The sequence below is a fragment of the Mongoliibacter sp. genome (assembly GCF_007692705.1).
In the GTDB taxonomy this organism is placed as follows: Bacteria; Bacteroidota; Bacteroidia; order Cytophagales; family Cyclobacteriaceae; genus Mongoliibacter.
The window spans coordinates 1-91,149 of sequence record NZ_REBN01000201.1 but is presented as its reverse complement, the minus strand read 5'-3'; the positions used below and the strand labels follow the sequence as shown (position 1 = coordinate 91,149).

At 38.2% G+C, this 91,149-nt stretch carries 73 protein-coding genes; 39 read left to right on the top strand and 34 right to left on the bottom strand.

Annotated features, from left to right (window positions below):
• Positions 1-409 (bottom strand): RlmF-related methyltransferase (locus tag EA341_RS14205; RefSeq protein WP_293015719.1); only part of this gene is annotated, 409 nt, incomplete at its 3' end.
• A 128-nt stretch (positions 410-537) separates the two neighbouring features.
• Here EA341_RS14205 and EA341_RS14200 point away from each other — a divergent pair.
• Positions 538-1,077 (top strand): fasciclin domain-containing protein, encoded by a 540-nt coding sequence (locus EA341_RS14200; RefSeq protein WP_293015717.1) that lies wholly within the window; start codon positions 538-540, stop codon positions 1,075-1,077.
• A gap of 90 nt (positions 1,078-1,167) precedes the next feature.
• On the opposite strand, the gene EA341_RS14195 is transcribed toward EA341_RS14200, so the two are convergent.
• Genes EA341_RS14195 through EA341_RS14185 form a run of 3 tightly spaced genes read right to left on the bottom strand, consistent with a single transcriptional unit; the run spans position 1,168 to position 4,552 of the window.
• Positions 1,168-1,758: a Maf family nucleotide pyrophosphatase gene (locus EA341_RS14195; RefSeq protein WP_293015715.1), complete on the bottom strand. Its 591-nt coding sequence runs from the start codon at positions 1,756-1,758 to the stop codon at positions 1,168-1,170.
• Positions 1,755-3,056: a DUF1015 domain-containing protein gene (locus tag EA341_RS14190; protein ID WP_293015713.1), complete on the bottom strand. Its 1,302-nt coding sequence runs from the start codon at positions 3,054-3,056 to the stop codon at positions 1,755-1,757. Before EA341_RS14190 ends, EA341_RS14195 begins: the two co-directional genes overlap by 4 nt.
• Entirely contained in the window at positions 3,056-4,552 is a 1,497-nt protein-coding gene (locus EA341_RS14185; RefSeq protein ID WP_293015711.1) for an acetyl/propionyl/methylcrotonyl-CoA carboxylase subunit alpha, read from the bottom strand. The genes EA341_RS14190 and EA341_RS14185 overlap by 1 nt, the downstream gene beginning before the upstream one ends.
• A 182-nt stretch (positions 4,553-4,734) precedes the next feature.
• Here EA341_RS14185 and EA341_RS14180 point away from each other — a divergent pair, with 182 nt between their 5' ends.
• The gene (locus EA341_RS14180) at positions 4,735-5,985 is read left to right on the top strand and encodes an aminotransferase class I/II-fold pyridoxal phosphate-dependent enzyme (protein ID WP_293015709.1); all 1,251 of its coding nucleotides are present in this window, start codon (positions 4,735-4,737) and stop codon (positions 5,983-5,985) included.
• A gap of 97 nt (positions 5,986-6,082) precedes the next feature.
• A complete protein-coding gene (locus EA341_RS14175) occupies positions 6,083-6,259 on the top strand; it encodes a histone H1 (RefSeq protein WP_293015707.1) in 177 nt (58 codons plus the stop codon).
• 66 nt (positions 6,260-6,325) lie between these two features.
• Here the strand turns inward: EA341_RS14175 and EA341_RS14170 are convergent, their stop codons facing one another.
• On the bottom strand, positions 6,326-7,519 hold the full coding sequence (locus tag EA341_RS14170) for a hypothetical protein (RefSeq protein WP_293015705.1): 1,194 nt from the start codon (positions 7,517-7,519) through the stop codon (positions 6,326-6,328).
• A gap of 135 nt (positions 7,520-7,654) precedes the next feature.
• On the bottom strand, positions 7,655-9,520 hold the full coding sequence (locus EA341_RS14165) for a M1 family metallopeptidase (protein ID WP_293015703.1): 1,866 nt from the start codon (positions 9,518-9,520) through the stop codon (positions 7,655-7,657).
• A gap of 321 nt (positions 9,521-9,841) precedes the next feature.
• Here EA341_RS14165 and EA341_RS14160 point away from each other — a divergent pair, with 321 nt between their 5' ends.
• A complete protein-coding gene (locus EA341_RS14160; protein ID WP_293015721.1) occupies positions 9,842-12,925 on the top strand; it encodes a hypothetical protein in 3,084 nt (1,027 codons plus the stop codon).
• Between the two features lie 155 nt (positions 12,926-13,080).
• Here EA341_RS14160 and EA341_RS14155 read toward each other — a convergent pair whose 3' ends face one another.
• The 3 genes from EA341_RS14155 to EA341_RS14145 all read right to left on the bottom strand — a co-directional run bounded on the left by EA341_RS14155 (position 13,081) and on the right by EA341_RS14145 (position 15,728).
• Positions 13,081-13,845 carry a TIGR02757 family protein gene (locus EA341_RS14155; RefSeq protein WP_293015701.1) on the bottom strand — a complete coding sequence of 255 codons (765 nt, stop codon included), beginning with the start codon at positions 13,843-13,845 and terminating at the stop codon, positions 13,081-13,083.
• Positions 13,845-14,402, bottom strand: a complete 558-nt coding sequence (locus EA341_RS14150; RefSeq protein ID WP_293015700.1) for a hypothetical protein — start codon at positions 14,400-14,402, stop codon at positions 13,845-13,847. Before EA341_RS14150 ends, EA341_RS14155 begins: the two co-directional genes overlap by 1 nt.
• Before the next feature lie 129 nt (positions 14,403-14,531).
• On the bottom strand, positions 14,532-15,728 hold the full coding sequence (locus EA341_RS14145; RefSeq protein WP_293015699.1) for a LysM peptidoglycan-binding domain-containing protein: 1,197 nt from the start codon (positions 15,726-15,728) through the stop codon (positions 14,532-14,534).
• Between the two features lie 169 nt (positions 15,729-15,897).
• Here EA341_RS14145 and EA341_RS14140 point away from each other — a divergent pair, with 169 nt between their 5' ends.
• Positions 15,898-17,256 (top strand): NfeD family protein, encoded by a 1,359-nt coding sequence (locus EA341_RS14140; RefSeq protein ID WP_293015698.1) that lies wholly within the window; start codon positions 15,898-15,900, stop codon positions 17,254-17,256.
• 162 nt (positions 17,257-17,418) lie between these two features.
• Here the strand turns inward: EA341_RS14140 and EA341_RS14135 are convergent, their stop codons facing one another.
• Positions 17,419-19,095 carry a membrane dipeptidase gene (locus EA341_RS14135; RefSeq protein ID WP_293015697.1) on the bottom strand — a complete coding sequence of 559 codons (1,677 nt, stop codon included), beginning with the start codon at positions 19,093-19,095 and terminating at the stop codon, positions 17,419-17,421.
• Positions 19,096-19,301: 206 nt separating this feature from the next.
• On the opposite strand from EA341_RS14135, the gene EA341_RS14130 reads away from it, so the two are divergent.
• The 13 genes from EA341_RS14130 (at position 19,302) to EA341_RS14070 (ending at position 31,990) form a co-directional block, all read left to right on the top strand.
• On the top strand, positions 19,302-19,679 hold the full coding sequence (locus EA341_RS14130) for a cyanoglobin (protein WP_293015696.1): 378 nt from the start codon (positions 19,302-19,304) through the stop codon (positions 19,677-19,679).
• Entirely contained in the window at positions 19,676-20,413 is a 738-nt protein-coding gene (locus EA341_RS14125) for a 1-acyl-sn-glycerol-3-phosphate acyltransferase (RefSeq protein WP_293015695.1), read from the top strand. The genes EA341_RS14130 and EA341_RS14125 overlap by 4 nt, the downstream gene beginning before the upstream one ends.
• Positions 20,414-20,529: 116 nt before the next feature.
• The gene (gatC, locus tag EA341_RS14120; protein WP_293015694.1) at positions 20,530-20,817 is read left to right on the top strand and encodes an Asp-tRNA(Asn)/Glu-tRNA(Gln) amidotransferase subunit GatC; all 288 of its coding nucleotides are present in this window, start codon (positions 20,530-20,532) and stop codon (positions 20,815-20,817) included.
• A 25-nt stretch (positions 20,818-20,842) separates the two neighbouring features.
• On the top strand, positions 20,843-23,623 hold the full coding sequence (locus EA341_RS14115; protein ID WP_293015693.1) for a tetratricopeptide repeat protein: 2,781 nt from the start codon (positions 20,843-20,845) through the stop codon (positions 23,621-23,623).
• 76 nt (positions 23,624-23,699) lie between these two features.
• Entirely contained in the window at positions 23,700-24,422 is a 723-nt protein-coding gene (locus EA341_RS14110) for an ABC transporter ATP-binding protein (protein WP_293015692.1), read from the top strand.
• Between the two features lie 82 nt (positions 24,423-24,504).
• On the top strand, positions 24,505-25,053 hold the full coding sequence (locus tag EA341_RS14105; protein WP_293015690.1) for a cob(I)yrinic acid a,c-diamide adenosyltransferase: 549 nt from the start codon (positions 24,505-24,507) through the stop codon (positions 25,051-25,053).
• A 5-nt stretch (positions 25,054-25,058) separates the two neighbouring features.
• Positions 25,059-26,126 (top strand): branched-chain amino acid aminotransferase, encoded by a 1,068-nt coding sequence (locus EA341_RS14100; RefSeq protein ID WP_293015688.1) that lies wholly within the window; start codon positions 25,059-25,061, stop codon positions 26,124-26,126.
• A gap of 165 nt (positions 26,127-26,291) precedes the next feature.
• A complete protein-coding gene (locus EA341_RS14095; RefSeq protein WP_293015686.1) occupies positions 26,292-26,828 on the top strand; it encodes a hypothetical protein in 537 nt (178 codons plus the stop codon).
• 62 nt (positions 26,829-26,890) lie between these two features.
• Positions 26,891-27,992, top strand: a protein-coding gene (prfB, locus tag EA341_RS14090; protein ID WP_293015685.1) for a peptide chain release factor 2 whose coding sequence is annotated in 2 segments (ribosomal slippage) — positions 26,891-26,950 and positions 26,952-27,992 — 1,101 coding nt in all. Because the reading frame shifts where the segments join, the coding sequence is not laid out codon by codon here.
• A gap of 94 nt (positions 27,993-28,086) precedes the next feature.
• Complete coding sequence (locus EA341_RS14085) at positions 28,087-29,274, top strand: MFS transporter (protein ID WP_293015684.1); 1,188 nt, start codon at positions 28,087-28,089, stop codon at positions 29,272-29,274.
• A gap of 238 nt (positions 29,275-29,512) precedes the next feature.
• Positions 29,513-30,748: a hypothetical protein gene (locus EA341_RS14080; RefSeq protein ID WP_293015682.1), complete on the top strand. Its 1,236-nt coding sequence runs from the start codon at positions 29,513-29,515 to the stop codon at positions 30,746-30,748.
• 39 nt (positions 30,749-30,787) lie between these two features.
• On the top strand, positions 30,788-31,075 hold the full coding sequence (locus tag EA341_RS14075; RefSeq protein ID WP_293015680.1) for a hypothetical protein: 288 nt from the start codon (positions 30,788-30,790) through the stop codon (positions 31,073-31,075).
• Positions 31,076-31,261: 186 nt separating this feature from the next.
• A complete protein-coding gene (locus EA341_RS14070; protein ID WP_293015679.1) occupies positions 31,262-31,990 on the top strand; it encodes a lysoplasmalogenase family protein in 729 nt (242 codons plus the stop codon).
• Between the two features lie 2 nt (positions 31,991-31,992).
• On the opposite strand, the gene EA341_RS14065 is transcribed toward EA341_RS14070, so the two are convergent.
• The 6 genes from EA341_RS14065 to EA341_RS14040 all read right to left on the bottom strand — a co-directional run bounded on the left by EA341_RS14065 (position 31,993) and on the right by EA341_RS14040 (position 37,837).
• Positions 31,993-33,345, bottom strand: a complete 1,353-nt coding sequence (locus tag EA341_RS14065; protein WP_293015678.1) for a M24 family metallopeptidase — start codon at positions 33,343-33,345, stop codon at positions 31,993-31,995.
• A 15-nt stretch (positions 33,346-33,360) separates the two neighbouring features.
• Positions 33,361-33,912: an acyl-CoA thioesterase gene (locus tag EA341_RS14060; RefSeq protein WP_293015677.1), complete on the bottom strand. Its 552-nt coding sequence runs from the start codon at positions 33,910-33,912 to the stop codon at positions 33,361-33,363.
• Positions 33,913-33,953: 41 nt separating this feature from the next.
• A complete protein-coding gene (locus EA341_RS14055; protein WP_293015675.1) occupies positions 33,954-35,321 on the bottom strand; it encodes an MATE family efflux transporter in 1,368 nt (455 codons plus the stop codon).
• Positions 35,322-35,352: 31 nt separating this feature from the next.
• Entirely contained in the window at positions 35,353-35,892 is a 540-nt protein-coding gene (locus EA341_RS14050) for an NUDIX hydrolase (protein ID WP_293015673.1), read from the bottom strand.
• A gap of 59 nt (positions 35,893-35,951) precedes the next feature.
• Positions 35,952-36,434, bottom strand: coding sequence for an Lrp/AsnC family transcriptional regulator (locus EA341_RS14045; RefSeq protein WP_293015672.1), 483 nt, complete (start codon positions 36,432-36,434; stop codon positions 35,952-35,954).
• A gap of 209 nt (positions 36,435-36,643) precedes the next feature.
• A complete protein-coding gene (locus EA341_RS14040; RefSeq protein ID WP_293015671.1) occupies positions 36,644-37,837 on the bottom strand; it encodes a tol-pal system protein YbgF in 1,194 nt (397 codons plus the stop codon).
• 76 nt (positions 37,838-37,913) lie between these two features.
• Here EA341_RS14040 and EA341_RS14035 point away from each other — a divergent pair, with 76 nt between their 5' ends.
• Together EA341_RS14035 and EA341_RS14030 are read left to right on the top strand one after the other, a co-directional pair.
• The gene (locus EA341_RS14035) at positions 37,914-38,564 is read left to right on the top strand and encodes a sulfate ABC transporter permease (RefSeq protein WP_293015669.1); all 651 of its coding nucleotides are present in this window, start codon (positions 37,914-37,916) and stop codon (positions 38,562-38,564) included.
• A gap of 221 nt (positions 38,565-38,785) precedes the next feature.
• A complete protein-coding gene (locus EA341_RS14030) occupies positions 38,786-40,816 on the top strand; it encodes a M3 family metallopeptidase (protein WP_293015667.1) in 2,031 nt (676 codons plus the stop codon).
• A gap of 40 nt (positions 40,817-40,856) precedes the next feature.
• Here EA341_RS14030 and EA341_RS14025 read toward each other — a convergent pair whose 3' ends face one another.
• Positions 40,857-42,305, bottom strand: a complete 1,449-nt coding sequence (locus EA341_RS14025) for an amidohydrolase (RefSeq protein ID WP_293015665.1) — start codon at positions 42,303-42,305, stop codon at positions 40,857-40,859.
• Positions 42,306-42,790: 485 nt separating this feature from the next.
• Positions 42,791-43,783, bottom strand: coding sequence for a cation diffusion facilitator family transporter (locus EA341_RS14020; RefSeq protein ID WP_293015663.1), 993 nt, complete (start codon positions 43,781-43,783; stop codon positions 42,791-42,793).
• Positions 43,784-43,919: 136 nt separating this feature from the next.
• Here EA341_RS14020 and EA341_RS14015 point away from each other — a divergent pair, with 136 nt between their 5' ends.
• Both EA341_RS14015 and EA341_RS14010 read left to right on the top strand, forming a co-directional pair.
• On the top strand, positions 43,920-44,996 hold the full coding sequence (locus EA341_RS14015; RefSeq protein WP_293015661.1) for an AI-2E family transporter: 1,077 nt from the start codon (positions 43,920-43,922) through the stop codon (positions 44,994-44,996).
• Positions 44,997-45,040: 44 nt separating this feature from the next.
• The gene (locus EA341_RS14010) at positions 45,041-45,931 is read left to right on the top strand and encodes a tetratricopeptide repeat protein (protein ID WP_293015659.1); all 891 of its coding nucleotides are present in this window, start codon (positions 45,041-45,043) and stop codon (positions 45,929-45,931) included.
• On the opposite strand, the gene EA341_RS14005 is transcribed toward EA341_RS14010, so the two are convergent.
• From EA341_RS14005 to EA341_RS13985, 5 genes are all read right to left on the bottom strand, one after another.
• Positions 45,919-48,966 (bottom strand): ATP-binding protein, encoded by a 3,048-nt coding sequence (locus tag EA341_RS14005; RefSeq protein WP_293015658.1) that lies wholly within the window; start codon positions 48,964-48,966, stop codon positions 45,919-45,921. The genes EA341_RS14010 and EA341_RS14005 overlap by 13 nt on opposite strands.
• Before the next feature lie 137 nt (positions 48,967-49,103).
• Positions 49,104-50,348 carry a porin gene (locus EA341_RS14000; protein WP_293015657.1) on the bottom strand — a complete coding sequence of 415 codons (1,245 nt, stop codon included), beginning with the start codon at positions 50,346-50,348 and terminating at the stop codon, positions 49,104-49,106.
• Positions 50,349-50,447: 99 nt separating this feature from the next.
• Positions 50,448-52,706 (bottom strand): aconitate hydratase, encoded by a 2,259-nt coding sequence (locus EA341_RS13995; protein ID WP_293015655.1) that lies wholly within the window; start codon positions 52,704-52,706, stop codon positions 50,448-50,450.
• A 123-nt stretch (positions 52,707-52,829) separates the two neighbouring features.
• Positions 52,830-54,134: a TIGR00366 family protein gene (locus EA341_RS13990; RefSeq protein ID WP_293015653.1), complete on the bottom strand. Its 1,305-nt coding sequence runs from the start codon at positions 54,132-54,134 to the stop codon at positions 52,830-52,832.
• 36 nt (positions 54,135-54,170) lie between these two features.
• Positions 54,171-55,184 carry an acyl-CoA reductase gene (locus EA341_RS13985; RefSeq protein ID WP_293015651.1) on the bottom strand — a complete coding sequence of 338 codons (1,014 nt, stop codon included), beginning with the start codon at positions 55,182-55,184 and terminating at the stop codon, positions 54,171-54,173.
• A gap of 150 nt (positions 55,185-55,334) precedes the next feature.
• On the opposite strand from EA341_RS13985, the gene EA341_RS13980 reads away from it, so the two are divergent.
• The 5 genes from EA341_RS13980 to cas6 all read left to right on the top strand — a co-directional run bounded on the left by EA341_RS13980 (position 55,335) and on the right by cas6 (position 59,585).
• A complete protein-coding gene (locus EA341_RS13980; RefSeq protein WP_293015650.1) occupies positions 55,335-55,682 on the top strand; it encodes a 4Fe-4S binding protein in 348 nt (115 codons plus the stop codon).
• A gap of 183 nt (positions 55,683-55,865) precedes the next feature.
• Positions 55,866-56,195: a DUF3276 family protein gene (locus tag EA341_RS13975; protein ID WP_293015649.1), complete on the top strand. Its 330-nt coding sequence runs from the start codon at positions 55,866-55,868 to the stop codon at positions 56,193-56,195.
• Between the two features lie 214 nt (positions 56,196-56,409).
• Positions 56,410-57,492, top strand: a complete 1,083-nt coding sequence (locus EA341_RS13970; protein ID WP_293015648.1) for an AI-2E family transporter — start codon at positions 56,410-56,412, stop codon at positions 57,490-57,492.
• A 15-nt stretch (positions 57,493-57,507) separates the two neighbouring features.
• Positions 57,508-58,605, top strand: coding sequence for a redox-regulated ATPase YchF (gene ychF / locus EA341_RS13965; RefSeq protein ID WP_293015647.1), 1,098 nt, complete (start codon positions 57,508-57,510; stop codon positions 58,603-58,605).
• A gap of 101 nt (positions 58,606-58,706) precedes the next feature.
• Entirely contained in the window at positions 58,707-59,585 is an 879-nt protein-coding gene (gene cas6, locus EA341_RS13960; protein ID WP_293015645.1) for a CRISPR-associated endoribonuclease Cas6, read from the top strand.
• Between the two features lie 35 nt (positions 59,586-59,620).
• Here the strand turns inward: cas6 and EA341_RS13955 are convergent, their stop codons facing one another.
• Together EA341_RS13955 and EA341_RS13950 are read right to left on the bottom strand one after the other, a co-directional pair.
• Positions 59,621-60,898: a DUF5103 domain-containing protein gene (locus EA341_RS13955; RefSeq protein ID WP_293015643.1), complete on the bottom strand. Its 1,278-nt coding sequence runs from the start codon at positions 60,896-60,898 to the stop codon at positions 59,621-59,623.
• On the bottom strand, positions 60,895-62,817 hold the full coding sequence (locus EA341_RS13950) for an ABC-F family ATP-binding cassette domain-containing protein (RefSeq protein WP_293015641.1): 1,923 nt from the start codon (positions 62,815-62,817) through the stop codon (positions 60,895-60,897). The genes EA341_RS13955 and EA341_RS13950 overlap by 4 nt, the downstream gene beginning before the upstream one ends.
• A 115-nt stretch (positions 62,818-62,932) precedes the next feature.
• On the opposite strand from EA341_RS13950, the gene EA341_RS13945 reads away from it, so the two are divergent.
• Positions 62,933-64,078 (top strand): sorbosone dehydrogenase family protein, encoded by a 1,146-nt coding sequence (locus EA341_RS13945; RefSeq protein ID WP_293015639.1) that lies wholly within the window; start codon positions 62,933-62,935, stop codon positions 64,076-64,078.
• An 84-nt stretch (positions 64,079-64,162) separates the two neighbouring features.
• Here EA341_RS13945 and EA341_RS13940 read toward each other — a convergent pair whose 3' ends face one another.
• From EA341_RS13940 to EA341_RS13925, 4 genes are all read right to left on the bottom strand, one after another.
• Entirely contained in the window at positions 64,163-65,512 is a 1,350-nt protein-coding gene (locus EA341_RS13940) for an AarF/ABC1/UbiB kinase family protein (protein ID WP_293015638.1), read from the bottom strand.
• 5 nt (positions 65,513-65,517) lie between these two features.
• The gene (locus tag EA341_RS13935; RefSeq protein WP_293015636.1) at positions 65,518-66,183 is read right to left on the bottom strand and encodes a TetR family transcriptional regulator C-terminal domain-containing protein; all 666 of its coding nucleotides are present in this window, start codon (positions 66,181-66,183) and stop codon (positions 65,518-65,520) included.
• Between the two features lie 243 nt (positions 66,184-66,426).
• A complete protein-coding gene (gene hslV, locus EA341_RS13930; protein WP_293015635.1) occupies positions 66,427-66,969 on the bottom strand; it encodes an ATP-dependent protease subunit HslV in 543 nt (180 codons plus the stop codon).
• Between the two features lie 311 nt (positions 66,970-67,280).
• A complete protein-coding gene (locus EA341_RS13925) occupies positions 67,281-68,969 on the bottom strand; it encodes a pyruvate dehydrogenase complex dihydrolipoamide acetyltransferase (RefSeq protein ID WP_293015634.1) in 1,689 nt (562 codons plus the stop codon).
• A 124-nt stretch (positions 68,970-69,093) separates the two neighbouring features.
• Here EA341_RS13925 and EA341_RS13920 point away from each other — a divergent pair, with 124 nt between their 5' ends.
• The 11 genes from EA341_RS13920 to EA341_RS13870 all read left to right on the top strand — a co-directional run bounded on the left by EA341_RS13920 (position 69,094) and on the right by EA341_RS13870 (position 82,922).
• Complete coding sequence (locus tag EA341_RS13920; RefSeq protein ID WP_293015632.1) at positions 69,094-70,053, top strand: alpha/beta fold hydrolase; 960 nt, start codon at positions 69,094-69,096, stop codon at positions 70,051-70,053.
• A gap of 23 nt (positions 70,054-70,076) precedes the next feature.
• Complete coding sequence (locus tag EA341_RS13915; protein WP_293015630.1) at positions 70,077-70,775, top strand: SOS response-associated peptidase; 699 nt, start codon at positions 70,077-70,079, stop codon at positions 70,773-70,775.
• Positions 70,775-71,674 (top strand): MBL fold metallo-hydrolase, encoded by a 900-nt coding sequence (locus EA341_RS13910; RefSeq protein ID WP_293015627.1) that lies wholly within the window; start codon positions 70,775-70,777, stop codon positions 71,672-71,674. The genes EA341_RS13915 and EA341_RS13910 overlap by 1 nt, the downstream gene beginning before the upstream one ends.
• A 97-nt stretch (positions 71,675-71,771) precedes the next feature.
• The gene (locus EA341_RS13905) at positions 71,772-72,770 is read left to right on the top strand and encodes a 3-oxoacyl-ACP synthase III family protein (protein WP_293015625.1); all 999 of its coding nucleotides are present in this window, start codon (positions 71,772-71,774) and stop codon (positions 72,768-72,770) included.
• Positions 72,770-73,327 (top strand): hypothetical protein, encoded by a 558-nt coding sequence (locus EA341_RS13900; protein WP_293015622.1) that lies wholly within the window; start codon positions 72,770-72,772, stop codon positions 73,325-73,327. The genes EA341_RS13905 and EA341_RS13900 overlap by 1 nt, the downstream gene beginning before the upstream one ends.
• 85 nt (positions 73,328-73,412) lie before the next feature.
• Positions 73,413-75,005 carry a toxin-antitoxin system YwqK family antitoxin gene (locus EA341_RS13895; protein ID WP_293015620.1) on the top strand — a complete coding sequence of 531 codons (1,593 nt, stop codon included), beginning with the start codon at positions 73,413-73,415 and terminating at the stop codon, positions 75,003-75,005.
• 43 nt (positions 75,006-75,048) lie between these two features.
• Entirely contained in the window at positions 75,049-75,219 is a 171-nt protein-coding gene (locus EA341_RS13890) for a Lacal_2735 family protein (RefSeq protein WP_293015619.1), read from the top strand.
• 255 nt (positions 75,220-75,474) lie between these two features.
• Positions 75,475-76,833: a DUF6600 domain-containing protein gene (locus EA341_RS13885; RefSeq protein WP_293015618.1), complete on the top strand. Its 1,359-nt coding sequence runs from the start codon at positions 75,475-75,477 to the stop codon at positions 76,831-76,833.
• Positions 76,834-77,016: 183 nt separating this feature from the next.
• Positions 77,017-78,255, top strand: a complete 1,239-nt coding sequence (locus EA341_RS13880; RefSeq protein WP_293015617.1) for an ROK family protein — start codon at positions 77,017-77,019, stop codon at positions 78,253-78,255.
• A 36-nt stretch (positions 78,256-78,291) separates the two neighbouring features.
• Positions 78,292-81,576: a VCBS repeat-containing protein gene (locus EA341_RS13875; protein WP_293015615.1), complete on the top strand. Its 3,285-nt coding sequence runs from the start codon at positions 78,292-78,294 to the stop codon at positions 81,574-81,576.
• Between the two features lie 5 nt (positions 81,577-81,581).
• The gene (locus tag EA341_RS13870; protein WP_293015613.1) at positions 81,582-82,922 is read left to right on the top strand and encodes a vanadium-dependent haloperoxidase; all 1,341 of its coding nucleotides are present in this window, start codon (positions 81,582-81,584) and stop codon (positions 82,920-82,922) included.
• 23 nt (positions 82,923-82,945) lie between these two features.
• Here EA341_RS13870 and EA341_RS13865 read toward each other — a convergent pair whose 3' ends face one another.
• The 5 genes from EA341_RS13865 to EA341_RS13845 all read right to left on the bottom strand — a co-directional run bounded on the left by EA341_RS13865 (position 82,946) and on the right by EA341_RS13845 (position 91,014).
• Positions 82,946-83,836 carry an ROK family protein gene (locus EA341_RS13865; protein WP_293015612.1) on the bottom strand — a complete coding sequence of 297 codons (891 nt, stop codon included), beginning with the start codon at positions 83,834-83,836 and terminating at the stop codon, positions 82,946-82,948.
• Positions 83,837-83,980: 144 nt separating this feature from the next.
• The gene (locus EA341_RS13860; RefSeq protein ID WP_293015610.1) at positions 83,981-84,997 is read right to left on the bottom strand and encodes a LacI family DNA-binding transcriptional regulator; all 1,017 of its coding nucleotides are present in this window, start codon (positions 84,995-84,997) and stop codon (positions 83,981-83,983) included.
• 72 nt (positions 84,998-85,069) lie between these two features.
• Positions 85,070-86,212, bottom strand: a complete 1,143-nt coding sequence (locus tag EA341_RS13855) for a glycoside hydrolase family 18 protein (RefSeq protein ID WP_293015608.1) — start codon at positions 86,210-86,212, stop codon at positions 85,070-85,072.
• 68 nt (positions 86,213-86,280) lie between these two features.
• Positions 86,281-87,852, bottom strand: coding sequence for a SusD/RagB family nutrient-binding outer membrane lipoprotein (locus tag EA341_RS13850; RefSeq protein WP_293015607.1), 1,572 nt, complete (start codon positions 87,850-87,852; stop codon positions 86,281-86,283).
• 33 nt (positions 87,853-87,885) lie between these two features.
• Positions 87,886-91,014: a SusC/RagA family TonB-linked outer membrane protein gene (locus tag EA341_RS13845; protein ID WP_293015606.1), complete on the bottom strand. Its 3,129-nt coding sequence runs from the start codon at positions 91,012-91,014 to the stop codon at positions 87,886-87,888.
• Positions 91,015-91,149: the final 135 nt, after the last annotated feature.

The following is a 91,149-nucleotide window of genomic DNA, read 5'->3' as shown; positions in this document are numbered from 1 at the left end:
AATTCCAGGCATATTCATGATATCCAATGAGTGGATAGATACAATTGGCCCCCACACCGATGTCCAGACAATTTACCTTCTTAGGGCGTTTACTTGAATTTTCAGCAAGCAAATCAGCCACGTAATGTATATAATCAGCCCTCCCGGGTATCGGGGGGCAGAGGTAACTTTCAGGAATCTCCCAATGCTCTACCTGATAGTAATGACCCAAAATCGCCCTGTTGAGCATCAAAACCGCCTGCGGGTCAAAAAAATCAATGGTAGTATCTCCATATTTATTGGTGATCACAAAGTCCTTCAATGCCGGCAGTGTTTGCGTCAATAATTCAAAATCATACCTCTCACGGTGTTTATTTCTGGGATGAAGATTGGATTTTATGGGTGGCTGAGTTCTCTTTTCTTCTGGCATGAACCTGTAATTCTGTTAGATACAAAAGTATCTATTTTTTTTACCATTCATGAATTAATTGAACAGCAAAAAAACTAAATGGACAATTGCGTGTTTAAAGTTTGTTAATTTATAAAACCACTTAAAAAATGAAAATTCTAAAAAATTTATCCCTTGTTGCACTTTGTAGCGCAACGATCTTTGCAGTTAGTTGTGAGAACAAATCTACGGATTCAACAGAAACAGAAGTAGTTGAAGAAGTGGTTGTTGAAGAGGAGCCTAACACAGTTGTAGACATTGCTGTTAGTTCACCTGACCATACCACATTGGTTGCTGCGGTGACAGCCGCTGATTTGGTCGGCACTTTAAGCGGAGATGGTCCGTTTACAGTTTTTGCTCCGACAAATAGTGCTTTTGCAGCCTTACCTGAAGGTACTGTTGAGAGTTTGTTAGAAGAAGAGAATAAAGATCAGCTGACTGCTGTACTTACCTATCATGTTGTTGCTGGAAATGTGAAGGCAGCCGACCTGTCTGATGGTCAGGTGGTCACCACTTTGAATGGGCAGGAATTGACAGTAAGTATCAAAGACGGTGTTGTTAAAATCAATGATGCTACTGTAGTGGCAGCAGACCTTGAAGGTACTAATGGTGTTGTTCATGTATTGGATGCAGTATTGCTGCCAGGATGATAATTTTATCCTTGCAAAAGGATTAAAAAAACGGGTGTAATTAAATACTACACCCGTTTATTATTTTTGTGATTTTGCACTTAAATATCCTTAATCTTCTTTATCAAACCATCCAACCAACTCCCTGTAAACCAAATGCACCGGGAGGCCCATCACGGTAAAATAAGAACCTTCTATACCAGTGATGCCAACATACCCTATCCATTCCTGAATACCATAGGCACCTGCTTTATCGAGCGGATTGTACTTGTGCACATAATATTCTATTTCTTCAAGATCTAGTTTTTTAAAATGAACTGTTACTACATCTGAAAGCGTAATTTCTTTGCTTAAAGATTTTAAGGTGATTGCTGATATGACTTTGTGAGTACTGCCTGACAATTCCCTAAGCATTTGCTTTGCCTCTTCTTGGTCTCTTGGTTTACCCAATACCTTTTCGCCCAATAGCACTACAGTATCGGAAGTAAGAATCACTTCCTTTTCACCTATTTGCCCCTCAAATGCTACCGCTTTCTTTTTCGATATATATGCGGCAACCTCCAATCCCGGTAAGCTTGCAGGAAAGTTTTCCTCAACCTTTTGGGCTCTGACTTCAAATTCAACACCGAGCTCATTGAGCAATTCAGCCCTTCTTGGTGACTTGGATGCCAATACCAATGAATATCCTTTAAGATCTATCATAAATGAAAAACTTCATAAGGAAAATTGAACTCCTCTTCCGCTACAGATGCAAAGAGCAAGCCTGATAAAGTTTTGGGATAAAAGTAGGTTGACTTTTGAGGCATTGTGTGACCGCTCTTACAGACATTAAGAACCTGTGTCATGGCTATATCCTTGGTAAGGATAGCAAAAGATGCCGAACCATTCCCCACTTTCCCCAGACAACGGTTAAGGTTCCTTTCATATTCGATTTTATCAGAAAAGCGTTGCTCCTCTAGCGGTATTCCCAATACCTTATCGATAAAGAAGTAATGCAGTACCATCATATCTACTTCTTTGACCATCCGGGGAATGGACAAATCCATTTCTTCAATCCTCTCGGGAATCAGACGAATTTTATAGGCATTTTCTGAAAAAATCAATCCAAAAGCCCATTTTTTTTGCAGAATAAGCTCTGAAACTTCCTCCACATCATTTAACCTTTTCACGATAAACCAAGGTTCCAATCGTTCAAGAATCGCTTTTTCGCTCAGTGAATTATCAAAAAATAAACGGTGTGTTGGAAGTATCCTGATATTTTTACTCAAAGCATTCGTGAAATACATCAGGTGAAAATTATAGCCCTCCGTTCCTTGATGTTGCGGGTTATTTTTTTCCATCTCTTTGCGGTAGGCAATTGCACCTTGGTAGCGGTGGTGTCCATCTGCCAAAATCACATGCTTTTCTTTCATGACGTGCAAAAACTTCGCTATTATCCCTGCATCATGAATGACTGCCAATACTTCCCTTACACCTTGATAATCTTCCAGATCATAAATGGGGTCCTGAATGGCTTCATCCATGTAAGGTTCCAGCTCATGTAGTGGGTCCTCATACAACCCGTGTGTTGGGCTACTTTGGATTTGAGTGGATCTTAATAGGTCTATCCTGTCATCCACAGCTTTTGCAATGGTGTTTTCATGCCTGAGAACGACCCTTTCATCCCAATCGTAAGCTCGTATTTGGGCAATAAAACCCTTTCTGCAGGATTCTTCCTCCTGACCAGGGAACTTGAAATATTGGTAATAAACATAAATCCCAGGAATTTGATCTTGGGCAATAACACCATCCTCTTTCCATCGTTCCATGGTGTTCTTAGCATTCTCTACAGGGTTGGGACCCAAAGGAACAGAAAGATGAATACTGTTATAGGGGTTTGCATAAAGGGCTTCGCGCTGTTTTTTGGAAACCACATCGAAAAGAGGAGAGGTAAGTTCTTCAATTTTAAATGCCCAGTCCTTTGAATATCTCCAAGCTTTTAAAGGTAAAATTTCAGCCATCAGATCAGCCTGTTTTTCCAGTTGGTTCTTTTGGTTCCCTCCGAGTTGCTGATGGGAATCAACTGGTTTTTACTCCTTTCGAACATCTCCACAGCAAGACCTGAAAGTAATTCCATTTCTTCTTCAGTCCATTTGATATCTAGTTTTTCCGGACTAAAGTACTTTTCCACAAACTTGGTATCAAAATTTCCTGTAGTGAAAGCTTCATGCCCCATAACAAACCGACAGAACCCAAGTGTAGTCTCTATCCCGGTAATCTGATAGTCATCTATGGCATGGATCATTTTCTGAATGGCCTTTTCTCTGCTTTCATCGTGAACGATCAATTTTGAGATCATGGGATCATAATAAATAGGAATATCCATACCCTGCTCAAAGCCATCATCAACCCTGATTCCAGGACCTTGGGGTTTGATATAAGTTCTAAGCTTACCAATATCAGGTAAGAAGTTGTTTCTGGGGTCTTCAGCATATACCCTCACCTCAATAGCGTGTCCGTTGATTGTAAGGTCATTTTGACCAAAGGTAAGTGATTGCCCTTCTGCAACAAGGATTTGTTCTTTCACCAAATCCTTACCGGTAATCATTTCTGTCACGGGATGCTCCACCTGAAGGCGGGTATTCATCTCTAAAAAGTAAAAATTGAGATTTTCGTCAACAATAAACTCCACTGTTCCAGCACCATAATAATCGCAAGCTTTGGCTACTTTCACGGCCGCCTCCCCCATAGCTTTTCTCATCTCCGGAGAAACCACAGAAGAAGGTGCTTCTTCAATCACCTTTTGATGTCTTCTCTGAACTGAGCAATCTCTTTCAAAAAGATAAACAACATTCCCCTGTTGATCACCCAAGACTTGTATTTCTATATGTCTTGGGGAAGTAATGAATTTTTCTATAAATACTGCTCCGTCTCCAAAAGCAGACTCAGCTTCTGAAATTGCCCTATTCATTTGTTCCTCGAACTCATCCTCTGACGCTACAATCCTCATACCTTTACCACCACCTCCGGCACTGGCCTTGATCAAGATAGGGTATCCTATATCCGCTGCTTTTTTCTTGGCAGCCGGAATATCCGTAATGGCCTCGTCTGTACCCGGCACCATTGGAATACCGTATTTTGAAACAGCATTTTTGGCAGCAAGCTTACTACCCATAACCTCGATTGCCTCAGGAGAGGGCCCTACAAAGATCAGCCCCGCATCACTTACTTTTTTGGCAAAACCTGCATTTTCAGAAAGAAATCCATAACCTGGGTGAATCGCATCAACTTGTAATTGCATGCAGGCCTCAATTATTTTTTCAGAAAGCAGGTAGGATTGGTTGGAGGGCGGCGGTCCCAATAACACGGCTTCATCTGCAAATTTGACATGAGGAGAGTTTCTGTCTACCTCACTGTATACCGCAACAGTGGAAATCCCCATCTGCTTTGCAGTCTTCATGATTCTTAATGCAATCTCTCCTCTATTAGCGACCAGTAGTTTTTTAATCTTACTCATAATTGGGTTTATTTTATCCAAAAAAGCTTAACTCACGAAGTAAACAAAATAAAATGAGGATTAGAAAGAATATTTGAAATGGGACAGGATTTTTGCAAGGGTGGTATAATTGTATTAGTTTTGCCCGATTTACGAGAGTACATTACTCTCTAAGAATTTGTAAAACCTTAACGTCTATAATCTTGGATTTATTCGCAAAATTAGAAACCAACTTAGGCCCACTGGGCAAACATTCCGAACTTGCTGAAGGATATTTTGCATTCCCAAAATTGGAAGGGGAAATTGCTCCTAGAATGAAGTTTAAGGGTAAGGAAGTGTTGACTTGGAGCTTAAATAATTACTTAGGCCTAGCCAATCACCCCGAAATAAGGAAGGCTGATGCAGACGCCGCTGCCAAATGGGGAGCTGCCTATCCAATGGGTGCCAGAATGATGTCAGGACAAACTGATCTTCATGAGCAGCTTGAAAAAGAACTCGCTGATTTTGTAGGTAAAGACAGCGCCTACCTTCTCAATTATGGCTATCAGGGAATCATGTCTGTCATAGACTCTTTACTAGACAGGAAAGATGTAGTTGTTTATGACAGTGAATGCCATGCCTGTATTATAGATGCACTTAGAATGCATTTGGGAAAGAGATATGTTTTCCCACATAATGATATTGAAAACTGTGAAAAGCAACTTCAGAGGGCTACCAAGCTTGCTGAAGAAACAGGAGGGGGAATACTTGTCATTACCGAAGGTGTATTTGGTATGACTGGAGACCAGGGAAAACTGGCAGAAATTGCAAAACTAAAGGAAAAATACACTTTTAGACTTTTGGTAGATGACGCACATGGATTCGGAACTTTGGGTAAAACAGGTGCCGGTGCTGGAGAAGAACAGGGAACTCAAGAACACATAGATCTTTATTTCTCCACTTTTGCAAAATCCATGGCCTCAATAGGCGCATTTGTCGCAGGTGATTCCAACGTGATCAGATTCCTTAAATACAATATGAGGTCACAGATATTTGCTAAATCACTTCCTATGATTTTTGTAGAAGGTGCATTGAAAAGACTGGAATTACTCAGAACAAAACCTGAGCTGAAAGAAAACCTTTGGAAGATTGTGAATGCTTTGAGAGACGGACTGAAAGAAAAAGGATTCAGTACGGGAAATTCTAATTCTCCAGTTACACCTGTGGTACTGAATGGAACTGTAGGAGAAGCAGCCACCTTGAGCAAAGACCTTAGAGAAAACTATAATATTTTCTGTTCGGTAGTGATATATCCTGTAATTCCTAAGGGAATGATTATCCTCAGATTAATACCTACTGCGGTTCATACTCTTGAGGATGTGGCAGAAACAATTTCAGCGTTTGAAGCCATCAAAGAAAAGCTTACAAGTGGTTATTATAAGACAACTGAACTGGCTATCTCCTTTGGAGAATAAAATTCAAAAAAGGGCTTTATTCTGTTGTTTTTTAAACATTTTACCTATATTGAACGGTAAATTAAAATTATCATCAACCTAAAAATTAACTTTTATTATGAGCAGATTTGACGAAATAAAAGGTCTAGTAATGGGCCTTGAGGATGACTTCGAGAAATTCTATGAAAAAGGAAACCAAGCAGCTGGAACTAGGGTGAGAAAAGGTATGCAGGATCTAAAAACTATGGCACAGGATATCCGAAAAGAAGTACAGGATAAGAAAAATGCTGGATGATTTTATCAGAAAAGAAAGCATAAAAAAAGGTGGTCAATTTGATCACCTTTTTTTATGCTTTCAAAATTAATTTGTCAATAACTCTATCCCTTCCAAAAACGCTTTCCCTTGAGCATCTTCCTCCTCAGGCTCAGGAGCTGAATCCCAAAAATTTTCCAAGCTTTTAGTAAATAAGCCTTGACTCGTGGCTGCAAAAACTTTCCCATTAAACAACTCTAATTCATTAATTCCTGATTTTTCAATTCCTTCATTGTTCAACTTTCTGATATTGAAAATTTCCGGATCATGGGAATCAAAATTTTCAACTTCATAAAAACGCGCACCTCTATTATTCCAGATCACCATTCTATCGTCAATCAGACGCATATTGAAAAAATTATCAATGGAAATATGTGGTTTTAAATCTTCAACTTTCCCACTTTCCGAGATATAAATATGCCTTTCAACATTCATGATCAACTTTCCATCGGATGTAAATTCATGACCCATATAGACTGCATTTGGCCTGTCGTTCAAGGTGAAATTCTTTACCGATCCATCTTTTGAAATAAGGTAATTAGGGGATGAATTGAGATCTCCGGTTGAAGCAGAAGCAATCCAGCCATCCCTAAAAGCATTGACTTTAAATATCCTGTCACCATCGCTCCTATGAGTATTCTCGGGGAAATCGACTTTTAACACGTCCTTATTGGGTAAAACTCCATTAAAGATCGTATTCTTTTCTAAGTCAAATATATAAGCGCTATTTCTCGAAAAAGGACTGCCAACGATGTGGATATTAGCCAGCATTTTCCCGTCATTTATTTCAAAATTACCCAGGCTATTTATATTAAGGGAAACAGTTTTATGCCCCTCCAAATCCTCGAGTAAGTTATCTAAGCTTAAAAAGCCCAAGTTTCTGTTTCCTCCAGTATCGTAAATATTAAACCCACGAAGACTTCTGTCTACTGCAGCTATATAATCGCTAGATAAACTTTGCCTAAACTCAAGCAAATTGTCTCTCCAACCACTCAATTGCTGTGCCTCCAAGTCTGTTGTTAAATAACCAGGATTGATTCGGTGAGCATAATACAATCGATCACCTATTGTTCTGATTCGGGTAACATTGGAGTTTTGTCCCCTAAAATTGAAATTATCAAATCTTTGAAATTTTTCTAATTCGATCTCTTTATCTGCCTGAACCGGCTCCTCCACCTCTTGACAGGATAGCATTAAAACAATAGAAATTAATCCTAAAACAACTTTTTTTACAGAATTCATTATATAAACATCTTATGAATTGTAAAAATAAAGGTAAACGAACAAAACACAACTAACTCTTTGTTAAGAAAAAATGAATAAGCCGCTGAAGATGTCTCTCCAACGGCTTATAGGACTATCCTTTTAATTTTAATTTTATTTTTTTTCCATTTCCACTGAAACTTCAAATTTATTGTTTGCTCTATTGATATCCGCCAATCTTTGACTTGGATCGATTTCCACTGATTTGATTTCAGAAATAGACCTATCTATAGTCACTTCCGTGGATAAACTTGTCCAAGGCCATTTTTGGGTTTTTATCCGCTCAGGCATTCCTTCTTCTTCTGGCTTTTCACCTCTCATGATCACCAATGGCATATAAATCATTTCTTGGCTACCGTCTTGATACGTTACCACCACGTCCAAAGGCATGGGTGTCAAACCGACTCTTTCAAGAGATATTTTAGTACGCTTCTCACCAGCAGCCTCAACATTTTTGACTCCATAATCAATGGTTTTTGTAGAGGCAATGAAATAGTCGTAATACCAATCCAATTCCAAACCACTGGTTTTTTCCATAACCCTGATCACGTCATTTCCATTTGGATGCTTAAATTTATACTCATCCCACAATCGCAACATGGCTCGGTCAAAGTTTTTCTTTCCCATGATATATGCTAGCTGCTCTACAAATACAGCACCTTTGGAATAGGTACCTGGACCATACGCAGAATTCAAGTTGTAATGATCTCCATGCGTGGTCAATGGCTCTTCATAACCTGCTGAAGCCAACCTGAAATATGACCTGTAATTACCTTCCTGAATAAAGTTTTCGCTCTTATCAAAAACAGCATCCATGACCACATTGGTACCCCAAGTGGTAAAGCCTTCATCCAGCCAAGGTTCTGAGGATTCATTGAATCCCAGTACTCCGTAATACCAGCTATGAATCAATTCATGAACCGTCACGCCCACCAAGCTTCTCAGGTTTCTGTGTCCTGTGATCAAAGTTGACATAGGATATTCCATTCCTCCATCTCCTCCTTGAATCACTGAATATTGATCATACGGGTATTCACCAAAATTATCACTCATAAACCTGATGGCATTTACTGTATAATCCATCAGCTTACCCCAATTCTCTTCAGTCTTTTCGTTTTTCACATAAAGCAAATGAACCATGGGCCCATTTTCCATCTGATACTTGTCATGGGTGAATTTTGGATCAGCTGCCCACATAAAATCATGAACATCAGGAGCATAAAAATGCCAGGTCAATGTCTTCCCACTTGGTGAAGGCAAATTTACTCCCTCATCTTCATAACCATGACCGATTTCATTGGCATTTTGAAGATAGCCTGTCCCACCAAGGATATACTCTTTGTCTATGGTGATTTTAACATCAAATTCACCGAAATTCCCATAAAATTCCCTTCCGATGTAAGGGTTTGCATGCCAGCCTCTGACATCGTAGGCAGCCATTTTGGGATACCATTGTGCCATAGAATAACGAATATCTTCAGCATTATCTCTTCCAGCCCTTCTAACCTGTAATGGAACCTGCCCCTCAAAATCCATATCAAAAACTACTGTTTCACCAGGCAAAATCGGTCTTGGTAAGTCTACCTCCAGAATTGTTTCCTCATGTACAAACTTTGCATCCTGACCTTCCATTTTAAGGGTTTTAACCTCCAAAATTCCAATTTCTTCAGGCGTCAGGTTTTTGATCCTATCCCCTACTCTCCTGTCTGGATCTGCAATTGTCCTAGACCTCACATCCATCATGCTATTTGGCTGAAAAGCATTATAATACAGATGATAAAATGCCCTAAAAAGTGTATCCGGAGAATTATTGATATAATGTAATTTTTGTTTTCCCTGATACGTATTGGATTCCACATCCATCGTGACATCCATTTCATATTTTACTTTCTGTTGCCAGCGGTCTTTTTGAGCATTAGCAAAAGTAAAAACTCCTGCCAAAGTCATTAAAAAGACACTTAACCCTAATCTCTTTATCATGTGTTATTTGGTTTTTGCGTGTAAAATAAATCAAAAAGCTAAACTGCCCAAACCTGTCATCAAAATCGGAAAAAAGAAAATATATCTTTAGGGCCAAAAACAACACAACTTTAAAAACCATTTAAAACCATATTTTCCCTTTAGCATGAAAAACATATTTTCATTGGTTTTTATATAAGTATTTGATATATAATACCAACACAATAACATTTATACATGGAAACAAAACTTTACTTAAGCAAGATCCTTTTTTGGGCTTCATGCTTTTTCCTGCTTTTGATAGGTGGAACCCAATCACCTCTTTTAGCTCAGCAGGTAGACATGTCCCAATTTGAAGTAATGAAAGCCAGAGCTGTAGGCCCTGCTGGCATGAGTGGCAGGATCACTGCAGTGGACGCTGTAGATGATAACCCTAATATTATTTATGCAGGATCTGCATCAGGTGGCTTATGGAAGTCCACTTCGGGTGGCATTTCTTGGACTCCTATTTTTGATGAAGAAAAAGTCCATTCGATTGGAGCTATTTCCATTTACCAAAAAAATCCAAATATCATTTGGCTGGGTACAGGTGAAGGCAACCCAAGAAACTCTCTCAATATGGGATATGGGGTTTATCGCTCTTTAGATGCCGGAAAAACCTGGGAATTGATGGGCTTGGAAAAAACCAGAGCTGTGCATAGAATCATTGTACACCCGGATGACCCAAACACGGTGTTTGTGGGAGCAATAGGATCACCATGGGGTGAACACGAAGAAAGAGGTGTCTATAAAACCACAGATGGTGGAAAAACTTGGGAAAAAATCCTTTATACAGACACGAAAACAGGTGTGGGAGAAATGATTATGGACCAAAATAACCCAAACAAGCTTTTCGTCAATATGTGGCAGCACAGGAGATATCCTTGGTTTTTTGAATCAGGTGGCCCATCATCAGGCTTATACGTGACTCATGATGGTGGAGACAATTGGAAAAAACTGGATGAGAAAAATGGATTACCGAAAGGTGAACTCGGAAGAATGGGACTTGCCATATCCAAAGCGAATAGTGAAAAGGTCTATGCATTGGTCGAATCTTCTAAAAATGCACTGTATGTTTCGAATGATGGTGGAGACAGTTTTAAAATGGTCAATGATAAACCAGAAATAGGAGACAGACCTTTTTATTACTTTGAAATCCACGCAGATCCAAAAAACCCAGACAGGCTTTACACCCTGTATTCAAGAGTGGGAATGACAGAGGATGGAGGAAGAACCTTTGAACAACTTCTTACCTATCAGGGTGTGCACCCTGACCATCATGCTTGGTACATCAACCCTCACGACCCCAACTTTATGGTGGATGGAAATGATGGGGGATTGAACATCACGAGAGATGGAGGCAAAACTTGGTATTTTGCAGAAAACATACCCGTAGGACAATGGTATCATATCAATGTAGACAATGAGCTCCCGTATAATATTTATGGAGGTCTTCAGGATAATGGAAGTTGGGTAGGACCTGCTTACGTTTGGAGAAGGGACGGTATCAGAAATACCTACTGGCAAGAAATCCAGTTTGGAGATGGCTTTGATGTGGTATCCGATCCTGAAGACTCAAGATATGGATATTCAATGTCTCAAGGAGGGAATATCACTCGTTTTGACAAGCTCACAGGACACAATAGGGTCATCAAACCTACACATCCTGACAAGGATGTTTTCCTTAGGTTCAATTGGAATGCTGCACTTGCGCAGTCCACACATGATGCCGGTACGATTTACTACGGTAGCCAGTTCCTACATAAGAGTACTGATAGGGGTGAGACTTGGGAGATCATTTCCCCTGACCTGACAACAAATGATCCAGAGAAACAAAAACAACAGGAAACAGGTGGGCTGACTTATGATATTACAGGGGCAGAAAATCACACTACAATAATTACGATTGCTCCAAGCCCAATTAATCCTGATGTCATCTGGGTAGGAACAGATGACGGCAATGTGCAGGTAACCATGGATGGTGGTAAAACCTGGAACAATACCTCATCTAAATTGACAGGCTTGCCAAAGGCCAGTTGGATTCCACAAATTCAAGCGTCCAAATATGACGCAGGTGAGGCCTGGATAATTGCCAATAATTACAGAAACAATGATTTTTCAGCTTATGCATACCGTACCAAAGATTATGGCAACAGCTACGAAAGGATTGTTGATGACTCCAAAGTTTGGGGCTATACCATTTCAATGGTTCAGGATCCAGAAGAAGCAAATCTCGTATTTCTAGGTACTGAATTTGGCCTTTATCTAAGCTTTGATGGCGCCAAAACATGGAACCAATGGAGGCATGGCTATCCTAATGCAGTATCCACTTATGACATGGTAATTCAGGAAAGAGAGGCTGACTTGGTCATAGGTACTTTTGGAAGATCCATTTATGTCCTCGACGATATCAGACCATTGAGGGCATTTGCCAAAAATCAAGGAAAAGCCCCATCTTCAATAATAACAGCAATTGAGCCATCTGATGCCTATCAAGCTGAAATCCATCAGCCACATGGCGAGAGATTCCCCGCTGACGGTAAGTATGCAGGAGAAAACAGAGCATTTGGTGGAAGGCTTCACTTTATTCTTAATGATCCCGGAAAGGAAAAGTATGATACTGTGACTGTAGCAATATTTGATTCATCAGGCGAGCAAATCAGAACACTAAAAACTATCCCAAAACATGGTGTAAACCGAATCATTTGGAACCTTGACCGTAAATCTTCTGTGGATATTCCAATGGGAAGAGGAGGAACAAGAGGAGGAAATCGATCTGGATTCAATGAGCCAAGTGGAGGGCCTGCACTGCCTGGTACCTATAAGGTAATGTTTAGTTATGGTGATGAAAGTTCAGAAACTTCCATTAATGTCAATACAGATCCTAGGATCGAAACAAGCTTAGCAGATTTACGCGCCAGAGAAACATTTGTCAAATCTGTGGAGCAATTAGGTGCAGAGGTAATGAAAGCTACAAGGCAACTTGAGGAAGCTAAGGAAACCGTTGATAAAATCCTTGCCTATACCAAGGACTTAGAGGGTGAAGAAATAAAAGCACTCAATGAAGCAGCTAAAGAAATCAAAAAGGACATTGACAAAACCAGGGAGGCCTTTTATGGCCCTACCATGGAAGGTCAGGGAATTATAAGAAATCTCTTCCCTACCACCATGAACAGGCTCTATGCACCAAGAAGCTATGCCGGCTCATCCTATTCGGCACCGGGAGCGACCGAAAAACGTCTCTTGGATCATGCTAAGGAAAGTGCTCAAGAAGCAATTGAAGTATGGAGTGGGTTTATTCAGGGAGAATGGAAGAGCTTTCAGGAAAAAGTCAAGTCGACTCCAATTGATATTTTCAAAGAAATTGAGAAAGTGGAAATCAATTAAAGTATAGGATTTCGATATTCACTCACTCATAGTTGACTTATTATCAAATAAGGAAAACTTTGATTGAAATATCCATTAATCAAAATCCCTGACTTGCTGGTCAGGGATTTTTTTATGCTCGTTTTGTATTGTTTATCGGTTAATACTTCTAAAACTTAAAACTTTTCCTCCACGCCCAGTCCAAAAAGTGCAAAGTCATATTTCACCGGATCAGCTTGGTCAAATTTTCTCAGCTCCGCAGTCAATTCCTGTGCAGTCCACCAGTCGGTTTGTTTACGGGTGATCAGTCCTAGTTTTCTACCCACTCTATCCACGTGCAGGTCACAGGGACATATCAGTTGATATGGTTTGATCTTATTCCAAATTCCAAAATCTACTCCATTTTTGTCCTTCCTTACCATCCACCTCAAAAACATATTGATACGTTTACAAGCTGCTTTTCTTTGGGGGGTTGCTACGTGCTTACGGGTTCGCTGCGGAGCATCTGACAACTGAAAAAAGAAATTATGGAAATTGGAAAGTAACGTTGCCATCACATCCTGACCATCGTGCCAACCTACAATAAATGCTTCTTCAAGACTTTTGTGATTCCTATAAAACCACGAAAAGAATGCTACAAAATATAAGGTATCAATATCATTGAAGGTCCTGTGCTTAAATGCCAATAATGGCTTTAGGTCAGTATCCTGATGGTGCATCATAAACTCATATGGAGCATTATCCATCATTTGGAAAAGCTCCAAACATTTATTGATGATAGTTTTCCTTTGGCCCCAAGCCAATGTAGCTGAAAAAAAAGCAGTAATCTCTATATCTTCTTTTTTGGAAAAGCGATGCGGGATTGAAATCGGATCCAGCTCTATAAAATCTGGTTGATTGTACTGCGCAACTTTGGCATCCAAAAATTCTTTTAAATTCATTAAAGCGCTACTTTAACTTCTCCTCCCTGTGTGCCGTCAAACCATTTGAACATCAAGTTGTTTTCTTCCCTCTCAGACAAATGCCAATCAAAACACTTAATATTAGTCAATGAATTCAAGCGGTCACTATCCGGATCATAAAGGCAAATATCAAAATCTGGCAGATCTTTTGAATCCAAAGCATTCCATTTTTCCAGTAATACACCTTCATCTATAAATCTCACTTTACCTCCGAAAATATAATCTTCCAAAACGGAAGGGACTCCATCTTTTCTTCTCAATTGGAAGCAGGTGGGTCCGAACATAATCTGCTTATGGACCTTGGCTTCAAGTAAGTTATTGGTGTTTGGAAGAATTTCCCAGCCACCTTGATACACTTTTTCTGATTCATCCGATTCAGGTCTGATCTTGGTAAGTATTTTAGACAATGCAGAAAACACGTAAGTCACACCAATAAATATTAAGCCAAAAGTAGCCAAGACAGGATATGATATTACAAACAGCGCATTCCAGATATGGCGAAAAATATGATGAAAGATGATGGAAATTTTATTCATAGGAAGCAAATACTTCTACAAAGGTAGGTGCTGGGAGTGGAATTAACAAAAGCAGGCCAAGTGTCTGCCCATGAAAAAGCCTGATCTAAAAGTATTTTGATCAGGCTTTTAAACGAATTTCATTGTACATCAATATGATATTTCTACCGGAAACCTAGAATTCACAGCTCTCAATTGATCATAAGCAGCTTTGGATAATTTGATAACCAAACGGTTGTTGTCTCCTGTGTCAGGAAGCTTCCCTACCACCCTGGCAAAAATAGTTTGATCATTTTCCTCGTTCCTTACTCTCATTATGGTACCAACTGGTGCATCTCTGTGAAGTACCAGGTATTTCTTATGGTTCCCTGTTCCTTCAATTACCTCCGCTAAACCTGTCTGCTTCACATTTTTGTATGCAGTACTTTCTTCCTCTTCCTTTTCATTACTGACTAACTCACCTTCTTTTTTCTCATTGTTGACTACAATGGGAACTGAAGAGGATACTACCGGTACTTTTGAAGATTCTGCAGGTTCTCTTCCCACTTTGAGCTTCTGACCAGCCGCAAGGTTATTTGATGAAAGTGCATTCCATGAAATGACATCATCAATTCGTGCTTCATATTTTTTGGCTATGGAAAACAAAGTTTCCCCTTGTTCTACCGTATGGGTAATCCAATCGCCTGGAAGTGCTTTAGAAGTATTTGGAGTCGCTTTTGATGCTGCGGGAGCAGGTTGGCTCGGCGATGCTGTTTGTGGAGCGGGAGTTTCCTTCTTCACTTCAGCTTTTATCTCTTCTTTTGGCTTTTCCATCGGAGGCGGACTTGTCTTGGCAGTTTCCTTGGATGTACTGCTTTGGGCAGGATTAGCGGCTGGCTGTGGGCTTGCTGCCACAGGCTCGGCAGGTTTTGTCTCTGCTGCTTTTTGATTTTTAATTACCAAAGCTTGACCTACACTCAGGTCATTTCCTTTAAGACTATTCCATTCCATAACCTCACTAACAGAGGCATTGTATCTTTTTGAAATGGCAAAAAGAGTTTCACCGGGTGCCACTTTATGTAAAGTGGAACCTTCAGGCAATGCCTCCTTTTCCACATAAGGGATTCTGACCCTCTGACCCATTTTCAATCCTTCCTGCAACTTGCTGTTGTTCTGGAGGAGATCGTTAACTGCTACTTCGTACCTTCTGGAAATCCCAAAAAGCGTCTCGCCTTGCCCGACCTCGTGGATGATAAAGGTCTTGTCACCGACCTTTTCAACACCTACTGAGTCCATGGGGACTATTTCCATGGCATTTACTTGGTAGATTGAAAGAAATGCAAAACTGAGAACCAATAATTTCTTCATAAACTTAAATGGGGTAATATTTACGCACAAATTTCAGATTAATTTTATCAATTGCAAGGAAATGAACAAGCAATAGGGAGATTGGTTTCCCTTATATGCGTATAACGGCAATCCCGAAATTAGGATATCCACGATTATTACTATATTTCAATTATCAAATCAAAATTCAATGAAGCAAGTTCTGTTAACCCTGATTTTTTCTTTTTTACTTTTACCTTTTTCACTTTTGGCTCAGGAGGCCGATAGTTTGGAATCTGGTATCAAAAAGGTCTATACTTTCAAAATAGATGACAATATTGATCCAAGAATGAATAGAAAAGTCAGGTTGGCTTTAGAGGATGCAAAAGATAAAAAAGCAGACTTGATCATTATTGAAATGGATACCTATGGTGGAGCGGTAAATGATGCTGATGACATCAGGACCATGATATTGGAGGAAAAAAAACCAATTCATGTTTGGATCAATAAAGACGCTGCTTCAGCTGGAGCCTTAATTTCCATTGCCTGTGATAGCATTTATATGGCTCCAGGAGCGAGTATTGGGGCAGCAACAGTAGTTATGGGTGGCGGAGGAGATGCTGCTCCTGACAAGTACCAATCTTACATGCGCTCCATGATGAGGAGTACCGCGGAAGCAAAAGGAAGAGATCCTAAAATTGCTGAGGCCATGGTAGATGAAAAGCTGGAAGTTGAAGGGGTAAGTGAAAAAGGCACAGTCATCACATTTTCAGTTTCTGAGGCGATCGCAAATGGATTTTCTGAAGGACAGGCGAATTCTTTAGAAGAAGTAATTGCCAAGCAGGGAATAGAAGATTTTGAACTCATTGAATACAAAACCTCAAGTGCAGAAAATATAATTGCCTTTTTCTTGAATCCGGCTGTTAGCGGGTTTTTGATACTGATTATTTTTGCCGGAATATACTTTGAAATTCAGACACCTGGGGTAGGCTTTCCTTTAGCAGCATCCATTATTGCCATAGTGTTATATTTTATACCTTATTACCTGATTGGCTTGGCTCAAAACTGGGAGATTGCAGTCTTTATTTTGGGCTGTATATTACTTTTGGTAGAGGTATTTGTACTCCCGGGTTTTGGGGTTTTTGGGATTTTGGGAATAATCGGCATACTTACAGGACTGACCTTGGGTATGGTACCCAATGATGCTTTTGATTTCACTTTTGTGCCTTCAGGAGATCTTTTTGCAGCACTCCTTACAGTCATTCTTGCTGCTGTGACAGCCATTGGACTCATATTCTTTTTTGCACCAAAAGTAAATCAATGGAGTGCATTTAGTTCTATAGCCTTGGCTTCTACCCAGAGGAGGGACGAAGGGTACACCTCTACTTCTTATGGTGATGACCTAATGGGCAAAGAAGGAATTGCACATACTAGATTGATGCCTAGTGGAAAGATAGAAATTGAAGGTGAGGTCTATGATGCTTATTCCAGAGGCGAATTCATAGATAAAGGTGAAAAAGTAAAGATCATCAGTACTGAGGGGACGTCTTTAAAGGTGAAAAAGGGATAAATAATGAGCCAATACTAATCAGCTGCTTATACTATTTGGCGGTATTTTGTCGCTTTAGTATCAATTGCGAAAACTAGAAATTTAGACCAGTTAAAACCGGTTATAAACTGGATAAAAGTTTCATTTTGGAAAGACGTGGAATCTTTATGAAAAGATAAATTTTTATAACCTACTCAACACAAAATCCCTTCCATTTTCAAAAAATATCCTATCGGCAGCGCTTCTTATAGACATACCCTGAGGAAGATCTATTTTGTTTTCTTTTAATATGCCTGGAAAATCCTTAATAAACTTTTCCCTGAGCAGGTGAATTTCAGTAGCATCTTTGGCAGAATAAATACTTTCAATCATTCCGTCATAATCGGAACCAATGCACAATACCTGACTGAGCATTTTTTCAACACCATTTCTGCTGTCCCATTGTCTTCCAAGAACCATACAGTGAAGGATATGAAAGGCAAAATGCAGAAAATGAATTTCCCTGACATTGTTGATATTCTTATTGACCAGTTTGTCCAATGCATCTGCATCGACACAATTCCTCCAAGCAAAACCGAAAGGTCTTTCGCTACGAAACCCTCTATCTTTAAACTCTTCCAAGGAGACGAAATCCGTGTCTGTCACCCAATTGATCCCTGACCAAATCCCTGCAGAACCGGTAAGGACATTATTTGTAATATGACCTGTACCTGTCTTGAATACTCCAGAATAGCCCAATACCCTTTGATCTAGAGAAATCCCAAGCAGACCATTAGAGTCAAAGATCTCCTTCACATCCTCATTGAATAAATTGATGGTACTGGCATTGAATCCAATTTGGTCATAAACTTTACCTTTTTTGTACTTAATGGGCTTCCCAAGCCTCATCCTCTGATGCCCCCCTATTTTCCGGGTTTCCAAAATATAATCTGTAAATTTCTCATCTGACTGATCAAACCAAATACCCGTCAGCCCTCCGTGTGAGCATATTATCGGAGAAGTGATACCCTCTTTTCTACGGAATTGATATAGCTCCTTCCGAGCCACCACGCTCATATGTTTGGTATCGGTCAGGATACCTCGCTCATCCAAAGCTTTTATGATTTTTTCACCTTCAGAAGTCAGTCCACAACCGGTTGGTCGAAGTTCCACTTCCCTAAAACCATTTGCGCGCATCCCATCCATGGCATATGCTTGGTTGCAAAAAATCTGATTGCTGTTATCAATATGTGTGATGTTAATGGAAATTATTTTGATGGGATTTTCTTTTAATAGCTGGTCTAGATTTTCAATGGTTTTTTCTGAATCATTTGCCAATTGACCATCCTTGAGGTCCGAAGCAAGACAATGCAGCCCCTCAACGGTGAAAACCAAATTCAATGTATCTTTTCCGTTCTGTTCATAGTCAGACTTTTTTTTGAGCAAACGATATTGCCTACCAAGGGGGTCTTTCATTTCCAACAACTTCAGATCATTTTTCACCACATTGATAGGATTGGGTTCTTTGATCAATTCCAAATACCTTTTATAATTGAGTATTCTTCCAAATCCAGCCCCTTGCTTACTTTCTAATAAATTCATAAAAACAGTCTTTTGCTGAATAGCCTTCAAGAGTCCTTTATCGGGATAAAAAAGTGCAGCCATAATAATATTATAATTGGCATTGAGCAATTGGTCAGGAGAAGACTGAGACACAAATGTTTTTTCAAACATGCCTCTCCCCAGGCATTTTTGCAAAAAACTCAACCCTTCGGAAATGTCAGCAAAGGTGATTGTTCGCCAAGGGTTGATAGGATCACTTTCCAAAGAAAACTGACTCTTCATAGTTATATGCAGGTGGGAATCGAAATACTTTTCCATAAAACACAAAATTTAAAGAGGAACAATGATTTGATGATCAATTACTTAGCCCAATCTAATTTAGTAAAAATAAGGTTTGGAGGAATGATTCAATGTGTAAAGTTTTGTTTTGAGTGAGTAAAACCTTGACCCAACTGATCAGCAATAAACAGTTGCACCGAAAATAATTACTTCCATAAAAAACAATCATTGCCTACATTCGTCGCATGAATTCTGGCGAGAGCATATTCGATACATTAGGGGAAGCAAAAATTAAAACACTTGTGACTGAATTTTATAATCAGGTAAAACAAACTCCAGACTTGAGAAAGCTATATCCCGAAAAAGATCTTTCAGGTGCAGAAGAAAGGCTATTCCTTTTTTTGCTTCATGTCTTTGGAGGACCACATACTTACCTGGAAAAAAGAGGACATCCTATGCTGAGAAGAAGGCACTTTCAATGGTCCATTGATGGGCAAATGCGTAACTTATGGCTCAATTGTATGTTCAAAGCGATGGACAGCATTGACATTGACCCTAATGTAAGAGAAGCAATGATGTCCTATTTTATCAAAGTAGCCAATCATATGATAAACAAAGAATGATAATACTGCGCAGGCTATATACCATTTACGCAGGACTGATGTTTTTGCTTACTTTCATCCTTCTCTTCCCAGTATTTGTCATTTGCATCTGGATCCCACATTGGGAAGCTTATGGAAGAAAAGTCAACCAATTTTGGGCAAAAGCTTATTTCACCTTGATTTTTCTTCCCATCAAAATTGAAGGAAAAGAACATATCAAAAAAGGACAGCCATATGTGTACGCTGCCAATCACTTCTCCTATATAGACATTGCCATGAGCGGTTTTCTGCCAGGAGATGTCGTTTATATTGGAAAAAGCTCTATCCGAAAGATCCCACTTTTTGGATACTATTTCAGCAAGTTACACATCGCAGTCAACCGTTCGAGTTTGAAAAGCCGGGGAGAGGTTCTTATAAGGGCGAAAAAATACATCAGCAAAGGAAGCAGCATTGTGATATATCCTGAAGGGGGTATTACAACAACTTCTGCTCCTATCATGAGCAAATTCAAAGATGGGGCATTTACCTTGGCTATAGAGAAACAAATCCCCTTGATTCCTGTCACCTTATCATATAATCATTTAATTTTGCCTGATGACGGGAAATTACTCTTGAACTTCAAAAAAGGAAAAATCGTAATTCACCATCCTATAAATACGCAGGGAATGACTTCAAAGCAGCTTGCTGAACTGAAGCAAAAATGCCATGACACCATACAAGAGCAACTCTTAAAGGATAATACAATAATCCCCTAAAGAAGACGTAAGAGATATGGAATTGATCATAATAAATCTTTCTTTGCAAATAATCAGATAGCTCCGAAAGTAATCGGGTAAGTATGCTACCCCTAGATTAAAAAAATAAAAATAAGATGAAAATAGATTTAGATACTGTTAAAAAAATGGCTCATTTATCCAGATTGGAATTTGATGAAGCTGGAGCAGAAAAAATAAAGAATGACATGACCCAAATTCTAGATTGGGTAGAGCAACTAAATGAAGTAGATACGGAAGATATTGAACCGTTAACCACTATGTCCTCAGAAGTAAATGTGTTGCGTGAAGATGAAGTAGGAGAACACCTTACTCGTGAGCAGGCACTTTCCAATGCACCACAAAAAGACTCGGACTACATCAGGGTTCCTAAAGTTCTTGAATAACCGTAAAAAACAACCATTCCTATAAATGGATAAAATCTTATTTAGAGGCCTCCCTATTGCGTTTGCGACTTTAGGAGGCCTTTTCTCCTTATTTGCCTTTTTCTTTTGGGATCAAGGTGCTTTACCGATAGTTCCGGGGATTTTTACGGAAGCCACTGAAGTACCCCTTGATTTGATTCAATTAGGTTACGAGCTTATACCTTTACAATTGGACAACTTTTTGGTGTTCCAAAACTTTGAATCTTTACCTCCTTCTGCTTTTCCCAGCATCAGTATTTTATATGGTGCTCTGGTTTGGATATTATTCAATTTGACTCTGGCAATTGTATCCGATCTGCAAAAAATGTATTTCATAGGTGCATCTGGTTTGTTGATTTTCATCTTGACATTCAGTGGTATCAACGGGTTGAATATCGGCGGAATTTCTAGTAATTATGCTTTGATTGCCTTAATTGTAGGAACAATTGTTCCTGTTGTCATAATTTCCTTTTTTGCTGCGCATTGGTCTTTGGCGTTCCGTTTTGGATTAATTTTCCTCTGCAGTTCTTCAACATTATTTTTGTTGATCACGTTTTCTGACATTGCCCAACCTGCACTTTGGTTGAGCGAAAACTCCAATATACCTGCTGCCATTATCGCTGCATTGTTTCTATTACATATAGGCAATGCCTTCATCACTGGTATCTCAGTTTTTTTGATCAAACTGAACAAAGGCACTTCCCTGAAAATCACATGGCATATACTTATTGTTTTCGTTCTTTATTTTTTGCTAGTACTCTTTACCCTACTGGATATCATGGGAGAGGTCAACCTCCCCTTCCCTACTTTACCGCCAATTCTGCTGATGTTTATATCAGGTATCATGGGTTATTTTGTGCTTAAGCTAAAGCTCAGTCAAACAGATACTGGTTTTGGGCACCCTGACCTGGCACTAAGCCTTTACCTGGTTTCTTTTGCAATTACTTTATTGACCTGGGGGAAAGCCGGTTTTTCAGAAAACCAGCCTCTTTATGAATTCTTCAACCACTTCTTTCTTTACGGTCAAATAGCGTTGACCCTACTGTTTTTCATCTATCTGATGTCTAATTTTTCACAGGTACTCAACTCAGGAACAGATGTAGAGAAAATACTCTTTAAGCCACAGTTTTTTGCTTATTTTCATATGAAAATAGGATCCATCATGGCATTGGTGATTTTGGTGGTTTTTGCTGATGCTGTCATTGCCATACAGCTTTCTTCGGCAAGTACCAATATCAATGCAGAATACTATTACCAAACAGGTAAACCCTTAGAAGCTGCCATTTTGTATGAAAACAGCTGGGAACAATTTAGAAGAAATAAAAAAGCAAAGAATGCCGCAGCCCATTTGAGGTTCCAGTTGAGGGAGCCAAATTTGGCCATGGAAAACCTTTATGAGGCTTTCGATGCAGCGCCGACCATTCCAAACACCCTGTTGCTCAGTTCAAGGCTACATCAGATGGACAGGGTATTTGATGCGGTATTCTACCTTGAAAAAGCACTGGAAATCTATCCGGAAAACCCTTATCTAATAAACAATCTTGCACTTCTTTATTCTAAATTAAACAGGCCTCTTGATGCTATCGCTTCAATGCAGTCCATCTCCGACAATCATCCTGTTGCTGAGGCCAATGCCCTTGGACTGGAGGTCAAACATGGCCTTTTCTATGAAGAAATTGAAGCCAGCTCAACAGAAGAAATCTACCGGCTAAATTATCTGGTGTATGCCAATAAAAGAGGAGATTATGCTCCCTTTCACTTGGACATTGCTGATCTTCCTGAGAATTTCCACCTCAAAACCTCCACCCTCAGAAATCAGTGGAGTAATCAGGTAAAAAGCCCTATTGAGCAGGATTTGGTTTTATTGGACAGTCTCATCGCTAGGCAACAAATGAGTTTTGAGGAAAGAAATTTTAAAGAGTCACGTCTTTTAAGGACTTTTCAAGAAGGTATGGTAAATGAAAGTCTTAAAAATCTGAATGGGATGGCAATGGCTTATCCCAATTCAGCTGGATACTATCATGCCCTAGCAGCACAGATTTTGGCTGGGCAATGGGACTTAGAAAAGTCCGCTATAGATATATTGGTGGCGGTTGAAAAAGGATTCGAAAATTTACAGCCATATCATCTTGCTATCCTATATTATGGTGGAAAGCCTGTAGAAGCTGTAGGTTTTCAGAACAATTTTGAAATTGCCTTCCCGGAATGGATGCGTTGGGATGAAAATGGAAAGCTGGGAAATAACGAACAAACCGAGTTTTTTGAGATGATCGCCAAGTTTCATGTTTCGCTTCCTGAAACCATCATAGACGACTTTGGGAAGATTGAAAATCCAACCCTCAAAGCACAATATGCCCGTGCTATAATGACGCACAAGCTACATTGGCTAGAAAAATCTGCTTTTGAAAAAATACTTCCTACGCTTGCAGATGCTCTCTCGGGGGTTTTCGATACTTCAGATTTACAAAGCTGGTACAACTTTATTCATAAAAATGGAAGCCTATCTTCCAAAGTTGCTGAGATCATTATGCCTCAAGCGGGACTCACGAGGAATGCATATATGGCTCCGTTGGTTTGGAAAAAATTTCAGGAAACTGATGAAGATATGCTTCGCTATGAGATTCTTCAAGAAGCCATCCAATTCAACAAAGACCCGAAAATCTGGTTGCATTTTGTAAAACAAAGCAGGAAAATGGGATTGGACAATTACGCCAGTAACGCTTTGCAAACCATGCAAGGATGGCTCAATACCGATCAAATAGAAAAACTTCAGATGGAGAACCTATAATACCTTCCGTCGTAAATACTTTAATTCCTTTTAGCTTTAATTACTTTTACCTTAACTTGTTCTCAAATTCTCGAGCATGAAAAAAATCATAGAAACCACAGACATTCAAAAGACTTATGTGATGGGCAGTGAAAAAGTGAGGGCACTTAAATCTGTTTCCATTGATATCAATAAAGGTGAATATGTAGCCTTTATGGGTCCATCGGGTTCCGGAAAATCCACTTTGATGAACATTATTGGTTGTTTGGATACGCCAACTGCAGGAACGTATATCCTCAATAATAAGGATGTCAGTGATATGTCGGAGAATGAACTCGCAGAAATACGAAACAAGGAAATTGGCTTTGTTTTTCAGACTTTTAACCTTTTGCCAAGAGCAAGCTGCCTTGAAAATGTGGCACTTCCGCTGATATACGCCGGGTATGGAAAAAGCGAGCGGGAAGAAATGGCTTTTAAATCATTGGACAGTGTAGGACTTGGAGACCGAGTCCATCATAAACCCAATGAATTGTCAGGGGGGCAGCGCCAACGTGTGGCTATTGCAAGAGCATTGGTGAATAATCCCAGTATTATATTGGCTGATGAACCTACAGGAAACTTAGACACCAAGACATCATATGATATCATGGAGCTTTTCCATGAACTACATCAAAAAGGCAACACCATCATTATGGTAACCCATGAAGACGATATTGCTCATTATGCGCATAGAATCGTAAGGCTGAGAGACGGGCTTGTAGAAACAGACACTATCAATCCAAATCCTACGAGAGGCAAAATGATTGCTGTAACTGAATAGGCACTCATTACGGTTTTTGCAAATAGATTGCTATTTTTGCGCCTGAATTACTTCTTAAATTTCCTTTCCGGGAAAATAAACTATGAAAATTTACACTAAAACAGGCGATACGGGTAAAACCTCTCTTTTAGGAGGTAAAAGGGTTTCGAAGGCTGATCTAAGGATAGATGCTTACGGCACTGTGGATGAACTCAATAGCTTTATAGGCTTACTTCGAGATCAGGAAATCAATCAAAAAAGGGAAGTTCTATTAAAAGAAGTTCAGGATCGCCTTTTCACCATTGGTGCTACCTTGGCAACAGAACCAGGCAAGAAAAATATAAAACGTCCCGACATCCATGAGGAAGATCTGGAGCTGTTGGAGAAAGAAATTGATTTGATGGAGTCCAAATTACCCCAGTTGAGACATTTTATTTTACCTGGAGGACACCCTGTAGTTTCTTACTGTCACATAGCCAGAACAGTCTGCAGAAGGACAGAACGATGCGTGATTGATTTGATGGAATTTGAAGAAGTAGATGAAATCATTGTAAAATATTTAAACAGACTTTCAGACTATCTTTTTGTGTTGGGAAGGCTTATTGGCCAAGAGCTTGGAGTAGAAGAAGTCACATGGAAGCCAAGAATTTAAACTTTATGAAAACAACATTGCAGATAGATATCAAAAAAGTAGAAAAGTCAAGGCTGTCTGAGACTGATTTTGACAATCTTGTATTTGGTCAAAGCATAAGTGACCACATGTTTGTAGCTGATTATGTCAATGGAGAGTGGACCGATTTGAGAATTGAGCCATATGCACCATTGCAACTCAATCCAGCCAACGCTACTTTACATTACGGTCAGTCCATTTTTGAAGGAATGAAAGCCTACAAAAATGTAGAAGGAGAAATATTGCTTTTCAGGCCTGATGCCAATCAAAAGAGGTTGAATGAATCTGCAGAGAGAATGTGTATCCCAGAAGTTCCTGAAGAAATATTTATGGAGGGGTTATTTCAGCTTCTTGACTTAGATAGAGATTGGGTCCCATCTAAGGCGGGTGCCTCTCTGTATATACGACCCTTCGTGTTTGCCACAGATGACTACTTGGGCGTGAGGCCCTCACAGAAATATAAGTTTATGATTTTCACCTGCCCGGTTGGAAATTATTACTCCAAGCCAGTGAGTGTGAAAGTAGAAACCAAATACACACGAGCAATTGAAGGAGGAACTGGTTTTGCAAAAGCAGCTGGAAATTACGCGGGGTCACTTTACCCTGCGTTATTGGCCCAAAAAGAAGGATTTGACCAATTACTCTGGACAGATGGAAAAAAACATGAACATATAGAGGAAAGTGGAACCATGAACGTCATGTTTGTGATTGACAATACTCTGATAACTGCACCCGTAAATACAGGAACCATCCTTAAAGGTATTACCCGAGACTCTGTCCTTACATTAGCCAAAGAAAGTGGAAAAAATGTTGAGGAGCGTTTCCTGAAAGTCGACGAATTGGAAAATGCGCTTAAGGAAGGTAGACTTCAGGAGGCCTTTGGGACAGGTACCGCCGCTACTATTGCACATATTGCCAAAATCAATGTAAATGGAAAAGATTATATTCTTCCGGAAAAATCCGATACTGCTTTTTCATACCAAGTGCTGAGAAAATTGGACGCGATCAAGTATGGCCTTGAGTCCGACACATATGGCTGGATTCAGAAGGTATGAGTGTAAAATCATATTCACGAAATCGATGATATAACGAACCTTAAAAAGGTAAGAAAACGGATACATTAAAAAAATATAACATATAAAACAGAAAGGCCGTTCTCCAAAGGACGGCCTTTTAAATTACCGCACTCCTACAAGCTTTCATACCATCTTGTCTTCTTTATGAAATCACTTCAATTCAAAATTTTTACCCTTTTTTTCTGTGTATTCACCTTGGTCAATTTTCAATCCGAGGTTAGTGCACAGGAAGTTTCAGAAAAATTTATTTTACTGAAGAGGGGAATAAAGCAGAAAAACCAGATCAAATACCGTGTGGGGGATCTTTTTATTTATAAAATAAGCGATTTTGACTTTTTCTTAGAAGACGTAATTGTAGATATACAGAAGGACATTATTGTATTGAAAGAAAACATCCTCAAACCTGAAGATATCCTTGAAGTCAATATCCTTGAAAAAGATGAGCGCAATCAAACGCTTCGCAACATTTCTCAACTGGGAATGGGAGGTGGCATCGTATTCTTGACCGGTTTTACTTTATCAAGTTTGATACAAGAAGGGAATTTCAGCCAATTAGGAAGCTCTTGGCCATTACCGGCAGCACTTTTTGGCGCAGGACTGGCCATGTCCTTTGTCAGGTACAAAACATTTAGACATAAAGGAAGAAATAAAATCCAACTTATTATTCTTTATGAGGAATGAAAAGGAATAGGTTAAGACCAATATTTTACCGAATTTCGCAACTCAAAAAAACAAAATAAATTATGACATCAGACCAGTTGAAAGACTTGAAAGCCCGCGTTTCGGCTTTGAGGAGGTATCTTTGACTACGATAAGAAGAAAGCTGAAATAGAAGATTTAGAGGCTGTATCAGCTCAGCCCGATTTTTGGAACAACCCTGACGAAGCGGAAAAATCTATGAAGCAAATCCAGATGAGAAAAGGCTGGACAAGTGCTTATGAATCCGTTGAAACTCAAATTCAAGACTTAGAAGTCTTGTATGATTTCTATAACATGGATGAGGTTTCAGAAGAAGAAATCAAATCCGAATACAAAAAAACCCTAGAAGCAGTAGAAGACCTGGAGTTGAAAAAAATGCTTGGCGAAGAAGAGGATCAACTCAATGCCATGCTTGAAATCAATCCCGGTGCAGGTGGAACAGAAAGTAATGACTGGGCATCCATCTTGATGAGAATGTATATCATGTGGGGAGAGAAAAACGGTTATAAAGTCCGTGAAGTTGACTTACAGGAAGGCGAAGTTGCCGGAATTAAATCCGTGACATTGGAATTTGAAGGTCCATTAGCTTACGGGTTCCTAAAATCAGAATCCGGTGTACACAGGCTTGTAAGAATTTCGCCATTCGACAGTAATGGGAGAAGACATACTTCTTTTGCTTCTGTATATGCATATCCTGTAGTGGATGATTCTATTGAAATTGAAATCAATCCATCAGATGTGGAGCTGCACACTTCCAGGTCTGGAGGTGCGGGAGGACAAAATGTAAACAAGGTTGAAACCAAGGTACAGTTGACCCATAAACCAACAGGCATCGTAGTTGTCTGTCAGATAGAAAGATCTCAGCTTGCCAACAGGGAAAAAGCAATGCAGATGTTGAAATCTAGGCTTTATCAACTTGAAATGGAAAAGAGGAATGCTGAAAGGGCAAAGATCGAATCCGGAAAAATGAAGATTGACTTTGGTTCCCAGATCAGAAACTACGTACTACATCCATACAAATTGGTAAAGGATGCCAGAACAGGTCATGAAACCTCTGATGCTCAAAGTGTCTTAGATGGCGGATTAGGTGAATTCATCAAAGCTTACCTTCTAGCTCAAAGCGAAAAAGAAGCAAGTAAAGACTAATGACTATAAGATTTCCAGAACTTTGGCTCTGGGAATCTTTTTTTATACAGCAGTTATGTAAAGAACTGATTTATATGCCCCGATCAAAAGCTTCATGAAACTGCTCCCTCCTTTTTTCAATTTGAACTTCTTTGTACTCTGTCTGAGTTCCTTTTTGTTCTTTGCGAGCTTCAATATGATTATCCCTGAATTGCCTGCTTACCTGACATCCTTGGGTGGTGAGGATTATAAAGGTTTAATTATTGCACTTTTCACATTGACAGCTGGGCTTTCCAGGCCTTTCAGTGGTAAATTAGCAGATAAAATTGGCAGAATCCCTGTTATGGTAGTTGGCGCGGCTATTTGCTTTGTGGTAAGCTTGTTGTACCCCATAATCACCTCTGTAGCCGGATTTCTCTTCTTGAGATTCGTTCACGGATTTTCCACAGGCTTCACTCCTACCGGTACTTCTGCTTATGTCGCGGATATAGTTCCTTTCAACCGTCGCGGAGAAGCTATGGGTATCCAGTCTCTATTTGGTTCATTAGGAATGGCAGCTGGTCCTGCACTAGGTGGGTATATTGCCAGTATATGGGGAATTCAACCTTTATTTTATACTTCAGCAGGTTTCTCAATTCTTTCCATATTGGTCATCATCAGGCTGAAAGAAACCGTAACTGATAAAGAAAAAATGAACATCCGTCTTTTCAAATTGAATAGACATGAAATTATAGAAAAAAGAGTATTGGTGCCCTCCTTGGTACTTTTGTTAACGGTGTTTTCATTTGGAACAGTACTGACAATTATACCGGATTATTCAGAATACTTGGGTATTAAAAACAAAGGACTTTTCTTTGCTGTATTCACACTTTCATCACTTGGCATCAGGATAATCGCCGGAAAAACCTCAGATAGATACGGGAGAATTCCAGTAATGAAAGCTGCAACGCTCTCTATGGCCATAGCAATGTTTGTCATCGCTTTTGCGCAGACCAAGGGGATGTTACTTTTCGGAGGAGTAATTTTCGGTGCTTCTGTTGGGATGAACTCTCCTACAATTTCTGCATGGACGATAGATTTATCATTGGATGCTTTTAGAGGTAGGGCTTTGGCTACCATGTATATTGCCTTGGAAGCTGGAATAGGTATTGGGGCCCTCGTATCGGGCTATGTCTTTGCCAATAAATCCGAAAATTTCCCAATGGTATTCAGCATAGCAGCAGTTTCTTCAATTTTTGCATTTTTTTATCTTTTCACCCTACCCAAACAACAAAAATATCTTGTTCCAGAAGACAAGAATTAATGAAGAATTCACATGTAAAAGGTAAATGGTTTACCAAAAATCCTTTTCTTTCAGAAAAGAAAATACCTGGATACATTTCAAAAAAGCCATATTTATATAAAAGGTATTACCGAAACTAACCCAAAAATTTGGGTTTGAATAACTGATTACTTGAATGTAAAATGTTTTCTTCGAACAGTTACCCAAAATGCAACGTAATTTATAGGAAAAATATAATATCTGCATCTATAAAATAAATATGAAAAGTGTTGAAATCTTTTTAGCCATTTTTATCATACCCCTTTTTGGAATTTGCCAAGATTTTGAAACCAGGTTTACTACTGATATAGATCGGTCTGGAGAAAATTACAGCGTATATGAGGTTGGCCAAAAAATCGTAGGAATTCGAAGTACAAGGAAAAAGATTATCAGCAACAATAGAGAGGGTGAATTTTTCATCTTAAATGAAGAACTTCAGCCTGAAACCCAAATCACTTTTCCCATGCCGGACCATCAGGAATTTCAATGGGCAGATATTTCCGGGCCAGAACTTGTCTTGTTAAGTCATTATTCTTTAAAGGTCATCCAATCTACCATAGATGAGCTGACTATAATATCCATCAATTCAGAGTCAGGACAATTAAGTGTAATACCTTTTAGAAGCTCAGAACTGTCTGAAGTTACCGATTTTCATTCTTTCGGAATGAATAGCCTAGTGCTTGGGCGCAATGCAGCTGGATTGATGCTACAATCTGTAGACCACCTTCAACCGGAAAACATTAATCGAAAATTACTATTTGACAATTCTTTCGAGGTGCTATCAGCCAATAAGCAGAATGATGCAAAAAGTCTTATTGTATTGGCACGAAAGAAAGATGCACAGCAAAATGACTTGTTACATATGGTTACGGTATCACCAAAAGGTGAAATCATTGAAAAAGGTACCTTTGACCTACTTGAGGATAAACGAACCAATTACAGAACCCTATTAGCTACTGATTTTAAAGGAGATAAGGTTTACTCAGGTGTTTTTGGACCCCGTAACAATTACCATAGTTCTGGTCTGATTAATATATTTATCAATGAGTTTGAAGAATTCTCACTTTGGAGAAGCTATTTGAATGATTTGCCTGGATTTTTTGATGAACATGACAGTACCATTCCCTTTGGTAAGAAAAAGAGGATGGACAGAAGGATAAAAACAGGAAGAATTCCATATTTGAAGGAGACCCTGGAACTTTGGGGTCTGGAAACTTCAGAGAACGGTGTTTGGCATCATTTCGAGCAGTTTGGCTCTCAACTCAAAAGCGAATCCGATTATCAAAGAAGTTTTATTGAAAGTTTTACGAAAAAGAATAAATATTTTCCTGGCAATAGATTCTCGAGAGAATTGCCCCTAGTTCCGGGTGCATATAAAGATAGGACAAGGCCATACCGACTCAGTTGCGAGTATATAGCCTATGCTGCCCATTTAATACATTTAAACGAGATGTAGGAGATCATTCATTACCACCGAATTCCTTTATCAGCCACGATGCAATTTTTACCTACCGCTTCAGGAGCACTTTCTCAAGATCAGGATAAAGTCATTTATGCCTATTTTGACGGAAAAGATATTCTTTGTTCTTATTTTGAAAATGAAAAAACAAAATACCTAAATAAAAAAATTCCTTTTGATCATGATCAGAAAACTGTTGAGTTGAGCAGTATAAAAGTTCATTTCGATCAAAATGGGAAATTATTAGTATCTGGAAAGGGAAGGTTGAAAGATGAAGAAGGAACAAGAAAAACTGCATTTTTTATTGAGCGGTATAGCTTTTAGTTTTTTATATGAATGGCGGTGCCATCACGTATTGAAATAATCATAAAACAAAACCTACTAATTAAATAAGAAAAAAAAATTGCGAAAATTATTATTTCCCTAAAGTCCAACTGAAACTTTACTGAAAATCAACATTTTAATTTCCAATCTTTCAGATTATTTTAGTCATCTACATTTTGTAAAGCCATGTTGAGTTGGAAAGAATATTTGGTCAAAATCTACTTTTTATTTATACTAAGTAGTATTACTTTTTTGTTACTTGATCAACAGGGTCTCTTCTTTGCATCTAAGTTTTTTATACTTCCCACTTTGATGGTATTGATTTTTAAATGTTTTCAGCGGTCAAATCATAAATTGATTCCAATTTTACTTGTAGCTACGTTTTTCTCTTTTTTAGGAGATGTTCTAATAATAATTGAAGACGAAAATTTCTTTAAGATGATTAGCCTCAGTAGTTTTCTGGTAGCGCAGGTTGGGTATGCTTATATGTTTATGACATCTCATAAATACAATAAAAAAGAAGTCTCTAGTGACAAAATTAAAAGATGGCCGGAAATTGCCGCTATTTTAATAATCGGAGCATTGGTATGGATTGTCACGCCAGAAATGGAAGAATTTTTCCTCTTAGGCATCATATATGGTATAATTGCATGCTTCAGTATGGTTTTAGCGCTGGATAGGAGGTTTTATGTCTCTCGAAAAAGCTATTTTACAGTTCTTTATGGACTTATACTTTTTTATCTCAGTGATATCTTAGCAGGATTAGACCTGGAATTGACCAATCAATTTATTCACATATTAATTATCCTTTCATTTGCCTTCGGCCACTATTTGATTGTGAGTGGTATTTTTCTACAAGTGAGGGAGGATACTTCAAAAAAAGAGGCATCCGATTTGGATGCCTTTATCAAATGAATTTAATTTTTCAAGTAAAATTGATTTCTTGGAATTGGCATGATTTCACTTTGCCGACCATTGAAGTATATCACTTTCTCTCCATCGTAGAAAGCACCTTCTTCAAGCATTACTCTTACGTCTTTGTTCCATTCTTCCACAAAAACTACAGCATTTAATTCTATGGCATATGCGGTATTGGGGTACAAAGGGTAATCCCCGGCCCCAGGCGTATCACCCTGATTATCCCACATACCTATAGTTGGTCCAGAAGCGTGGCCATGAGTGCCAAGAGGATGTGAGTAAATACTTCCTTTTATTCCTTCTTGATCCATGATTTTTCTCGTCTCTCTAAGAATTTCGTTACCTGTACGTCCTGTTTTAAACTGAGAGGTAAGTATATCCTGCAACCTGTTTCCAACTTTAAAAGCATCTACCAAATATTTGGGAACTTCATTTTCTCCAGGTTTAAGTACATAAGCCAACTGTTGGGTATCTGTATTGAGGCGGAGGTAGGTAATGCCAAAATCAATATGTAACAAATCCCCCGGCATGATCACTTCGCTATCTGCATTCACTGCGAATGACCTAAGATGCTCCTTAGAACTCTCATCTGCTCTTTGGATATCCACCGTAGGATGAAACCAAGTATCCAATTTCAGTTCCTTTATCCTTTCTCTGTACCACCACTGCACGTCTGCTGTAGTAGTGACACCTGGAGTGATCACTGATTCGGAAAGCCCTTCTTGTATGATGCTGTTTGCTAAAGATTGAATATGTCGGTAGGTCGCCATTTCCGAAGGTGTTCTAGTCTCCAGCCACCCCACTGATAATTTCTCCGCAGATGTGATTTTATCATGAAAATCATCAGGTAGCACTTTCATCAAGTTGTTGTATTCTGTTAAGTTCAAGCCATCAGCATGTCCATAATTATCAGAAATATTCAAGCCTATTTTTGACGGATTTTTCTCCACAATCAGGTCTTTCAGTGCTTTCCATTGGTCAGGTTGAGCTTCAGGGTCCCATGCTTTTTTAAAAGCTTCTCCAACATCATATCGGGCTACTGCATAAGTTTCCACCTTGTTGGAACCAGGAGCTTTATAAATAACCAACATGGTTCTCCTTCTTGCAGCATGCCAAGTTCCCGGCAAGAAAGTCCGAATCACAGGATCCTCGTTGTATTCCCTCGAGATCAATACCCACATATCCAGTTCTGCCCTATCCATCAACTCGGGAAGTAGGGTTTCAATCCTTTCGTTCAGCCACTGGTCCACGACTGTCGCCTGTTGTCTCTGGGTCAATACATTGTGTTTTTGAGCAAAAGCCAGTTCTGCTAAACAGAAGAGACATAAGGTAATCAATGTTATTTTTTTCATTTACAGTTTAGTTTATTATTCAATAATACATCTTTCGTTTTCAAGAAGTCTTGACATTTCCTCCTTATCCCAACCTTTCTTCATGGTTTCCATTTTTTCAGTATGGTCTTTTTTGAGTTTTTTTCTAAAAATAGCCTGTACAAACCTTCTTACATCTGTTTTGCTTTCCAGTATTAGCTTAGGAACTTGAGTGGGTTTATCGTCATCACCTTTAGCTACCATAGTGAAATAGCATGTATTGGTATGTTTAACACTCCCTGACTTGACATCCTCAGCTATGACTTTTATTCCAATCACCATAGAGCTATTCCCGACGTGATTAACCGAAGCTTTGAGAGAAACTAAATCCCCTACCGCAACGGGCTGTAAAAAATCCACTGTATCCACGGAAACGGTGACGCAATAGGCACCACTATGCTTGCTTGCAGCAGCAAAAGCTACTTTATCCATTAAAGACAGAAGTATCCCTCCATGTATTTTGCCCCCAAAATTAGCATAAGATGGGATCATCAGCTCAGTGATGGTGGTTCGGGAAAATCCCACAGGTTTGGCTTTCTCTTTTTCCATAAATTCTTCGGAAAATAGGAAAGATTGGCAGAATTAAAAAGTCAAGTTACAGGACTGAAGCTACTTTGTTGGGCTTTTAATAATTTATTGCTCAAATAATGGAACCTATACAACAGGAGTATACCTGTCAGGGTCAATCCCGTCAAAAGACCGATCCAAATCCCTACCTCTTCCATACCCCATGAAAAAGCAAATAGATAACCTAATGGTAAGCCGATAACCCAATAAGCTACCAGAGTAACAATAGTAGGAATTTTAACATCAGACATTCCTCTGAGCGCGCCCAAACCCACAACTTGAATACCGTCTGATAATTGAAATAATCCTGCAATAATAAGCAGGGTAGCACTCATTTTAATCACTTCCATATCATCTATGTACAATGATGGCAAGAACTCTCTAAAAGCAATAAAAATGATAGCCGAAATACTCATAAACATCGTAACCATGGCAAAGACAGTAAAACCGGCCTCCCGAAGGCTGATGATATCTTTTCGTCCAAGTTGATTGCCTACCCTGACCATGGCAGCAGCAGATAAGCCTGAAGCCATCATATAACTAATGGAGGCGAGGTTTATTGCAATCTGATGAGCGGCCAAGGCATTAACCCCGATCCAACCCATCATTATGGCTGCAGAACTAAATGCCCCTACCTCAAAAATAAACTGAAAGCCTGTAGGAACACCAATCTTCAGCAACTTAGAAACCATAGGAAAATTGAGGTTCTTGAATCCAAAACTCAACTCAAATGGTTTATAACGTTTGGATTTCCATACATAATAGGCAATTGCCATACCCATAATAACCCGGGAAATCAAGGTTGCCCAACCTGCACCGTTGAGTCCCATAGCAGGTATCCCAAGTTTGCCATATATAAAAATCCAGTTTAGAAATACGTTCAAAGCATTACATAGCAAGGTGATATACATTGCCTGTTTGGTTTGAGATAAGCCTTCAGCAAACTGTTTGAAGGTCTGAAAAAACATAAATGGCAATAAAGACAATGTTATGATCGCTAGATAAGGAATAGCAAGCACTACAACCTCCTTCGGCTGATTGAGAAAATTAAGCATGGGAGAGAAAAAAACAATGATCAAAAAAAGCATGAAACCAGTCAGCATATTGATCACAAAACCGTGGTTGAAAATCCTCGAAATCTTCTTAGGGTTATCATTTCCATCAGCCATCGCCACCAAAGGGGTAATGGCCATAGATACGCCAATCCCAAACATCAATACAACAAAAAATATGCTATTGGCTAGTGAAGCGGCTGCCAAAGGTTCTGCACCCAACCTTCCTACCATCATACTATCTGCAACGCCAACCAGGACCTGACCCAATTGACTCAACATCACTGGATAGGCCAGATAAAAAGTCCTTGAAAAATTGTCTTTAAAATTAAGTATCATCTTCTCTCTCAATACTAGCGTAACAAAATTATCAGAGTTTTTTTATCATTGCTACTTTCAAGAGTCCGGCAACCGATATGGCATCTGTGATTTCACCTTCCATCACTTTACGAACTGCCTCTTTCAAGGGGATTTTAATGATTTGTAATTCTTCTGTCTCTTCAAATTCAGTTTCCCCAAAAGTAAGGTCTTCAGCTAGGTATACGAAAGCCTCTTCATCTGTCACTGAGTTCGAAGTATGCAACCTCATGATATTTGTCCATTTTGTGGCAGATATCCCCGTTTCTTCCTTTAACTCCCTTTTGGCTGACTCCAGAATATCCAATTCCAAAGGTCCTCCACCCATAGGTATCTCCCAAGAATATTCATTTAAAGGATATCGATGCTGACCTACCAACCATGTATTACCTTCTTTATCAACAGGAATAATCCCTAGGGCCTTGTTTTTAAAATGAACTTTACCATAAATACTATCACTTCCACTTGGATTTACTACCTGATGTTCAGTTACTTCAATCCAGGAATTCTGATATTTTACTTGAGTGGATTTAGTTTTCCAGGGGTTTTCCATAATTATGAGCATAAAAAAAGGGTAGCTGACTAGCCACCCTCAATTTAAAATTTTCTAGATTAAGCTGGGATGGGTAATACCTTACTATCCTTAAAAGTAGAAAGAATAACCATTGATTGCATAGAGTCTACCTCTTTGATTTCGGATACCTTTTCAAGCATTAATTTTTGGTATGCAGTTATGTCTTTAGCGATGATCTTCAGGATAAAATCCCCTGTACCTGTGATGTGGTGACACTCGATTACTTCAGGAATCTGATTGATCTCTTTCATAAAGGCATCAATATTTCCTTTGTTGTGGCCTACTAGGCTTACCAAAACAAAAGTACTTACTCCTAGGCCAATTCTTTCCGGATCTAATTTAGCATGGTAGCTTTTGATAATCCCAGACTGCTCCAATTTTTTTACTCTTTCTAGAGTCGGTGCCGGAGAAAGTCCAATATCCTTGGAAAGCTGGGCATTAGTGATTTTTGCGTTGGCTTGTAAGATTTCTAGAATCTTGCGGTCTATTTTGTCGAATTTCACTCTTATGCTATTATCCATGATTGTATTATTTACAAAATTTTATGTTGTGCAAAGTTAATATTTTTTAAAATTGTTTTAAAACAATTACTCACAAAAAACGGAGGAGATTTCGAAATATTGTTATTTGATAAGTCGATTTTACTTAATTTAACAGAGAAATATTTCCAAGTAATTGAATATATTCAAATTATCTCCTGATTTTATAAGAAGCCTACGGAATAATTAGATTAAAGTTTATTCTTTTTGATATAATCTCTAGCCTCTTTGTGCGCAGGGTGTTTTCTCTTCGCATATTTCTTTACTTTGTTGAAATAAGCCTTAGCTGCTTTCTTGTCTTTATCTTCATTTGCCATTTTCCCCAAAGCTATTAGAGAATATAAATAGTAGCCACTTTCTTGACTTTCGGACTCTTCACCATAAGATAAAGTCTTTAAATAATATTTCTTTGCTTCCTCCTTATTGTTGATCCGCTCATGAAATTGTGCAATATAAAATGCCGCGTACCTCCCACTGTTAGATTCATATCCTGTCCACTTTTCGTCGATTCTCTTTAAGATTGCCTCAGAGACTTCCTTGGCTTCTACCACCCTGCCAACTGTATAAAGTTGTCTTGCATAAGACCTATGGAAATAAGGGTTATTAGGATATTTATCATTTAAATACTCTGTGATCGCTAAAGCTTTGTAAGGCTGTTTTTCCTCTGCACCATATAGTCTGAACAGGAAATACTGCGCTTCGACCCTTGCATAGAATGCATTCTGTGCAACATCTTCGAGTTGTTGAAGCCCAAGTGTTTTATCACCCTTCGGGAAAAGTGCAACCACGGGTTTTAAGATTGGATAATTTTCGGGAATCCACACAGAAAAGTAATTAAACAGCGCATCTCCCAATAAAAGCTCTGGATTCAACTCTTCTTCACCTCTACTGAGGTTTAGGTATTTTAAAGCATTTTTACCCGCAAAAGTAGCTTTGGTCCAGCTCTTCCTCTCACTCAGTAACCTTCCCTGAAAACCATATGCTCCTGCCAAGAAAAATGCCGCCTCTTTATTTTCAGGATCATCGTCCAGCACCTTCTTAGCCTTGTCAATAACAATATCCATCTGATTCAAAAAGCGATTATCGAATTTTTTATTTTCAATATCGGGTGCAATTTTCCACCAGGTACTCAATCCATTCAAAAAATAGGGAAGTGGATGATCTGGGTATTGATATTGTATGACTCTAAAACCTCTTTCCGCCTTTTCAAAATCAAAGTTGTAGAGTGCATTCACATTTTCCGTTATCCTAAACTGTAGCCCTTTGTCCAATAATAGATAGGGGTTAGCCTCTGCTGTAATATCATCCAGAGGAGGCTCCTGCGCTTTTGCAAGTAAGCTGGATCCTACCATTAAATGGATAAGTAAGAATAAGGTTCTCAACATATAAATTTCAATTATCGGGCAAAACTATAGCCAATTCCAAACAATAATTTAGATTTACCAATATTTATTTAGAAACATGCCAAAATCGCAAAGCCCAACTTCTCAACGAATAGAATCCTTTTTAGATTTCGACAAACGGGTGTTTTTTTTGATTCTTGTAATATTATTTTTGACAGTAAGGATTATTACTAACGATATCATTATCAAATCAATTCCAGGATACGAAGAGCTAGAGGCAGACGGTGCCTTCTCCTATATGCATATTTTCAATACTCTAAACTACATTTGGACTCCGTTTTCCCTACTCTGGAAATTTACGTTGACCGCATTTGTGATCTGGACAGGTGCTTTTACTTTTGGATATAAGGTATCTTTCAAAGTGCTTTGGAAATATGTTATGGTGGCCGAATTGGTTTTCCTTTTTCCTGAAATCATTAGGATGCTTATTTTTATCAGTCCTTCCGAAAATACTTCCTATCTCGAAATCAAAAATTTTTACCCATTATCTTTATACCAGCTTTTTGATCAAGATGCAATTGCTGACAAATACAGATACCCCCTCCAAGCCCTGAATCTGTTTGAATTTCTCTATATAATTCTTTTGATACTGGGCTTCCATACCATTAGCAACAGACCTATAAAAGCATCTACATTTGTAATTATTGGAAGTTATTTGGTGGTATTTTTACTGTGGCTACTTTTTTATATCATGGTTTACAGAAATTAAATATCCAGGAGAGAAATGAATTTTCATAAATCCTTTTGATAATCTGACCTATTAAGCCCTTAATAGTGTTCATATTTTGTATTCACTTAGAAAACTGGGTTTACACGATTAATTAATTCCTGATAAAGAAATATGATCTACACTTTCCCAAACTTCAAATAGAGTATAAGTTCCTTAAATTTGTCATCATAACTTTGAGACAGTCATTAAAATTATAATAAATGAATCCATTATTAGAGAAATTTTCAACTCCCTTTGATACCCCTCCTTTTGATAAAATCAAAAACGAACACTTTCTTCCTGCCATTCAGGAATGCATCAAAGCAGCCAAAAAAGATATAGCTCAAATAAAAAAGGTTGGTTTACCTACTTTCGAAAACACCATTGTTGCATTGGATAATGCAGGAGAAAGGCTGAATGTAGTCTCCTCTGTCTTTTTCAATCTCAACAGTGCGGAAACCAATGCTGAAATCCAACAATTGGCTCAAGAAATTTCCCCTTTGCTTACAGCTTATGGAAATGATATTCTGTTGGACCAAGAGCTTTTCAATTCCATTGAACAGGTATATGTGCAAAAGGAGGACTTGAATTTAAGCCCGGAGCAAATGACACTCCTGGAAAAAACTTACAAGACCTTTATCAGAAATGGTGCTAACCTTAGCGACGAACAAAAAACTAAGTTGCGGGAAATCGATAGAAGTTTATCAAAACTGAGCCTGACATTTGGAGAAAATGTCTTGGCAGAAACAAACAAGTATGAGCTTTTGATAGCTGATGAATCTAAAATTGACGGTCTTCCTGAGGATATTCGGGAAGCGGCTGCACAGACAGCAGAAGAAAAAGGCAAGGGTGGAAAATGGATGTTTACTTTGGCGTTCCCAAGCTACATTCCATTTATGACTTACATCAAGGACCGGGAACTGCGAAAGGAGCTTTTTATTGCCTACAATACTAAAGCCTGTAAAGGGGATAACTTAGATAATAAAAATAATATCCAAGAAATGTTGAGGCTCAAAAACGAAAGGGCCAATCTCCTTGGATATAAAAGTCATGCTGACTTTGTTCTTGAAGAAAGAATGGCCAAGAGTGCATCAAAAGTGATGGTTTTTTTAGAGGAATTACTTGAAAAAGCAAAACCCAAGGCTCAAGAAGAAATTCGGGAATTGACTGCTTTCGCATTTGAGTTAGACGGATTGGAAAAACTGGAAAAGTGGGATTTGGCATTTTATGCTGAAAAACTCAAAAAGAAGAAATATGCAATAGATGATGAATTATTGCGTCCTTATTTCAAATTGGAAAATGTGGTGAATGGTGTGTTTCAAACAGCAGAGATATTATTTGGAATCAAGTTAAAGCAAAACAATAAAATACCAAAATACCACCCTGATGTAACCACATATGAAGTATTGGATGCAAATAACAACCATGTTGCGGTATTCTATGCGGATTTTTTTCCTAGGCCCGGAAAGAGAACCGGTGCTTGGATGACAAGCTATCGTGGTCAGAAGACCGTCAATGGAAATGAAATCCGACCTCATGTCTCTATAGTATGTAACTTCACCAAGCCAACCAAGACCAAGCCATCACTTCTGACATTTAATGAAGTTACAACACTTTTTCATGAATTTGGACACGCCCTTCACGGCATGCTGGCAAAAGGAAATTACGAGTCCCTGACTGGGACAAGCGTATATTGGGATTTTGTGGAACTGCCTTCCCAGATTTTAGAAAACTGGTGTTATGAAAAGGAATGCCTTGACCTCTTTGCAAAACATTATGAAACAGGGGAAAAGATTCCGGAAGATTTGGTTTTAAAGATCAAACAAGCCTCTAATTTCCATCAAGGTTATCAAACTGTAAGACAGATCAGCTTAGGTTTATTAGACATGGCCTTTCATGGAACAGATCCCGAAAAAATAAAAGATATACCTGAATTTGAAATGGAAATAATGAGTAAGACCAAACTGCTTCCTGAAGTAGAGGGCACTATGATGAGCACTTCATTTTCCCACATATTTCAGGGGGGGTATGCTGCGGGTTATTATAGCTACAAATGGGCTGAAGTTTTAGATGCAGACGCATTTGAGTTGTTTTTGGAAAAAGGAGTTTTTGACAAAGAAACGGCAAAGTCCTTCCATGAAAATATACTTGCTGCCGGAGGCACTGAACACCCATCCATACTGTATAAAAGGTTTAGGGGTCGAGAACCACAACCAGAAGCCTTGCTTAAAAGGGCAGGACTTGTTTCCTAAAAAAAAGCCTCTGATTGATTTCAGAGGCTTTTTTTCTTGCTTACTTGACTTTATTTTGAGCTTTTCTAAAATCCAAAGGAGGATCTATATCTCCTATTAATGCTTCATAAACATAACCGTCCAACCTTTCGTCAAACTCCTTTTTAGCTTCTTTGATCAATAGTGGATTAAGGATAAGGTCTTTTCCGGTAAGCGCCATTGTTTTGGCAGCCACCATCATCCCTTTATACCCTATACTCATGCCATCTGCAGCGGTGGCTTGCCAAGTATGGGCCGCAGTACCAGGAACCCAAGTGGCAGTACCCAAACCCACCGTCGGGGTAACATAACTGACATCTCCAACGTCTGTGGAAGCTGGAAAATGATTTAACCTGTAAGGTTGAATTTCTTTGGCGATTGAAAGTGATGGTACCTTGGGAGAGTTTAAGGTTTCCTGAATTTTTCTTGCAAACTCTATCTCTTCTTCATCATACTCTACTCCACCTACTGCAGACAGATTTTTATGCATGGTTTTGGCTAAAGTTTCATTAGGAAGAAGTCCATAAATACCAGATACCAATTCAACTTCCACTTCTGTTCCGGTACCCATAGCAGCACCCTCAGATGCTTTTATTACCCTTTGCCAAATGTCTTTTACTTCTTTGACATCAGGATGCCTTACCATGTATTCAACCACTGCATAGTCAGGAACTACATTGGCGGCCATACCACCATTCACAATGACATAATGTATGCGGCTTTCCTGATCCACATGTTCTCTCATCATGTTCACCATCATATTCATGGCTTCTACCCCATCAAGAGCAGATCTTCCGCGCTCCGGAGAGCCCGCAGCATGCGCAGATTGTCCTCGAAACTTAAAATACCCCTGCATTACAGCAGTACAAGTAGATGCATTGGCAGAATTTCTGTCCGAAGGGTGCCAATTAATCACCGCATCAACTCCCTCAAAAAGACCTTCTCTTACCATAAAAGCTTTCCCGGCACCACCTTCTTCAGCCGGAGTACCAAATATTTTGATGGTTGCTTGAATATTATTTTCATCTATCCACTCTTTCAAAGCCACACCTGAAGCTACCACAGCTGTTCCAAACAGGTTGTGTCCGCAACCATGACCATTACCTCCTTCTACCAATTCCATTCTGAATGGCACAGCATCTTGGGACAAGCCAGGTAACGCATCATATTCAGCTAAAAAACCTATTACAGGGCCTCCTTTATCGTATGTCGCGACAAAGGAAGTAGGCAAACCGGCTACTCCTATTTCTACATCAAATCCAGAAGACTTAAGTTCGTCTATAAGTATTTCAGAAGAAATATATTCCAGATAACCGAGTTCGGGATTTTCCCAAATTTCCCTTGCTATTTTACTATACTTTTCGGTATTGGAGTCCAGTTGACGGACAATGAAGGACTCGTGATTGGTCTCTTGAGCATTTCCTTGAAAAAATATTCCAAGAGTCAAGATGAGCGTAATTAATTTTTTCATAGAATTAGATTTTGTTTTTTAGATGCCATTACTTTTTAGTACCAAAGTTCGGGATATACTGTCTCAACTATCATTCTTTTCTTTGATTTTTCCATGTCTGATTTTAGTAAATCATTGCCAAATAATTTGTATTTATTAATACTTTAAAAATAAGATAAGCAATTCTTAAATAAAAATAGAATAATCAATTGTAATGACCGTTAAAAGAAAAAAGGATATGTTTTTACATATCCCTTTTTAAAACCTTAATCCATTTGAAAAGCATTAGCTGTTGTTAACAACATGTGCACTCGCTTGGGACCCATGTCAGATCACAATGAGAAACCCAACAAGGATCAACCACACTACTGACGATACTGCCAGTAAAATCCGGAATTTTTTGTCCTCGTTCATAGCTGTTTTTTTGATGAATATACAAACTATTCTGTTTGAATTCAATTCATGTCGTTATTATTTTGAAAAAACACACATACCCAAAGAACAATTTACTCAATCAGTTCATGGTAGTGTTTTTGATTTTTTGACATATTTATTGCCGTCCACTCTATTTTTTTATTCATCGGATATTTTCGTACTCCACAATCTTTGATTTGACAATAGTGACAACATTTATCAGGAATGCAGGGATCAGAGTGGACAAATACTTCCATTACTCCGGGCCAATGGTTTTCCAAAACAGATTCTAGCTTTTCAACTTCATCATGTACTTCCTGCAAGCTTAAATAATACGGCAATGTCAAATGAAGGTCTATATGCCTATCCCCCCCATATTGTTGTACCCTCATATTATGAATATCTATCCAATTGGATCTTCTATTCATATTGATCAAATCCACAGTGGAAGTAACAGCAACAGGATCCGCTTCATCCATCAAACCTGCTACGGATCTTCTTACCAAACCATATCCTGAATAAATAATATAAAATGAAAAAAGTACTGCAATTACCGAATCCAAAAATTCATAATCTGTTAGATAAATAACCCCTACACCCAAGACCAACAATAAACTCGTCATGGTATCAGTAAGCAAATGTTTCCCGCTCGCCTCTAGAGTAAGACTATTGAGTTGTTTCCCTTTCTTTTGCAATAACAACCCAAAAACACCATTGACAAGACCTGAAAATGTGACCAATAAAATTCCCTCAAAAAGATTTTCGAGATCATTTGGGAAAAAGAAATTGTAAACTGCCTGATAGATAATAAAGACGCCTGCAAGGATGATTAATGTTCCCTCCACACCTGCACTGAAAAATTCAATTTTTCCATGCCCATAAGGGTGGTTATCATCCCTTGGTCTGGAACTTAAGTAAATACTGAAAGAGGCAAACGCCGCCGCAACAACATTGACTATGCTTTCCAATGCATCTGTCAAAATAGCTGTAGAATTGGTAATGTAATAAGAGTAAAATTTCACTCCCAGCAACACTATACTGATGATAAATGAAAGTTTAATCCAGTGTGCTTTTTCTTTTTCCACAATTTTACTTTAAGATTCAAAAATAGAATTTATTTCATACAATTTTTTTTGAATGCTTATTAATTAGCTTTCAATCTTATAACTTACTGTTTGATATATAAATTCAATTTTCAGAGATCGGCTAACTTTTATAAACATGGACCAGAAAAAACTCATTTTGCCAAATTATCTTAAAATTCTCGCAATACTTTTTTTGATAATTGCGATTGTATTTATAATGGTTGTTGGAAGAAATTTACTAATTCCATTATTGCTCGCTGGGTATATTTCTGCATTGCTGACTCCGATAAGTGATTGGCTTGAAACAAAAAAATTCTCCAGAACATCTAGTTCCATTGTTGCTTTACTTACCGGCCTCATAGGAATACTAGGTTTGTTGACATTTATAGGATTTCAGGTAGCCAGTTTTACCAGAGATTTAGATAATGTCGGTGACAAGCTCAATGATTATCTGGAGGATATCGAATCATTTATTTCAGATAAACTACAGATTGAAACCGGTTTGGGGAGAGGAATAGACAAAGAGTCTATTATTGACCTGCTTGAAACCAACTCAGGCAGTATTGCAGACATAATTTTCAGCACATTAGGTTCACTTACCACATTTTTACTTTTGACTGTGTTTATATTCTTTTTCTTGCTGTTCAGATCGCATCTTACTCAATTTGTGGCCATGATTTTTCATAATCACGATCCAAAGGAGGTCAAAGCCGAAATCAAAGAATTGAAAAAGGTTGTCCAAAAGTACATCATTGGCGTATTTAAAGTAATGGCTATTCTTGCTGTAGTTAATACGGCTATCTTGTTTGGTTTAGGCATCAAGCACGCTGTATTTTTCGGAGTTTTTGCAGGAATATTAAACATTATCCCTTTTCTCGGCCCATTCTTAGGGGCCATACTACCCACAATTTTTGCATTTTTGACAAAGGATAGCCTCTGGTACCCAATTGGGGTTGTCATCTCCTTTCAAATCATACAGTTAATAGAAAGTAATTTCCTTACACCGAAAATTGTAGGAAGTAATGTCAATCTAAATGCTTTTATCACATTCTTAGGGTTGATGGTTGGATCAGCAATCTGGGGGATAGCAGGTATGATTGTCATCATTCCTACTTTAGCTTTACTTAGAGAAATTTTCACCTTGGATGAATCAACCAAGCCCTTTGCGTTGTTATTCGGAGAAGAAGAAGAAATAGAAAAAAAGAAAACATGAAGTCGTCCATACATTCCATTATATTAATAATCTTTAGCTTATTTATGATTTTATCCTGTGATAATACAGAAGATAAAAAAGGAAGGTTTTTTCTTAAGGGAAATGAAAAAATGAAAGAAAATGATACAAAATCTGCATTGGATTTTTACACCGAAGCACTCAAGATAGACCCCGATTACAAAGATGCAAGGTACAATAGAGGGATAGTTTACCTACGTCTTTCCAGGCTGGATGAAGCTATCAAAGACTTTTCCCATATTATTGGCAATACTCCAAATGACAGCCTTGCATTGTTTCAGAGAGGTTTAGCTTATTTGGACAATGGAGAGTTTTACAAATCATTGGCAGATGCCGAGAAATTGACAGATCAGTTTCCGGAAAACTGGCAAAGTCATTTTCTCCATGGGATTGTATTAGATCAGTTCAAAAATTATGGAGAAGCATTGAGGGCTTTTGAAAAAGGGTTGGCTTTGGATCCTTCCAATCCAGATCTCTTGGTCAACAAGGCAACTCTATTGTTCTATGCTAAGGAATATGAAGAAGCCACCCAAATATTGAAAGAAGCTGAAACACTGAATCCCACAGAGGCTAATATTTTCAACCTGAGATCTATGATTTCATTTGAAGAAGGAGATTTCGCCGGAGCTTTGGATTGGGTAGACAAAGCCATATCTCTAAACCCTAGACAAGCCTATTATTACAATAATAGAGGCCTGTATAAACTCTACACAGAACAGTTGGATGCTGGACTTGAAGATATTAATTATAGCCTCAAGCAAAACCCGAAAAATTTATTTGCTCTTCGGAATAAAGGCATATACTATGTTATGAAATCACAACCAGAATTGGCATTACGGTACCTTGAAGAGGTTTATCAGAAGGATCCCGAAATGGAGTTGGTAAAAGATTATTTAGATAAAGCTCAAGCACTCTGAGAAATAATATTGAGCACTTCTTTAATCTTCCTAAGTAATTCAGAAGCATCTATCGGCTTTGCTACAAAACCGGTAAATCCTACTTGATCAATTTTGTCCATAACTTCCACTTTGTCTGCAGCCGATAGAGCCAAAATAGGAACGGCAGAAAACTCCTTTATCTTTTCCGTTGCTTCAAAGCCATTCATTACTGGCATTTGTATATCCATCAGAACACAATCAAATTCACCTTGCTGCATTGCCTCAACTGCCAATTTGCCATTATTTACCCTTTCGTATTGAATACCCCACTTTTTGATGATCTTACCTAAAACCAAAGCATTTACATCATTGTCTTCTACCATCAGCAACCTAACTTCTGAAAGGGATGCGGGGCCTTTTTTACCTTGTTTAGAATCTCTATTTACTAACTGATCAGAATCTGAGCTTGTATACTTACCATTAGAACTGACGGGGATATCTGTAGTGGGCTTAACTTGCACTTCATTCTGCTGAATATATACTTTTTCAAATTCTATTTCGAAGAAGAATGATGAGCCAACATTAATCTCAGATTGCAAGTCGATCTTACTTTCCATCAAGTCCAGTAGTTTCTTGGTTATGGACAAGCCTAATCCAGTTCCTCCATATTTTTTGCTAAAAGAATGCTGAATCTGATCAAATTCATTGAAAATCCTAGCCTTATGTTCTTCTGCTATTCCGATACCGTTATCCCGTACTTCGAAATAGACTTTAACTTTAGAATCAGACTGTGACTTAAGCTCCAAAAGGACATCAACATTTCCATTCTTTGTAAATTTCAAGGCGTTTGAAATAAGATTATTCAAAACCTGGGCAATCCTAACTTTATCGCCTTTGACTTCCAAATCCAAATCGTCCTTAATCTTCAATTGAAGTTGGTTTCCACTGTCTTTAGCATGGAATTGTAACCCATCTACCACGCTTTTAACGACGGCACCAAGGCTCATTGGACTATTTTCCAAAGTCAATTTTCCCGCTTCTATTTTTTGGAAATCCAAGAGATCATTGATCATGGTGATTAGATTCTCTACTGCAAAATTAATGGTATTGAAAGCGGACTTTTGAACAGGTGTATGGTCATCCTGAAGCAGGGAGTAAACAGAACCTGAAATGGCATTTAAAGGAGTGCGCAATTCATGACTTATAATGGAGAGAAACTCTGATTTTACTTGGCTGGCTTTCATTGCTTCTTCTCTAGCATTATGCAGCCTGTCTTCAAACATTTTTTGGTCTGTGATATCAGTGAGGTATCCATACCAAACAACATCCCCGTTCTCGAGTAATTCTGGTTTTGCAGCGCCTTGCACCCATTTGAAGTCAGTGGTGCCAAGTTCCTGAATTCTGAATTTACACGTCCAAGGGCTAAGCTTCCTCGCTGAAGCTACAGTTGAAGTAAGTACTTGGGCAATATCCTCCGGGTGAACTTTTGAAATTGCTTTGCCTACATCATTAAACTCTGTGAATTCTGTCTCACCCAAGTCCAATAGATTTTTTATACCGGGACTTAGGTAGGAAAACTTCATCTCTCCTTCTTTGTCCAATACAAATTGATAAAGTGCTCCAGGAATATGTTCTGTAAGGTGATGAAGGAAATCAGATGGATCAGAAGATGCTTGAATAGGTAGTTCTCTTCCTGTAATATCCCTAAAAATAGACACCACCAATGTTTGCCCCTGAATCTGTATAAACTTAGCGTTTACCTCTGCTTCCATTTCTTTACCTGAAGAATTGATCACCGCACTTTGGTAAACTTTACTCCCGGAAGAAGTCAGCTGTTCAACATGGGAATCCCATATTTCTTTATCTGCCAAGATGGGCTCAAATCCTGATATTTTATTGGGAAATGTAATCTGACCATCAGGAGCAAACTTACTCCTCGCAGCTTGATTGGAGTAAATGATTTTACCTGAAAGATCTGAAATAATCATAGGATCAGGGCTGAGATAAAACAATTCACGATAGACATCAAGCTTGTTTTGTTCCTCAAAAGATGCTGTAATGTCTTGGATAGTCCCAAACAACCTTGTGTGCCTATTTTGCTCTTGATTGGTTTGGCCTATTAACTTCACCCATTTGGATCGTGATCCTTCAACAGGCACCTCAAGTATCAATTCTATCCCTTTTCCTGTAGCCATCATTTCAGAAAGAGCCTCTTTTAATATTGGTCTATCAGAGTCTTGAAATATTTTGATCATTTCTTCCAAGGTCAATTCTCCCTCATTTTGCACCGCTAAAAGTCGCTTGAGAGAATCTGTTAGCGAAACAGTATTTGATTGGGTAGAAATCTCAAAAAATCCAAGGTCAGTGACTTCTTCACATAAAGCATAAAAATCATTTAAATTTTCTCTTTGTATAAGTTCTGATTTGAATTCCGTAACATCTCTGCCCATTGCATAGAACTTGCCTACAATAAAATGGACATGGAATTCAAACCATCTGTAATCTCCTCCTTTAGTCAATAGTCGAGCTGTAAACTGACTGTTTTTTCTTTCTTGCCTGATATCAAAAGTAAGTGATCTGACGTGCTCAATATCATCTGGGTGAAAATAACTGCAGAGTTCAATATTAATTATTTCTTCAGGAGAATAGCCAAGCATCGGTTTGATCGAATTACTTACCCAAGTCAGGTATGTTTCCTGGCCAATCGCTATCAGGTCTACTGTATTTCTAAAAAAATACTGAGAATCCTTTTTGGTAGGCAGCCCTTGCCCTCTCATTTCTTTTCCCTTATAAAATAAAAAGTAATTGGAGGCATTTTCCTGAGGCAGTTCTAGAAAAAATGTATATTCTACGCCCATAAAGTTTAGAATCATCTCTTCATTAAAAATATAGGAGTTGATGTCCAAACCTAAACCAACAAGGCTTTTTTCATCCAAAAACTGCCCAATCAGATTTTCAAATGCCTGATTGCTGTAAAAGATATTATACGGATAAGTATCATCCGCCAAAAAAACCATCTCACTGGACTCGTAAATGATTTTTTTAAAAGTACTGTTAATACCTCTCTCTTTCATTGAAGGCAGTTTATAAGTTTACAATTTGGAAAATTGAATAGGGTGATTCAAAATTAATACTGCGTAAACATACAGTAAATTGTTTTTTATAACAAATAATTTGCTGTTAAAATTAACATTTTTGTTTTTTGTCAAATTCAAATTCCAAATTCAACCTGAAACATACCGGTCCACGAATTCCCCGTATTTTCAAATTTAGCCAATCCCTCAAGCCATTTGTACCCAAGGTTCGCCTGAACTTTGATCCGATGCCCATTGACATAGTGGGTAAATCCTACTAAAGCTTCGTCCACACGCTGTTGAAATTCGCTGATTTGCACATTCGGAGTCACTTTTGAATACCGAACTGCAAGCTCATTCTTGCGATCCAACATTTTACTGACTTGGGAGTTTAAGCCCCAACCCACGAATACATACCGGATATCTCCCTGTTCATTGCTGGTAACGGGATCAACAGACGATCTATGTAGGTATTCTCCCATTACAGCCCAACCAAGGTGTTTATATATCCCATCTACAATAAAGCTATTCATATTTCGGGGATCAAACAACTCCTGCCCTAACTGTCCTCCAGTTCTAGTAGCTTTTTGATTATCAGAATAAGTAAGCCCTAAAGCTAACTTTGGTTTGGGTTCGAATTCAAAATCACCTTCTGAATAGTCTCCGCTATTGGTAAACCTTCCAAATGGTAAAAATTCAACTCTTCCAGTGTATGCCAAACCATCATTTATAGCAGAAGCATTCCTTCCATCCCCAGTTGAAATTACGCCTTTTAACTGTAAAATAGATTGATTTTTAAAAGGAATTGTTTTATATAGAAAAATCCCGAAATCCCTGTCTAGGGTGAAAATAGCATTGGCTGTTGATCTATCCGCAAATTGGAGGTTACCAGAACTGATTACCCGCTGTCTATTCCCCGGCAACTTGGATTGACCAAAACCTACATAAAGATTTTCATTGATAAAGTAATACAAAATGGCATCTCTAATAGGTTGTGCCACTACACTTGTTTCCAAATCCAGATCTGCTTTTGAAAAAGCCAATTGAATATAGTATTGGAACCTTGGATTACCGACAAACCCGTCGAATCTCAACCTCAACCTCCTAACGCGCATTTCATATTCGCTTACCTCAAATGCATCTCCTTCTAAAGTATTAAAACCAGCCCTGTTTTGCATCCTGAATCTCAGGTTCATCAAAAATAGTGAGTCTTTGGAAAAACTGATACCTTCACTTTCCCCTACATTCAATAAAGCCCGTTCATCAGACTCCACCGTTTGACTAAAAATAGTATGCGGTGCGGAAAATGAAAAAAATAGAATTATCCAAAAAAAGGATATCCTTAAATTGTCATAGTCCATAGAAAATATATTGTTCAACATTTTCGATTAATTGGAGCTAAAGTTAAACTAATTTCTAAAAAAAAAGTCAAGTGGATAGGTCCACCTGACTTTTTAAATAAAATACTTTTCTTAGCTAAATTAAGCTGTTTTGATCATATTCAAAGCTGAACCAGCCTTGAACCATTCGATCTGACCTGCATTATAGGTATGATTCACTTTGATCTCATCTTTACTTCCATCTGCATGATTTAAAACCACTGTCAATGGCAATCCTGGCTTAAAAGTAGTCAAGCCAACGATATCAATTTTATCATCCTCCTGTACGAGATCATAATCTGCTGGATTGTCAAAAGTCAAAGCAAGCATCCCTTGTTTCTTAAGATTGGTTTCATGGATTCTGGCAAAAGACTTTACCAAGATAGCCCTTACACCAAGGAACCTAGGCTCCATAGCCGCATGCTCTCTCGAAGAACCTTCTCCATAGTTTTCATCACCGACTACTATAGATCCTACACCATGAAGTTTGTACTGTCTTTGAACTGTAGGTACCTCAGCATACTCGCCCGTAAGTTGATTTTTAACCTGGTTGGTCTGTTCATTGTAAGAGTTTACTGCACCGATCAACATGTTATTAGAAATATTATCCAAATGCCCTCTAAATCTCAACCATGGGCCAGCCATAGAAATATGGTCTGTGGTACATTTCCCTTTTGCCTTGATCAATAATTTTAAACCAGTCAAATCTGTCCCCTCCCAAGGTGAAAATGGCTCAAGCAATTGGAGTCTTTCAGATTTAGCATCAACTATGACTTCTACCTTAGATCCATCCTCGGCTGGAGCCTGGTAGCCAGCATCTTCTACCGCAAAACCCTTAGTAGGCATTTCCAAACCAGCTGGTTCATCCAGTTTAACCTGCTTACCATCCTCGTTAGTCAGGGTATCGGTCATAGGGTTGAAAGTCAAATCGCCGGCAATTGCCATTGCGGTCACCAATTCTGGAGAAGCTACAAAAGAATGCGTATTTGGATTACCATCAGCTCTTTTAGCAAAGTTCCTGTTGAATGAGGTAATAATCGAGTTCTTCTCTTGCTTTTCAGCACCATGTCTGGCCCATTGACCAATACAAGGTCCACAGGCATTGGCTAAAACCACCCCGCCCATTTTTCCAAAAGTATCCAAAAACCCATCTCTGTCTACAGTAAACCTAACGAGCTCTGAACCTGGAGTAATGGTATATTCTGATTTAGCGACAAGTTTTTTATCGACTGCCTGTTGCGCCAAAGAGGCTGCTCTGGAAATATCTTCGTAAGAGGAGTTGGTACAGGAACCTATAAGCCCAACTTCCAATTTTGCCGGCCAACCATTCTCTTTCACCGCAGCTGCAAATTTAGACAAAGGCCAAGCCAAATCCGGAGTAAATGGACCGTTAATATGTGGTTCCAATTCGGATAGATTGATTTCGATTACCTGATCAAAGTATTTTTCAGGCTGAGCATAAACTTCAGCATCTCCATTAAGGTGTTCTTTGATACCATTTGCCATATCGGCAATATCTCCTCTTTCAGTACCTCTAAGGTAAGCTTCGGATTTTTCGTCATATCCAAAAATAGAAGTCGTCGCCCCTATTTCGGCTCCCATATTACAGATGGTTCCTTTTCCCGTAGCAGAAAGAGAGTTAGCTCCTTCTCCGAAATATTCGACCACTGCACCTGTTCCACCTTTTACAGTAAGGATTCCAGCAACTTTAAGGATAACATCTTTTGCTGCGGTCCATCCTGATAATTTACCCGTCAATTTTACACCTATCAGTTTTGGGAATTTTAGTTCCCAAGGTAATCCGGCCATGACATCACATGCATCTGCACCACCTACTCCAATAGCTATCATCCCCAATCCACCGGCATTTGGTGTATGTGAATCTGTACCAATCATCATTCCTCCCGGAAATGCATAATTTTCCAGTACAACTTGATGAATGATACCTGCTCCAGGCTTCCAGAAACCGATACCGTATTTATTGGACACAGATGAAAGGAAGTCATAAACCTCTCTGTTTTTATCTTTTGCTTTGCTCAAATCTGCAGTTGCACCTACTTCAGCTTGTATAAGGTGATCGCAGTGCACAGTTGAAGGAACTGCCACTTGGCTTCTGCCAGCTTGCATAAATTGTAAAAGGGCCATTTGTGCAGTAGCGTCTTGCATGGCAACCCTGTCAGGATTAAAATCTACGTAAGAAACACCTCTTTCGTAAGCCTGATTGGCCTCGCCTTGGGCCAAATGTCCGTAGAGTATTTTTTCGGTCAGCGTAAGTGGTCTTCCCACTGCCTTTCTCGCAGCTGCTATCCGCTCAGGAAACTTAGCATACACTGCCTTGATCATTTCTATATCAAATGCCATTTGGAATTGAATTTATTAAATGTTGAAAAGAATTTCTAAACAAACCGCAAAGATAAAAATATAGGCCAATATTGGAAGTGATAACCCTTTCAACGGTGGTATTTATACAAATTATAAAAAGCGTTAGGACACTCCATACCATACAAATAAGCCAAAAACTATAAAGGCTGTCAAAAAGAATATTGAAGTATATTTCAGAATCTCCTTAGCAGACAATCCCGTGATGGAAAGTAAAGGTAGTGCCCAGAATGGCTGAAGCATATTACTTACTTGATCTCCATATGCAAAGACCAATATCATTTTGGGAATTTCTATGCCCATTTTTTCTGCTGCCTCCATGACCACAGGCCCCTGTATGGCCCATTGCCCACCACCGGAGGGAACAAAGAAATTGATCAGGGCTGCGCTGAAAAAAGAAAGTAAAGGAAAGGTATCAGCCCCTGACCGCGATACCATATCGTCTGCAAGTAAAACAAGCAAACCGCTGTATTTCATGATCCCCAATATGCCGGCATAAAAGGGGAATTGAATTAAAATATCTGTAGCTCCTTTGACCGCATCCCTAAGGGAAATCACATATTCATTAAGACTTCCAAAAGCCAAAAGACCAAACCCGAGCAAAGCAAAGTTTACAAAGTTCAAATCCAGAAAACCCCATCCCTCGTCACCTACTTTCAAAAAATCTACCAAGACCAAGACCAAAATTAATACCCCTAAGATATATCCCAGTTTGTCTACACCTTTCCCTACTATTTTCTTTCTCTCAAACATCTTATCCTCAAAAGCTATGTCAAATTTTATGAAACGCCTTTTTGATAGGATGTATAAAGAGATTCCCAAGCATATAATCAAACTTAAATTTACCCATAGATTAAAACTGGAAAAGATGGTTTGATCTACTGTAATGGTACCAATCGTATCAGCCAAAAAATGGTTATCCTCTGCTACTTTTAAGGTAGATGACCCTGAGAAACCTCCATGCCATACCAACATCCCTAAGTATCCTGAAGCTGCAACGAGAGGGTAATTGATTTCTATGTTGTTCCTACTTGCATATTCTCCAATCTTCCTAGCCAGTACTGCTCCGAAAATCAACCCGAAACCCCAATTGATGTATCCACCTGTTATAGCTCCCATTCCAGTCATAAGAACAGCCTGCGAATTGTTGGTGGCAGTAGATGCAACCTTATCCAATAGGTAATTGACAGGTTTTGACATGGCTAAGGTATGCCCTAGGACCAAAATCAAAATCATCTGCATGGTAAACTCCAACAATTCCCAAAACCCTGTTTTCCAAAAACCTAGTACTTCAAAAGAATATCCCAGCAAATTTGCATCTATTGGAAGGGTAATAGCTACTGCTAATAGATAGACAATCAAGCTTAGCAGTAACGCAATCTGAAATGTGGAAGGGAATTTCAAATTCAAATTCATCGTGATTTCACGTTGATTCAGTGAGGGTTACTATAGACCTTTCAGAAAAGAAATCGTATCAACACCGTCCGAATAATCGGATAAGGTTGGACATTGTGCCCGTCCGAAAGGAAAACTTTGTGGATACCATGCATCTTTACTGACGACACACTGTGTTTTTGCCGAAATCGCTTCAATTTTCTCTTTTAAGCCAGCTTGATCAGAGTATACCTCATAATACAATACGGAAATTGGAGAAACTAACTCCTCACTTTCCTTCAAAAGAAGAAAACCATTATCAAGATGCACTTCACTATTGACCAGGTATATGGATTTATTATAATCGTAATTGTTTCTGTATTTATGGTGGTCTGCGAGGTAGTTGAATGCTTCTACGGCATCAAGCAAGTCTGTAAGAATTTCTTTATTTGGAATAAAAATTTTAGATACATTTCTACAGCCTAACCCAAAATATTGGAATATGTCCTTACCCAAGGACAAAAAATCAGCTCCTTTCTCATCACCTTTCAAAACTGCTACAGATGTCCTGTTTTTGCGAATGATATGAGGATACTTCCCAAAATAGTAATCAAAGTAACGGGAGGAATTATCGCTTCCAGTAGCGATATAGGCATCTTTATTTCTCAACATATCTTCAAAGCTAACCAACTCACCAAAACGCGACTCAATTTCAATCAAACTGTTAACCAACCATTGTATAGAGGCTGAATCAGTTGTGCTAAGCTTTATTGCTGCTTTGTGTCCAGTAATCAAAACGCAAAGAATATCATGAAATCCTACTGCAGGAATATTTCCCGCCAGCATTAAACCAATTGTTTTCTTATCCCTGACCGAATCAAGGTTATAAGGAATTATCCATTCTTTCAGCTCTTTCCTATCAAGGAAAAGTTGCAAACCCAAAAAGGCATTTTTGACATTTTCTTTCGTAAACCAACTGTTATTATTTTTAATCTTTCTATAAAGTTCTTCAAACTTATCATCAGACAAGGTCGCAATTCGATCTCCGAGTTTTGCAAAAGCATTGATTCTATCTTCTAAAAGCATAAATTGAAATATTGAATTGCAAAGATATTGATTATAAAAGAAACACTACTTTGCTAGAATCAATATAAATTAGTTAGCATGACAACTTTTTTTTTGCATCCTTGGTTATTTGATTGTTAATTTTACGACGCGTAAAAAAAAGATTTCGACATGGCTATAATGATAACTGACGAATGCATCAATTGTGGTGCATGCGAACCTGAATGTCCTAACACTGCAATATACGAAGGAGGTATAGAGTGGACATGGGCTGGTGGAACCAATTTAAAAGAGGTAACCCTTGAGGATGGGACAGTAGTAGATGCTCATGAAAAACAAGAGCCTATTTCTGATGAGTTTTATTACATAGTAACTGATAAATGCACAGAATGTACTGGCTTTCATGAAGAGCCGCAATGTGCAGCTGTTTGTCCGGTGGATTGTTGTGTTGATGACCCTGACCACAGGGAAAGTGAAGACACTCTTCTAAGCAAAAAAATATTTATGCATGGAGAATAAAAAGGGCTTTGAGCCCTTTTTTATTTTCTGTACATTTAGAAACACCCCTGATTTTTAACTGTTTACTCCGAATATCCTCCTACTTATTTAAAAAAAGTCCAAAATACCTTGAATATAATTTGTGAATTGGTTTAACTTGTCACGTAATTTATACCAAACACAAACAACAAAATTCTTTGGAAAGTGGAAGATAACAGAGGAAATGATAGAGAAGAGATCTTCTCTAAGAGAGTGAAAGCCGGTAAAAGAACTTATTTTTTTGATGTAAAGTCAACCAGGTCAAATGATTTCTACCTGACAATTACCGAAAGTAAAAGAAGGCTGAAGGATGACGGATTCGTTTTCGAAAAACACAAGCTTTTTCTTTACAAAGAGGATTTTGCCAAATTTGTAGAAGCACTTCAAGAAGCAGTGGATCATGTCAAAGACGAATTAATGCCGGATTTTGATTTTTCCCAATTTGAAAAAGAAGAATCAGAAACAGAATTTGATGATGAGTTAAAGTGGGATTAATTCCTGTAATTGTTCATCTTTAGAGAAAGAATTTCAACTGAGGCAATGTATTTTGTCATTGAAGACTTGATTTTTAAATTAGGTCAGGTTGGATTTCTTTCTCTTTTTAATTACGAATGAAATTAAGCATGATTATATAACTATCATTTCATATTTTGAAGTAGTTATCCTTAATGCGAGATTTTATGTGATCAATAAAGAACAATTATACACAATGAAAAAACCCGTTTTATACCTATTGGTCATCATTGTCCTACTATTTATAATAGGTTGGTACTTTTCGAATATTACATTTTATTTTATTTTTTCATTGGTCATAGCTGCAATCCTAAGACCACTGACAAATAAAATCAACGGATTTCATATTCTGGGCCAAAATGTCCCCAGGTGGATAGCTATCATCATTTCATTTCTGTTTATAGCACTTTTCATATTTTTCATTAGCCTTTTGTTCATTCCATTGATCAGTGCTCAAATCCAAGTAATAGCCACCTATGACATGGATTATATATATGAGCAAATTCAAAACCCTGTAGGCAAAGTAGAGGATCTTTTGATCCGATATGACATTGTCAATAGTGAGCCGGGGTTTTTGATCACTCAAGTAAGGGAGTCATTAATTTCCAGTTTTTCGGCTATCAATATCCAAGGTATTTTAAATACGGTTGTGAACACAACAAGCTCATTTTTCATCGCAGTCATGGCTATTTTATTTATCACTTTTTTCCTTTTGCTGGAAAATGGACTTTTGAGAAGGAATATCATGAATCTGATTCCCAATTCTTATTTTGAATTAGCCGTCTCCACTTTCAATAAGGTGGAAAGGTTGTTATCAAATTATTTAGTTGGATTACTGATTCAGCTGAGTTGTATTTTCTCACTGGCAGCAATAGGTTTGACCTTAGTTGGGATTGAATATGCTTTGACCATAGCAATGTTTGCTGCGGTAGCAAACCTGATACCTTATGCAGGCCCACTGCTAGGAGCTACCTTTGGCATTATTGTAGGACTATCGACGAGTGATTTTGCAGGTTCAAATGATATTATATTTATGATTGTGAAAATTTTGGCAGTATTCTCTGCAGTTCAGGTCACCGATAACGTCGTACTTCAGCCTCTAATTTTCTCTAAATCTGTAAAAGCCCATCCACTTGAAATTTTTGTTGTTATCTTTGCCGGAGCAAAAATCGCCGGTATACTGGGGATGATTTTTGCAATTCCCGTTTATACAATATTTAGGGTTTCTTTTATGGAATTTTATAAAGGGTATAGGGAATATAGAATTTTCAAAGTTTAAAAAAAACCATCATCAATGGCATTACAATGCGGTATCGTTGGCTTACCCAACGTAGGAAAATCAACACTATTCAACGCACTTTCCAGTGCAAAAGCAGAAGCAGCTAATTTCCCTTTTTGTACTATAGAACCAAATGTGGGCGTGGTTACAGTACCTGACAACCGACTTAAGGTATTAGAATCCCTAGTAAACCCACATAAAGTAATCCCCACGGTAATAGAATTTGTCGATATTGCTGGATTGGTAAAAGGCGCAAGTAAAGGTGAGGGACTGGGAAATAAGTTTTTGGCAAACATACGTGAAGTAGATGCAATTGTCCATGTCATTAGGTGTTTTAAGGATGACAATGTCGTTCACGTGGCGGGAAGTGTAGATCCTGTCTTTGACAAAGAGGTAATAGATACTGAACTTCAGCTAAAAGACTTGGAGTCTGTAGATAAGAAAATAGCGAGACTGGAAAAAATCGCAAAATCCGGTGATGCCAAAGCCAGAAAGGAATTGGAAACTCTTTTAAAATTCAAGGACGGGCTCCAGTCAGGTAAAAATGCCAGAGCTATCGAAGTAGAAAAGGAAGAATTGGAAGCTGTAAGGGATTTACACCTTTTAACTATCAAGCCTGTACTATACGTAGCCAATGTAGATGAAGGAAGTATACTGACTGGAAATGAATACGTGTCTCAGCTTAAAGAAAATGTTAAAGACGAAAATGCCGAAGTTATTGTACTTTGTGCTGCCATAGAATCCCAGATTGCAGAATTTGATGATATTGAAGAAAAGGAATTATTCCTTTCAGAATATGGATTAGATGAAAGTGGGCTTAACAAACTGATTTCGGGAGCATATAAATTACTTAACTTGATCACTTATTTTACGGCTGGGGTTCAGGAAGTACGGGCTTGGACAATAAAGAGAGGATGGAAAGCTCCTCAGGCTGCAGGCGTGATTCATACTGACTTCGAAAGAGGGTTTATCAAAGCAGAAGTCATTAAATTACCGGACTACGAAAAATTCAAAACAGAGGCGGCTTGTAGAGAAAACGGAAAAATAGCGATTGAAGGCAAAGAATACATCGTAAAGGATGGGGATATTATGCATTTTAGGTTTAATGTATAATAAACTTTAAAAAATATTTGTACTTTTGCTTGATAACGATTATATAATGAATAATTAGTTAAGATAGTTTAATTATTGTTTCAAATTTTATTTTTAATACCGTGAGAGTAAGATTAATATTTTCCCTAAAAAACAAAGGTGCTTATTTACCATTTCACCATCAGTACATCTTGGCGCAATTCCTAAAGGGGTTGATCGTAAAAGGTGGACGTGAGGAGTTTTTCAACTACAATTACTTCAACTTCTCTGGTCTCAAAGGTCAGACCAAAGTAAGTAGAAGTGGATTACATTACTATTCCAGTTTAGTCACTTTAGTGCTTTCATCACCCAATGAAGATTTTATTGACTACTTACTGGAGCAAGTATTTGCTACTCCAAAAATTGAGTTGGGAAACCTCATCATTTCTCCAGAGTACACTGAGCAGGAATTTGAACCGGAATTGGAAACTTCAAACAAATTTGTTTGTATTTCTCCACTTGTGCTTCTCACTCCAACATTCAATGACGAGTCAGGTAAACGATTCATCAATCCAGATACAGATGAGTTTTCGGATTTGTTATATGAATCTACTTTGACCAGAATGGAAAGATCAGGATGGTACAATCAGGAACAAATGGAGTCCTTTTACAAATTCCAGGTGGTACCTGATATGAATTATGTAAATAAGCTGAGAGAACAGCAAAAGAAATTTGCAAGAATCTATTCTGTCTATGATATGGACGTGAAATATGAAGTAAGGGGCTACACGCTTCCGTTCACACTTTATGCCGCTCCAGAAGTACAGGATTTTGTATTTAAATGTGGACTTGGTGCCTTTACACATAAAGGTTTTGGAATGCTAGACCTCGCTAACCATGCCCCAAGCCAAAGAACAGAGCCGTACAAATTCAAACGTGAGGGTTTTGTCCCTTACAAATCGCAACAGGATAGAGAAAGAAGTAAACCTCAGAATCCTGACGAGACTGAAGAACAGAATTAAAAAAAAGCCGATCCAGATGGATCGGCTTTTTTTGTTTAAAGTCTTCTCTTATTAGGGTTCAGGTTGAAGTAACTCACGAGTTCATCATATCTTGAGCCCATATCTCTATAATAAATAAATACTTCGTATTCATTTTCTGTTTCGAAATAACTCCCCTCTATTGGGGTCTTATCCCATCCCATATCGGTCTTGTATGCATATTGGTAATCATACCAACCCTGTTTTAGGATCAGTGTCGTTTCATACTTGTTGGTACTGGGATTCAATTTCATCTTGGCATCTGGCGAAAAACCCCAAGAAGTCAAAGACCCTATCAAGTATGGCTGCTCCGAGACTCCTTCTGCATCAAGGTAAAAAGTGGTTACAATATACTCGCTTTCCCTTTCATGGTTTTGTCTTTCCAAATTCATGATAGCATACTGCCCATTCATATCCAAGTACTCTGAATACACACCGTCAGGCCTAGGCTTATCAACCCCTGCTTCAGCGTAAACTACATCCTCTTCCATTCGGACTGACTTCACGTTCATACCTCGGGCCCTGACAAATCTCAAATCCAAAAATCTAAACTCATTCCCTCCCATGAAGGCATTACTGCCATCAAAAAGGTTATATTCTATCATTTTGGTATCCTCTCTTAGCATAGTTGGGTTTCCAAGAATCTTTACATTGTCCCATCTTTGATTTTGCCGGATCAGTACCTTCATGTTATTTCTGGGATCAAAAAGCTCTCTGCCTTTATAATTCACATTCACATTGATTTGCTGCACCTTTCTTCTGTTCTCGGATTGGCTTGGAGGTACTATCCTTGCTGCAAGTGTGACGGCTTTTTGATAGACCATATACCTCTTGGTAATAATAGGTTGATTTTGATCTCTTCCCCTATATACTTTCACTACATAATTTCCAGTTTTGGTGACAGGAGGCAACACAAAATTATAATGGATATAAGGGATTCGTGTATCAATGGAATAGTCATAATCCAGGACATTAAACTCATTGTATTGATTGAGATATTCATTTTCCTTAAGGTCTGAAGGAGTCCAATCAAAATTACAGTGAATGATCTTTGCAGAATACATATCAGGATCATATGCCAAGTCATCAAAAGTGAGGTTTAAGGGCACACCACTATTAAGCTCAATTACAGGAGAATTCATCTGAGCAGCAAAGTCACCCGACCGGGGAAACAATCTTACTGACTGGATATTTTCTTCAAAAACCTTATCATAATAGGCTTCCTGAGCCTGGGTAATATGACAAATGTTAACAATTATCAAAAATATAAGAATTCTCATTGCTTTTATCTTCATGATACTATTTCTTCCAAGGTGCTGATTTCTTCTACTAAGTTTTCCCAGGACTGATTCAGTTTTTCCAAATCGGTCTTTTTATCCTGGTATTTCTGATTAATCTTTTCAAGCTTTTCTGTATCAGAGAAAACGTCGGGATCAGCCATTTCTTTTTCTAATTCAGTTTTTATTTCTTCTAATTGAAGAATTTTATTCTCCAGATCGGAAAGTAATGTTTCTTTTTTCTTAAGTTCCTTCCTAGCTTCGTCTACTTCAGTATTAGGTCTTTTCTTTTTCTGCTCTTTTTTTTCTTTTGGTATAACAGCTGTATTGGCCTTCTCTTCTTTCAATTGAGATTTCCAATAAATATACTCTTCATAGGTTCCAAGGTACTCTTTTACCTGTTGATCTTCTATATACCAAATCTTATTGGCTACTCCTTTTATGAAATGTCTGTCATGAGATACCGTAATAAATGTACCCTCATACTGTTCCATAGCTTGGATCAATATGTTGACAGACTGCATATCCAAATGGTTGGTTGGCTCATCCAACAATAAAAAATTTGCTTCAGAAATAAGGGTTTTAGCCAGTGCAACCCTGGATTTCTCTCCTCCAGACAATACTTTTATTTTTTTGAAAACATCATCATTTGAAAAAAGAAAACATCCTAAAACACCCCTGAGCTCTGTTTCTGTTTTACCTGAACCGGCCTGCACCATTTCCTGTAAAATCTCATTATCTACATTCAGAGCCTCTAATTGATGTTGGGCATAAAATGATTTCTTCACGTTGTGACCGTGTATTACTTTTCCATCTACCTTTTCAGTACCACTTATTATCCTCAATAAGGTTGACTTACCTTTTCCATTTGCGCCAATCAACGCGATTTTATCACCTCTTTCAATTCTGGCAGAGGCGTTGGTGAGAATTTTTAGATCTCCATAGGCTTTGGAAACACGATCCACAGTAACCACATCCCTTCCTGATTTCTGAGAAAACTTAAACTTAAAATTCACTGAAATATTATCGTCTACAACTTCATTGACCCTATCCAGACGCTGAAGTGCCTTTACCCTTGACTGGACTTGATTGGATTTCGTGGCTTTAGCCCGGAAACGCTCGATAAACTTTTCCGTTTGTTTGATCATTTGTTGCTGATTTTCGTAGGCATTCTGCTGGATCTCCATCCTTTCTTTCTTCTCTTCTTTATAAAAAGAGTAATTGCCAGAATAAGAAGTCAAAGTCCCATGAGATACTTCTACAGTGGTTTCTATGCAATTATCCAAAAACTCCTGATCGTGAGATACCACCACTACAGCTCCTTCGTAATTTTTAAGATAATTTTCCACCCATTGGATAGAAGGTAAGTCCAAGTGGTTAGTAGGTTCATCAAGCATCAGCAATGATGGTTTTTCCAAAAGAAGCTTCGCCAACATAACACGCATTCTCCAACCACCCGAAAAAGTCTTCAATGGACGCATGAGATCGGCAGTATTGAAACCTATTCCTTCTAAGATCTCTTCTGCCTTAGCTTTGATCGTATATCCTTCATTAGCTTCAAACCTATCTTGAAGCTTAGCCAGCCTGTCAATGACAGCTTCCGAATAATCCGTTTCCATTTGTTTCAAAACCAAATCTATCTCTTGCTGGAGCGCCAAGGTTTCTTTAAACGCCTCCAAGGCAACCTCTAAAATAGGGTCCTCTGACTGATAGGATAACATATCCTGATTCAAAAATCCTATGGTGCAGTCTTTGGCTTTTTGCACTTCACCTGAACTTGGCTGAAAGTCTCCATTGATGATTTTCAAAAGTGTAGACTTCCCGGTTCCATTTAATCCTACGAGTCCAATTTTATCTTTTGGTTTGATATGAAGTGCGGCATTTTCGTACAATGCTCTGCCGCCAATGAAGTAAGAGAGATTATTTATAGATAACATTCTGCAAAAATAAGTATTCTCCCATTTATAAAGGATTTATCTACAATTATTACTTAGAAAGTGTGTTAGGCTAAAAAATTGGGTAAATTGAGTTAATTCATAAAAGTTAGTGATAATGAAAAACTATAAAATTTGTAAAACGCTATTCTTCTTTGCTTTTATTCTGATCTCTATATCCTGCACAGGTCAGAACAAAAATAATGATATCCAATTGGAGACCATTAAACTCCCGCCCGGTTTTGAAATCAATGTTTGGGCAGAAGATGTACCTGATGCCAGGTCCCTTGCAATGAGCGATGACGGTAAGGTTATTTTTGTGGGAAACAGGCAAGGTAAAAACGTCTATGCCCTCAGGGATAGTAACGGGGATGGAAAAGCAGATCAAAAATATACGTTAGCCGAAGGACTTAGGATGCCAAATGGTGTTGCATTCAAAAATGGGGATTTATATGTCGCAGAAGTCAGCCGTATATTGAGGTTCAAAGACATTGTGAATAACCTAGACAACCCAAAGTATGATGTGATATTTGACAAATACCCGGACAAAGCTCATCATGGTTGGAAATTCATCGCATTCGGTCCAGATGGGATGCTCTATGTGCCAGTTGGAGCACCTTGTAATATCTGTGATCCAGAAGAGGAGATTTTCGCAAGCATTACAAGAATTGACGTCACTTCAAGCAATATCCAGCCTGAAATTATTGCTCACGGAGTACGTAATACTGTAGGATTTGCTTGGCATCCCGATTCAAAAGAATTATGGTTCACCGATAACGGTCGAGATATGATGGGAGATGATATTCCGGATTGTGAACTTAATCATGCACCTGAAAAAGGCATGCACTTTGGCTATCCTTATTGGCATGCAGGTGATGTAAAAGATCCAGAGTTTGGAAATAAAGGTAAAGACAAATCTGCTTATACGGCTCCGGCCCTGAAATTAGGTCCTCATGTTGCTCCGCTAGGTATGCGCTTTTATACCGCAAGCCAATTTCCTTCCCAATACAAAAACAATATATTCATTGCAAAGCATGGCTCCTGGAACAGAAGTAAGAAAATTGGTTATCAGGTAACCAATGTAGTTTTGGATGACAAGCAAAACATTATAAAAGAAGAAGTCTTTGCCGAGGGATGGCTGGACCATGAAAGTCAAGATGTATGGGGAAGGCCTGTAGATGTGATGGAAATGCCTGATGGTAGCCTTATGGTGTCGGACGATATGGCCAACTGCATATACAGGATCAGTTATAAAGGCTCGTGAACCTCCAGGGACTTCTTTCTGCAATACTTTTTGCGTTGAGGTAATTTGAAATAAAAAACGCCTCCCGATCGGGAGGCGTTTTTATTAACTTTCAACTTTTTCAGGAGTCCGCGATTCAAGCCACTCGGGTTTGGTGGTTTTGACATTCGCCTGAAGCTGATTGAGTAGGTTGTAAAGTCCAAAATATGTCCTGTTAATATACAAACCATGTCGGGACCCTCTTGCCTGACGGGATTTTTTAAACATTTTATCGTTTGAAATCCTATCTCCCAACTTGAATATCTGCTCAAAATATTCATCATTAGAAAAGTCAAAAGAAGAAACATGAAAGGGTTTTCCCAGCAAAGAAATCATTTCCTTGAAAACACTCTTAAAATATATTTTTTCTTCATCTGTATCCTTATCACTAATAAACTCAAGGCCATAAAAGATTTGATTCAACTCTTCTTCGTTGATCAGAAGATCTTTTTTGATCAAAGAAAAGTAACCTTTATAAAAGTCTTCCGGAATAACTTTTACACAGCCAAAATCAATAATTCCCAATTTCCCGTCATTTTGGATAATAAAATTCCCCGGATGTGGATCTGCATGTACTTGCAGCAGATTATGTACCTGATGATGATAAAAATCCCATAAGGCCTGCCCTATCCTGTCTTTATCTTTCTGGTCTGGATTGGTTTCCAACCATTCTCTGAGATGCTTTCCTTCAATCCAGTCCATGGTAATGATTCTCTGAGCACTCATTTCCTCATAATAACCCGGAAAATTCAGGTTTTCAATATGACTGCAAGCCTGAGAAATCTCTTTGGATCGACGCACCTCGAGTTCATAATCAGTCTCTTCTAGAAGCTTTCCTTCTACCTCTTCCATGTAGTGATCCAGTTCCCTCTCGTTCATGTTCAAAAGACGAAGTGCAAAAGGCCTAACCAATTTTAAGTCGGAACTGACAGAATCAGCAACACCAGGGTACTGAATTTTTACAGCCAGTTTTTTTCCATCTTTCGTTGCTTGATGCACCTGACCAATAGAGGCTGCATTTACTGCAGATTTGGTAAATGTATCAAACATGGTATCCGGAGTTCTTCCGAAATATTTTTGGAAAGTTTTCACCACCAAAGGGTAAGAAAGAGGCGGTGCACTATACTGTGCCATGGTAAACTTATCCTGATACGCCCTTGGTAAAATATTTTTATCCATAGACATCATCTGTGCTACCTTAAGCGCTGACCCTTTCAATTGACTCAAAGAGTTGTAGATATCTTCTGCATTATTGTTATGCAATTCATCTTTTGTCATGGAAGGATTAACTACTTTTTTAGCATAATGCTTCACGTAATTTCCACCCACTTTTGCTCCAGTGCTTATAAATTTCGCTGCCCTTTGTACCTTTGATACAGGGATACTACTTTGTTCTTTAACTTTATTCTCCTTCACAATTCCTATTTATTTTGGTATAAAAACTTCGCAAAATCTACGAAGGTATCTAGGGCACTTTTTCCCATCAGGTCAAACGCAAGGTTAACAGATTTTTCTATCGCAGCATCTGTTTTTTCAAATGCTGGAGAGGTATCCTTTAACCAAAACTGGAAAACAAACCACACTTGTAACCAGAGTGCTTCGTCATATCTATCTGAAATCAATGGCCTATTGGCAATTTCCTCTGTCTCTTTTCCTTCAAGAATAATTTCATTGGCAAAATCCTTGAATTTATCCCTGAACGCTTTTACTTCCATAGGCAAAACACCTTTAGTATTCTTTTGACTCTGATATGATGCTAAAAGATATGACCTGTTTTTCTTAAGTTCTTCTATCCAAGTAAATAAAAAGCCTAATAGTTTTTCTCTGGCACTGTACTCCTTGAACACTTCTTGTGATTCCAGGTTTCCCAAGGTCTCTTCAAAAAGTCTCGTCCATACAGCTGACTTAATTCCCTCGAAAGAAGTAAAATAGGAATAAAAATCTTCCTCTTTCATTTTGAGGTCTTTAGCAAACTTGAATACAGAAGGCGGTTCTTGCCCATGCTCCAAAACATATTCAATATACCCTTGGATAATTTTTGCTCTATAATCTACTTTTGATGCTTTTTTTGCTGTTGTCATTTCCATGATCATTTTAATCTAGTATGGTAACACCTAAAAGTTTGTAAGGGTTTTGATAATATTGAGATTTAACAATCATTCATACCCTAAAATTGTCTTTCCTCATCTGATTCTAGGATTAAAGGTTTCCAAAAAAATTATAAAGTCAACTTGAAATCTATTCAGATTCTTAATATCAAGGGTATTTCACAAAAAAATAAGCCTTCAAAAAAATCTGAAGGCTCATTGAATCATTTATGTTAGCATATATCACTTACTTACTTTCTCAACTACTAAGTTGTGATTGGTATAAATACAGACATCCGCCGCAATCCCTAAACTTTCTCTGACCATCTCTTCAGCTGAAAGTTGCTGGGCAAATTTCTTTAAGGCTCTTGCAGCGGATTGCGCGTACATGCTGCCTGAGCCTATTGTAGCAATTCCCAAATCAGGTTCAATCACATCTCCTGTACCTGAAATAATCAAGATATCCTCTGCATCCGCTACTATCATCATAGCCTCAAGCTTACTGAGCATTCTATCTGTTCTCCATTCTTTTGCCAATTCCACGGCTGCACGTTTCATGTTATTACCGTAAGCACCAAGCTTTTCTTCAAATTTTTCCAGTAATGTAAAGGCATCTGCCGTTGAACCTGCAAAACCTGTCACAATTTTACCATTCTGAAGTTTTCTAATCTTGTTTACTGAACTTTTGGCTACCGTATTCCCCAAGGTTGCCTGTCCATCTGCACCAATTACAATTTCATTGTTATGCCTGATGGCAACTACCGTAGTTGATTTTATTTTTTCCATATTATTTTATTGACTTGAAGCTTAAGAACTGAAATAGACAATATTAATTATTTATTTTTTGACTGATGAGGCGTGAAATAGCTAGAAATATGCCTGTGACGATATAGAATTGAAATAGGTCTAAATATTAGCCTAGAAGGTTTAACCAAAAACCAACTTCACCTTTTCCTGAAATATTTCAACTATATTTCTATTTTATTTAACAAAGTATATTTCAATTGTATTTTGTGAAGTGTTTCATGTTCAATAACCATACAAAAACAAAAAAGTCCTGAGTAAACAGGACTTTTTGACATATTTTATTTTTCTGATTAAATCAAGATTCTCACTGGATCTTCGAGCAGTCCTTTTAGTGTCTGTAAGAATGCAGAACCTACAGCTCCATCCACCACCCTATGGTCACAGGACAGAGTTACTTTCATGACATTCCCAATTTGCATTTGACCGTTTTTAACAATCACTGTTTCTTTGATACCTCCAACAGCCAGGATACACGCGTCTGGCGGATTGATGATAGCAGTGAACTCTTCAATTCCAAACATTCCCAAATTGGAAATGGTGAAAGTATTTCCTTCCCAATCTTTAGGCTGCAATTCTTTATTTTTCGCTTTACCTCCCAATGACTTGGCTTCATTAGATATTTGAGAAAGTGACTTAGTATCTGCAAATCTGATAACAGGGACAAGCAATCCTTCTTCTACAGCCACTGCCATACCTATATGGATGTGCTCATTGTACCTAATTTTGTCTCCTAACCAAGCTGTGTTCACCTTAGGATGCTGACGCAATGCTGCTGCTGATGCTTTGATCACCATATCATTGAATGAAATCTTGACAGGTGAAACCTCGTTCATGCTTTTTCTCGCCTCAATGGCCTTATCCATATTGATTTCCATGGTAAGGTAAAAATGTGGCGCGTTGAATTTACTTTCAGCAAGTCTCTTGGCAATGATTTTACGCATTTGAGAGACTTTTTCTTCTTTGTAAGACTCCTGTCCTATAGCTGGAGCCACTGCTCTATCACTAGTGGCTGCCGGAGCTGTAGCTGGATTATAATTTTCAATATCTCTTTTAACGATCCGTCCATTTTCTCCTGAACCTTTCAAAAGGGAAATATCAATTCCTTTATCTGAGGCCATTTTTTTAGCCAGTGGAGATGCTTTCACACGACCTCCATCTGTAGTATTTGGTGCTGTAGAACCGGAATCTGGTTTTGACTCTTCCTTTTTCTCTTCAGCCTTTGGGGCATCTATTTTCTCCTCTTTCTTATCTTCAGATTTTTCTGACTTGGAAGAAGATTCAGATTCTTCGGACTTTGATTTGTGTGCTTTTAGTAAGGTTTCGAAATCAGCTCCTTTTTCTCCAATAATGGCAATTACCCCATCGACATCTACTGAATCCCCTGTTTTAACACCTATATATAATAAAGTACCATCTTCATAAGATTCAAGTTCCATGGTAGCCTTATCTGTTTCAACTTCAGCAATGATGTCACCTGACTTGACATCATCGCCCTCTTTCTTCAACCATGAAGCAATCGTTCCTTCAGTCATGGTATCACTCATTTTAGGCATGGTGATGAGAGTCGCATTGATTCCTGAGGTATCTATTTCCTCCTTTGATGTTTCTTTTTTATCGTCTGACTTTTCCTTCTCAGAAGATTCAGCTGGCTTTTCCTCTTTCTTATCCTCCTTTTTGGAATCCTCAGAACTTCCGGAATCACCACTTTCAATATCTTTTAATAAAGCATCAATATCCTCCCCTTCTTCTCCAATGATAGCGATGACGCCATTTACAGGTACTGCATCTTTTTCTTCCACACCAATATGTAAAAGTGTACCTTCTTCATAAGACTCAAGCTCCATGGTAGCTTTATCGGTTTCTACCTCTGCTAAAATATCTCCAGGCTTTACAGAATCTCCTACTTTTTTCAACCACGCTGCAATAACACCTTCTTCCATGGTGTCACTCATTTTGGGCATTCGTATTATCTCGGCCATATGTTATTAATATCCAATTCTAAAATTTAAGCAATCCAAAAATAGTTCTTAAAATGTCTACATTCAAATTTAATAGTAGTATTTTCATGATCGAAAACACCTGCTTACTCCATTTTGATTCCAAATGCCGATTGTAAAAAAGACTGAGTACGATCATCCGAGGTGGCAATTCAATGGCCACTTACAAACAATTATCCCAAGCATATTCAGGCCTGCTTTTCCCTTACCTTTTGAAAGAGAAAGGGTTAAAACTCCTGATGGCGACTTTTTAGATTTGGATTGGTTGAAAAATAAATCCAAAAAACTGGTCATCATTAGTCACGGATTGGAGGGGAATAGCAGAAGGCCTTACATGACCGGAATGGCGAAACATTTTTTTTTGAACGGGTTTGATGTCTTGACTTGGAATTATAGAGGATGTAGCGAAGAAATGAACCTCAAACCTATATTCTACCATTCAGGTGCAACATATGATTTGGATACTGTCGTCAGTCATGCAGAGACAAGTTATGAAGATATTTACCTCATTGGGTTTAGTCTTGGTGGTAATTTGACCTTAAAATACCTTGGGGAAACAAGTCGCTGGAAAAAGAAAATAAAAAAGGCTGTAGCCATCAGTGTTCCTTTGGACCTAGAATCATCCTCTATCAAAATATCAACTGGAGAAAACATCATTTATGCAAAAAGGTTTCTCCGAACACTAAAACAAAAAGTAGTATTAAAAGCGCAAAAATTTCCTGATGACATTCCATTAGGAATCCTCAGAAATATAAAGACCCTGAAAGATTTTGATGACCACTTTACGGGTCCATTACACGGGTTTGATGATGCCCATGATTATTACACTAAAAACTCCTCTATGGGTTTTTTGAACAAAATAGAAGTCCCATCATTGATTTTAAATGCGCAAAATGACCCATTTCTGAGTCCTAAATGCTTTCCTGTAACCCTTGGGCGAAAATTAGAGCATATCTGGATGGATTTTCCAAGAACAGGTGGCCATGTAGGTTTTAGCCCAAGAAAGAAAGAGGACATCTATTGGTCAGAAAAGCGGGCATTTGAATTTATCACAATAGATCAGTAATTTTCAGAAAACCATTCGAAATCATGTGCGGTAGATACTCTCTAAGCAAAAGTAAAATTGAATTGGAAGAAAGGTTTCAGGCAGAGATGTTGGGGAGTTTTCAACCAAGGTACAATATTGCTCCAACCCAATTGGTACCTGTTATTACCTCAGATAGCCCAAAAGGATTTTCCTTTTTTTATTGGGGAATAACTCCTGATTTTGCAAAAAACAAACCCGTATCTCAAAAATTTATAAATGCAAAAGCAGAAACAGTCAGCCAAAAAGCTTCATTTAAATCCTCATTTAAATCAAGAAGGTGTCTGATACCTGCCGATGGATTTTATGAATGGAAAAAGGTGGGGAAAAAAACAAAGATCCCGCACAGGTTCACAATTGATAGCGGCGAGCCTTTTGCCTTTGCCGGAATCTGGGAAGAGTATGAAAATGAATCAGGAGAATCCAAACATACTTTTCTGATCCTCACGACAGAACCCAATTCCTTGGTTAAGGATATTCATGACAGAATGCCTGTGATCCTTCATCGCGAGGATGAAAAAACCTGGCTTGACAAATACTCCTCAGAAAGCACTTTGCTAAATATGCTGAAAACTTATCCTACTGAAAGTATGATTAGCTACACAGTATCGCAGCAAGTCAATCAAATCAAAAATGATGATCCTTCCCTGATCAAAAAAACCTCCCCTATGGACCAATTCGGAAACTATACACTATTCGGATAATGATGAAAATAAATATAATTGATTTACATTTTTTAAATACAGAAGAGGCAATTGCCAGTTTCTTAATTGAAACTTCAGATGGGCCATTTCTGATTGAAACCGGCCCATCGAGTACCTTTGATCAACTGGAAAAAGGAATCAAAAGTTATGGGTATGAAATAGCAGATATCAAGCATGTATTGCTTACCCATATTCATTTTGACCATGCAGGTGCAGCTTGGAAGTTTGCTTCCGAAGGAGCTAAGATATACGTCCATCCTATAGGAGTTCCCCATCTGGAAAACCCATCTAAGCTTTGGCATTCAGCAGCACAAATTTATGGTGATCAGATGGAATATCTTTGGGGAAATATGGAAGCAATATCCATTAATCAACTTGAAGCTGTTCCCCATTGTTCCATTCTGAAAATCGGTGATATTGAAATCAAAGCATTACACACTCCAGGGCATGCGAGCCATCATATTGCATGGTTGATTGGTGAAGAAATCTTCACAGGCGATGTTGCTGGGGTAAAAATTTCCAAAGGACCGGCTGTACCTCCATGTCCACCACCTGATATCAATCTGGAAGATTGGAAAAACTCCATTCAACTTATCAAAAATGAAAAGCCAAAATCTTTATACTTGACGCATTTCGGAAAAATAGTCGATATAGAAGAGCATTTAGATGATTTAGAAAAAACACTCGATAGCTGGTCAAATTGGATCAAACCTTATTTCGAGAAAAATACTGATCAGAAGGAAGTAATTCCAATTTTTATGGAATTCACGCAACAACAGCTTAAGAATAAGGGTTGTGATAATGATTTGATTCAGGTATATGAATATGCTAATCCTAGCTGGATGTCTGTAGCAGGTCTTTACCGGTATTGGATATTGAAAAACTCGGGTAAAATCTGATATTTTGTACATCCACATCAAATTTTGCGATTAATCGCATTAAATAAGATATTTGCACCATAGCATCATCTTCTTTTGACCCAAATAACTTTATTTTATGAATAGATCCAAGATAAAAGGAGTGGGACACTATGTTCCAGAACGTATTATCACAAATGATTATCTTTCTTCCATCATGAATACCAATAATGATTGGATCGTAGAAAGAACCGGAATTCAAGAGAGAAGGTGGTTTACTCCGGGCAAAGACACAGTAAACAGTATGTCCGTGGCAGCATCAAAAATAGCCATAGAAAGGTCGGGTTTACAGATTTCGGATATAGATTTTATCATATTTGCTACTATTACTCCAGACTATTTCCTCCCTGGCAACGGTGTCTTGCTTCAAAGAGAGCTCGGGCTCCAAGGAATTGGAGCATTAGATATAAGAAATGCCTGTTCTGGATTTATTTATGCACTTTCAATTGCCGACCAGTTCATCAAAACCGGTATGTACAAAAACATTCTTGTAGTAGGTGCCGAAATCCAGTCTTCAGCCTTAGACAAGAGTGATGAAGGAAGGTCCAGTGCGGTTATATTTGCTGATGGAGCAGGTGCTGCAGTTTTGGGAGTGAGCGATTCAGAAAAATCAGGGATACTTTCAACACATCTTCATGCTGATGGTGATCATGCAGAGGAATTGTATTGCAGCGATCCAGGAAGCAGCAGAGAAGTGAGAATTTCCGCTGAGATGATTGACGCAGGAGATTTCTTCTTAAAAATGAATGGCAATGCTGTATTTAAGCATGCCGTAGTTCGGTTTTCTGAAGTGATTCAAGAAGCTTTGGATGCCAATGGTAAAGATAAATCTGAAATAGATCTGCTAGTACCACATCAGGCTAATCTTCGGATCAGCAATTACATACAACAGAAAATGGGGCTTCCTGATGAAAAGGTATTCAATAATATTATGCACCTGGGAAATACTACAGCAGGAACAATTCCAATAGCTCTCAGTGAAGCATGGGAACAGGGACGAATTAAAGAAGGTGACCTCTTGTGTCTGGCAGCTTTCGGAAGTGGCTTCACCTGGGCCTCCGCACTATTAAATTGGTAATGAATTGCGAAAATAATATTGATCTTGATTTTTGGGATAGCTCAAAATCTTTCTTTTTAAAGTATGAAGAGCAAAAGTCAATTATATTCAAGATCTTTGAAGAGTTATCCAATAGATTTCCAAAAGATTTTCAAAAACAATATTTCACAAAAACCAAAGGGAATAAAATCAGCCAAGGATATAACTTGTACGGATTTCCCTATCAGGTTTTAGACCTAGCACGGGATTTCGATCAAGAATTTGGTTTTAACATCAGAATATTGAATTGGGTCGGTAATGGCTTTTACATTTTTGTTTATGTTGGCCATCAAAAGGCAAAAGAATTCCTTTTAAAAATTTCTGATTCTAAAGACTTTGAAAATTACTACACAGGTAGTGATTCTTTTAATTATCAGGCAATATTAAATGAGAGTTGTAAATTTATTCAGCAGTTCGAGACAAGAAATCACAGAAATATTATTGTCTTTTGGGAGAAACTACCCTTACAAGAAGATTTTAGTGCTAACGTCAAACTATTGGAATTTAAGATAGAAAAGGCATTTGATATTACCGCTTAAGTTTTTCTATTTTGGACAAATTAACCTAATTTAGAACCGGCTTGCGAAGTTTTCGTAATCTAATTCAAACAAAGAAGATCCTTATATGAAATATATTTTTGGTATTCTGTCCTTTTGTTTCATTTGCTTGAATGTATTGGGACAAGCCAATTCCAACGTTGTATCTATATATAATGCAGATTCCACCCTGATGGGTACTGGAATAATGAACAACGGGCTGATGGAAGGCTTATGGAAATTTGAAAACCCTAAAACCAATAAACTTATCCAAACTATTACCTTCCGCTCTGGAAGCAGGGATGGCTTGGCGATCGTTTTTCATAGCAACGGAAATAGACAGCTGGAGGCTGAATACAGGGACAACAAGCTGAATGGAATTTTTCGCGAATATGATTCTACAGGAGCCATGAAACTTGACCGTGTATTCAAAGACAGTGTCGCCATAGGACCGTATAAAGAATATTACGGAAGAGTAGGCCAACCTGACTTTTTCAATCCAAGGCAAATAAAGGTCGAAGGCCAATTTGTGGAAGGCAAGAAAGATGGAAGATGGGTCACCTATTATAACAATGGTGAACCAGCTATTATCCAAAATTTTGAAAAAGGTATTCAACAGGGAACCTATCAGGAATTTGCTGTAGAAGGTGATCTTATTGTCTCTGTTAATTATAAAGACAATCGCCCTCATGGATCCTTTACCAGGTATTCATTTAATAAAATTGTTGAAGAAAAAGGTGAATACAAAGACGGAAGGAAGATTGGCAAATGGGAAGCTTTTTATCCAGGCACTAAAGTCCTTGAATCAGAAAAATATTATGATGAAAGAGGAAACAAAACCGGTGAATGGAAATTTTTCTACGAAAACAGAAGGAAAGCCAGGATTGAAAGGTATGAGAATGATATTCCTGTGGGAACATGGGAAGAATACTTCCCTAACCGAAACTTATCAAAAAGAAAAACATACGAGCTGGGCTTACCTATTGGAGAATATGAAGAATTCCATTCAAATGGAAAGGTATCTGTAAAGGGTCAGTACAAGGGTGGCGTTAAAGATGGACTTTGGAGAAATTATTTTCCTGAAGGGGCACTTTATTCCATTGGAGAATATAGAAACGACCTGAAAACTGGTTTATGGAAGTACTTTAATAAAATAGGAATTCTAATAGCGGAAGGCGAATATAGCCTAGGCTCCGAAAACAGTCAATGGATATACTACTATGATGGAGGCCAATTGAAATCAGTCGGAAGTTATTTCCTTGGTTTTGAAGATGGTGTTTGGGGTCTTTTCTACGATAACAAACAGCTTACGCAAGAAGAGATATGGAGTAACGGCAGGTTGATGAATGTTACAGAATACAATACTTATGATGGAACTTCCACATTGGATAAAGGAACTTTGAAAGATGGAAATGGGACGAGAATCACCTATTACACCACAGGAAAAAAAGAATCTGAAGGAAATTATACAATGGGAAAACCTGAAGGAACTTGGACTTATTTTCATGAAAATGGCAATAAAGCATCCGAGGGTAAAATGGAAGACGGTAAAAAAGAAGGCCCTTGGAGATATTATAATTTGAATGGACGATTAGAACAAATCATCAACTTTAAAGATGATGAAATAGTAACAGAAGAGGATGAGCTAAGAAATGAAATCAGGTTTAATACCTTTGATTAATTGAACCAAACGGTCTATTTCGAGTTATACCTAAAAAGAAAATATGTTCGGACTATTTAAGAAAAAAACAGAAATTGAAAAGCTTCAAGAGGAATACAAGCAGTTGCTTGAAAAATCTCACAAAGTTTCCCACAGCAATAGGACTGAAGCAGACAAGTTGATGGCACAGGCAGAAGATGTTGCCAATAAAATTGATGATTTAAAGAAAAAATAAAGAATTAAAACCGGCCTTGAGCCGGTTTTTCTATTTATGATGCTATTTTTTTAGATTATTTTCCACTTAGCTAGTGAAGCATTTCCAATTGCTTGACAATCACCGTCTATATTAAGTTAAATTCCAAAAATAGGCCCAATATAAAAATTTGCTAAAACGGTTTTGCTAATTTTTTATTACTATTTTTAATATTTTTTCAAAACTTAATTTCATTTTTTAGCGTAAAATCAACCAAACGCACAAAATCCTACTATCATGAAAACTACAATCCTATATCGAATGTGCATGGTGTTGATGCTAGGCATTGGCATCGCTCTGATGAACAGGGCTCATGCAAGTCACCATTACAACGGTAGTGTTTCTTTTCAGGTATTCTATAATGAATTGGCTCCTTATGGAGACTGGGTAATGGATCCGAATCACGGTTATGTCTGGGTACCTTATGTAGATAATAATTTTCAGCCTTACGTTACCAATGGTTATTGGACCATGACCAACTTTGGCAATACTTGGGTTTCCAATTATAATTGGGGCTGGGCTCCATTTCATTACGGAAGATGGTTCTGGGACGATTTATATGGTTGGGCTTGGGTTCCTGGTTATGAGTGGGGACCAGCTTGGGTAAGCTGGAGAACTGGTGGAGGCTATTATGGATGGGCACCACTTGGACCAGGAATGCATGTAAATATTGGAATCTACATGCCTGCTAGACATTGGGTATTCCTTCCTCAGAGAAGATTTAGAGCGAGGTATTTCCATAGATACTTTATACCAAGCTATAATGTGGTAAATGTTTACAATAATACTACCATAATCAACAACACCTATGTAAACAACAATACTACATACTATACTGGTCCTTCAGGAAATGAGCTTCAAAGAACTACCAGGTCAAATATCCCAGTTTATCAGGTTAATGAAACTAGCAGACCCGGTAGAGCAACATTAAACAATAACTCCTTAAATGTATACAGACCTCAAATTGCTTCCTCAAGATCAGCAAATGAAGCTGCTAGGCCACAGAGAGCGATCAAGGCAGAAGAGTTCAAAAGGTCTGACGCAAGAAGCAGAGTCAATAGTGCAAATTCGGGTAATCAGAATACTCAAGGAGTAAGGAGTGCAGGCTCGGCTACGAGAGCTAATAGTCAAGCAGCGAGGACTCAAACTGGTCAACAACCGCAGAATAGAACTGCTGCTCCTGATGCGAGAAATAATAGCCGAAATGCTACTTTGGGTAATACCAATAGCAGGGATAATCAGAATATCAACACTCCTGGAACTAGAAGCAGTACCAGGGTACAATCAGGTACTAACCAAAGAACGGAATCACCATCTGTAAATTCCAGAAATAGCAGGCCTCAAAATAATACTGCTGTAAGATCAGGATCCAATAATAGGTCTAGTAGCCCTGCCGTCAGAAGTGGGACGTCAAATAGACAAAGTAGCCCAACAGTCAGAAGTGGTTCCTCAAGTAGGCAAAGTAGTCCGGCAGTAAGGAGTAGTGCTCCAAGCAGACAGAGTTCTCCTTCTGTCAGGTCGGCGCCAAGCAGAAGTTCTTCTTCTGGCACTTCTTCCAGACAATCTTCCAGCAGAGGTGGAAGAGGCAATAATTAAATCAAACAAGCTATCCCTAATAGGGGTAGCTTTTTTTCTTCTTATATTTTTTTTACAGAATTAAAGAGTTCTAGAAAAAATAGAGCTATTTCCAGATAGAAAGTTCGATATATCCTCTATTTTTTTACTTAAGCTCTTTTATTATTCTCTAAAAATTTACTTATTTGATTCAAATTTTTATTTATGAATCTGATCAACCCAAAAAAATCGCTAGAAAAAACCGGTGGTGTAGTAGAAATGAAGAGCTACATCAATAAATTGAAACTGATAAAAAATCTTTACACAAAAGGAAGTAACACTGCCGGAGAAATGTGTAATGAAGTAGGCATCAGTTTACCTACTGTCAATTCACTTTTGGGTGATCTCATGAGCTCTGGTGAAATTATCAAACATGGGAGGGCAGAATCTCAAGGAGGAAGAAAACCTGATCTTTACAGATTAGCGGATGACTCGTTTTATATCGTTTCTGTAGATATAAATAAATTTAGGACAAGAGTCTCAGTATATAATAGTCAAAATAAATCTGTTTCAGAACCAGCAGTTTTGAAAATCCAACTCAACAATGAGAAGGAGACTTTTGAGAAAATATGCGATTTCATACTGCAACATAAAGATGACACCGGATTAGATGATCAAAAAATAATCGCTATTGGTATATCAATGCCTGGCCTAATTGATTCTGCAAATGGCATTAACCACACTTACCTGAAATTTGGAAAAAAGAGTTTGGTTGAAAATTTCGAAAACAAGCTAGGAAGGCAGGTTTTTTTAGAAAATGATGCCAGGGCAATGACCTTAGCTGAATTTAAATTTGGACATAACGAATCATATAAAAATGTATTGGGAATATTCATAGGTTGGGGTATTGGAATTGGAATCATAATAGACGGTAAACTCTACCATGGGGCTTCCGGATTTGCCGGTGAGTTTAGCCACTCACCTATTTTTGAGAGCCATGACAATAGTACAATAAATAAAAACACCAGTCTTGAAACTGTTGCTTCAGGAACTGCCATTGTAAAGATGGCAAAAGAAGCTATTCAGCTAGACGAGGATTCTATTTTGGCTAGAATGGTAAAGGAAAACAACAATGATATTGAACCGACCCTTGTCGTGGAAGCCGCGCTTACTGGTGATCAAAGGGCTATTACTATACTTTCTGAGGCCGGTCTTTTCCTTGGGAGAGGTATTTCAATCCTAATTCAGCTTTTAAATCCTGAATTGATAATACTTGGCGGTTCTGTAGCAGAGGCAAAACAATACTTGACCATCCCTATTCAACAAGCGTTGAATATATACAGTATGCCAAAAACAAGAGAAAGTACAGAACTACTGATTTACAAATTAGGGAAAGAGGTAGGGCTTCTTGGAGGTGTAGCTGTGGTTAACGAGAAAATATTTGAGGAGATTTTCCAAGCCTAGGAGACAATCTCTTTATCAAGAAGAAAGGAATATAACATGAAATCTTTACTGGTTTTCTTATTCGTACCATTCATATTTCTCCTACCTCTACTTCAGTCTGAGCAAAACTCAAACAAAAAAAAGCCTCTTTTTGAAACGATTCCTTCGAGGAAATCTGGTATAAACTTTAATAATAAGTTAACTGAAGATCGGAGTAATAATATTCTTACGTACGAATATTTCTATAATGGAGGAGGCGTAGCTGTAGGAGATTTTAACAATAATGGGCTTGAAGACATTTTTTTTACCGGTAATATGACCGACAATAAACTTTACCAAAACCTCGGGAACTTTAATTTTAAAGACATCACCAAAACTGCAGGGGTAGCAGGTAAAAAATCTTGGACTACAGGAGTTAGTGTAGTCGACATCAATGGTGACGGCTTCTTGGATATTTATGTATGTTATTCAGGAAATGGAAGCTTGGATAGCAGAAGAAATGAGCTTTACATAAATCAGGGAGACTTGACTTTCAAAGAATCTGCAAAGGAATACGGTTTAGATGATCCCTCTAATTCCACACAAGCACTCTTTTTTGATTATGACAATGACGGTGATTTAGATTTATTTCTTCTAAATCACCACATTGAGGTCATCAATGAGATCGAGTTTGATGAAGCTAGAGAAAAAAAACATCCTTTTGCAGGGGATAAGCTATTTAGAAATGATAACGGGAAGTACATTGATATCAGTGATGAGGCCGGCATCAAAAGTACCGCTTTGGGGTTTGGACTTGGAGTAGTTGCATCTGATATAAACGGAGATGGGTGGATAGATTTATATGTCAGTAACGATTACATAGAACCTGATTACCTTTATATCAATAATAGAGATGGTACATTTACCGATCATCTCCCAACTTATTTACAGCATATATCTCACTTCTCCATGGGTTTGGATATCGCAGATATCAACAACGATGGCCTGGTGGATATTTTTACTTTAGATATGCTTCCCGAGGATAATAAAAGACAAAAACTTTTATACGGGCCTGAAAATTATGAGCAATACGCGCTAATGGTAAACAGAGGGTTTTACCATCAAAACATGCGCAATATGCTACACCTGAATCAGGGGGCTGGGTTATTCAGTGAAATAGGCCAATTGGCTGGAATATCAAATACCGACTGGTCATGGTCAGCACTTTTTTTTGATGCTACCAATAGCGGGCACAAAGATTTATTCGTCAGCAATGGTTATTACCGGGATTATACAAACAGAGACTTTCTCAAATATAAGGGAGACTATTACTTCAAATCTGCTGTGGCCGGTGAAAAAGCCGATACTCTTGAATTGGTAACTTCAATGAGTTCCACTCCTATAGCAAACTATTATTTTGAAAATACAGGTCACCTTCGTTTTGAAAATAAATCCAAAGAGGCTGGAATTGCCCAACCAAATTTTTCAAGCGGGGCAGTCTACGCTGACCTAGATAATGATGGTAATCTGGATCTAATTGTAAACAACATCAATCAAACAGCTTCCATTTATAGAAATACAGGCCATGAAGACAACCGTTACCTCAAAATAAAACTAAAGGGAAATCCGCAAAATCCAACTGGAATAGGAAGTAAAATCCATGTTTATACTCAAAATGGAGAGTATTTTCAAGAACAAATGCCTATAAGGGGATTTCAGTCTTCTGTTTCTCAGGTTATACATTTTGGCTTAGGGAATATAACTGGAGTTGATTCTGTAATCGTTACATGGCCTGGTGGAACATCATCCCGCGTATTGAATCCAAAACTTAACAGTCAGGTTACTATTGAAGCATCTGAGGCCAAAAATAATATTTCCATTAAAGATGAGAACAGGGTTGTATTTTCCCCATCTGATAAAACCCTTCCTTACTCACACGAAGAATATGGATTTAATGATTTCAAAAGACAACCATTATTATTGGAAATGCCTTCCTATCTTGGCCCAATAATGGCGGCTGGTGACATTACTGGAAATGGAAAAGAAGAAATTTTTATTGGCGGCTCTAAAGGATTCCCCGGTAGAGTTTTCTATTTTGAAAATAATGAATGGAGGCCTTTTGATGGCTTTGAGACGAGTGATGAATTTACTGATGCTGACGCGCTGTTTTTTGATGCAAATGGAGATGGATATTTAGATTTATACTTGGCAAGTGGAGGTTATCATGACTATCTCAGTACAGACGAATCCTTACAAGACCGTCTTTATCTAAATGATGGTAAAGGAAATTTAACCCTTCATGATTCCAATATCCCCAAATTGAGAAGCAGTGCTTCAAAGGTAATCAGTGCAGATTTCAATGGAGATGGTTTCCCCGACATTTTTGTAGCAGGAAGACTTATTCCAGGAAAATATCCTGAAACACCAAAAAGTCATCTCTTGATCAATGATGGTACGGGAAAGTTTACTGATCAATCAAGCGATTTCTTACCTCAAGGTGGGAAGTTGGGAATGATCAGAGATGCTTTTGCTATAGACTTAAATCAAGATGGATTTGAAGATTTGATTATGGTTGGGGAATTTACTCCGATCATGTTTTTAGAAAACCAGAATGGTACTAATTTCTTGGATGAAACCAAAAAATACCTCTCTGATAGCCCCTCTGGCTGGTGGACAAAAATTGAGGCTGGAGACTTTACCAATGATGGAAATACAGATTTCATTGTAGGTAACTTTGGGTTGAATTCACAATTCCATCCTACTAAAGAGGAGCCGCTAACACTTTATTATGGAGACTTTGATGACAATACTTCGATCGATCCCATTTTGACCTATTACAACCAAGGAAAAGAATATCCATTTCCAAGCAGGGATGAATTATTGGATCAGATGTATAGTATGAGGAGTAAATTCACAGATTATGAATCTTATGCTTCTGCTGGAATCGAAAAAATCCTTGGAAAAGATGTTGTTAAAAATACCAATAAACTTTATGCCAGTGAATTAAGAACAGTGATGCTAAAAAATAACGGAGGTAGGTTCGAAATTATCAACCTTCCTATAGAGGCCCAGTTCGCACCAGTTTATGCTATTCAGGTGTTCGATTATGATAATGATGGAAATTTAGATTTTTTATTGGCTGGAAATCAATCACAAATTAGATTGAGATTGGGGGTAATAGATGCCAGTTTTGGCCAGCTATTTAAAGGAAATGGACAAGGTCAGTTTAACTTTATTCCACAGTCCGTATCTGGCTTGAATATAAAAGGCGATGTAAAGTCTATTTTAAGTTTGCCTTCAGAGCCAAAAAGACTTTATTTTGGAATCAATAACCAAGAAATAAAAATATTTGATTTTCAATAGGACATATGTCTTTCTTCTACCGCTATATTGCTTTGATATTAGTAACAATTTCTTTTGGTAAAAAAGAATTAAGGGCTGAAAACAAACCTCCAATAGACATTTACATTGATCAGTTGTTCAAAATAACTGAGGTAATGGTTACAGATGTTGCCTCGCCTCCCGCGGCTGCAAGATTTTATGCCTACCCGACATTAGCTGCTCACCTGGCTTGGGAAATTCTAAATGATGCCAATTATAACAAAAATTTATTTACTGTAATCAATCACGACGTCACTCTAGGGTCATATGACACCGAAGGGGTAGATCCGCATTTTGCTTCTGTATATGCAATGTTGGAGGTAGGAAGAAGAATCATGCCCTCCGGAGAGACCTTAACCGAGGTGATGTCTGAGTTTGAAAGGGATTTTTATAAAAATAAATGGATTAAAAAGAAAGAAATTACAAAAAGTAAATCATTTGCCTTACAAGTTGTCGAAAAGATTTTGGACCTGGCGAAAAATGATAACTATTCAAAATTGAGCACACTAATCCGATATAGCCCGAAAAAAGCGGAAGGTTTCTGGTACCCCACTCCTCCAGCCTATATGGCAGCAGTGGAACCCGAATGGCGTACAATAAAAACATTTTTTATAAAAGACCTTGAGCCCTATAAACCATCTCCTCCTGCCGCTTTTTCATTAGATACCAGCAGTTTGTTCTATGATCAACTTACAGAAGTATATGAGGTAACTTCAAGACTTACTGAAACACAAAAGCTTATTGCTAACTTCTGGGATTGTAATCCTTTTATGGTACAATACTCTGGTCATATGGCCATCGGGATAAAAAAGATATCACCAGGAGGACACTGGATAGGAATTACCGGAATAGCAGCACAAAAGGCTAATTTGAATTGGTCAGAAACCCTTTACATCCATACTTTGATAGCAATGGGTATTCATGATGCCTTTGTAAGCTGCTGGGAAGAGAAATATGATTCTGACCGGATAAGACCGGAAACTGCTATCAACAAGTACCTTGATAATTCATGGAGACCATTGCTTCAAACCCCTCCTTTTCCTGAATACACCAGTGGACACTCAGTGATTTCCACCACCAGCGCAGTTATATTGACTGATTACTTTGGTGATAATTTTGATTTCCTAGATACCTCAGAGGTTTATTTTGGCTTACCGGAAAGACACTTCAATTCTTTCGAAGAAGCTGCTAAGGAAGCAGCAATTTCCAGACTTTATGGTGGTATACATTTTAGAGATGCAATTGAAGAGGGTGTCCTTCAAGGGAAAGCTATCGGAAGCTATATTTTACAGTCTTTATCTAAAGAGTTAACAACCCTGGAATATTGATTATTCAACGATGTGAGATTCAATCAGACTGTGGGCTTTGAAAAACTCTCATTTACTGTCTCCAATGTTGCAACCACTCCATAAAGCGCTGATTGTTCGCCCATTTCCGAGAAACCTATTGACTTGTTAAATCCAAGATTCCTAAGACTTTCTTTTACTTCGATACCAAATAGATGCTTTGCTTTGGTGATATTCCCACCAATCACCACATAATCAAAGTTATATTTCAAATCATAGTGATAGATAAACTCAGCAAGGTGTTCTGCATATTCTTGAAATAAAGATTTTAAAGATTCGGCTTTTAATCCATCATCAATAATTTCTTTAAGACCACTATATTTTTTTTGAAGGTTTTTTTCTGCCCAGTTAACAAACCAAGCAGTACCTAAATAATCTTCTGCAATCCCATCTTTAAAAGATTCAGACCAAAGAGCTGCGTCAGTGTATTTTTTGCCAATTTTGAAGGAGGAACCCAAACCTGATCCCAAGGTGATCCCAAAGAGATTTTCGTAACCAACTCCTTTCCCATAATTACTCTCACCTCTCAAAAATGCCTCAGCATCATTGACAAAATATATTAGTTCAGGGGCGATTTGTAGTTTTTGGGAAAGTTCCTTTTTCAATTCAATACCAAAAAGACTTAAAAATTTACCTTGATCCTTAATCCAGAAAACCCCCTTTTCATAATCAAATGGAGCAGGTATTGCCAGGCCAACCACCACTTCATCTTCAAAATTCAAGAATTCTTTAATCAGATCTACCCACTCAGATAAAATTTCATCCTTGCTTCCTAAGGAATTAACTGTTCTCCTACCTCTTCTTAAAAGTGAAGTACCACTGTCAGTTTTTTCAAACAGTGCAACAGAAATATGTGACCCGCCAATATCACCAGCCAAAATTTTGCTATATGCCATCTTGATAATGCTTAAAAATTACTTTGGGTTTAATCAAACCTCTTCTGCATAGTGTTTATAACAGCATGCTAAAAGGTTTTATCTAAATTATGAAAAATAATTAAATCCTCATTTAAGGTTGACCATATTTGTTAATTAAAAGTATCATGAAGATTCTCTTTCGTTGAGTGTATTGGAAAGGACTACCTTTCTTGGTGTATAACCGACTGTAAACTCATCAAGATGAGAAAGCATGGTTTCCATCAGTTTTTCTGAAATCAATTCTAAAGGCTGCTCAATTGCCGTGATTTTTGGTTTATACAAATTAAAAAAATAATGGTCATCAAATGAGACTACTTTAACATGACCCGGTATTTCTCTTCCCAAGGAATCTAAAGCCTGTAATCCTTCGAATGCAAGATAATTAGTTGCAAAAAACACACCATCAATTTCTTCCCTGGATTTAAAAAAATCCAGCAACTCTTCATAAGGCCCCACCTCTGAAAGATTATGAAACTTTAATTCAAACTCAGTAAAAGTTACATCTGCATTTCTAGCTGCCTCTTTGAAACCTGAAGATCTATCCACCATTTGAGTTTGTGATGATTGCACAGTTACAAATGCCAAATTCTTACATCCTTTATTGATTAAATGTTGGGCACCCTCAAAAGCACTCTTTCTATTTTCGACAATCACATGACTACAATCTACCTTGGGCAACCACCTGTCGAAAAGTACTACTGGAAATTCCTCCTTGATTAAGTCTTGAATGGATTCCTCAATATTTGGTGTGGGTGTAATGATGAAGCCATCTACATTTCTCATTTGAAATGTTGAAATCAATTCCTTTGCTTTTTCAGTATCATTATCTGTACTACAATAAATTATTTTATAACCATTTTTGTACGCCTTTTCTTCAATAAACCTTGCAATGGATGAAAAAAACTGATTGGATATATCTTCAGCCATGAAAACAATAATTTTTGATTTCCCAAGTCTCAGACTTTGTGCTACATGGCTTGGCTTATATCCAACTTCTTTAATATAATTTTTTACTTTTAAAATGACTTCATCACTGATTCGTTGCTCTCTGGCCTTTCCATTGATAATGAATGAAACAGTAGTAATAGATACCCCGAGAGCCTTTGCAATATCCTTAATCGAAACTCTTTTTTTTGCCATAAATTATTAAAACCCCATTCGCTTAGTAAAGCAATATGGGGCTTTAATTGATTAAAGTCAAAGGCTTGGACTTTAAGGCTTGTACATTTCTTGGTAAATGGCATTCAATAAAATCCTATCTTCCGAATCCTCATTGTACTCCCAAAACATAGCACCGCCTAAATTATTATTTTTTATGAATCCTACTTTTGCAGCAATGGATTCCGGGTCTTCATATGACACAAAAATATTTTCATCAGAATTCCATAAAAAAGGAGCTTTTGATTCATCATCCCAAAACCTTTGGAAGTTATTTTGAGCTTTAAGGTTTAGGATATCCTTGTAAGGGAATGTTCTATTCCAGTCACCTACTTGATAGAGACCATTATTTTCAGGATTGACATTTTTCCAGCTTTTTCCATAAAAAGCTATTCCCATAACGAGTTTTTCAATTGGAACACCTGCTTCCACATGATCAAAAACTGCCTGAGCGGCTGACCTTCCGTTTTCCAAGCGGTTGTGAAGGTTTGTATGATGTGCTGTGGTATCAGTTCCGGGGCCAACAAAATCATAAGACATTATATTTATGAAATCTAAGTATCTTGAAGCACTCTCAAGGTCATTGACATCCAAGTAGGATTTGAAGCCCGCTGAAGCGATAGTGTTGAGGTAATATTTACCTGTCACACCCTCCAAGCTATCCAAAGCCTGCCTGACAGATTGGAGCATGAATACAAAGTTATCTTTGTCCTCCACTCTGTATACGTTTCCATCTCCCTGCATTCCAGGATACTCCCAATCGAAGTCCAGACCATCCAAATCATGTCTGATTAAATATTCAATTGCTGATTTGGTAAACTCCTTTCGGGAGTCTGAAGTCAAGACTGCATCGGAAAAACCTTTCGACCAAGTCCATCCTCCAATTGAAATCAAAATTTTTAAATCGGGATTTTTTGATTTTAATGAATGAAGCCTTTTGATGTTTTCGGTATCCTGCTCAAATCTCCCCTCACCTTCAGTTACCAAGCCATCGATGACATTAGCAAATGCGTAATTTATATGAGTAAGTTTTTCTGCTTGTATTTGAGCAGTATCTACCCCTTTCCAGCCAGCCACATAACCAATTATTTTTTTCTTTGATTCTTTCTCTATTGGTTGCACAGCTACCTGTGATTTGGAGCAAGAAAAAGAGATAAAGCTAACTAAAAGAAAGACAATGATTTTATTTTTATGCATGTTCATAGTTGAATTAGAATAAAAAAGGTGCCCAAGAGCACCTTTTAAAATTTTAAATAATGTCAATATCAATTACCTCCATCCCACCAAACCTTAGTCATTAGGAAGTCTCCTCCCATTCTGGCTCTGGCTAGCTCATATTCCTGCGGATTGGCTCCAATTTCAGCCTCCCAGTACCTAAGCCTTCTTGGAATTTCATTAGCCTCAAACCTATTTGGATCTTGAGTAGGTTCCAGTACAGGATAGCCTGTTCTTCTCCAGTTAGACCATGATTCAATATCATTCAACCAGGTAGCTGCCCAGTACTCCTCAGCAATGAGTCTTAGTTTATCTTCATTTGAAGCAGAAGCGAAGCCTCTTCCTTGAATATATGCCTCAACTTCACTGGCACTCCTAGCAAAAGAATCATCAAAAGCTGTCCAATAATTGATTGCTCCAGCAACACCATTTTCAAAGTGTCCACTTGCATCTGAACCAATCCAACCTTTTACAGCAGCCTCTGCCTTCATAAGCTCAGTCTCAGCATACGTGATCAAGAAATATGGATCTTCCCAATCCATGTATTTAAGATTTAACATGGAAAACATCCTATTTCCTACTTCATCAAAGAGCGCATGCTCTGATGCTGGCAAGACATTTTTGATGGTCGTAGAGTTATATCCATTAGGCATTCCTCTTTGTGCATCAGGATCCGTATTCCAAGTACTTGGATCTGCATCTGGGTCACCTATACCTCCTGAGACTATCATTAACCTAGGATCATTATTTTCTTTCATCCAATCAATAAATGTTTTACTCACTTTTGCAAAACGTGAATACTTGTAGGTATTCCAATAACCATCGTTCAACCCGTTTCTGTTTACACCAATTGGTCCTGTATCAAATTTAATGATGGCATTATCTGAAATTGATGTAAAAGTTCCATTTCCAGCAGCTTCGGTGAATACTTGCCTGGCCTTCTCAGGGTCCACATTACTCATACGCATTGATATTCTCATCAAAAGCGCATTGGCAAACTTTCTCCACTGATCTATATTTCCTCCATAGATAAAATCCTGATTACCCAATCCTCTAGCTGAGCTACTGAACCTATCTCTTGCTGCTTTCAGTTCTTCCACCATATCATAGTAGATATCCCTTTGATTGTCATAAGCAGGGAACCAGTTATCTTCACTTTCCAATCCCCTCCCAGCTTGGAAATAAGGTACATCGCCGTATAAATCCGTCATTCTATGTAAGTCAAAAACTCTCAAGACAGATGCAGCTGCATTTACGTTTGCTTCGTTGGCGTCATCTCTAGTATTTGCAATAACATGTGCCAATAAGCGAATAACACCAGTGTAGTGTGTTTCCATATATGCGCCACTGTATTGGGCATTATAGAAATATTTATCTCCACTGAAGAAGGCTGCTAATGAAGAAGTATGTTGAATGGCAGGTGCTGCATAGAGCATATTTGCCCTCGTATTTTCATATTCTCCGGCTATCCTCAAAGTGGCTAAAGAGAACAGGTATTGATCATCCATCTCCGTAGCGGCGTTGGGATCAATATTCAAGTCTAAAAGAGCATCTTCATCACATGATGAGAACACTAACATGAGTGCCAGGAATAAGCCTGTTATTTTATGTATAGCTTTCATTTTTATCAAGTTTAATTTTTTAAATAATCCAGCTTAGAAATTAAGATTAATATTGAATCCTAGATTTCTAGTCAAAGGCATCGCGAAGTATTCAAGACCTTGTGCATTGCCTGATACCGTATATCCTGACTCTGGGTGGATATTAGGAACATTTGACCAAAGTAAAGCCAAGTTTCTTCCAACAACTGAAATTGAAGCTGCTTCAAATGGGGTCTTAGCCAGAATGCTATTTGGAAGTGAATAACCAAATGATAATTCCCTTAATTGAATGAAGGAAGCATCATAGACAACATTCTCAGTAACCATAGCATACCTAGAGTAATAATTATCGATCCAATAATTCTCATTATCTCCTGCAACAGCTGGTATATTCCAAGTTCTGGCCTCTCCATTCCTATCAACACCATTGATAGTCAATCCACTTTCTCTCCCTACCAAAGTCTCTTTATGGAGACCATTTGCATAGGCTAAAGCGTTTGTACCAGACATAATACTACCTCCATACCTCATGTCAATCAAAACCATAAGTCTGAAGCCTTTGTAGGTGAAATTATTTGACAAACCTGCTGATACAGGATGTCTACCTTCAGCTAAAGTTTCAAGTCCGTCTGTCCAAACCGGCAAGCCGTCATCATCATACACTTTTTGACCATCTATCATTAAATGTTTGAATCCAGCAATCATACCTAAAGGCTCTCCTACAATATGTCTTATCCTTTCCCTTTGTCTTCTGGACTCATCCAAATTGATAAATTCTATAGGATCTCCGGCGGCATTATTACCTAAGCTTAATACCAAACTTTGGTTATTGGCATAATTCAGTGAGAAATCCCAGCTAAAATCTCTCGTTTTGATTGGATTGACATTTAATAACAATTCAACTCCCCTATTTCTCAATTCACCAATATTGATTATCGTAGAAGGGAACCCTGATGTAGCAGATATTCCTGTAGCAAGGATATCATTTGTGGTGTTACGATCATAATAAGCGACATCTAAACCAACTTTATTATTGAAAAATCTGAAATCAAAGCCAAATTCATATTCTGTAGATAAATATGGTTGTAGTCCTAAATTAGGAATTGAGCCATTATTGATTTGGCCCAAACTTCCTCCAAGGTGTCCGGCGCCAACAAGACCATAGGTCAGGTTAAGCGCATATGGATTGGGTGCTCCTCCACCTGTTTGTCCCCAAGATGCTCTAAACTTTGTAAAAGTGATGAAATTTGGCATTTCTAGCACATCACTCAGAACAAAACTTGTCCCTACCGATGGGTAAAACAATTTGCTGTTTTCCGGTGCTAAAGTAGAAAACTGATCCTGCCTTGCTGTCATATTTAAGAACAGGAAGTTTTTGTATCCAAAGTTGGCAGAGCCGAAGAATGAATTGATACCCCACTCTGAAAAACCATATCCAACCTGAGGTGCAGCTACATTCCTTACACTATGGAAAAATGGCACTACCAAATCATTGCCACCACCTGATAAAGATTCTGAACTTCTTCTCATTCTATTGGCACCTAGCATTGCATCAATAGAAAAATCTCCAATTTCCTTCTGAGCACCTAAAAACAAATCTAGGTTATCCTCTCTGAGTGATCTCTTGATCACGGTATAATCACCCCTTGGCTTATAAGCAGTGCCATAGGCCTCAAAGGTATCATCTGTCCTGGATTGAAAGTCAGTACCTGCTCTACCCATAATGTAAAGCCAATCTGTGATGTCATATCTCAAAGAAAATTTACCCAGCACCCGATCTGTAACATCTTGTCTGGAAAATTGGTAGGCGGCCCAATAAGGGTTAGTAAGGAACACATTGTCTGTATAGCCTAATTCAAAAAGATCTTCTCTAGCACCTAATTTATCTCCAGGACCTTTCATTGCGTCAAATGGTAAGTTTCCCGGCCTTGTGATTGCTGCAAAATTTGCATTACCGGGAGAATCGGACAACCTTGGTCTATTATTTCCCAATTGATTGGAGTATTGAGCGCTGAAATCCAAAGTCAATCTTTCCCCGAGTTTACTGTTGATATTGACATTGAGTACTTTCCTCTTAAAACCGGCATTCGGCATAATATCTTCATTCACTAGATCTGAATAAGCAAATCTGTAAGTGGCATTTTCATTTCCACCACTTAATGCAACTGAATTATTAACAGTCACACCTGTTCTGTAAAAATCATTCAGCCCTTCTCCAGTATGCGAATAAGGTCTAGAAACTCCATCAAACTGTGGAGAATTGGCACCAGTGTACCTACCTCCCCAATGTCCTACTCCTACTTCACGGGCTTCATTGGCACTTCCTGGCATAATTCCATCTCTTCCTGGCCCATATTCCCTTTGGAAATCAGTGCGATCCCACGCACGATCAAATGTCACATTACTATTTAAAGAAACTCCGATTCCTTTTCTAGCCTTACCTGACTTGGTTGTGATCAACACCACACCATTGGCAGCTCTTGCACCATAAAGTGCAGCTGCTGCATTACCTTTAAGTACAGATATACTCTCAATATCATCGGGATTGATGGAAGCAAGTCCATCTCCTGAGTCATTTCCTCCCCACATACCTGCACTTCCAAGATTTCCAGTTTCAATCGGCATACCGTTTACCACATAAAGTGGTTGGTCATTACCGGTAAGAGAAGAACCTCCTCGTATCACCACTCTAGTGGATCCTGCTGCTCCTGAAGCTGGAGGTGAAACGTTGACACCTGCAATTTTACCTGTCAATGCGTTGCCGAGGTTCACAGCTCGGGATTCTGTAAACTTATCTCCACTTACTTGAGTCACTGAGAATCCAAGAGCCTTTTTATCCTTCTCCATACCGAAAGATGTGACCACAACTTCAGCAAGGTCTGACATATCATCCTCGAGTGTCACGTCCAAAGTACTGCGGTTCCCAACTACTATTTCTTGTGTAGTAAATCCGATGAATGAAAATGATAAAACTGTATTGTCTCTTACAGTAATTGAATATCTACCTTCGATATCCGAGGTAGAGCCGGTGTTGGTTTGCTTATCCAGGATATTCACACCCGGAATAGGTTCTCCAGTAGGGTCTACAACCGTTCCAGAGAGTACGCGTGTCTGAGAGAATACTTCCTGAAGAGAAGAAAGTCCCAAAAACAGCACGAACATCATTGGTAAAACTTTGTTCATAAAATTTAGTTTAGGGTTAACTTGATCTATTTTAATTCTGCGGTAAAAAACTTTGTCAAAGTTCTGATTAAATTGATATTTACCATATAAACATACTTTTATAGCAAATAAATTAACTTATAAAGAATAATATTC

Bases quoted from the DNA above. Each gene is read 5' to 3' on its own strand.
- EA341_RS14005 (WP_293015658.1), bottom strand. From the start codon at position 48,966: ATGAAAGAGAGAGGTATTAACAGTACTTTTAAAAAAATCATTTACGAG.
- EA341_RS14185 (WP_293015711.1), bottom strand. From the start codon at position 4,552: ATGAGTAAGATTAAAAAACTACTGGTCGCTAATAGAGGAGAGATTGCA.
- EA341_RS13955 (WP_293015643.1), bottom strand. From the start codon at position 60,898: ATGAAGATAAAAGCAATGAGAATTCTTATATTTTTGATAATTGTTAAC.
- EA341_RS13920 (WP_293015632.1), top strand. From the start codon at position 69,094: ATGCCGATTGTAAAAAAGACTGAGTACGATCATCCGAGGTGGCAATTC.
- EA341_RS14140 (WP_293015698.1), top strand. From the start codon at position 15,898: ATGAAGCAAGTTCTGTTAACCCTGATTTTTTCTTTTTTACTTTTACCT.
- EA341_RS14165 (WP_293015703.1), bottom strand. From the start codon at position 9,520: ATGATAAAGAGATTAGGGTTAAGTGTCTTTTTAATGACTTTGGCAGGA.
- EA341_RS14115 (WP_293015693.1), top strand. From the start codon at position 20,843: ATGGATAAAATCTTATTTAGAGGCCTCCCTATTGCGTTTGCGACTTTA.
- EA341_RS14125 (WP_293015695.1), top strand. From the start codon at position 19,676: ATGATAATACTGCGCAGGCTATATACCATTTACGCAGGACTGATGTTT.
- EA341_RS14035 (WP_293015669.1), top strand. From the start codon at position 37,914: ATGCCAAAATCGCAAAGCCCAACTTCTCAACGAATAGAATCCTTTTTA.
- EA341_RS14170 (WP_293015705.1), bottom strand. From the start codon at position 7,519: ATGAATTCTGTAAAAAAAGTTGTTTTAGGATTAATTTCTATTGTTTTA.
- EA341_RS13910 (WP_293015627.1), top strand. From the start codon at position 70,775: ATGATGAAAATAAATATAATTGATTTACATTTTTTAAATACAGAAGAG.
- EA341_RS13945 (WP_293015639.1), top strand. From the start codon at position 62,933: ATGAAAAACTATAAAATTTGTAAAACGCTATTCTTCTTTGCTTTTATT.
- EA341_RS13875 (WP_293015615.1), top strand. From the start codon at position 78,292: ATGAAATCTTTACTGGTTTTCTTATTCGTACCATTCATATTTCTCCTA.
- EA341_RS14055 (WP_293015675.1), bottom strand. From the start codon at position 35,321: ATGATACTTAATTTTAAAGACAATTTTTCAAGGACTTTTTATCTGGCC.
- EA341_RS13880 (WP_293015617.1), top strand. From the start codon at position 77,017: ATGAATCTGATCAACCCAAAAAAATCGCTAGAAAAAACCGGTGGTGTA.
- EA341_RS13915 (WP_293015630.1), top strand. From the start codon at position 70,077: ATGTGCGGTAGATACTCTCTAAGCAAAAGTAAAATTGAATTGGAAGAA.
- gatC (WP_293015694.1), top strand. From the start codon at position 20,530: ATGAAAATAGATTTAGATACTGTTAAAAAAATGGCTCATTTATCCAGA.
- EA341_RS13950 (WP_293015641.1), bottom strand. From the start codon at position 62,817: ATGTTATCTATAAATAATCTCTCTTACTTCATTGGCGGCAGAGCATTG.
- EA341_RS13935 (WP_293015636.1), bottom strand. From the start codon at position 66,183: ATGGAAATGACAACAGCAAAAAAAGCATCAAAAGTAGATTATAGAGCA.
- EA341_RS14030 (WP_293015667.1), top strand. From the start codon at position 38,786: ATGAATCCATTATTAGAGAAATTTTCAACTCCCTTTGATACCCCTCCT.
- EA341_RS13890 (WP_293015619.1), top strand. From the start codon at position 75,049: ATGTTCGGACTATTTAAGAAAAAAACAGAAATTGAAAAGCTTCAAGAG.
- EA341_RS14110 (WP_293015692.1), top strand. From the start codon at position 23,700: ATGAAAAAAATCATAGAAACCACAGACATTCAAAAGACTTATGTGATG.
- EA341_RS13905 (WP_293015625.1), top strand. From the start codon at position 71,772: ATGAATAGATCCAAGATAAAAGGAGTGGGACACTATGTTCCAGAACGT.
- EA341_RS14200 (WP_293015717.1), top strand. From the start codon at position 538: ATGAAAATTCTAAAAAATTTATCCCTTGTTGCACTTTGTAGCGCAACG.
- EA341_RS14130 (WP_293015696.1), top strand. From the start codon at position 19,302: ATGAATTCTGGCGAGAGCATATTCGATACATTAGGGGAAGCAAAAATT.
- EA341_RS14135 (WP_293015697.1), bottom strand. From the start codon at position 19,095: ATGGAAAAGTATTTCGATTCCCACCTGCATATAACTATGAAGAGTCAG.
- EA341_RS14070 (WP_293015679.1), top strand. From the start codon at position 31,262: ATGTTGAGTTGGAAAGAATATTTGGTCAAAATCTACTTTTTATTTATA.
- EA341_RS14085 (WP_293015684.1), top strand. From the start codon at position 28,087: ATGAAACTGCTCCCTCCTTTTTTCAATTTGAACTTCTTTGTACTCTGT.
- EA341_RS14095 (WP_293015686.1), top strand. From the start codon at position 26,292: ATGAAATCACTTCAATTCAAAATTTTTACCCTTTTTTTCTGTGTATTC.
- EA341_RS14155 (WP_293015701.1), bottom strand. From the start codon at position 13,845: ATGAATTTAAAAGAATTTTTGGATGCCAAAGTTGCGCAGTACAATCAA.
- EA341_RS14100 (WP_293015688.1), top strand. From the start codon at position 25,059: ATGAAAACAACATTGCAGATAGATATCAAAAAAGTAGAAAAGTCAAGG.
- EA341_RS14105 (WP_293015690.1), top strand. From the start codon at position 24,505: ATGAAAATTTACACTAAAACAGGCGATACGGGTAAAACCTCTCTTTTA.
- EA341_RS14080 (WP_293015682.1), top strand. From the start codon at position 29,513: ATGAAAAGTGTTGAAATCTTTTTAGCCATTTTTATCATACCCCTTTTT.
- EA341_RS14000 (WP_293015657.1), bottom strand. From the start codon at position 50,348: ATGTTGAACAATATATTTTCTATGGACTATGACAATTTAAGGATATCC.
- EA341_RS13970 (WP_293015648.1), top strand. From the start codon at position 56,410: ATGAAAAAACCCGTTTTATACCTATTGGTCATCATTGTCCTACTATTT.
- EA341_RS13925 (WP_293015634.1), bottom strand. From the start codon at position 68,969: ATGGCCGAGATAATACGAATGCCCAAAATGAGTGACACCATGGAAGAA.
- hslV (WP_293015635.1), bottom strand. From the start codon at position 66,969: ATGGAAAAAATAAAATCAACTACGGTAGTTGCCATCAGGCATAACAAT.
- EA341_RS14025 (WP_293015665.1), bottom strand. From the start codon at position 42,305: ATGAAAAAATTAATTACGCTCATCTTGACTCTTGGAATATTTTTTCAA.
- EA341_RS13860 (WP_293015610.1), bottom strand. From the start codon at position 84,997: ATGGCAAAAAAAAGAGTTTCGATTAAGGATATTGCAAAGGCTCTCGGG.
- EA341_RS14195 (WP_293015715.1), bottom strand. From the start codon at position 1,758: ATGATAGATCTTAAAGGATATTCATTGGTATTGGCATCCAAGTCACCA.
- EA341_RS13885 (WP_293015618.1), top strand. From the start codon at position 75,475: ATGAAAACTACAATCCTATATCGAATGTGCATGGTGTTGATGCTAGGC.
- EA341_RS13855 (WP_293015608.1), bottom strand. From the start codon at position 86,212: ATGCATAAAAATAAAATCATTGTCTTTCTTTTAGTTAGCTTTATCTCT.
- EA341_RS14075 (WP_293015680.1), top strand. From the start codon at position 30,788: ATGCAATTTTTACCTACCGCTTCAGGAGCACTTTCTCAAGATCAGGAT.
- EA341_RS14065 (WP_293015678.1), bottom strand. From the start codon at position 33,345: ATGAAAAAAATAACATTGATTACCTTATGTCTCTTCTGTTTAGCAGAA.
- EA341_RS14190 (WP_293015713.1), bottom strand. From the start codon at position 3,056: ATGGCTGAAATTTTACCTTTAAAAGCTTGGAGATATTCAAAGGACTGG.
- EA341_RS13865 (WP_293015612.1), bottom strand. From the start codon at position 83,836: ATGGCATATAGCAAAATTTTGGCTGGTGATATTGGCGGGTCACATATT.
- EA341_RS14040 (WP_293015671.1), bottom strand. From the start codon at position 37,837: ATGTTGAGAACCTTATTCTTACTTATCCATTTAATGGTAGGATCCAGC.
- EA341_RS14150 (WP_293015700.1), bottom strand. From the start codon at position 14,402: ATGAATAAAATTTCCATCATCTTTCATCATATTTTTCGCCATATCTGG.
- EA341_RS14010 (WP_293015659.1), top strand. From the start codon at position 45,041: ATGATTTTATCCTGTGATAATACAGAAGATAAAAAAGGAAGGTTTTTT.
- EA341_RS13995 (WP_293015655.1), bottom strand. From the start codon at position 52,706: ATGGCATTTGATATAGAAATGATCAAGGCAGTGTATGCTAAGTTTCCT.
- EA341_RS14050 (WP_293015673.1), bottom strand. From the start codon at position 35,892: ATGGAAAACCCCTGGAAAACTAAATCCACTCAAGTAAAATATCAGAAT.
- EA341_RS13895 (WP_293015620.1), top strand. From the start codon at position 73,413: ATGAAATATATTTTTGGTATTCTGTCCTTTTGTTTCATTTGCTTGAAT.
- EA341_RS13850 (WP_293015607.1), bottom strand. From the start codon at position 87,852: ATGAAAGCTATACATAAAATAACAGGCTTATTCCTGGCACTCATGTTA.
- EA341_RS13985 (WP_293015651.1), bottom strand. From the start codon at position 55,184: ATGCTTTTAGAAGATAGAATCAATGCTTTTGCAAAACTCGGAGATCGA.
- EA341_RS13870 (WP_293015613.1), top strand. From the start codon at position 81,582: ATGTCTTTCTTCTACCGCTATATTGCTTTGATATTAGTAACAATTTCT.
- EA341_RS14175 (WP_293015707.1), top strand. From the start codon at position 6,083: ATGAGCAGATTTGACGAAATAAAAGGTCTAGTAATGGGCCTTGAGGAT.
- EA341_RS14145 (WP_293015699.1), bottom strand. From the start codon at position 15,728: ATGAAGAAATTATTGGTTCTCAGTTTTGCATTTCTTTCAATCTACCAA.
- ychF (WP_293015647.1), top strand. From the start codon at position 57,508: ATGGCATTACAATGCGGTATCGTTGGCTTACCCAACGTAGGAAAATCA.
- EA341_RS13900 (WP_293015622.1), top strand. From the start codon at position 72,770: ATGAATTGCGAAAATAATATTGATCTTGATTTTTGGGATAGCTCAAAA.
- EA341_RS14060 (WP_293015677.1), bottom strand. From the start codon at position 33,912: ATGGAAAAAGAGAAAGCCAAACCTGTGGGATTTTCCCGAACCACCATC.
- EA341_RS14160 (WP_293015721.1), top strand. From the start codon at position 9,842: ATGTCCCAATTTGAAGTAATGAAAGCCAGAGCTGTAGGCCCTGCTGGC.
- EA341_RS13845 (WP_293015606.1), bottom strand. From the start codon at position 91,014: ATGAACAAAGTTTTACCAATGATGTTCGTGCTGTTTTTGGGACTTTCT.
- EA341_RS14015 (WP_293015661.1), top strand. From the start codon at position 43,920: ATGGACCAGAAAAAACTCATTTTGCCAAATTATCTTAAAATTCTCGCA.
- EA341_RS14045 (WP_293015672.1), bottom strand. From the start codon at position 36,434: ATGGATAATAGCATAAGAGTGAAATTCGACAAAATAGACCGCAAGATT.
- EA341_RS13980 (WP_293015650.1), top strand. From the start codon at position 55,335: ATGGCTATAATGATAACTGACGAATGCATCAATTGTGGTGCATGCGAA.